Origin of the sequence: Arthrobacter sp. GMC3 (genome assembly GCF_002929305.1) — a bacterium.
GTDB lineage: Bacteria > Actinomycetota > Actinomycetes > Actinomycetales > Micrococcaceae > Specibacter.
The window spans coordinates 394,806-495,082 of record NZ_PJIO01000003.1 but is presented as its reverse complement, the minus strand read 5'-3'; the positions used below and the strand labels follow the sequence as shown (position 1 = coordinate 495,082).

Genomic DNA, 100,277 nt, shown 5'->3' with positions numbered 1-100,277 from the left:
ACCTACCACCACGGACTCCCCAAAAACCCATAACACCAAAGACCGCGAAAGTAAGAACCAACCCCAACCCGCAGCCCAGGAACAACAAAGGGCCCCGATCCAACAGATCGAGGCCCCTCAAAAAACCACAAGAAAACTCCTGCTGCCTAACGCACCGATTGGCAGCAAGCGCCACCATATCTGGTGGACCCGAAGACAGCTGGCCCATATCTCCAAGTCCAGGGCTCGTACAAGAACCTTGACGGCGACCCTAGCGAAGCAGATGCCGCCGTCGCATTCGTTGCCATCGTGAAACTTACGAACCAAGGCATGAGTACTGGAACGGGCGAAAAGAGGAGAACTCGCCTAACTCATAGATGCAGAAGCTGGTCCGGCTACCGAGGATCGCAACTTGGTGGTGAGTTCCAGCAAAGTAGCCATCTCTTCGTCTGTGAGTGCGTCCTCCATAATCTGCATAATGTTCTGCACATGAGCCCGACCCACTTCCTTTTGCAACGCGGCACCCGCCTCGGTGAGGCCAATGAGCACACCGCGCCGGTCGTCGTCGGGCGTTTTGCGTTGGATGAGGCCGCGCGCCTCCAGCCGGTCGACAAGTCGGGAAATGCTGGGCTGGGTAAGGAGGACGTTGTCGTTGAGCTCGTTGAGTCGCAACCACCCGGTGGGGCATCTGGACAAGTTGAACAGCACGTCGTACTCCCGGCTGCCCACCTTTTTGAAGATGGGTTCCTTGTGGAGTTCACGCATGACCGCCACCTGGGAACGCAGCAAAGACTCCCAGGCGTCGGTTGCCAAACGGCGGTGTGCTGCTGCCGAGGTCACGGCTGCACCGCCGCGGTGGACGTTCCCTCTGACACGCCAGCCGCGTGCGCTTCGGCTGCCAACTTGGCAGCCTTGCGTGCCCCGAAGGTGGGGGCGTCGGGAATGTGGGCCGGGCGGTTGGCAGCGAACTCTGCCCTAAGAGTTGGCAGCACCTCTGAGCCAAAGAGATCCAACTGCTCCAGGACGGTCTTCAATGGCAGGCCGGCATGATCCACCAAGAACAACTGGCGCTGGTAGTCGCCGTAGTAGTCGCGGAACGTCAACGTCTTCTCGATCAACTCCTGCGGGCTGCCAACAGTCAGCGGGGTTTGTGAGGTGAAGTCCTCCATGGAAGGGCCATGGCCGTATACGGGGGCGTTGTTGAAGTAGGGTCGGAACTCGTTGACGGCGTCCTGCGAGTTCTTGCGGATGAAGAACTGTCCGCCCAGGCCCACAATGGCCTGGTCGGCTTTGCCATGCCCGTAGTGTTCGTAGCGTTCGCGGTACAAGCTGATCAGCTGCTGGTAATGCTCCTTGGGCCAGAAGATGTTGTTGGCAAAGAAACCATCGCCGTAGTACGCGGCGATCTCGGCAACCTGCGGTGTGCGGATGGAACCGTGCCAAACAAACGGTGCGACGCCGTCGAGCGGGCGCGGTGTGGCGGTGAATCCCCTCAGTGGCGTGCGGAATTTGCCTTCCCAGTTGACCACTTCCTCATCCCACAGGCGGCGTAGGAGGGCATAGTTTTCAACTGTCAGTTCCACGCTATCTTGCTGGTTCTTGCCAAACCAGGGGTACACCGGGGCGGTGTTGCCGCGGCCCAGCACCAGGTCCACGCGACCATCGGCAAGGTGCTGCAACGTTGCGAAGTCCTCCGCAATTTTCACCGGGTCATTGGTGGTGATCAGCGTGGTGGTGGTGGAGAGGATGATCTTCTCGGTTTGCGCAGCAATGTAGCCCAGGATGGTAGTGGGGGAGCTGGGATAGAACGGCGGGTTGTGGTGCTCACCCGTAGCGAAGACATCCATGCCAATGTCTTCGGCGTGCTTGGCAATGGTGGTGATGGCCTTCAGGCGCTCGTGCTCGGTCGGCATGTGACCGGTGGTGGGGTCAAGTGTGACGTCGCCGACGCTGAAAATTCCGAACTGCATGCTGTGCTCCTTGTTCCGCAACCAACGCGAGAGATATATGCGTTTGCATCTAATATACCTTCCAAGTGACGGGGAGGGCAAAATATTCCGGCGCAACAATCCGGTGTCCCCGGCGCACGTTACCGGCGGGTACTAGGATGCTCTCAGGCGCTATGTACGCCATGTCACAGTTTTGGTGGAGGGAATCTTTGTGGCTTCAATAAACAGCCGGGCCATGCGGCCAGGATTACAGGCCGGCCCCACAGCAGCAGCAGTGGTCGGCTTCCTGGTGCTAGTGGAACTGACAAGCGGCATCCTGCAGGGCTACTACACCCCGTTGCTCACCGACATTGCGCGATTCCTGGGCATTCACGACGCCGACGTCAACTGGTTTGAGGCCGCCCAGCTCATGGTCAGTGCCCTGGTGGTGCCGGTGCTCGCCAAACTGGGCGACATGATCGGCCATCGCAAAATTCTTCTCCTGTCCACCGCCCTAACCGCGGCGGCCTCATGGGGCGTAGCGTTTGCGCCAAACTTCTGGATCTTCATCATTGCCTGGGCCCTGCAGGGTTTCTACGTGGTCTGGCTACCGCTGGAAATCGCGCTCATCTACAGCCGCTCTCACCACCGCCCGGACGGCGCAGCACTGACCCGCAAATCCGCGGGCATCCTCGTGGCGGGGCTGGAATTTGGCGTCATCGCCGGTGCACTTGCCGGTGGCTTCATAGGCGGTGCCCTGCCCGGCAAACTGTGGCTGACCTTGATGATCCCGGCCATCGCCGTGACCCTCTGCTTCTTCGTCATCCTCTTCGGCGTGCCGGAATCTGAAAACCGCACCGGCGGGCGGATCGACACCATGGGCTTGACGCTGCTTTCCACCGGCTTGCTCCTCATCACAGCCGGCCTGACGTTCATGCGCATCAACGGGCCCGGCACGTGGTGGGCCTGGGCCGCCGTAATCCTGGGTATCGCCTCCCTTGTCCCGTTCACTCGCCATGAACTCGGCCACAAGGATCCGCTCATCGACATCCGCCTGCTCCGTCAGCCCAGCATGTGGCCGGTACAGCTGACGGCGTTCCTGTTCGGAGTCTCGGTCCTCGGTGCGCAGGCCCCGCTGTCTACTTTCGCCCGCACCAACCCCGACGAGGTGGGCTACGGCCTCGGTGCCAGCTCCGGACTGGTCTCGATCCTCATCGGCGTCTACGTTCTGGGCCTGTTGGCGGGTGCCTTGCTGTACCCAGTTGTCACACGATGGACGACGCCGAGAATCACCTTGATGAGCGCGGCTGTCCTGGTCGCCGTGGGTTACCTGCTCTTCCTGCCCTTCCACGGCTCAATGACGCAGGTCCTGACGAACATGGCGATTGCCGGCATAGGCAGTGGTGCGTTGGTGGCTGCGCTGCCATCCGCTGCGGCGGCCGCGGCCCCGCTGACACAGACAGGTATGGCAACGGGCCTGACCAACGCCACCAAAACAGTGGGTGGAGCGTTCGCCTCCTGCGTATTCGGCATCGCTCTGGCTGGCCAGGCACTGGGCTCCATCACCGCGGGAGCAGAAAATACTGCGGCACCGCTTTCCGGGTACATGCTTGTCTGGACCATCTGCGGGGTGACAGCCTTGGTGGCTGCCGTGGCCCTGTTCTTTGTTCCCAAGCTAGCCTTCGGTGCCACGCTGAACATCCCCGCACAGCCGTGATAGCGAAGCGCTAGTCCGTCGCGGCCCGCCGGCCGGTGACCTTGGGGATTGCTCCGGTGGTCCAGTCAAGGAACTCTGCGGGCTTGGCCTCTGGCATGGCTGCGTCGGGGCTGGGCTTCGACGAATCCTCGCCGGGCTCCGACGCATCGGGGCTTGCCTGTGACGTAGACGCACCCGCACCAGCCGTTGGCACATGGACCACCTGCAGGGCCTTGATGAGGTCCCGGCGTTCCTTGCGGCCCTCGATCAGGCGGTACAGGACCGGTACCAGGATCAGTGTCAGTGCCGTGGAGGACACCAGACCGCCCACCACGACGATGGCCAGTGGTTGGGAGATAAACCCTCCGCCCCCGGTCACTCCCAGCGCCATGGGAGTCAGGGCGAAGATGGTGGCCAGTGCCGTCATCAGGATGGGGCGCAGGCGCTGGCGGGCGCCGTGCTCAATGGCGTCAGCAACATTCATGGCCGGGCGGTCCCCTGAAGGGTGCCTGTACTGATTAATTAGGTCAATGAGCACGATGGCGTTTGTCACCACAATGCCCACCAGCATCAGCATCCCAATGAGGGACGGCAGGCCCAGGGGGATGCGCGTGATGAGCAGCAGGCCAATGGCGCCGGTTGCCGCGAACGGGATGGATACCAGCAAGATCATCGGCTGCACCAATGACTTGAAGGTGGCCACCATGATCACGTACACGATGGCGATGGCGGCAAGCATTGCAAGCCCAAGCTGACTAAATGACTCCGCCTGCTGGGTTGCCGCGCCGCCTATCGTGGCGATGGCACCCGCCGGCAGGGTGGCCGTATCAAGACGCTTTTGGACCTCGGAACTGAGTGAGCCCAGCGAATCTGCTTCCGGTGTGACCGAGACAGTGGCTGTGCGCTGGCCGTTGGAGGAGGTGATGGTCAACGGCGTGTCCACCTGCTTGACCGTGGCGACCGAGGTCAGCGGGACCGGACCGGCGGCAGTGGGGATCTGCGCTGCGGCCAAGGCTGCTACGGAGTCGAACTTGGTGCCGGTGCCCACCTGGACTTTGTAGTCCGTGGTGTCGATCCGCACTGTGCCGCCGGGGATGGGGCTGACGGTGGCGGCCAGCAGGCCGGTGATTTGTGATTCGTCGAGTCCTGCCGCGACGGCCTTGGCCCGGTCCACGGTTACCTGCACCACGGGCTGTGCGGCGGAGAGGTTGCTTGAAACGGACTGCGCGCCGGGCAGGCCGGTCATCTCCTTCACCAGCGAATCGGCGGCTTCCTGGAGTTCGGCCCCGGTGGAAGCTTTCACCGTAATGTCCACCGTGTTGGAGGTGCCAAAGCCGCCGCCTGAGGCGCCAAGGGCTATGTCCCCTGCGTCCTTGATGGCCGCGATCGCGGTCCGCACGGTGTCTTGCAGTTTGACCTGGTCGGCATCCGGTTTGGTGATGACCTGGAACGACGCGGTGGAGGCACCCGAGGAAAGAAGCGCCGAGAAGCCGCTTGAGCTGTTGCCAATGGTGACCTGGACGTCCTGGACGCCGTCGATCTTGCGCACCACGGACTCCACCTTTTCGGCTGCGTCGCTTGTGGCATCAAGGCTGGTGCCGGGCGGCATTTGCTGGGAGATGCTCATGCTGTTTTGGCCGGTGTCGCCGAGCAGGTTGGTCGGCAGTAGCGGGGTCATGGCGAACGTTGCTACCAAGATGATGCCGCCGGCAATCAAGGTGTAAACGGGATGTTTTTGTGTCTTGGCCAGTATGGGCAGGTAGCCGCGCTGCAACCAGGAGGTGCGTTCCTTCTCCTCCACAGCCTTCAGCAGGGCCTTTCCCGTCAGGGGGGCGCCGGCGTCGGATGTGTGAGGCGTGGCTTTAAGGAACCAGTACGCCAGCACCGGAACAATGGTCAGGGAGACAAAAAGTGAGGCAATCAGGGCGAAGGTGACGGTAAGCGCGAACGGGCGGAACAGTTCGCCGGCCAGGCTACCAACAAACGCGATGGGCAAGAACACCGCCACCGTGGTCAGCGTTGAGGCGGTCACGGCCCCGGCAACTTCCCGGATGGCGGAGAGGATCGCGGCCTTTTTGTCCTCGCCATAGCTCAGGTGCCGTTTGATGTTCTCAATGACCACAATGGAGTCATCCACCACCCGCCCAATGGCAATGGTCAGCGCGCCCAGGGTCAGGATGTTCAGGGAGTATCCGGTGGCCCACAGACCAATGAACGTCACCAAGAGCGACAACGGGATGGAAATGGCCGTGACCAGGGTTGATCGCACCGAGAACAGGAAGATCAAGATGACCACTACGGCGAACCCGAGCCCCAGCAGGCCCTCCACCGTGAGGTCGTGGATGGATTTTTCGATGAAGGGGGCCTGGTCAAGGACGGTGGTGAACTTGGTGTTGTGGCCCAGGGAGGCTTCTAGTGCTGGCAGTTGAGCGTTGATCTCATGGGAGAGCGTGACGGTGTCAGCGGCTGGAATCTTGGTGATGGACAGCGCCAGGGTGGCCTTGCCGTTGGTGCGGGTGATAGAGGTGGTGGGGTCATCGGCCAAGGCGACGCTGGCAACGGAACCGAGTGTGGGAATACCCGCGCCCGGATTAGCCGGGCCGCTGGCCGCCAGGGGCAGAGCCTTGACTGCGTCCAGGGAATCGACGGGGCTGCCGGCCTGAATGGACAGGGTCTTCCCGTCTGTGCTGAGGGAGCCCACGGGCACCAAGGTGCCGTTGTCCTTCAAAGCGCTGGTGATGGCGGCGACGTTGACGCCGGCGGCGGCCATTTTGGCGGGGTCGGGCAGGATGGCGATGTGCTGGGAGTTCGCGCCGGTCACGTCCGCGCTACGCACGCCGTCGATCTTCATGAGCTTGGGAACGGCCACCCGGGCAAGATCGGTGTTCAGCGCGGCCAGGTCCTGGTCGGAGGAGACCGCCAAGAAGACGATGGGGAAGTCGGCAATGCTGCCGGCAATGGGCTGGGGTGCGACGCCGGAGGGCAACTGTGCTCTGACGTTGGAGATGGCCCGGTCAATCTGGTTCCTTGCACGGTCCAAATCGGTGCCGTAGGTGAAGGCCAAGTTGATGGTCGAGATGCCGCTGCGCGAGGTGGAGGTGCTTGACTCCAGGCCTTCGACGGCGTTCAGGGCCGCTTCCAGCGGTTCACTGACTTGCTTGTCGACCACCTCGGGGGAGGCTCCCGGCATGGCCGAGACAACAGTGATTTGTGGGAACTCGATGGAGGGGATGAGCTCCTGTTTGAGCGAACCGAGCGTGATTACCCCGAACACCACCGCAAAGATGGTGATCAGGGCAATCAACGCCCGGTTCCCCAAGGACATCTGTGCTAAACGAAACATAAGGACACTCCCACTGTGTTATTCCGGTTCCGCTTAGCCCGATGAAAGGTAAGGAACGTTAGGCTTTGTCCGTTTTCAACTGCAAAGTTGCAGCGGTTGAGGCCAAAGTCTGCTCGAACAAATCTGCATTCTCGTTGAGCTTGGTGCCGAAGGTCGGCATCATCTCGCGCAGGGAATCCTGCCATTCCAGCTTGAACTTACGCGGGAAGCAGCGCTGCAACAATTCCAGCATAATGGGCACCGCGGTGGAGGCTCCGGGGGAAGCTCCCAACAGGGCCGAAAGTGTGCCGTCGGCTGCCGTGATGACCTCCGTGCCGAACTGCAGCACGCCGCCCTTCTTGGCATCCTTCTTGATGATTTGCACGCGCTGACCGGCCGTGATCAGTTCCCAGTTCTTGCCGTCGGCTTCGGGGAAGTATTCGTGGAGTGCCTCCACCTTGCCGGCATGGGTCTTGGTGACCTCGGTGACCAGGTACTTCACCAGGTCAAGGTTGTCCTTGCCCACGGCAAGCATCGGGATGATGTTGTTGGGGCGAATGGAGCCGGGGAGGTCCATGTAGCTACCGGTCTTGAGGTACTTGGTGGAGAAGCCGCCGTACGGGCCAAACAGCAGTGAGCGTTTGCCATCCACATAGCGGGTATCCAGGTGCGGGACAGACATGGGCGGGGCGCCCACCGACGCCTGACCGTAAACCTTGGCGTCGTGCTTGGAGGCCAGGGACTCGTCCGTGCAACGGAAGAACTGGCCGGAGACGGGGAAGCCGCCAAAGCCCTTGCCTTCGGGGATGCCGGAGAGCTGGAGCAGGTGCAACGCGCCGCCACCACTACCGATGAAGACTTTTTTGGCCGTGATCTTGCCGTGTTCACCGGACTTGGGATGCTTGAGCGCAATGTCCCATTTGCCGTCAGACGTGCGCGAAACATTGGTGGCGGTGGTGCCGTAGTTAATCTCGACGTCGTTCTTGCCCATGTAGCCGATGAGCTCACGGGTCAACGCGCCAAAGTCGACGTCGGTTCCCTCGGACGAGCGGGTAGCGGTCACCTTTTGTGCGGCGTCCCTACCCTTCATGACCAGAGGGGCCCACTTGGCGATCTGTGCCGGATCCTCGGTGTACTCCATGGAGGAGAACACTGGATTGGGCGAAAGTGCCTGGTGGCGGGCCTTGAGGAACTTGCGGTGGTCATCGCCAATGACAAAACTCATGTGCGGAACCGTATTGATGAAGCCCTTGGGGGAGCCGATCAAATCATTGGCCACCAGATGGGACCAGAATTGGCGGGACAACTGGAACTGCTCGTTGATGCCAATGGCCTTAGCCGGATTGACGGAGCCGTCCTTGGCGGCCGGGGAATAATTAAGCTCGCAGAGCGCGGAATGGCCGGTACCGGCGTTATTCCAGGGACTGGAGGATTCCAAACCGGCTTCATCGAGCTGTTCAAACAGCACGATCTTCCAGCTTGGTTCGAGTTGCTTGAGCATGGTGCCCAGCGTGGCGCTCATGATGCCGCCTCCGATGAGGACGACGTCAGCGTCTTTGGTGGTCGAGATGAAAGTCACAGTCCAACTCCGAATAGAGGCTCTTCCTAGCGGTAGAAGCGTATCGCGGGAGGGAGCCTATGCGTAAATCAGGGGAGCCACGTCACACTGCGGTGTCCCGGGTGGGAGCAGCCGGGCATGGTCATGGGTGCCAGGGCCGGGGTTAGTTCGTGGCGTCCTTGCTGAGGGTGACGTTGTTAAAAACTTCGTTGAGCACCGGACTCAGCGGGTAACTAGTGACCTTGTCCGAGAGCGCAATGGCCGAAATCGGGAACGCAATGGGGACGGCCGGAACGGTTGCGGCGATCTGCTTGTTGATCGATTCGTAGGCTGCCGTTCGTTCGGCGCCATTGGGCATGCTGCGGGCGCGGGTGATCTTGGAAACCAACTGGGGGTCAACCAGGCCAAGTTCACCGTTGGTGGAGCCAAAAAGGGGGCCCACAAAGTTATCCGGATCCGCGTAGCTGCCATTCCAGCCCATGAGGCTCAATGCGTGGTCACCCGGGTTTGTTACGGCAGTCACGTAGCCGTTGTTCCAGGCGATCGGCACCGGCTTGATATTGAAGCCCACGGCAGTCAGCTGCCGGGCAATCTCCGCGTAAACCTTTTCCGGCGTCGGCAGGTACGTCCGGGCGGCGTTGGTGGGGTAGTAAAACTTCAGCTCCTCGCCCTTGTAGCTGGACTCCGCCAGCAGAGCCTTTGCCTTGACCGGGTCGAACGCGATGCCCTGCGCGGCGTTGTTGAACGCACTTAGCTTTGGCGGGATGAACTGCGCTGTGGTCGCGGTCCCTGCGATGAAGAAGTTGTTGACCAAGGTGGTTTTGTCTATCGCCGCGGCAACGGCTTCGCGGACCTTGAGGTCGGCCATGACCGGGATTGCCTGGTTGATCCCGACGTACATGACTGAGAACGGATCACGTTGGAGCACTTGCTTGCCGCTTTTGATGAGCTTGTCGAAATTGCTGGGCGTCACAGGGTCAAAGCCGTCCAGGGTTCCATCATCCAGGGCGGCCAGCCGTGTTTCGGGTTGGTCGTAGGTGATGAATTTCAGCGAAGTGATCTGGCCCTTTTGACCCCAATAGCCGGGGTAGGCGGTCATGGTGGTGACCCCCTTTGCATAAGAGGTGAAGGTGAACGGCCCTGTCCCCACCGGGTGAAGGGCGTATTTGGAGACCTGGTTGCCGGAGATGCTCTGATCGAGCACGTTGGCCGATTCCTGCGCCAGCGCCGTGGGGGAGGAGATGGCAAAGGCCGGCATGGTCAGGGCCTGCAAGAAGCCGGTCAGGCGCATTTTCAGGTTCAGGGTCACGCTCAGTGGCCCGGTCACCGTGCATCCCTTGTACAAGGAATCGGTGGGGTTGTCGGAGAATTCGCTGAAGACCTGCTTGAACATCACTTCCGAGCCGTCGCCGCGCGTTGCCGGTGGCATGGTGTACCAGCGGTCAAAGTTCGTGCACACGGCTGCCGCGTCAAAGGCGGTTCCATCGTGGAAGGTGACGTTCGGGCGGAGCGTGAACGAGTAGCCCAGGCCGTCGTTAAGTTCTTTCCAAGCGGTGGCCAGGCTGGGGGCCGGGGCGCCAGTCACGGGATCCACCGTCACCAACCCTTCGAGCACCTGCCGCGTCACCCGGTACGACTCCGAGTCAGAGACCAGCGCCGGATCGAAGCCGGAAGGATCCGATGCCGTGCCAAGGGTGAAGGTGACGGGCGTCGCTGGGGGGCTGGACGACGTCGTGTCCGTGGGATCAGGGACCTGCGGATTCGTGCAGCCTGTGACTGCAAGAAGTACGACGGCGGCAATCGCCACTGCGCGTCGCCCTGCCTTGAGCAGGCGGCCGGCCTCGATTGGCACGAGTTATGTCTCCTTGTATGTGGTGGAATTCCATCAGCCACTTATCATAGTGGCTGATTCTTGGCGTTTGCCGTCGCTTCCGGCGTCGTTGTCCTCGGGCACCCTAAATCACAGGTAGTATTGTCACGTCTTATGGACATCACGCGCGAGTGGTGGAATTGGTAGACACGCAGGTTTTAGGTACCTGTGCCTTCGGGCGTAGGGGTTCAAGTCCCCTCTTGCGCACATGATGAAAGGCCCCGCTGAATCAGCGGGGCCTTTGTTTTGCGCGGCGATACTGCGGGGCAGGCAATCACGGCCGCTGACTTGCTAGGCCGAGACCAGGCCCAGATCCCTGCGGAGCTTGGCCACGTGGCCTGTGGCGCGCACGTTGTACTGGGCCAGGGAAACTGTGCCACTGCCATCAATGACGATGGTGGATCGGATCAGTCCCTGATAGGTCTTGCCATAATTCTTTTTCTCACCCCAGGCCGCATAGCGCTCAGCCACCGCATGGTCTTCATCGGCCAGGAGCGGGAAAGAAAGTTCTTCCTTGGCCGCGAACTTGGCTAGCTTGGCCACGGGATCGGGGGAGATACCCACCACCTGGTAACCGGCGGACTGCAGGGAGGCTAAATTGTCACGGAAGTCGCAGGCCTGCTTGGTGCAGCCGGGCGTTGATGCCGCCGGATAAAAGTAGACAATCACGTTTTGACCGGCAAAGTCGTTCAGCGAGGTGGTTCCGCCACTGGCGTTCAGGAGGGTGAAGGCGGGGGCAGCGTCGCCGGGGATAAGGCGTTCGGTCATGGTGATCTCCTTTGGGGGCGCTAACCCGCTGGTACTGGGGTGGGTAATAGTGGGAAAAACAAAACAACCCCCGACTCGCCTAAGCGAATCGGAGGTTGTTCTTCACCGTGCACCCCTCCGGACTTGAACCGGAAACCCATTGATTAAGAGTCAATTGCTCTGCCAATTGAGCTAGAGGTGCATTATTCATTCGTTGCAGTAAAAAACCGTTCCAACACTGGATGTTACCAGTGTTGGAACGGTTTTACCCGTGCACCCCTCCGGACTTGAACCGGAAACCCATTGATTAAGAGTCAATTGCTCTGCCAATTGAGCTAGAGGTGCATCTTTCACTGCTGAGAAGCGCTTTGGAATGAATCCGCAGTGTTCCTCGCAACGACATGAAACTATACGGGTTTTTTTGCGGAGTGTGAAATCGAAACACCACTTTTGGTGTCAATTGCGTCATGGATCACAGTTGTTGACGGCAAAATTCGCGGAATCTAGCGGTTTCCCCTCCTGGGATTCATTCGGGAATTTTCCACTTCACAAGCTGCGCGCACCTGATGGTGGCCTGGATCACGCTTCGGTCATAGACTGCCCCCATGAGCGTGGAGATCAATGCAGGAGACCAGGGTGAGGGCACCGTCGCGCTAAACCAGGGGGACGAGGTGGTGCGTACTGCGGATGGATTGCCGGACATTAAACCCCGGAGCCGTGTGGTCACCGATGGCATTCATGCCGCCCCGTCGCGCGGCATGTTCCGTGCGGTAGGCATGGGGGATGACGACTTTGCCAAGCCCCAGATTGGCGTGGCCAGCTCATGGAATGAAATCACCCCGTGCAATCTCTCCCTGAACCGGCTGGCGCAAGGTTCCAAGGAAGGCGTCTTCGCTGCGGGCGGATTTCCCATGCAGTTTGGCACCATCTCCGTCTCGGATGGCATCTCCATGGGGCACGAAGGAATGCACTTCTCACTTGTTTCCCGCGAGGTCATTGCCGACTCTGTGGAAACCGTCATGATGGCCGAACGCCTTGACGGCTCCGTGTTGCTTGCAGGATGCGACAAGTCCCTGCCTGGCATGTTAATGGCCGCGGCCCGGCTGAATCTGGCCAGCGTGTTCCTCTATGCCGGCTCCATCATGCCCGGCTTTGCCAAGCTGGAGGACGGCACCGAGAAGGAGGTCACCCTGATTGACGCCTTCGAGGCCGTGGGTGCCTGCGCCGCCGGCAAAATGAGCCTGAAAGACCTCGACTCCATTGAGCGGGCCATCTGCCCCGGCGAAGGTGCCTGCGGTGGCATGTACACGGCCAACACCATGGCCTGCATCGGCGAGGCACTGGGGATGTCACTCCCGGGCTCCGCTGCCCCGCCCAGCGCCGACCGGCGTCGTGACATGTTTGCCCGCAAGTCCGGTGAGGCGGTGGTCAATCTTTTGCGGGAGGGCATCCGAGCCCGCGACATCATGACGAAGAAAGCCTTCGAGAACGCCATCGCCGTCACCATGGCTTTTGGTGGTTCGACCAACGCAGTGCTCCACCTGCTCGCCATTGCCCGCGAGGCCAATGTTGAGCTGACCCTGGATGACTTCAACCGCATTGGCGACAAAGTTCCGCATCTGGGCGACTTGAAGCCCTTTGGCCGCTACGTCATGTTCGACGTGGACAAGATTGGCGGCGTTCCTGTCATCATGAAGGCCCTGCTCGACGCCGGCCTCATCCACGGCGACTGCCTGACCGTCACTGGCAAGACCGTGGCGCAGAACCTCGCCGAGATCAACCCGCCCGATCCCGACGGCAAAGTCCTGCGAGCCATGAACAACCCCATCCACAAGACCGGCGGCATCACCATTTTGCACGGTTCCATGGCCCCGGAAGGTGCCGTAGTCAAGAGTGCCGGATTCGATTTGGACGTGTTCGAGGGTACGGCCCGCGTCTTTGAGCGCGAGCAGGGCGCTCTGGATGCCCTGGACAAGGGGCAGATCCATGCCGGCGACGTTGTGGTGATCCGCTACGAAGGACCCAAGGGAGGTCCGGGCATGCGCGAGATGCTCGCCATCACCGGCGCCATCAAGGGTGCGGGCCTGGGTGCGGACGTTCTGTTGCTCACCGATGGCCGATTCTCCGGTGGCACCACCGGGCTGTGTATTGGGCATGTTGCCCCTGAAGCGGTCGACGGCGGACCCATCGCGTTCGTGCGTGACGGTGACAGGATTCGCGTTGACATCGCAGCGCGCACTTTTGACCTGCTGGTCGATGACGCCGAACTTGCCTCGAGAAAGATTGGCTGGGAGCCGCTGCCGGCAAAGTTCACCACCGGCGTTTTGGCCAAATATGCCAAGCTGGTCAACAGTGCCTCCACGGGCGCCTACTGCGGGTGATTCCCTTCCGCTTGTACGGCGCACGGGCGCCTAAGGTGCGGGGCCCTCGGGAATCATTCTTTAGGTGCCCTGCCGCCTTGTGCTGTTGGGTCAACAAGCACCATGACCACAGGGTGGACATCAAGTCCACATAGTGAGACATGCGGCGAGGCTGTTTGACACTCCCGAGCCGAAAATGGGAGATTACAGGTATGCAACTGAAGCTCGTAGTCGTCATTAGCTAGCGCGTGACGCAAAGTGACCACACCAAGGTCAAGACCCTTCTGACACCCAAGAAGAGAACGTCAGCTTCACGTGCCAACCCCTCGATGAGAGCCTTCGTGGCTGAGGGGTTTTTTTGTTCCCACCACCAGCGGCAACTCGTACACCTGCGTGACCTACCAAAATGAACGCAACCTTTAGAGAAATACCAAGAGCATGAGTTCCCCAAAGGAAGAACCGATGAGTAAAGGATCGCCCGCCAGCCCTGCGCTGATGGCCAACAAGTCCGCCGGACAAGGCGGCCACAGCGCCGCCGGCATCGTCGCCCCCAACCCGACATCCGCCGTCGTCGGCCCCAACAATGTTGTGGCCCCGGTACGGATGCTCGGCTCCGAGGCCATTGTCCGCTCGCTTGAAGAACTTGGCGTCAAGGACATTTTCGGCCTTCCGGGCGGAACCATCCTCCCAACCTACGATCCGCTCATGGCCTCTTCGTTGAATCACGTCCTGGTGCGCCATGAACAAGGCGCCGGTCACGCGGCCGAAGGCTACGCCATGGTGACCGGACAGGTGGGTGTCTGCATTGCAACCTCCGGCCCCGGCGCCACGAACCTGGTTACGCCCATCATGGACGCCCACATGGATTCGGTCCCGCTCGTTGCTATCACCGGCCAGGTTGCCAGCGGTGTCATTGGCACCGACGCGTTCCAGGAAGCGGACATTGTGGGCATCACGATGCCCATCACCAAGCACTCCTACCTGGTGACGAACCCCGAGGACATCCCGCGTGTCCTGGCTGAAGCATTCCACCTTGCCTCAACCGGTCGCCCCGGCCCTGTCCTGGTGGACATTGCCAAGGACGCCCAGCAGAGCCACATGACGTTCTCCTGGCCGCCGGTCATTGACCTGCCCGGCTACCGCCCCGTGTTCCGCGGCCATTCCAAGCAGCTGCGCGAAGCCGCCCGCCTGATCGGTGAAGCCAAGAAGCCTGTGCTTTATGTTGGTGGCGGCATCATCAAATCCCACGCATCGGCGGAACTTCTGGAACTGGCCGAACTGACAGGCGCACCGGTGGTCACCACCTTGATGGCCCGCGGCGCGTTCCCGGACTCACATCCCCAGCACGTGGGCATGCCGGGCATGCACGGAACCGTCTCCGCCGTCACCGCTCTCCAGCAATCGGACCTGCTGATCACACTTGGCGCCCGCTTCGATGACCGTGTTACCGGTGTGCTGAGCAGCTTTGCCCCGCATGCCAAGGTCATCCACGCAGACATCGACCCGGCCGAAATCTCCAAGAACCGTGCCGCGGACGTGCCGATTGTTGGCTCTGTGAAGGAGATCATTCCGGACCTGGCCGCCGCGGTCAAAGCAGAGTTTGAGGCCAATGGCACCCCCGATTTGGGTGACTGGTGGGCGTTCCTGGGCAACCTGCGTGACACTTACCCCCTGGGCTGGACCGAGCCCGAGGACGGACTCATGTCCCCGCAGCGTGTCATCTCCCGCATTGGCGAACTGACCGGACCCGAGGGCGTTTACGTCGCTGGCGTTGGTCAGCACCAGATGTGGGCCGCACAGTTCATCAAGTACGAACGCCCCCACTCCTGGGTGAACTCCGGTGGCGCCGGCACCATGGGATACTCTGTTCCTGCGGCCATGGGCGCCAAGGTCGGCAACCCCGACCGCGTGGTCTGGGCCATCGACGGCGACGGCTGCTTCCAGATGACCAACCAGGAGCTGGCTACCTGCCGGATTAACAACATTCCCATCAAGGTTGCCGTCATCAACAACTCCTCGCTGGGCATGGTCCGCCAGTGGCAGACGCTGTTCTACGAAAGCCGCTACTCCAACACGGACCTGAACACCGGCCACGACACCATTCACATCCCCGACTTCGTCAAGCTCGCCGACGCGTACGGCTGTGTTGGCTTGCGCTGCGAACGGGTGGAAGATATCGACGCAACCATCCAGAAGGCACTTTCGATCAACGACCGCCCGGTGGTCATCGACTTTGTGGTCAGCCCGGACTCCATGGTGTGGCCGATGGTGCCCTCCGGTGTCAGCAATGATCAAATTCAAGTAGCCAGGAATATGACCCCGGTGTGGGAAGAAGAGGACTAGAAATGACTCGGCATACCCTTTCCGTCCTGGTTGAAGACAAGCCCGGCGTATTGACCCGCGTAGCTAGCATGTTTGCCCGCCGCGCCTTCAACATCAATTCTTTGGCCGTTGGCCCCACAGAAGTCCCCGGGGTATCCCGGATGACCGTGGTGGTCGACGCCAAAGGTGACCTGATTGAACAGGTCACCAAACAGCTGAATAAACTAGTCAATGTCATCAAGATTGTTGAACTTGTTTCAGATAATTCCGTGCAACGGGACCACATCCTGGTCAAGGTACGTGCGGATGCCGCAACGAGACTGCAGGTCACCCAAGCTGCAGATCTCTTCCGCGCCTCAGTGGTTGACGTGTCCACAGACTCGTTGATCATCGAAGCCACCGGTCACCCGGACAAGCTCACAGCACTGCTCAACGTGCTGGAGCCCTTCGGCATTCGCGAGATCGTGCAATCCGGCACCTTGGCTATTGGACGGGGATCCCGTTCCATGAGCGACCGGGCACTGCGCGCTTCCTAGCGCCTGCGGGGCCCCGCGGCCCCACACAAACTGATTTGAAAACGAAGCAGTACTCACCACATATTCAAGGAGTTACACAGTGACCGACATGTACTACGACGACGACGCAGACCTCTCCATCATCCAGGGTCGCAAGGTCGCCGTTATCGGCTACGGCAGCCAGGGCCACGCACACGCATTGAACCTGCGCGATTCCGGTGTTGACGTTCGCGTGGGCCTCAAGGCAGGTTCCAAGTCCATCGCCAAAGCGGAGGCAGAGGGTCTGCGCGTGCTCAGTGTTGCAGAGGCAACTGCCGAAGCTGACGTCATCATGATCCTCACCCCGGACCAGGTGCAGCGCTTCGTCTACGCAGAGGACATTGCACCGAACCTGAAGGCCGGCAACGCGCTGTTCTTCGGCCACGGCTTCAACATCCGCTTCGGCTACATCACCCCGCCGGCCGACGTCGACGTCGCCCTGGTTGCCCCTAAGGCTCCGGGCCACACCGTGCGCCGCGAATTCGAAGCCGGCCGCGGCATCCCCGACCTGATCGCCATCGAGCAGGACTTCACCGGTGGCGCCAAGGCACTGGCCCTTTCCTACGCCAAGGGCATCGGCGGAACCCGTGCGGGCGTCATCGAAACCACCTTCACCGAAGAGACCGAAACCGATCTCTTTGGCGAGCAGGCTGTTCTTTGCGGTGGCACCTCGCAGCTGGTCCAGTACGGCTTTGAAGTTCTCACCGAAGCCGGCTACAAGCCGGAGATTGCCTACTTCGAGGTCCTGCACGAGCTCAAGCTCATCGTTGACCTCATGTGGGAGGGCGGCATCGCCAAGCAGCGTTGGAGCGTTTCCGACACCGCCGAGTACGGCGACTACGTCTCCGGCCCGCGCGTCATCACCCCCGAGGTGAAGGAAAACATGAAGGCCGTTCTCGCCGACATCCAGAGCGGTGCTTTCGCAACACGCTTCATCAACGATCAGGATGCCGGCGCACCGGAGTTCAAGGCCCTGCGCAAGAAGGGTGAAGAGCACCCGATCGAGGCCACCGGTCGCGAACTGCGCGGACTGTTCTCCTGGGTCTCCAACAGCGACGACTACACCGAAGGCTCCGTAGCCCGCTAGTCCCCACTTGCCGGCCCGAAAAATCGCTGACGCGATTTTCCGGGAACCTGGCAAGCGTGGGCCCAACAATACGGATGCGTCCGTAAGTCGTGGGCTAACAGTCCGGATAAGCGCGTGGGCCCATCGGCTCAGGCCTATGTGACGCACGTCGCTTGCGTCGCTGCAATGCCTGATTGTTACGGCAAGGAAGCCGGGCTCCACCTAAACTGGAGTCCGGCTTTTTTGTTGAAATTTTCAACCAAAGAACCATCACCAAAATCCCCACCAGAACACACACGAAAGCTAAAGAGGTCACCGGTGACAGCCACCAAGCCAGTAGTACTCCTCGCTGAGGAACTTTCACCCGCCACGATCGAGGCACTTGGCCCCGATTTTGAGATCCGCCATACCGATGGTGCCGACCGTTCCGCACTGCTTTCGGCCATCGTCGACGTTGACGCGATCCTGGTCCGCTCCGCCACCTTGGTCGATGCTGAGGCGATCGCTGTCGCGAAGAACCTGAAGGTTATTGCACGTGCCGGTGTGGGGCTGGACAACGTGGACATCAAGGCCGCAACGCAGGCAGGCGTCATGGTGGTCAACGCGCCGACGTCGAACATTGTCTCCGCCGCCGAACTGACCATCGGGCACATCCTCTCCCTGGCCCGCCATATCCCGGCCGCCAGCACGGCGCTGAAGAACGGCGAGTGGAAGCGCTCCAAGTACACGGGTACCGAACTGCTGGAAAAGAAGCTGGGCATCATCGGCCTGGGACGCATCGGCGCCCTGATCACCGAGCGTGCCAAGGCCTTCGGCATGGAGGTCATCGCCTACGACCCCTACGTCACCTCGGCCCGTGCCGCCCAGCTCGGCGTGCAGCTGATGACACTTGATGAGCTGCTGGAGCAGGCCGACTTCGTCACCATCCACATGCCGCGCACGCCCGAGACTCTGGGCATGATCGGCACCGAGGCGTTGAAGAAGATGAAGAAGACCGCCTACGTCATCAACGTGGCCCGCGGTGGCCTCATTGACGAAGCCGCATTGAACATTGCGCTGCGCGAAGGCGAAATCGCCGGCGCCGGCATCGACGTTTTCGTCAAGGAACCCGCCACGGATGTTGACTTCCTGGGCCTGGATAACGTCATTGCCACCCCGCACCTGGGCGCCTCCACGGACGAGGCCCAGGAAAAGGCCGGCATCTCTGTTGCCAAGTCCGTTCGACTGGCACTGGCCGGCGAGCTTGTTCCCGACGCCGTGAACGTGGCCGGTGGCGTCATTGCCGCCGAGGTCCGCCCCGGTATCCCGCTGATCGAGAAGCTGGGCCGGATCTTCACCGCACTGACCCACGCATCCGTCACCCAGATCGACGTCGAGGTAGCCGGGGAAATTGCTGCGCTCGATGTCAAGGCCCTGGAACTCTCGGCGCTCAAGGGTGTGTTCAAGGACGTCGTCTCGGAGCAGGTTTCCTACGTCAACGCTCCCATCCTGGCCGAGCAGCGCGGCATTAACACCCGCCTGATCACCACGCTGGAGTCCGCCGACTACCGCAACGTGCTGACCATTCGCGGCGCACTCTCGGATGATTCCCAGATCTCCGTCTCGGGCACCCTGACCGGTCCCAAGCAGATCGAAAAGATCGTTTCCGTCAACGGCTACGACCTGGAAATCCCCATGAGCGACCACCTCCTGGTCATCTCCTACGCCGACCGCCCCGGCGTCATCGGCACCTTGGGACGCCTGCTCGGCGAGAACGGCATCAACATCGCCGGCATGCAGGTGGCCCGCAACAGCGAAGGTGGCCAGGCCCTGTCCCTGCTGACCGTGGACAGTTCCGTCCCGCAGACGGTGCTCGACGCCATCAAGGCCGAAATCGGTGCCACCATGGCCCGCGAGGTGGACCTGGAAGACTAATCCCCACGTCCTCCCGAGCAATGGGTCGCTAGCGAACCATTGCTCGGGTCCCTCGGACGCGTGGTCCCAATCATCGGGCCAGTCACCACTAACGACGACGACGGTACCTTCGGGTGCCGGCGTCGTCGTTTTTGGGGCCGAAGCGGTGTTTTGGTGCGGTTCACGGTAAATTCGTAGGGTGACATCTACTGAATCGGCCAAGACGCCTTACTACCTCACCACCGCCATCACGTACCCGAACGGTGTGCCGCACATCGGGCACGCTTACGAGTACATCGCCACCGACGCCATGGCACGCTTCAAGCGCCTGGACGGGTACGACGTGATGTTCTTGACCGGCACCGATGAGCACGGCATGAAGATTGCGCAGACGGCCGAAAAAGAAGGCATTACGCCCAAGGAACTTGTTGACCGCAATGCTGCCGTCTACAAGGAAGCCCATGCGGCCCTGGGGATCAGCTACGACCGCTTCATACGCACCACGGACGCCGACCACTACGCCGCCTCACAGGCCATCTGGAAGAAGATGGAAGACGCCGGGGACATTTACCTTGGCAAATATGAGGGTTGGTATTCGGTTCGTGACGAGGCCTACTACGGCGAGGACGAGACCGAACTGCGCGAGGATGGCCTGCGCTACTCCAAAGTTACGGACACCGAGCTGACCTGGACCGAGGAGGAAAGCTACTTCTTCCGCCTCTCCAATTACCAGGAAAAACTGCTGGCGCTCTACGAGTCGCAGCCTGAATTCGGGGCCCCGCGCACCCGATTCAACGAGGTCATCAGCTTCGTCAAGGGCGGCCTGGAGGACCTGTCCGTCAGCCGCACCACCTTCGACTGGGGTGTGCCTGTTCCGGGCAATGACAAGCACGTCATGTACGTGTGGGTCGACGCGCTGACTAATTACCTCACCGGCATCGGCTACCCGGATGAGAATTCGGCGGCCTTCCAAAAGTTCTGGCCCGCCGACGTCCACGTCATCGGCAAGGACATCTCCCGCTTCCACGCCGTCTACTGGCCTGCATTCTTGATGTCCGCAGGGCTGGAACTGCCCAAGCGCGTGATGATCCACGGCTTCTTGCACAACAACGGCGTGAAGATGTCCAAGTCCCTGGGCAACGTTGTGGCCCCCGCCGATTGGGTTGCCCAGTACGGTCTGGACCAGGTCCGTTTCTTCCTGCTGCGCGAGGTCCCCTTCGGTGCCGATGGCTCCTACAACCACGACGCCGTCGTCGGGCGCATGAACTCAGATCTTGCGAACAACCTGGGCAACCTGGCCCAGCGTTCGCTGTCCATGGTCGCGAAGAACTGCGAGGGCACGGTCCCGACACCTGGCGCATTCACGGAGGCCGACGAGACGATTCTCGCCGCCGCCCGCGGCTTGCTGGAGCACTCCCGCACCGCTTACCAGGTTCAGGATTTCCACGGCTCGCTGGAGAAAATCTGGCACGTTCTCGGCGACACCAACGCCTACTTTGCCGACCAGGCACCGTGGGTGCTGCGCAAGACCGACGTGCCCCGCATGGAAACCGTACTGTACGTGACCCTCGAGGTGCTGCGCATGGTCTCGCTCCTGGTCCAGCCGGTCATGCCCGACGCCGCAGCGAAGCTACTTGAGGTTCTGGGTCAGGGCACCTCTGCAGACGACGCCGTTCGCCAGTTTGCCGCTTTCACCTCACCTCTGGTGGCGGGTACAGTTTTGCCCGCCCCGGCGCCGATCTTCCCGAAGTACGAGGAGCCTGCGGAGGCGTAGCTGCTGCACGAAAAAAGCCGGCGTTCGCGCATTCGGCTGGTGTTCTACCGCCAGCCGAATGCGCGAACGCCGGCTTTTTGTCGCAGACCGGCCTGGCGAAGCAGATAGATGAACCGTTCCCGGTTCATCATTTCGGCCCATTCCCATCGGACGAAGCCCACCCCCTGTGCACGGATCTGGTCTTCCCGGGCCTTTTCTGCCAGCACCCGGTCCTGGATGGACAGTCCTCCACCCCAGTCGTCGCGGAGGTACTTGCCCTTGCCATCAAACTCGCCGGCCAGGCGAAGTTCCTCAAACCAGAAGTCCACAAAGGCATCGCTGCCGTCGCGGAGGGTGAAGTGTTTCTGCAGTACTGGGGCAGGAAAGCCAAACATATGCAATTTGGCCCTGCTAATTGACTCGCCGGCAGAAGCAGACAACGCGGAACTAAATTCGATGACAGCTAGGGTTCGCACCCGGGCGGCCTTGCTGGGCAGTTGTTCGGCAGCGGCAACGAGGTCTTTGACTGCCAAGGGTGTTCCCTGCGGGTATGTTCCCTGCCAAAGGGGATCGCCGGGGGCAGGCTCGGAACCCGCGGGGGAGAAGCTATTAAACGCGTATTTGCGTTCGGGCACCCGCAAGCTGGAATCGCATACCGCAACGGCGTAGGGGAATTGTAGGCTCTGGATCAGTTGAATGACGGTAGCCAGCTTGTTGGTGAGAAGGAAGGGCCCGCAGCGGATCAGGTCTTCGGCCAGTGATCCACGGTGCCGGACCACACCGTTTTCGGTACGCCCACCGGTGGTCACCTCCGTCATCACGTGCAGTCTTTGGGGCGTGCCCACGACCCACAAACCCCACAAGAGTGCCGCCGTGGCGTGGGAAAGCACCGGCTGCCGTGGCGCCAGTTGTTGAAAGGCCAGCACCTTCAGGCCATATTGTTGCATGGGCCGCAGTTCCTGCCACGCGGTGGCACTGACGTAGACACCGCAACGTAGCCTGATCAGTTCGCCCCTATTGCAGAGGGTCACCAATTTGCGGCGGTCATGGCCGATACTTTCAAGCTCGGCGGGCAAAATCAGTCGTGGCATCGTCATGAAATACACGGTTCCACCGAATTGGGCGCTGCGGAAGTGGCACTTTCACAGTTGTGGATAACTTGGAAATCCAAAATGGACGGCGCTTGCGCAGAGGGCCGGTGGTGTACCGCCGTCGTTTTGCGCAAGCGCCGTCCCTTTAGGTGCGGCGAGCGAATCAGTCCATGGCGAGGCCCTCAACGGGGGAGAGTCGCGCTGCACGGCGAGCCGGGATGACCGAGGCCAGCAGCCCCGCTACCGCGGCAACGCCCACCACCATCAGGATCTGGCCCCACGGGATTGTCGCGGTCACGGCAGTGAAGCCGCCCAGCGCCGATTGCGCCCCGAGCCAGCCGTAGACGACGCCCAACACGGAACCGATGAGCGCCGCAACGCCAGCAATGAGCACAGCCTCCAGGGCCAGCATGCCGCGGAGCTGGCCCCTTGTTAGACCCAGGGCCCGCAACAGCGAGTTCTCCCTGGTCCGCTCAAGGACTGACAGGGACAGCGTGTTGGCCACACCGATCAAGGCGATAAACACGGCCACTGCCAGTAGCCCCGTGACAATGAGCAACATCATGTCAATGACCTGGCTGAACATTGCCTTTTCCAGGACAGCCCCGCTGACCATGAACTCGCTGACGCCGAGTGATGTGGCGATGTTGCTGCGGAGATCCATCATGGTTTGGGTACTGAGGCCGGGGTCAACTGCAATCCAGACCTGCGGTGCGATGCTGGCGGTTTCGTCGCTGGCCAGGGGAGTGAATGTGCTCAGCGAAACCAAGGCATCGAAACTATCCGTTGTTGCAGCCGTGGCGGCAACGGTGGTGGTCTGGGATCCCGCAGCCAGCTCCACGCTTGTTGCCTTGATGCCCCGTGGGAGCACCACCGCATTCCCAGCCGGCCGGTTGGCCGGATTGACAAGAAGGGCTCCAGCGTCGGCGTCGGAAATTCCATACACGGGGATAATCTGCCCGCCAACGGTCGCGGTACCCACAGGTTTCAGCAACACGGTCTTCTTAACGCCCGGCAGCGCCGCTGTGGTGGCAACTTGCTGGGGTGTGAAGGGGGAGTTGTCGCCCATCTTTTGTGCGGTGATGTCAACCGGATAGTGCCCGTCGAGTTGGGTGTCGAAGGCGTTCCGGGCGGTTGCAGCACCTGTCATCATCATGGTGACCAGGGTGACGCCAATGAGCAGTGCCGACGCCGTGGCCGTTGTCCTACGCGGGTTGCGGACCGCATTCGCGGCGGCCATCTTACCCGGGACGCCCGCTGGAGAGGCTAACTTCCCTGCCAGCGAGACGAGCTTGGGGATGAACAGGGAGGCCGCCATCAGGAATCCGACAAAGGACGCCGCGCCCGCCGGCAGCGCCACGAACAGACTCGCCGAAAGGCCGCCATACACCAGTCCCGCACCGCCGGCGAGAATCAGAACCACTCCAATAGCCAGCCGAACACGTCCGCCGGTGTTGTGCAACGAGGCGTCATCGGCAGGTCGGAGGGCGGCCAGGGGAGCCACGGCTGTTGCCGCGCGGGCCGGTACCAGCGCTGCCAGGACCGTCAGGAGGGTGCCTACAAGGATGCCGGCGATGATGGCCGACGGCGGCACCGCCAAGGTGGCGTAGGCAAAGTCCGGGTTGCTACGCAGTATCGCCAGGATTGCCGCCATGATCCCTGTTGCGGAGAGGACTCCCAACACAGAGGCGATGAAACCGACGACGAGTGCCTCCACGATGACCGAATTGCGCACCTGTGAGCGGCTGGCGCCGACGCAACGCAAAAGTGCAAGCTCCCGGGTCCGTTGGGCCACCAGGACTGAGAAGGTGTTGGAGACCACCAAGGCGGAGACCAACAGTGCCACCGCGGCAAACGCCAACAAGACAATGGTCAATTGGTCCTGGCCGCCGGTAAGCATGGAAACTTGCGCCGTGGTTTTCTCTTCCGGAGTGAGAATTGTGCCCGCAGGCTGGCCAAGTGACGCCGCGAGTGAACTTCTGGCCGCGTCGAGACTCACTCCATCCTTGAGAGTCAAGGAGATCAGGCCGAAGCCCGAATCGGGACTAGCCAGCGCCGCGGATGCAGCGTCGGTACCCACGAACTGGGCCTGACCGGACGCAAGGGGATCAGTGGCGGAGGCCGTGATGCCGGAAATCGTTGTGGTCAGGGTGGGCCCCGGCAAGGACCCGGAACTGCCGTTCGTCTTGAAGGAGACGCTCTGCCCCACGGACAGTTTTTGGTGGTCGGCTGTTGCCTGGTCCACGGTGACCTGGGCATCGGAACTGGGCCAGCTGCCCGAGAGAAGCTTGAACGGCTCCAGGGAAGCCACGGTGGGCATATTCCGCAACGTTCCCTGCAGTGTTGCGGTCCCGGTTTCCGCCGCGACGTACAGGGAGCGTTGTGCGTAGAAGCCGGCAACGTCGGGGGAGGCTGCCACCTTCTTCACGTCCCCGCCGGTCAATGGAGTCTCGCCCGGGGGAGAGATAACGAGGTCGGCGCCGGCATAGCTCTCACCCATGCTGGCAACCAGGGATGCCTTCGTTGAGGCGTTGACCATGAGCGTGGCGGAGAGAAAAGCGACGGCGAGTAACACGGCCAAGGTGATGGCAATGAAGCGTCGTGAATGTGTTTTGAGTTGGCTGAAGGCGACTTGCAACATGGCCTAGCCTCCCAGGGATGCCAGCGACGCCAGCACAGACTCGGCGGTGGGGTTCTCCAGCTCGCCCACCAGTTCGCCGTCGTTCATCAACACCACGCGATCCGCGTAGGAGGCGGCGACGGGGTCGTGAGTGACCATGATGATGCTCTGGCCCATCTCCCGGGAGGAGCGGCGCAACATACCCAAAACCTCGGCACCGGAGCGGGAGTCCAGGTTACCGGTGGGCTCATCGCCGAAAATAACGTCGGGCCGCGTCAAGAGGGCGCGTGCCACCGCAACGCGCTGCTGCTGTCCGCCGGAGAGCTCGTGGGGTTTGTGTGCCAGCCGGTCTTTCAGACCCAGCGTCTCGGTGATGAACGCGAACCACTCCTTATCCACGGCGCCACCGGCCAAGGCGACCGGCAAGGTGATATTGGCTTCAGCGGTAAGGGTGGGGACCAGGTTGAAGGCCTGGAAGACAAAACCGATCCGGTCCCGGCGCAACTGGGTCAGCGCCTTGTCGTTCAGGGCTGTCAGCTCGGTGTCGCCCAGGTGGATGGTGCCGGAATTGAGCGAATCTAGCCCGGCCAGGCAATGCATCAGTGTTGATTTGCCGGAGCCGGAGGGGCCCATGATGGCGGTGAACTGTCCGGCCGGAAAATCCAGATCAACGCCCTTGAGGGCGCTCACCTCAGTCTCACCCTTGCCGTAGGTCTTGCGCAATCCGCGGGCCTGAACCGCTAATGTGCTCTTGGTGTTCTCAGTAATGATCGTCATGGTTTCAGCCTATTGACGCTTCATTCCTGCCGAATCGGAGCGTGGGTGGATAAAGGCGGAAAGTTCGACGCCGTTTCCTCCTACCAGAGGAGGACCCCCTGCCGCTCCCTAGGCAGGCTCCGGCGCGTGAGTCAGCGTCTGGTGGGAGGCAGGTGCTGGCGACGAGAGCTGGGGCGCGGGCCGGAATTTCTTGAGCCAGAACTCGGTTTGGGCAATGTGCCCGGCAGTGGCGGTGGCTGCCGTGGAGGGATCCCTGTTTCGCAGGGCCTCGAGGATGTCACGGTGTCCCCGATTGCTGGCCTCGCGCACGGCGGCGCCCTCCCGGCTGTCGAAAATGTTGAAATGACGCCCCCGCGAACGGAACATCGTCATGAGGCTGGTCAGGGTGGAATTGCCCCCGGCCTGGCAAATTGCCTCGTGAAAGCGGGCATCCAGATCGGAAATGTCGGACGAATTATCCGTAGCCTCCATCTTGGCCACCAGCTGGTCCAGTTCGGCCATGAGTTCGGGTGTGGCCTTTGCCGCTGCGGCCGCTGCGGCATGTGATTCCAGGACCCTCCGGATTTCAAAGAGTTCCAAGACTCCGTCGAAGGGAAACAAGTCCACCAACAGTGCGAAACCCTTGAGGATCTCCGCAGGCTCCAGGGACGAGACATAGGTTCCCGAACCATGCCTGGCTTCCATGACCCCCAAAGCAGACATGGCGCGGATCGCCTCGCGCAGGGAACTTCGCGAAACCCCCAGTTGGGCGGCCAGTTCGCCCTCGGGTGGACATTTTTGACCCGGCGCCAGCTCTCCGGAGGCGATCTTGGCCCGCAGGCCCTGGAGGGCGGTTTCTACTGCGCTCATGAGATTTGTCCTCGGAGTTGTTGTGAAGGTAAATGCCGCTGTTCCAACTCATCATATGTGTTCCAAGAGTCATCGTACGTCTTTGGAAATATCTGGTCTAATTTCGGGACAAGTGCCACCTAAATTGGCAAGTCATCAGATGAATAACCAAAGTCATCTATTGTCTTGATGTTAAATGTGAGGTAACTTACAGGTACTTCCGTATCTGTCGCCAACCGAAAGTACTCCGTGGCTTCCTCTCTTCTCACCGCACCCGCCGCCATGCTGACCCCCGATGGTCGGCTGGCCATCACAGACTGGACTCTGAGCGCGGACAAGACTCACCTCAACCATGGTTCCTATGGGGCGGTACCCTTGCTCGCTCAAGAAATGCAGCAGCGCCTCAAGGCGAAAATGGACGCGAACCCGTGCACCTGGTTTATGGGCCAGGCCGTGACCCTGGCCACCACAAGGGCCGAAATCGCCAGCTTCCTGCGAGTCGAGCAGGACGATCTGGCCCTGGTTCCCAATGCCAGCGCCGGCGTGAGCACCGTCTACAACTCCCTGCCTTTCGGCGATGGCGCCGAAATCGTCACCACCGATCACAGCTACGGAGCCGTGCTCGAAGGGGCCCGCCGCGTAGCCCGCGAACACAACGGCCAAGTTCGCGTGGCAGTGGTTCCCCTGGAAGCCGATGCTGCGCTGACCCTTGAACTGGTGATGGCCCAGGTCAATGAGCGCACCGCACTCATTGTCATCGACCAGATCAGCTCCGCCACGGCGCGAAGTTTCCCCATTGTTGAGATCGCCCGCGCCGCCAAGGCCCTGGGTGTGCCCCTATTGGTCGACGGCGCACACGCCCCCGGAGCGCTGGCAGAACCGGTCCCCGATTTTGAGGGATTCTGGGTCGGAAACTTGCACAAGTTCGCCTGCGCCCCCAGAGGCACGGCGGCTGTGGTTGCCCGCGGCCCGCTGCGTGCGCATCTGCACCCACTGATCGACTCCTGGGGGTTCCCACACTCTTTCCCGGAGAGCTTCGATCATGTGGGGACCCAGGACATCACCTCATGGATGTCGGCCAAGGCATCGTTTGAAACCATCGAGACCCGCTACGGCTGGGACGCCTGCCGAAACTACGCCGGAGCGCTGGCAGGCTACGGCCAATCCATTGTTCAGGATGCCTTTACGGCAATGACGGGAATTGATGCCACGGTCGACGTCGGAATGCCGGTAGCACACCTGAGGATGATCCGGCTGCCCCAGGGACTGGCCACCACCCATGAAGATTCCCACGCCGTACGAGCCTTCGTCTCCGACGCCCTCGATTTTGAAACGGCCATCACCACCTTCGGCGGAAACGGCTATCTGCGCCTCTCGGCCCACCTGTACAACACGCCGGGCGACTATGAAGCTTTTGCCGAACGCGCAGTTCCGGCACTGGTCCGACTTGCCCAAAGCCACTAACGCACCGCTACACTCCGCCCCACCTCGAAAGGTCACCATGAAATCAAGATTCACCACCATAGCCGCGTTGGGTGTCACCGCCGTTCTGGCGCTGTCCGCTTGTGGCGGAGGCGGTGCCAAGGACTCCAGCAATGGCACCGTCACCCTCAAAATGGTCGAGAGCCTGACCAACCCCACACGCACGGACACCATCAAGACGTTGCTGGCCGGGTTTGAAAAGGAAAATCCGAACATCAAGGTTGACTTGATTTCACCCCCAACGGACTCGGCCGATCAGAAGATCCAGCAGATGCTCCAGTCGGGCAAGGGGATCGACGTCGTTGAGGCCCGCGATATCACTGTCGGTTCCTTCGGTGCCAACAAGTGGCTGTACGACATGAGCGCCGACCTGAAGGGTTGGGATGGCTGGGATAACTTGACGACGAATGCCGTCAACTACTCCAAGCAGGACGGCAAGACCTACTACATCCCCTACGGTTTTTACGGGTTGTCCCTGTTCTACCGCACCGACCTGGTCAAGGAGGCCGGGTTCTCCGGCCCGCCAGCCAGCTGGCAGGACCTGTTGAAGCAGTCGGAAAAGCTTAACCAGCCCGACGAGAACAAGTTTGGCTACGCGTTCCGCGGCGGCCCCAACGCCAACTCCAACGCCGTCGCCGTGATCGAGGCTTACACCGCCGATCAGATCGACAAGGAGAACGCGTTCAAGCTGACGAACGGCAAGACCATCTTCTCCGCCCCTGAGGCGCAGCAGGCTATGGATGACTACTTGGAGATCTTCAAGAAGGGATCCCCGCCCTCATCCGTGGCCTGGGGTTACCCGGAAATGGTTCAGGGTTTCAGCAACGGATCCACCGCGTTCCTGCTCCAGGACCCCGAGGTCATTGCCACCATCAAGGAATCCAAGTCGCTGAAAGCTGACCAGTGGAGTGTTGCACCGCTGCTGGTAGGCCCCACGGGCAAGGCCATCCAGCCAGTTGCCTCCGCCGGTTGGGGTATTGCCGAATCCAGCAAGGCCAAGCCCGAAGCCATCAAGCTCATCAAGTACCTGTCTCAGGGTGAGCCCGCCACCACCTTCAGCAAGGACAACTCCCTGGTTCCGATTCTCAAATCGGCAGCCACCGATCCGTTCTACAGCACCGGCCCGTGGGCTGCCTATGTGACCATGACCGAAAACCCGGACACCTACATTTCTGCCACCCAGCCTCGCGGCGTTGCCTGGTGGACCGAGTGGATCAAGAAGTCCGACGGCGAACTGCAGCGGGTGCTCACCGGCAAGATGACCACCAAGGAACTCCTGACCAGCTGGGACAGCTACTGGACCGAAAAGATGGCGAGCTAGTAACAAGTGGCACTCACATCTGAGCAGACGGTGGTGCGCGGGTCAAAGACGGCCGGCGCACCACAGGAGCCGAACACAACACTTCGTCAGAAGAAGCGGTTCAATTCGCGGACCGCCCTGACACTGCTGGCCTTCATGGCACCGGCGGCCATCTTCGTGGGAATCTTCACCTACTACCCGATGATCTCCGGCAGCCAGATGGCCTTCCGCAACTGGAACCTCAACGATCTCTCGGACACGTCCTGGGTGGGTTGGGGCAACTTCGTCAAACTGTTTGAAACGCCGGAATTTGGCACGATCGTCCGCAACACGATCGTGTGGGTTGTTGGTTCCCTGGTGCCGCAGGTTGTTATCGGCTTTGCCCTGGCCTTGTTCCTCAAACGCCACTTCAAGTTCCGCGGAGCCTACCAGGCGTTCATCTTCTTCCCCTGGGCCGTCTCAGGCTTCCTGATCGGCATGCTCTTCCGGTGGATGTTCAACGCTGAATTCGGTGTGGTCAATGACCTCCTGATGAAGGCAGGGATCATTCACAGCCCCATTCCATGGCTGGCCGAGCCCGGCTTTGCCATGACAGCCATTATCATCGCCAACATTTGGTACGGGGTGACGTTCTTCGCCATCATGATCCTGGCCGCCCTGCAATCGGTCTCGGATGAGATGTACGAGGCGGCCGCGATCGACGGCGCCGGCAAGGTCAGGACCTTCTTCAACATCACCCTGCCCAGCATCGCGGTGACCTTGGGACTGACAATCCTGCTTCGCATCATTTGGATCTTCAATTTTCCGGACATCATCTGGGCCATGACGGGCGGCGGCCCGGCCGACCAGACCCACATCATCACCACCTACATGATCAAAATTACGCAGGAGGGTGATTACGGGCAGGCCTCGGCGCTTGGGCTGATCGTTGTCTTCACCTTGATGCTGTTCGCCGCGTTCTACCTGATGGCTGTGCGCCCCCGAAAGGAAAAAAGATGATTAACAAAGAAACCGTCTTTGGACGCACCAGCAAAATCATCTTCTTGGGCATCTGCCTGATAGTGACGATCTTCCCGCTTTACTGGATCGTGGTCACCTCCCTGAAAGCACCCGGCACCATCTACTCGCTGCCACTGGACTACTGGCCCAAGGAACTCTCCTTTGAGAACTACATTGGCCTGTTCACCAAGTCCGACTTTGGCGTCTACATGCTCAACAGTTTGCTGGTGGCCACCGTCGCCGCCACGGTCGCAACACTGATTTCACTGCTGTCCGCCTATGTGTTGGCACGGTTCCAGTTTTCGGGCCGCGGCTGGGTCATGGCCGCGTTCCTGCTCACCCAGATGATCCCCGGCTTCATCGCCTTGGGCCCGCTGTACATGATGATGACCAACTTCAACCTGGTTGATTCCAAAACCGGGCTGATCCTGGTCTACATCGCCATCTGTATCCCGTTCTGCACCATCATGTTGCGCGGTTTCTTTGAAAACGTCCCGGACGCCTTGGAAGAGGCCGCCATGATTGACGGCTGTTCCCGGCTCTCAGCACTCTTCCGGGTCCTGGTTCCTGTCATGATGCCGGGAATTGCCGCCAGCTTCATCTTCAACTTCGTCAATTGCTGGAATGAACTGTTCCTGTCGGTGACGTTGATGAACAGCGACGAGAACAAGACCATTCCCACGGCCTTGGCAGGCTTCATCTCCAGCTTCAACATTGACTGGGGTTCCATGTCGGCGGCAGCCGTGTTGACGGTAGTGCCAACGCTGGTCATCTTTGCCTTTGCCAGCAAGTTCATTGTGCAAGGCCTGACCGCCGGCGCCGTGAAGGGCTAATTTACTTCAGTACGACGGCGGTTGGTGACCCTAACAAACAAGGGTCACCAACCGCCGTCGTTTGTGGGCAGATCGCCTAGCCCGGGGAAACGATGCCGGTCTCGTAGGCGATAACAACCACCTGAACCCTGTCCCGGGCCGCCAGTTTGGCCAGAATATGGCCCACATGGGTCTTGACCGTCGCCTCGGACACAAACAGTTGGGCCGCGATTTCCGGGTTGGAGAAGCCGTTGGCAATGAGGACAAACACCTCGTGCTCACGGCCTGTCAGGCTGGCCACCGCCGCGGAATGGGCGTCATTGGCCGGGCTTGGCGCGGAAAGCATCGGGGCCACATGATCCAGTAGGCGTCGCGTGGTGGAGGGTGCGATCACGGCGTCGCCGGCGAACACGGTGCGGATGGCGCCCAGAAGTTCCTCCGGGGGAGCATCCTTGAGCAGGAATCCGCTGGCACCGGCCTGGATAGCCGCCAGGGCATATTCATCCAGGTCAAAGGTAGTCAGCACCACGATCTTGAGTTCGGACAACCAGGAACCGGCGGGTGCGGCCTTGGTCCGTTCCATGAGTCGGCGGGTGGTCTCGATCCCGTCCATCCCGGGCATGCGGACGTCCATGAGGACCACGTCGGCGGCAGTGGCGTTCAAAGCGCCCAGTGCCTCGATCCCGTTCCCGGCCTCGAGGACCACGGTGAGATCGGGTTGGGAATTGATGAGCATGCCAAATCCTGAGCGCACTAATCTCTGGTCATCGACCAGGGCGACGCGGATGGGGGTGGTTGTCATTTAGGTCTCCGTGTAGGGGATGAATGCGGTGATGCCGAAACCTCCGCCGGGAATGGGACCGGCAGCGAGTGTTCCGTCGTAAAGCTTGACACGTTCGGCCATGCCGCGCAGGCCGTTTCCGCCAGCATCGGCGAGGTCGGGAGCGGCGGGGGTTTTGACGTCGTAGGCGGGGATGGGGCCAGTGTCAGCGAACGACGCCGACGCGCCCCTGCCATCGTCAGTCACGGAAACTTCCAGGCCACGTGCAGTCCAGTTCAATGCCACGGCCGCCATGACGTTCGGGCCGGCGTGTTTCATGACATTGGTCAGCCCCTCCTGGACTACGCGGTACGCCGTCAGTTCGGCCCCGGCGGGCAGCATCCGGCGTGCCTCGCCCGTGACGTCATAGCTGATGGGAAGTCCTGCGGCACGGATTCCCAGCAGCAGCTCATCCAGGTCCACCAGCCCGGGCAAGGGACGCATGGAGGCGTCGGCATCGCCGCGGAGCACACCCAGCAGGCGCCGCATTTCCTGCAGGGAGGACCTGCCGGTCTCGGCGATGGTCGCCAAGGTGGCAGGGGCGATCCCGGGGTCGGCCACTGCTGCGTAGCGGGCGCCGTCGGCCTGGGTGATGATGACGGACAGGGAGTGGGCCACGATGTCATGCATTTCGCGGGCAATGTGGGCGCGTTCGTCGTTGGCGGCCAGCTCACGCTCGTGCTGGGCTTCGATCTCCAGCCGGTGGGCGCGGTCCTCCAGGGCTTGTTCTCGTAGGCGCTTGGTGCGTGTCAGGTCTCCGGCAGTCCAGCTGAAGAGGATGAAAACCCACACCACCAGAATCAGGACGGCGCCGTACGGCAGATCGGCCAGTGACGTGGATGTCAGGTTGTAGAAGAATCGGGTGACCAGCATGATGGAGCCGATCAGGGCCAGCGCGAGGCCACCCAAACTGGCCCAGCGCGGCCCGAAGGCAGCTAACGCGTACACAATCAGTGGGACGGCGACGTCGGCAGGCATGGGTTGTACCGCCAGCGCCCATTGCAAAATGGCCACGCCGGCAATGAGGAATCCGGCCAGAACTGTCCTTGTGCGCCGCCATGCCAACGGAAACACCAGTGCGGTGCTGAAGATAATGCCGCCAGCGGTGTGCAGCCCGGCGTCCTCGGTGGGGCCCGAATTCATCAGGCTAAAGGGCATCACTGTCAGCCAGAGCACGGCCATGAGGACGAAGTCAACGGCAAATCGGTGCCGTCGGAACCAGTCGTAGATGGAATGCATGATCACTCACTCCACTCTAGGTGGCCTGCCGGTAGTGGGCATCCTGCCCAGGGTGGAGATTTGCAGGGACTTTTCCGTGGTCAGCTAGCCTTCAGGGCCGCTGGCTTGCGGCGGCAGTGATCCTGTTGGCCATGTTCTTGAAGATGATGCCGTGGAAGGGGAGTACCGCCAGCCAGTACAGACGTCCGGACAGGCCGCGAGGAAAGAATATTGCCCGCTGGCGGAAAACACTTCCTTCCTCCGGCCTGTCAGGGTGGAGCGGCGCGACCTCAAATTCGAGCCAGGCGCGGCCCGGGACGATCATTTCGGCCCGTAAACGCAAGAGCGTCCCGCGTTCCAAGGTTTCCACCCGCCACCAATCCACAGCGTCGTTGAGCTGGAGGCTGTTATTGCTGCGCCGCCCCCTACTCAGGCCGACGCCCCCGGCCAGCTTGTCCATCCAGCCGCGGACAGTCCAGGCGAACGGTAAAGAGTAGTAGCCGTTCGCCCCGCCTATCCCTTCCATGACCTTCCACACTTCGCTGGCCGGTGCGGCAGTGGTTTTGCTGCGTTCATCGGTGAATACCGTCAGTCCCGCCCACTCGGGATCGCTGGGCAGAGGCTCCGCCGGCGCGCTCACGGCGTGGGCTGTTGCCCACGTGGTTTCCACAGTGTCCGCCTCGATCTTGTGAAGCGCTAGTTGCACGGCCCGCTTGTAAGGGGTCAGGCCGCCGTCGGGCTCGGGGATATATGCGGCAATGTCATTTTCGCTGGCCACGCAGTCGTGTTGCAGGGACTCCACCAGGGGTATAGCCAGGCTGCGGGGGACAGGGGTGACCAGATTGACCCATTGGGCGGCAAGCCACGGTGTCAGCACCGGCAAGGGAAGGACCACCGGCTGGCGAAAGTTTGCCGCTTCGGCGTAAGTGCGCATCATCTGCGCGTAACTGAGCACCTCCGGTCCGCCGATGTCCAAGGTTCGGTTGAGCCCCGCCGGGAGTTGGCAGGCGCCCACCAGATAATGCAGTGCGTCCCTGACCGCAATGGGTTGGATCTTGTTCAAGACCCATTTGGGGGCAGGCATGACCGGTAGGACGTCAGTCAAGTGCCTGACCATCTCGAAGCTGGCGGAGCCCGAGCCAATGACAAGGCCCGCTTGGAGAACGGCTGTGGGGGTTCCCGAGGACAAGAGAATCTCGCCTACTTCCGTGCGGGAGGCCAGATGACGGCTGAGCTGCCCTTGCGGGTGCAGGCCGGAGAGGTAGATGAGCCGTTTGACGCCGGCCTCACGGGCAGCCTTGCTGAGATTACGCGCGCAGAGCCTCTCCACGCGCTCAAAATTGGCGCCAGTGCGGCGGTCTCCGGACATGGAGTGCACAAGGTAGTACACAATGTCTGCGCTGTGACAGAGTTCCTGAGCCGTCTGGGGATCCTCGATGGATCCCACAGTGATCTCCACCTGATCACGCCATGGCACGTCGCGGAGCTTTTGGCGATTGCGGGTCAAAACCCGCACCTCATGGTTCGCTTCCAACAGCAGAGGAACAAGTCGACCACCAATGTATCCGGTGGCTCCGGCAACGGCTATCACGGCCATGGTGCAAACCCCTTGCTAGGCAAATGCTGTACAAATCCGATTCCTTCCATCATTATGTAATTAGATTTTCTGATTATCAATGGTTGGAGGTGTTTCATGAAGGACTCCCACAGTGGGCGCCCTTCAGTGCAGATGCATCAGGCGTCTGTGCTGGTTCGGCAAATTCTTGTGCTCAACGAGGTCATGGAGTTCATCATGCGCCGGGAAATGGACCTCAATGAAACAGATTTTCAGGCGATGCAACACCTCATGAAGCAGCGTTCCATGTCACCGGGTGAACTGGCAAAGTACCTGCATTTGACGGCGGCAGCCACCACCACGGTTATCGACAGGCTCGCGCAGAAGGGTCACATCACCAGGACCCCCCACCCCACTGACAGGCGTCGCTGGCTCATCAGCCCCAGCGAAGAATCCGTACGCGCTGCCATGGAAAAACTCATGCCGATGATCATGGACGTTGACAACAAGGTACGGCGCTACGACGACGGCGAGCAGGCTGTCATTGTCGATTTTCTGAGCAGCGTGGTGGCCTCCATGAGCAACCGCGTCGCCGCATTGGAAAACGGCCCCGCTTAGATTCCCCCAACCGTGCACATTGATAGCCGAAAGGTGTAAAGATCATGCCAGCCGAAAAGGAAACCCAGCTCGCCCAGCCCCTGGCCAGAGATTCCGCTCAACAAGGTGAAACTCTCGTGGCCGACCGCAGACGTTTCGCCGAGGCGGATACCCCCGACCCCGAGACGCCCTTGGACTGGGCAGCCTTTCAGATCAGCGTCAAGGACGTCCTAGATCAGTACTTTGCCGCGCAGCGGATGCGTGCCATGGACTACTCGCCAGCCTTCGGCGAGTTGTGGGACCGGATTGGTGCCACCAGCAGCGGGGGAAAGTGGATGCGCCCCAAACTGGTCTACCTGACGTATGAGGCCTTCGGCGGAGCGGGCTGGCGGGCCTGCAGTGAACTAGCGGCCGCATTCGAAATGCTCCATGCCGCACTGCTAGTGCACGACGACGTCATCGACAGGGACTTTGTGCGCCGCGGAGAACAAACCCTGGGCGCCAGCTACCGGGATTTGGCAGCACTTGGCGGACACGGCAGAGCCGACGCCGACCACGCAGGATACTCCGCAGCCATTATTGCCGGCGATCTACTCCTGACTGGCTCACTCCGATTGGCAGCCTCCGCGGCCACAGGCCATGGGCAAAGCGCGGCAATTCTCTCAACCATCCATGAGGCAATCTTCGCTGCCGCCGCTGGTGAGCTGGACGATCTGCTGTTCGCGCTGGGCAACAGCGACCCCGATCTGCTCGAGGTGCTGAACATGGAGAGGCTGAAAACCGCCGTGTACTCCTTCGAGATGCCGCTGCGGGCAGGCGCCCTGTTGGCAGGTCAATCCGCCGCTACGGCCGATGCGCTCGCCGCCGTGGGCCGTGACATTGGTGTGGCCTACCAGGTAGTCGATGACGTCTTGGGTACCTTTGGCCAGCAGGCCGACACGGGCAAGTCCGTCGACTCGGACCTGCGTGAGGGCAAGCGCACCATCCTGACGTCCTTTGCGGACGGCTCGGAAGAGTTTGTGGCCGCCCTGGCGGACTTCCGCGGCGGCACCGGGGACGCAGAGGCTATCCGCGCTGTGTTGCGCCAGCTGGGTGCACGGGAACATGCCCTGACGTTGGCCCGGAATTTGGTGGCGGACGCCATGAACAAGGCTGCGGAGCTGGACCTGCCCGAGTCCTTGTTCCTGGAGCTGACACAAATCTGCGACTACGTGCTGACGCGAAGGAGCTAGTCATGGGGAACGATCCGTTGGGCCAATATTCCGAGACTGCGAGGCGAAGCTCGGCAGTGGTAATCAAGAGCTATTCGACGTCGTTCGGCATGGCCTGCTTGCTCCTGGGGGCTCGGGCGCGCCGGGACATTGAGAACATCTATGCGCTGGTCCGGGTGGCCGATGAGGTGGTGGACGGCGCGGCAGCGGCGGCTGGCTTGGGTTCGGAGGCAGTATGCGCCCAGCTTGACGCACTGGAACAGGAAACCGAGCAAGCCCTGCGCAGCGGCTACAGCACCAACATGGTGGTCCATGCCTTTGCCGGCACCGCCCGACGCACAGGCATTGACTCCGCTTTGACCCGGCCGTTTTTCGCCTCGATGCGCACTGATCTTTCGCAAAACACTCATTCGCCCGACACTTTGGCGGCGTACATTTATGGCTCCGCCGAAGTGGTGGGCCTGATGTGCCTGAAAGTATTCCTGGTAATGGAAGACGCACCGGCCGGACACGAACAGCAGCTGCTGGATTCGGCCCGGAGCTTAGGCGCCGCCTTCCAAAAAATAAACTTCTTGCGCGACCTGGGTGCAGACAGTGCTGAGTTGGGGCGTCTGTACTTCCCCGGCTTGGATCCTGGCGCCTTTACGGACCGGCACAAGGATGCACTGCTTAGCGAGATTCGCCAGGATCTGGCAATCGCGCGGGCAGGCATGCCCTTCCTAGCCCCGCCTGCCCGCCGGGCAGTGCGATTGGCCCACGATCTTTTTGCCGCCCTGGTCACAAGGCTGGCACGCATCCCCGCGGCCCGGCTCGCCGACAAGCGCGTGCGGGTCCCCGGCTGGCAGAAGGCGTACATCGCCGCGAAGGTGTGCGTGCGCGGCAACCCAGGCACCACCGGGGGAAACGTCGCAGTGCCGCAGAGTCCGCAGATTTTGCAGTCCAAGGGAAATCCCCGGCCGCTCGCCAACTCAACGCCACCTGGCGCAGCCGGCACTGGACCGTCAGTCTCTGAAGCAACCGTGGAGGTGTCCTCATGAGCGGCATGCGTCGGCCGGGGTTCTTCTCCGACCGCAACAAAAAGCCCGGCTCCAAACAGTCCCAACAGCATTGCGTAGTAATTGGCGGGGGGATCTCCGGGCTGGCTACGGCCGGGCTTTTGGCCCGAGACGGATACAGCGTGAGTGTGCTGGAGCAGCAGGAACAAGTCGGCGGCCGGGCCGGACGTTGGGAACGTGATGGGTTCACCTTTGACACCGGCCCCAGCTGGTACCTCATGCCCGAAGTTATTGATCATTGGTTCAAAATGATGGGCACCAGTGCAGCAGCCGAACTGAGCCTTGTCCGTCTGGACCCTGCCTACAAGCTGTGGAGCGCCGCGGGCCGGCAGTCAGGGGCGGAATCGACGGTGGTTCGCACGGGCCGTGCCGAGGCTGTGGACTTGTTCGAAACCCAGCAGCAAGGCTCCGGCGTCCAACTTGCCAAATACCTGGATTCCGCTCAGCTCGCGTACACGCTGGCCAAGAAGCATTTCCTCTATGACCCCTTTGTCACATTAAAGGGGTTGGCCGCCCCGGAGCTGATGCGCCATGCCCCGCGGCTGGCCCAACTGCTGACCCTGTCCCTGCACCGGTTTGTGGCCGGGCGGTTCACGCATCCGCTGCAACAAAAGATTCTGGGCTACCCGGCTGTCTTCTTAGGTACTAGCCCCTACAGAGCACCGTCGATCTACCACCTCATGAGTCATTTGGACCTCCAAGATGGTGTGCTCTACCCGCAGGGAGGTTTTGCCGCGGTGGTCGATGCCATGGAACGGGTGGTCCGCAAGGCGGGGGTTCACATTGTCACCGGGGCAACGGCCACCGCGATTGTCACGGGTCCGGCGGAAAGCGGGACACGGTGCGAGGCTGTCGCCTGGCGCGACCACGTCGGCGTCGCACACCGCGCCGCAGCCCGCCTGGTGGTGGGAGCCGCCGATCTGCACCACATTGAATCGGATTTGCTGCCGGAGAACCTCCGCACGCGGTCTGCGAAAAAGTGGGCCAAGGCTGACCCCGGCATCAGCGCCGTCCTAGTGTGCCTGGGCGTGAGCGGCGAGTTGCCACTTCTGGCCCACCACAACTTGCTGTTTACCGAGGACTGGCAGGACAACTTCGCCAGGATCGTTGATGGGCAGGCTCTCGCAGACACGACCTCAATCTACGTTTGCCGCCCCAGTGCCACCGATTCCACCGTAGCGCCGGAGGGGACCGAGAACCTGTTCATGCTCATCCCCGCCCCAGCCCTCCCTCAGTGGGGTAAGGGCGGCTACGACGGCGGGGGTTCCATCCATGTGGAAAAGGTCGCCGACGCGGCTATCGCCCAGTTGGCACGGTGGACCAACACGCCGGACCTTGCCGATCGCATCGTGGTGCGGCGCAGTTTTGGCCCGGCCGACTTTCAGGAGAATGTAAACGCCTGGCAGGGGAGCGCGCTCGGTTTGGCACATACCTTCAAGCAGAGTGCATTCCTGCGACCTGGCAACAGCAATTCCAAAGTGCACGGACTTTTCTATGCTGGAAGCTCGGTGCGGCCAGGAATCGGCGTTCCCCTCTGCATGATCAGTGCCGAACTTGTGCTCAAAGCGGTGAGAGGCGATCACTCCAGCGGACCCTTGCCGGAGCCGGAGCCGGAGACGAATGCGGCTGGGGCAAATGAGTCAGAGCCAACCGAACTGGCCTCTTCCCTATGAGCTATTTGGTGATTTTGCTCGTTTTGCTCGTTTGCATGGGCTTGTTGGATGCGCGCTGGAAATTGTTCCTCTTCGCGCACCCCCTACCGGCGGTGGCTGTTCTCGTCCTCGGAACGGTGTTCTTTTTGGCGTGGGATGTGTCGGCTATTGCGGCAGGGATCTTCTTGCATCGAGAGTCCAAGCTCATGACGGGGATCATGCTAGGCCCGGCGCTGCCCCTGGAGGAAGCGTTCTTTCTGCTGTTCCTTTGCTACCAAACCATGATCCTGTTTACGGCGGCCCTTCGATTCTTGAACCGAAACCGAAACCGAAACCGAAGGACGAGCGGAGGACAGTCATGAATTATGGGGAATTGAATTCAATCTTTCTCGCCGTGTCCCTTGTGGTGTTTTTCGTTGCCTTGCTGCTGCGCCCGAATAGGCGCAAAGTGGTGGTCGCCGTCGTTCTGACGATTGTCGTTTTGTCGGCCTTGACAGCAGTCTTTGACAACATCATGATTGCCTCCGGCCTCTTCGACTACGGCGGAGATGCCCTCAATGGGGTCAGGCTGGGGCTGGCCCCCCTCGAAGATTTTGCCTACCCTATTGCTGCGGCACTGCTTCTCCCCGGCCTCTGGCTCATGTTCGCCAAGGGGCCGCACACATGAAGAACCTCCTCGTCACCTCCCGGCCGGTGTCTTGGGTCAACACGGCCTACCCCTTTGCCGCGGCATATTTCTTGGCGACCGGACGGATTGACTGGGTCCTGATAGTGGGAACCTTGTTCTTCCTGATCCCGTACAACCTGGCAATGTACGGCATCAACGATGTGTTCGACTACGAATCCGATCTGCTCAACGCACGCAAGGGTGGTGTGGAGGGAGCAGTTCTTGCCCGCCAAGATCATCGTCTTGTCCTGTGGGCTTCCGTGGCCGCCACCGTCCCCTTTGCTGCCGTGTTACTGACACAAGGTGATGGCCTAGCAAATGCTGTGCTGGCGATTTCCTTGTTTGCCGTGGTTGCTTACAGTGCGCCCGGGCTGCGCTTCAAGGAGCGGCCCTTCCTGGACTCCATCACCTCCAGTACGCACTTTGTCTCTCCGGCTGTCTATGGCCTGGCCTTGGCCCATGCGCAGTTCACCTCTGGCATTGCCGCGTTTCTGGTGGCGTTCTTCCTGTGGGGGATGGCCAGCCACGCGTTTGGTGCGGTGCAGGACATTGTCCCGGATCGTGAGGGCTCGATTGCCTCCATAGGTACCGTGCTGGGGGCGCGGTTCACTGTGTGTTTCGCCTTTGCCGCCTACGCTTGCGCCGGGATGTTGATGCTGTGGACCGCAGCGCCCTTTGCCGCCTTGCTCGCGGTTCCGTATCTGATCAACGTTGCGCCCTACTTGCGGGTCACCGACGCCGCCTCGGCTACCGCCAATGCCGCCTGGAAACGCTTCTTGTGGCTGAATTACCTCACCGGCTTTCTGGTGACTCTGACTTTGATCTGGCTCGTTCTCAACCGCTAAGGCGGCATGAAAGGTTTTTCACGATGAACGTTTCCCTTATCTGGTTCCGGGACGATCTGCGCGTAGCGGACAATCCCGCTCTAATGGCTTCCGTCGCCGATGGTGCGGCAGTGGCCCTGTATGTCCTGGATGAAGAGTCGGCTGGCATCCGCGCCTTGGGCGGAGCCGCCAAATGGTGGCTACACCATGCACTTTTGGACCTCCGGGACGAACTTGAGCGGCTGGGCATTCCCCTGATTCTGCGCCGCGGCGCCGCGGCGCAGGTGCTCCCGGAAGTGGCCTCCGAGCTGGGTGCCGGCACCCTGCTGTGGAATCGGCGCTACGGAGGGTCCGAACGGGCGGTGGACACCACTGTCAAGGAATGGGCATCTGGGCAGGGTATCCACGCCGAAAGTTTCCAGGCATCCCTGCTGCACGAACCTTGGAATGTAAGGACCGGTGCCGGAAATCCCTACCAAGTGTTCACTCCGTTCTGGCGGGCGCTTTCCGCCCAGGATTTTCGGGCGCCCCTCGGCCTGCCCGACGTGGGGTGCGGATTCGACGGGCCACTCCCTGAAAGCGATGACCTCGAGAAGTGGGAATTGCTGCCAACCACTCCAGACTGGGCGCACGGGCTGCGCGAAACGTGGCGCCCAACAGCCGCCGCCGGCACGGAAGCGCTAGGAGAATTCCTGGAGGGGAGGGTTCAGGACTATTCAGACGCCCGGGACCGGCCCGACCAGCCGGGCACCAGCCGCCTTTCTCCGTACCTGCGCTGGGGCCAGCTCAGCCCTTTCCAGGTGTGGCACGCGCTCGCAGACTATCGCCGCGAAGGGACACCCGGCCCGGGTGTGTTTGCCGCCGAGCTTGGCTGGCGCGAGTTTTGCTGGCACCAGCTCTACCACAACCCCGATTTGGCGACCACCAACCTACGCCGGCAGTTCGACGGTTTTCCCTGGCTGCGACCGCACGCTTCGCCCGCACAAGGCGACGGCGCCGCCGTCGAGCATTTACATGCCTGGCAACAGGGGCGAACCGGTATCCCACTCGTTGATGCCGGGCAGCGGGAATTGTGGCACACGGGTTTCATGCACAACCGGGTCAGGATGGTCGCGGCCAGTTTCCTCGTCAAAAACCTTGGCATTGACTGGCGGGCGGGGGAGCAGTGGTTCTGGGACACGCTCGTCGACGCAGACGCAGCCTCCAACCCCGCCAACTGGCAGTGGGTGGCCGGATCCGGGGCCGACGCCTCGCCGTTCTTTAGGATTTTCAATCCGCTGACGCAGGCCAAGAAGTTCGATCCCAGCGGCAAGTACGTCAGCCGGTGGGTGCCAGAACTCCTGACGCCCGAGTACCCAGAAGCCGTGGTGGACCTGGCACAAACGCGCTTGACTGCGCTTGAGGGCTACGCCTCAATCAAGTGACGTCTCAAACTTTGAGATCATTTGACCATCATGTGGATACTTTCGTTAGGCTGAATTCATGAGCGCATCGATTAACATCGCAGTTATCGCCGGAGACGGTATTGGTCCCGAGGTCACGGCGGAGGCCGTCAAAGTCCTGAAGAAGGTGAGTGCATCCGAGGGTGTCGAGCTGAACCTGACCGACTACGCCCTGGGTGCTGAGCACTGGCTCGCCACGGGGGAGACACTGCCCGAGGAGACCATCGAGGCCTTGCGCGGGCACGACGCCATCTTGTTTGGTGCGGTCGGAGCCGCTCCCGGTGACACCCGCATCCCGTCAGGACTGATTGAACGCGAGATGCTGCTCAAGCTGCGCTTCAGCCTTGACCACTATGTGAACCTGCGCCCGTCCTACCTGTACGACGGCGTTGCCTCACCCTTGGCGAACCCGGGCGCCATCGACTTCGTGGTGGTTCGCGAAGGAACCGAGGGCCCCTATGTTGGCAACGGCGGCGTGCTGCGCAAGGGCACCCCTCACGAGGTGGCCACCGAAGTTTCCGTCAACACCGCCTTCGGCGTGGAGCGCCTGGTCCGCGATGGTTTCCGCCGCGCCAACGAACGCCCCCGTAAGAAACTCACCTACGTCCACAAGCACAATGTGTTGGTCTATGCCGGACACCTGTGGAAGCGCACCGTCGAAGCTGTTGCCGTGGAGTTCCCGGACGTCAGCGTTGACTACCTGCACGTTGATGCCGCCATGATTTTCCTTGTCACCGACCCAGCCCGTTTCGATGTCATCGTCACCGACAACCTCTTCGGCGACATCGTCACCGACCTTGCCGCTGCCGTCACCGGCGGCATTGGCCTGGCTGCTTCTGGCAACATCAACATGGACCGCACCGCGCCGTCCATGTTTGAACCCGTCCACGGTTCCGCCCCCGATATTGCCGGCCAGCAAAAAGCCGACCCCACCGCGGCAATCCTGTCCGCAGCCCTGCTGCTTAACCACGTCGGGTACCCGGGGGCCGCAGCCAAGGTTGAGGCCGCCGTCGCCGCGGACATCGCCGGGCGCAGCGCCGCGGCACCCCGGGCAACCAGCGCGATAGGTGACGCCATCACTGCAGCCCTCTAACGGCGTCGTAATCCAGGCAAGGCTGACCGGCTCAGATCCTCGGCGGGCAGTAGTAGGCTTAGCCCACTAGGTGAATGAACCGTAACTCAAATTTACGGCACAACACCACGAGAATCGTGACAAATTCCCGGCACCAAACCCCGCCCCAGGCTGGTAACTTCCAGGGGCAAACAACCATGTGGAGGAAGCATGACCCAGACAGCTAGCGAGCTGACGTTTTCCCAGCAGCGCAACGAGAACCCGAAGAGCAGTGCCGAGCGCGAAGCCATTTTGGCCAACCCCGGCTTTGGCGACTACTTCACGGATCACACGGCTGTCGTGGATTACAAGGTCGACGTCAACGGTGAAGGCGGATGGTCCAACGCCCGCATTGAGCCCTATGGCCCCATTGCCATGGACCCGGCCGCCGCGGTGTTGCACTACGGCCAGGAAATCTTCGAGGGCATGAAGGCCTACCGCCACGCCGACGGTTCAGTCTGGACCTTCCGTGCCGAAGCCAACGCCGCACGCCTGAACACCTCGGCACGTCGTTTGGCCCTGCCCGAGCTGCCGCCGGAGGTATTCCTTGAATCCCTGCGCCAGCTGGTTGCCGCCGATCAAGAGTGGATCCCCTCCGGTGACGGCGAAGCACTGTACCTGCGACCGTTCATGATCGCCACCGAGGCGTTCTTGGGTGTCCGCCCGGCCCGTGAGGTTTCCTACCGGGTCATCGCCTCGCCAGCCGGCAACTACTTTGGTGGCGAACTCAAGCCCGTCTCGATCTGGCTCACCACCACTTTCGCCCGCGCCGGTGAAGGCGGAACGGGTGAAGCCAAGTGCGGCGGCAACTACGCCGCGTCCCTGGCCGCCCAGATGGAAGCCGAATCTCACGGCTGCAAGCAGGTCCTCTTCCTGGACCCGTTCAACGACAACGCCATCGAAGAGCTCGGCGGCATGAACATCTTCTTCGTCTTCAAGGACGGCCGCCTGGTCACCCCCGCGCTCAACGGGCACATCCTCCATGGCATCACCCGCTCCTCTGTTCTGCAGCTTGCTGCCGATCGCGGCCTGAAGGTTGAAGAACGCAAGATCACCATCGACGAATGGCGCGACGGCGTCGCCGCCGGTGAGATCACCGAGGCCTTCGCCTGCGGCACGGCTGCCGTTATCACCCCCATTGGCGAGTTGAAGATGGCCGACGGCGTCATCGCCTCACCCGGCTCCGGCGCCGGAGAAGTCACCATGGCCATCCGCGAGCAGCTGCTGGGCATCCAGACCGGCGCCGTGGAAGACCTGCACGGCTGGCTGACCCGCCTGGTCTAGACCCAACCCGCTCCGTGCGTGGCGCAAGAATCCGCGCCCGTTCCCCGTTTTCGCTACCTTTACACCGGTAGCGAAAACGGGGAACGGGCGCGCTTTTGCGTTCGGGTCCAGCCACGAGTCTCGCTGCGCCGTCAATACCGGACGGCGCAGAAGAAGCTAGACTCGTTCTCATGCGTATAGCCCGTTTTGTTGTTGATAATGACCCGATGTACGGCATTGTGGAAGGGGAGACCGGCAGTGAAGTTGTCACCGTCATTAAGGGCGACCCGTTCTTCAACGGCGTAGAGCCCACCACCATCAAATACCCGCTGGATGATGTGCGCCTGGTGGCCCCGATCATCCCGCGCAGCAAGGTCATCGGTGTGGGCCGCAACTTTGCCGAACATGCCCGCGAACTCGGCAATGTGGTCCCCGAAAACCCGCTCCTTTTCCTCAAGCCCAACACCTCCGTGATCGGCCCGAACGAGCCCATCGTTTTGCCCGAGTTCTCCGAGGAAATCTCCTACGAGGCCGAGCTGTGCGTCGTTATTGGCCGCATCTGCAAGGACGTCCCGGAGTCGCGCGTCGATGAGGTCATCTTCGGCTACACCTGTGGCAACGACTTGACCGCCCGCGACGTTCAGGCCGGCGACGGCCAATGGGCCCGGGCCAAGGGCTTCGACACCTCCGCACCCTTGGGGCCGTGGATCGAAACCGAGCTGGACCCCGACGACGTCTACATCAAGGGCTGGCTCAACGGCGAACTTCGCCAGGACGGCAGCAGCAACCAAATGGTCCGCAGCGTCCGCGAGCTCGTCTCGATTGTCTCGCACGCCTTTACCCTTCTCCCGGGCGACGTCATCATGACCGGTACCCCGGCGGGTGTTGACCTGCTCAACGCCGGAGACCGCTACGAAGTAGAGATTGAAGGCATCGGACGTCTCTCCAACCCGGTCGTCCGCCGCTAGTCCCCAGCCACTCCCACTCCTCGCAAGCTCGGAGCGGGGCCCTCGCGGCTGTGGGCCCAACCGAAATGGGCCGAATGCTTGGGCCGACGTAACGGTTCAGCAATCCAAAAACTTGGCGCCACTGTCGATATTTTCGACGGTGGCGCCTTGCTTTTGCCCTGCCGGATACGGCCTGCCAGGAATCTGTAATTCCGGGCACTATGTACCAAGGATTGTGTGAGTGGCGCCACATGGCGCGAAATTCGTAGTACGCTGGATAAGCCGTTTGCGCCCCACGTCACAAAAAACCGTGAAATGACGGGGTTTGCCGGGTAGCACTTCATCGACTTAAGGATTTTGCGTGACACGCGAAGTAACAAAGCCAGCAACTCCCGTCGATGGCGACGGGAGCATCACAGCCGAGGGTTATCAAAAGACGCTTAACCGCCGACAGGTCACCATGATCGCCATGGGCGGGGCCATCGGCGTCGGCCTCTTCATGGGCGCCGGCGGCAGGCTCGCCTCCACCGGCCCGGCCCTGATCTTCTCCTACGCCATTGCCGGCGTCATCGCCTACCTGCTCATGCGCGCCCTGGGCGAACTCATCATGTACCGCCAGACCTCCGGGTCATTCGTTTCGTACGCCGGCGAACTCTTTGGCAAAAAGGGTGCCTTCCTGTCCGGTTGGATGTACTTCATCAACTGGGCAATGACAGGTGTTGCCGAGCTCATTGCCATTGGCCTGTACTTCCAATACTTCTTCCCGGGCGTTCCGGTAGAGATCAGCGCCATCTGCGCGCTGGTGCTGCTGGTGGCAGTGAACCTGCTCAGCGTGAAGGCCTTCGGCGAGTTCGAGTTCTGGGCCTCGTGCCTGAAGGTCGGCGCCATCTTGATCTTCCTGGCCGTGGGTACCTTCATGGTCATCACCAACGCTTCAGTGGGAACCGGTCACGCCAGTGTCAACAACCTCTTCAGTGCCGAAGGGGGCATGTTTCCCAAGGGCGGCCTGGTCATGATCCTGGTACTGAACGCCGTGATCTTCGCCTACAACGCCATTGAACTGGTCGGCATCACCGCCGGTGAGATGAAGAATCCTGAACGCGAAGTGCCCAAGGCGATCCGCGCCGTCGTGCTGCGCATTGTGGTCTTCTACGTCGGTTCGGTGACTTTGCTGGCCATGATCATGCCCTCGGATCAGTACAAGGCGGGGGAGAGCCCGTTTGTGACAGTTTTCGGCGCCATGGGTCTTCACTGGGTGGGCTCGGTCATGAACTTTGTGGTCATCACGGCCGCACTGTCCTCCTGCAACTCCGGGCTGTACTCCATTGGCCGCATCTTCCGCACCATGGCCAACAACGGGCACGCCCCGGCCTGGCTGACCAAAATGTCCTCACGCTATGTGCCCTACGCTGCCATCTTGAGCATCGCCGGCGTTTACCTGGTGGGCGTCCTGGCGAACATCTTGCTGGGCGGCTCCCACGCCTTCGACCTGGCGCTGAACACAGCATCGATCGGTGTCATCTTCACCTGGGGGTCCATCTTCGCCAGCCAGATCATGCTGCGCAAGAAAAAGGGCAAGGTGTCCTCGCTGCCCATGCCCGGTTCCCCGTGGACCAGCTGGGTTGGCCTGGTAGCCCTGCTGATCATCACCGTGCTGATCGGTTTTGACACCATGACAGCTCCTGATGGCAGCGTGTTCCTTCTGGGTCTGTGGACACTGTGCACCATCCCATTCTTTGCCGTGGTGCTCTGGCTGGGCTGGAAGTTCGTGAAGAACAACGAACCTAAGAACGCACTGTTCAGCTAGCCCGTACGCGGTAGTGCGACGACGGCGACGCACCTTGTGGAGGTGGGTCGCCGTTGTTGCGGGTGCCTGAAAACGGGAAGGGGCGGCTAAACTGGATCCATCATGACTACTGCTGCCTCGATCCCCACTGTCACCGCCGAAACTCCAGTCCGGGTACGTTTCTGCCCCTCACCCACCGGAACGCCCCACGTAGGGCTCATCCGCACAGCCTTGTTCAACTGGGCCTATGCCCGGCACACTGGCGGGAAGATGATTTTCCGCATCGAAGACACCGATGCCAAGCGTGACAGCGAGGAAAGCTACCTCCAGCTCCTGGATGCACTCAAATGGCTGGGCATCACCTGGGATGAGGGTGTAGAGGTTGGCGGTCCGCACGAGCCCTACCGCCAGTCACAGCGCAGCGAGATCTACCAGGACGTCATCGCCAAGCTTGTTGCCGGCGGGCACGTCTATGAGTCGTTCTCCAGCCCGGAAGAGGTCGAGGCACGCCACAAGGCCGCGGGCCGGGACGTCAAGCTTGGCTACGACAACTTTGACCGCGATCTTTCCGCTGATCAGATTGCCGCTTTCAAGGCCGAGGGCCGTGAGCCAGCCTTGCGGTTGCGGATGCCCGAGAAGGACATTACGTTCACAGACCTGGTGCGGGGCGAGATCACCTTTAAGGCAGGATCAGTTCCGGACTACGCTTTGGTCCGTCCCAACGGCGCGCCGCTATATACGCTGGTGAACCCGGTGGATGATGCTCTGATGGGTGTCACCCACGTCCTGCGCGGCGAGGACCTGCTCTCCTCAACGCCCCGCCAGATTGCCCTTTACGAGGCCTTGTACGCGGTGGGTGTTGCTAAGTACATGCCGTTGTTCGGCCACCTGCCTTACGTCATGGGCGCCGGCAACAAGAAACTCTCCAAGCGTGATCCCGAGTCTAATTTGTTCCTGCACCGGGACCGCGGGTTCATCCCCGAGGGCCTGCTGAACTACCTGTCCCTGCTGGGCTGGTCGCTCTCCGCCGACGAGGACATTTTCACCGTTGAGCAGCTCGTGGAGAACTTCGACATCCATGACGTCCTGGGCAACCCGGCCCGCTTTGACGTCAAGAAGGCCGAGGCCATCAACGGCACCCACGTGCGCATGCTTGAGGCCACCGACTTCCGCAACCGCCTGGTCCCGTACCTGCAGGCCTCCGGAGTCGTGGGGGCGACCCTGAGTGCCCGCGAAGAGGAAATCCTCACCGAGGCGGCCCCGCTGGTTCAGGAACGCATCACCTTGCTGGGCGAGGCCCCGGAGATGTTGGCGTTCCTTTTCAAGAAGGACGACGCCGTGGACGTCGCCGAGGATGCGCTCAAAGGCATGCCGGAGAACCTCACCGAGGTCCTGGATGCCGCACTGGCGGCACTGGAGCCGTTGGAGGACTGGACTGCCGAGTCCATCCAGTCGGCCCTGAAGACGGCACTGGTGGAAGGCCTCGGCGTCAAGCCGCGCCTGGCTTTTGGCCCGGTTCGCACGGCCCTATCCGGCCGCAAGATTTCCCCTCCGCTCTTTGAATCCATGGTCATCCTGGGCAAGGAATCCTCCCTGACCCGCCTGAAGACCTTCCGCGGCTAGTCACAGTGGAGACTGACGCTACGCAGAGCACCCCCGGCCCGCCCCCTTCCAAGGGGCGGGTCGGGGGTGTTCTGTTTGATATCGATGAAACCCTGGTGGACCTCTACCAGGCCATGCGGGACGCTATGGAGGTGGCCGGGCGGGACCTGCTACCAGCCAACACAGCCCAGGACTGGGACCTCTTCGCCGCCATCTACATGGCCGACACACACAACTACTACGACCGATATGTGGCGGGGGAGTTCACCTTTGCCCAGCAACGTGGCCTGCGCGCCCGCGTGGTCTTTGATCAGCTGGGGACGGCCGACTTCGACGAGGTCCGCGAGCAGCGCTGGATCGAAGACTTTGAAGTGGCACAGCCGCTGTCCATCAGGGCGTTTGAGGATGTGGTGCCCATCCTTGATGCGCTGGACGCGGCCGGGATTCCTTATGGCTGCGTGAGCAACAACGTCTACGACTACCAGCGGGCCAAACTCGATCAGGCAGGCCTGGCCCGGATTCAGGTTCTGGTCGGCATTGACACCCTCGACGCCGCAAAGCCCGCGCCCCAGGTCTTCTTAGAAGGCTGCCGACAGCTGGGCACCCGCCCGGCTCAAACGCTGTATGTGGGGGATAACTACCTGATCGACGCCGTGGGCTCCGCACGGGCCGGCCTGCGCGGGGTCTGGCTCAACAGGGAAGATGCGCTGGCGCCGTCGAATCCGGAAGGGTCCACGGAGGGTCTTGACGAGATTACCGAAATCACCAACCTGTTCGAGCTGGGCCTCCTTTTGGCGTTGGAACCGCTAGAAGTGCGGCTGTGACGTACGGCTCACCCCGTTTTGACCTTTTCGTTTTGGTGTCTGGGAAACTATCAGGTAGAGTTTTATCCCGGCGCGAGGGCCGCTGAAAGACCGGGGAAACCCGCGGATTTCACGGCAGAACGTGGCCATTGGGATATGGTGTAATTGGCAACACATCGGTTTCTGGTACCGACATTCTAGGTTCGAGTCCTGGTATCCCAGCGCTTTTTATAAGCTGCTTCTCGATTGGCATGTGAAACGAAGTTCAGGTAATATTCTTGGAGTTCAATCGCAAAAAATTGAATGTATTAGGGCCCCATCGTATAGCGGCCTAGTACGCTGCCCTCTCACGGCGGTAACGCGGGTTCGAATCCCGCTGGGGTCACAAGCAAGGCCGGAAACCTACGGGTTTCCGGCCTTTTGCTTTAACACATGAGGCAATTATGCGGTCAAGGGGTTTGTAGCGCCCATTGAACTGGCATGATGATGCTGTGAGCCCAAATATTCTTCCCGACGACGACGACGGCCCGGCACTGGCGGTCAATGCTGCCGTTGCGCTGCTGGAAGAGGCACGTGCCGAGCTGGAACATCTCCAGCTTCCCCTTGAACTGCCCGGGACCGAGGCCGCCCGTAGCACCGCGAAGGCCGCGCTACGGCAGCTTGAGGACTACATCCTGCCGCGCTACCGCAGCCTGGAGGCGCCCCTGCTGGCCGTGGTGGGCGGATCCACGGGGGCCGGGAAATCGACGCTGGTCAATGCGCTGGTGGGCCATCCGGTGACGCGGGCCGGGGCCATTCGTCCCACCACCCGCCAACCAATCCTGCTCCACCACCCGCAGGACGCCGACTGGTTCACGTCTGCAAGGGTGCTGCCGTCCCTGAGCAGGATTCGCGGGGAGCGGGCTGCAGTGGGAACCGCCGCCACGCAGGCGGGCCCCACCCCGGACCCGGCTGCCATGAATTCGCTGGTTCTCGTCGCGGATCCGGCAGTGCCCAAGGGGGTGGCTCTGCTGGATGCCCCCGACGTCGACTCCGTTTCCGATGACAACCGTCAGCTTGCCGGGCAATTGCTGGCGGCCGCGGACCTGTGGCTGTTTGTCACCACCGCCAACCGCTACGCCGACGCCGTCCCGTGGCAGTTGCTCCTTGACGCCGCCTCCCGCGACATCCTCGTAGCGGTGATCCTGGACCGGGTCCCCGACGGTGCGCAGGAAGAGGTTAGTTCCGATCTGCGAGCCATGCTTGGGCGCCAAGGGCTGGCCGCGGCCAAGCTCTTTGTGGTCCCGGAGATTGCCCTCGACGAACTTGGCATGCTGCCCCGTGACGCCACGGCGTCCATCAAGGACTGGCTGGGAGCCATTGCGGCCGACGCATCCGGGCGGGCCGAGATTGCCCGGCGCACACTTAACGGCACTGTGCGCTCGCTCGCCGGCAAGGTGGATCTGCTGGCCCGGGCCGCCTTGGAGCAGCACGAGTCAAGCCTTCAACTGGCCGACGACGTCGTTGCCGCCTTTGAGGACGCCGCCGCCAAGATCTCCCAAGCCACCAGCGACGGATCCCTGCTTCGCGGTGAGGTGCTGGCCCGGTGGCAGGACTTTGTGGGCACCGGGGATTTCTTCCGGGCCCTGGAAAGTGGCATTGGCAGGATCAGGGACCGCATGGGTGCGTTCTTCAAGGGGCAGCCGCCGCCTGCCGTGCGAGTGGAAGTGGCTATTGAGACCGGGTTGCAGGCTGTCATCGTGGATCAGGCCGCACGGGCAGCGGAGGCCGCCGACCAGCGGTGGCGGGCCGATCCGGCTGGCAGGGCGCTGCTGGGTGCCCACGACCTTTCGGGTGTCACGGAGGACTTCGGCGAGCAGGTGGCGGCGGAGATCCGGGCCTGGCAGTCGGATGTGATGACTTTGATCCGCTCCGAGGGGGCGGCCAAGCGGTCGCAGGCACGCTGGCTCTCCTTTGGTGTCAACGGGCTCGGTGTGGTGTTGATGATCGTTGTGTTTTCGCTGACGGGGGGACTCACCGGTGCCGAGGTGGGAATCGCAGGCGGCACCGCCGTCGTTGGCCAAAAACTGTTGGAGGCCGTCTTTGGTGAGGATGCCGTGCGCCGCCTGGCTCAGGAGGCCCGACAAACTCTTGAACGGCGCTGTGCAGCGCTCTTGGCCGGTCAGCAACAGCGTTTCCTGGAACGGATTGGCCCGCTCAATGCCGGTTCGTCCCCGGCTGTGGAACGGCTTGAGGCGTTGGCAAAGAGACTGGCTTTGTTGGGGGAGGGGACATGAGCCGGCACCGGGATGCGCGCACCGAATCCGCGTTGGCGAGGAAGCTGGCCGCCCTGAACGACGCCCGGGAGCTGGGTGAAGGACGCCTTGACGATGCCGCCCTGCAAGATGCCTACGACATTCTGGAGCGGGCCACCTCGCGTCGTTCACTCAGTGCCGAACATACGGTGGTGGGATTCTTTGGGGCCACCGGCAGCGGTAAGTCATCGCTGTTTAACGCCGTGGTGGGTGCAGAGGTGGCCAAGGTTGCGGTCCGGCGGCCCACCACGAGCGAACCGCTGGCCATGGTGTGGGATTCGACGGGGAGCGGGCCGTTGCTTGACTGGCTGGACATTGCCGACCGCCGCGAAGGCGGACCCGTGCCAGGCCTAACGGAGGATGGCAGCGGATTGGTGCTGCTTGACCTGCCGGACTTTGACTCGGTGGAGGCCGCAAACCGCGAAACGGTGGAGCGGCTCAGCGGTCAGGTGGATGTTTTGGTGTGGGTTCTTGACCCGCAAAAGTACGCCGATGCTGCCATTCACAACGACTTCATCCGGCCGTTTGCGGCCCACGGGGCCGTCACCTTGGTGGTGCTAAACCAGATGGACAAGCTGGCACCGGCAGAGCTGAAGGAAGTGCTGGGGTCGCTGGCCGGCATTCTTGGCCGCGATGGATTGACTCAGGCGACGGTGCTTGCCGCCTCCGCCAAGACAGGGGCGGGGGTTAGTGAGCTGCGCCAACGGCTGGCCGCCGTCGTGAAGTCCAAGGCGGCCCAGTCGGCAAGGCTCGCTGCCGATGTTACCGTTGCCGCCCGCCGGCTAGAGGAAGCATCCGGCTCCGGTGAGGTGGCGGGGATCCACCAGCAGGAGCGCGCGGCACTGGCCGCCGGGCTGGCCCAGGCCGCCCATGTAGAGACAGTGGTGGCTGCTGTGCGGTCCTCCTACCGGCTGGAGGCCACGAAGAGGACTGGCTGGCCGCTGACACGGTGGATCTCCCGGTTCCGCCAGGACCCCCTGCGCAGGTTGAGTTTGCGCCGGGAGGGAGCCGCCGAGGGCAACCGGACTTCACTGCCGCCGGCGGGCGTCGCCGAACAGGCGCAACTTGATTCAGCCGTGCGTGACTTTGCCGATGCCGCCAGTTTAGGTGCGTCCGGTCCGTGGCGGGCCGCCATTCGGGCGGCTGCGCGCAGCAACCGAGAGACCCTGCCTGATGCCCTAGACCAGGCGGTGGCCTCCTCCGATGTGAAGGCAAATGCTGGGGCATGGTGGTGGCCGGTGTTCTCCGTCATTCAATGGCTGGCCCTGCTGGTGGCTGTGGGCGGCCTGCTGTGGCTTGGGGTGTTGGCCGGCTTGGGGTATTTCCAAATGCCCGTTCCCGAGGTTCCCAAGGTGGAGGGTTGGCCTTTGCCTACCCTGCTGGTCCTTGTCGGGGTGGTGCTGGGAATTTTCCTTGCCCTCACCAGCAAGTTCATTGCCGCCGCGGGTGCGGCTCGTCGGGCGGCCCAGGCTCGACGCCGTTTGCGAGAAAGTGTCGCCAACGTCTCCCGGGCACTGGTGGTTGAACCCACCGAAGCTGAGATCGCCAGGTATGGGGAGTTCCAGAAAGCTCTCGCCGACGCCGCTTAGGCCATAGCGTCGCGGCACTTCAGGAGCGTGCGCAGGTTGCGGGTCGTTGTCGTGCTTTTGTAGCGGGCCTTGGCCGATAACTTGCTGAACGGGCTATCCAATGTGCCACCGGCCGTCGCGAGCCAGGCCAGCGCCTCCGGGCTAAGTCTGCCCAGCTCGGTGGCGGGAAGTTCGCGGCCCAACGACTCAAGCTCATCCAGGACGGCCGGGTCCGAGGATAGCGTCACGTAGCTATGCTGGGTTTTGTCGTCGGCCGGGTAGGGGCATGCGTCGATGATCGCCTGCAGTCGGGCCTGGTCGATGACCACCACCCACGCGTCGTAGTCAAAGTTCTCCCGCAGACAGTTCTCCACCAACGCCTTAACGTCGACGGCGGGGGCATCCGTTGAGCACACGACGTTCCCGGATGCCAGCAGCGTTTTGATGCCGGAGAGGGGCAGCGCTGCCAAGGCTGTGCGGAGCTCGGCCATCTTGATGTTGATGCCGCCAACGTTGATGCCGCGCAGGAAAACGGCGAAATTAGTCATGGGGAAAGATTACCCGTCCCGGTCAGTTGCGGAGTTGGGCCCACGCGCCCGAGGGTTCCCTGGCCGAGCGAAGCGAGGTTAGGGAGGGCGTGGGGATTAGTCGTTGCTCTTGCGCAGTGCCTCGGTCAGGATCCGTGAGGCGTTACAAACGATTTCGGCATGCAGGCGGCCCGGCTGGCGGGTCAGCCGTTCGATGGGTCCGGAGATGGAAACGGCGGCGATAACGCGGCCGGAGGGGCCCCGAACGGGGGCCGAGACGGAGGCGACCCCGGGCTCACGTTCGCCCAGGCTCTGACCCCATCCACGCCGTCGTACCCCGGCCAGGACGGTGGGCGTGAAGCGAGCGTTGTGCAGGCCCTCAAGCAGGCGTTCGTGGTCTTCCCAAGCCAGCAGCACCTGGGCGGCGGAACCGGCCTTCATGGTCAGCTGGGTTCCTACGGGAATGGTGTCGCGCAGGCCGATGGGCCGTTCTGCGGAGGCCACGCACACGCGGGAGTCGCCCTGGCGGCGGAAGATCTGGGCACTCTCGCCGGTGGAATCGCGCAGTTGGAGCAGGACGGGACCTGCGGCGGCAATGAGCCTGTCCTCGCCAGCTGCCGAGGCGAGCTCCACGAGCCGGCTTCCCAACACAAAACGGCCCTGCATGTCGCGGCTCACGAGCCGGTGATGTACCAAGGCTAGTGCCAGTCGGTGCACTGTGGGGCGGGCCAAACCCGTAGCTGCCACAAGTTGAGCCAAGGTTGTGGGCCCAGCCTCCAATGCATCAAGCACGAGAGCCGCTTTATCGATGACGCCAACGCCACTAGAATTGTCCATGTAATGATATTGACGTCTCATTATGTGAGATGCAAATCGGCAGGCTAGCTTCTATGCTGGCGAGGCTGGAACAGTGGGGGTAGACAAACCACCAAATGCCCGTTCCGTTAATTCTACGGCGGGCGGGCATTTCATCAGATGAAGGGAGCTGACCGTGACCGAGGCAACCACACCCGACGCGCACGACTCAGCACAGGCGCCGACAGTTTCCACCACGACTGCGCGAAAGACCGCAAAGACGCTGGCCGAAAAAGTATGGCGCGACCATGTTGTCAAGCAAGGCGAGGGCGACGGCGATGCTGCCCAGCCCGATTTGCTGTACATCGACCTTCACCTCATCCACGAGGTCACCTCACCGCAGGCCTTCGAAGGTCTGCGGCTGGCCGGACGCCCTCTGCGCCGCCCCGATTTGACCATCGCCACGGAAGATCACAACACCCCCACGCTGGCCATCGATAAGCCCATCGCCGATCTGACCAGCCGCACCCAGATCCAGACGCTACGCAACAACTGCGCCGAATTCGGTGTCCGCCTGCACTCCTTGGGCGACGCCGAACAGGGCATTGTCCACGTGGTCGGACCCCAGCTGGGCCTCACCCAGCCAGGCATGACGGTGGTTTGCGGAGACTCGCACACCTCTACCCACGGTGCTGTGGGCGCCCTGGCGTTCGGCATTGGCACCTCCGAGGTGGAGCATGTCATGGCCACCCAAACCCTTCCTCTGAAGCCGTTCAAGACCATGGCCATCAACGTCGAAGGCAGCCTGCGTCCTGGCGTAACCTCCAAGGACATCATCTTGGCCATCATTGCCAAGATTGGCACCGGCGGGGGTCAGGGCTACGTGCTTGAATACCGTGGCTCGGCCATCCGCGAGCTGTCGATGGATGCCCGCATGACCGTCTGCAACATGTCCATCGAGGCTGGCGCCCGCGCCGGAATGATCGCCCCGGATGAGACCACCTTCGAGTTCCTCAAGACCCGCCCGCACGCACCTCAGGGCGCCGACTGGGACGCCGCCGTCGACTACTGGAAGTCGCTGACCACCGAGGACGACGCCGAATTCGACGCCGAGGTGTTCCTGGACGCCAATACCCTCGAACCCTTCGTCACCTGGGGCACCAACCCCGGGCAGGGAGTCTCGCTGAACGACGTGGTTCCCTCCCCTGAGGACTTCGGCGACGAAAACGCGAAGGCCGCGGCCGAGCGTGCGTTGACCTACATGGATCTGGAGGCTGGGACGCCCATGAAGGACATTCGTGTCGACACGGTCTTCCTGGGCTCCTGCACCAACTCCCGCATCGAGGACCTGCGCGCCGCCGCGGACATCATCCGCGGACGCGAAAAGGATCCGAACATCCGCATGCTGGTGGTTCCGGGCTCCGCCAGGGTCCGCCTGGAGGCCGAAGCCGAGGGCCTGGATAAGGTGTTCACCGACTTTGGTGCCGAATGGCGCTTCGCAGGCTGCTCCATGTGCCTGGGCATGAACCCGGACCAGCTGGAACCGGGGGAGCGCTGCGCCTCAACGTCCAACCGCAACTTTGAGGGCCGCCAGGGCAAGGGCGGGCGCACCCACCTGGTCTCACCCGTCGTGGCCGCCGCCACCGCCATCCGCGGCACGCTCAGCTCGCCGTCGGACCTGGCACCCGTTTTCGCAAGCAACGTAGCGTAAGGAGCTCACACCATGGATAAGTTCTCCACCCACACCGGCATTGGTGTCCCGCTGCGCCAAAGCAACGTCGACACGGACCAGATCATCCCGGCCGTCTACCTGAAGCGCATCACCCGCACAGGCTTCGAGGACGCCCTGTTCTCCAGCTGGCGCAAGAACCCAGAGTTCATCCTCAACCAGGAGCCGTACAAGGCTGGCTCGGTGCTGGTGGCCGGCGCCGATTTCGGTACTGGCTCCTCCCGCGAGCATGCCGTTTGGGCACTGAAGGACTACGGCTTCAAGGCCGTGCTGTCCTCCCGCTTTGCCGACATTTTCCGTGGCAACTCCGGCAAGCAGGGCCTGGTAGCCGCCGAGGTTGCCCAGGATGACATCGAGCTGATCTGGAAGGTCCTGGAAAATGCTCCGGGCACTGAGGTTACGGTGGACCTGGTGGCCAAGATGGTGACCGCAGGAACCGTTGTGGCACCCTTCCAGATTGACGACTACACCCGCTGGCGCCTCCTTGAAGGGCTGGATGACATCGGCCTGACGCTGCGCGACGAACCGGCCATTACCGCGTTCGAGGCTACGCGTCCGTCGTTCAAGCCCACCACGCTCCCAGCCAAGAGCTAGTTTTTCTGGTTGCTAAGGCCGGCCTGTCCCTTCTGGGGCGGGCCGGCTATTTGTATTTCAACGGCACCGATATGTAGAAACCGCTAGCGTGATGCACTCGTGCAACCGACAATCAGCAGGGGTCCGCAGGCCGGGTCGGGGTCGCCTTGGCAATTTCCCACAGGACTTGCGCCCACACCATGGTGTACGCCATGTGCCAGTTGGAGCAGGTTTGCTGTCGGTCCGGACCGTACGCGGCGTCCTGGGTTGTCTGCAAGTCAACGTACGCTGTGACCGCTCCAGTGTCGCTATTAGTGATGTCGATAATGCCGATGTCGTGCCAATAGGATGTGCTCATGCCCTGGCTCCAGTGATCTATGCCGCCCTGTTCTGCCTGTGCCTCGGGAGTGAACACATGGTAGGCCAGATCGTAGGCGCCCCCGTTGATCGCCTGTGCGTAGATGAGTAGGCTCTGGGCGACTTGGATGGCGCGTTCGTCGCCTGTGCCAAACTGCACTGCGACCTGGTTGTCGGTCGGAAGGGCGTTGCTGGAACAGGTGACAAGTGGCACGGGCTCGGGGTTCGACAACCAGCGGTGAACGAGGGTATTGGCAAACGCACCAGAAACTGCGTAGTTGGTTCCTTGAATCGTTTGCCGGATCACAGTGCCGTTGTTGAAGACGCCCGTGCGAATGGAATTGACGATACCAACCACTTTTCCGTCGATTGTTACAAGCGGCCCACCACTGTTGCCGGGGTTGATCGGGGTGTCGGTTTGGATGAAGTGGCCCTGCCCGTTGGATCCTGGCAAGTTCTGGCGATCAAGTCCGCTGATTCTGCCAGCGTTGAAGGTGAAATTTTCACCAAGCGGATATCCAAGGACGCCCACTTCGGTGGCAGCGGGCGGATCCTCGGTGGCAAACTCGAAGGTGTGTCCCATGAGCGGCTGATCTGTTTCGAGCAAGGCGACGTCCTCGGTGGCGTTGAGCCCGACGATAGTGGCCGTGACGACCTGCCCGAACACGCCCACCGTAATCCCAGCGGCACCCTCCGGCACGTGGGCCGCGGTGACCACGTGTCTCTGATCCACCAGGAATCCGGTGCCGACTCCGGCGCTATCGCAACCAGTGACCGCGATGCGTGCCACGCCGGACCGCGCAGTTTGGGTCAGTTGGGGCCAATCCATGATGTCTGAGGCTGGGGGCGTGGGTGTGGTGCCGGGTGTGGGGAGGGATACGGGTCCGTCCGGATCCGCGGAATTTGGGTCGGCGGCTTCTCCGCTGATGGTGCACCCGCTGGCAAACAGTAGGACAGTGACAAGAGTAAAAGCTGTGCCGAGATTGTGCCGCCGAGATTCCTTCATGATGACCTGCCTTAGATACTCCAAGGGGTTCCCATCCCGCCCCAGGGGATCGAGGAAAGTTAGCTTGCAATCAAGACCAGTCCCACTTGGCCGCAACAAACGCCACTCCGCAGCAGTACGCCCATAGTAACGCCAGCCCTGCGAAGACGATACGGGCACTAGGGAAAGTTGCACACTCGTTATGCGACGGCGCCGGCCCTGGCAATCTCCTCTTGACGCGGACAAGGTCAGCCAGCAACTTCACAGCAAAAAACTGGTTCGATACCCGAACAAAGTGCTTAGGCTGGGATCATGGCAACAGGCCGGGAGTTCCGCGGTGAGCCTGATGCGGCAGTGGCCGCGGTCAGGGCGCTTGTGCGCGTGTCCCGGATACTGGAGCGCTCCCTCGGCGAGCTGAGCCTGCCCCACTACCGCGTGCTGGCCGCCATTTCCGCCGGGGACGAGATAGCCTCCCGTGTGGCGTCGCGACTTGCTCTTGGCCGTCCGGCAGTCAGCGCCGCCGTTGCCTCCCTATGCGAGCGCGGATTTCTGGTGCGCAGCGACATTGCAGGTGACCTGCGAGCCTCAGGACTGCGGCTGACCGAATTGGGCTGGGACGCTCTGACGCGCGCCGACACTGCCATGTCGGATGAACTGCGCCGCCTCGCCGCCAAGACAGTGCATCCGGAGTCCGTGATTGACACGTTGGGGTTGCTCAACGACGCCGTCACGGCACGGTATGCCGAGCTCCGCAAGGGTCCAACCGGCGTCGAACCGGGAGAGACACGCCAGGCAGATCCGCGCTGATATGACGCAGCTCAGGGACCGGACCCCCGCCACAGCATCCCCTTCCGAACAAGGAAGAACTGGGGCCCAACGGGGCTGGGTCCGGCGCCTTTGGGGCTACCTGATGCGGCACCGGGCCGACATGCTCGTGTCCTTCGGCGCCGCGATTCTGGGCAGCACGGCGCAAACCATCGTCCCGCTGGTCACCCGGCAAATCGTGGACAACGTCATCCTGATTCCCAGATCACCGCTGTGGCCATGGCTGGCCTTGCTGATCTTCCTGGGCATTGCGACCTTCTTGTTTTCCTATTTGCGTCGCTACCGTGGCGGCCGGGTGGCACTTGCCGTGCAGTACGACCTGCGCAATGACATGCACCGGCACCTGCAGGCCATGGACGCCGGCAACCTGGACAGTATGCCCACCGGTCAGCTGGTGGCGCGGGCAAACTCGGATTCGGCGCTCGTTCAGGGGCTGCTGTCTTTCCTGCCCATCATGAGCGGCAACATTCTCATGATGGTCATGTCCATCGCCGTCATGCTGTATCTTTCACCTCTGCTGGCAGTCATCAGCCTGATCATGGCACCGGCATTGCTATTTGTCTCCTACCGGATGCGATGGAGGATCTTCCCGGCCACCTGGGACGCCCAGCAGCGGGAAGGCGATGTGGTTCAAATCGTTGACGAGGTTGTCAACGGTGTCCGCGTGGTCAAGGCCTTTGGGCAGGAGCAGCACGAGATCGAGCGGATAGCAGAATCGGCGGGCAAACTGTATGGCTCCCAAATGCGGGCCACCCGCCTGCAAGCTCGCTACCAGCCGCTGCTGCAAGCTATCCCGTCGCTGGGGCAGGTTGCGGTGCTCGCCGTCGGCGGTTACCTGGTCCTGCACCAGGCGATCACCCTTGGCACTTTCCTCGCTTTCTCCACATACGTCGCGGCACTGATGGCCCCGGCGAGACAATTGGCCGGCCTGCTCACTATTGGGCAGCAGGCACGTGCCGGGCTGGAACGGATCTTCCAACTCCTTGACCTCAAACCGGCAATCGCCGACGCCCCCAATGCGCTGGAGCTGGCCGATGTCGACGGTGACATTGAGTTTCGCAATGTGCGGTTCGCCTACGCGGGCGCATCCGGTGGCACGAGAGTGCTCGATGGGGTCAGTTTCCATATCGCCGCAGGGGAACGCGTGGCGCTGGTGGGCCCCAGCGGCAGCGGCAAATCAACCGCCACCCTGTTGGTGTCACGGTTCTACGACCCCCAAGAAGGTGCGGTGCTGGTTGACGGGCACGATATCCGCGACCTTGCCCTAGCCTCCTTGCGCCGCCGGATCGGTTCCGTTTTTGAGGATAGTTTCCTCTTCTCCGACACTGTGCGCGCCAACATCGCCTACGGCTGTCCAGAAGCCACCGACGAGCAGATCGAGGCGGCGGCCCGGATCAGCCAGGCTCACGACTTTGTCCTGGGGCTGCCCGCCGGGTACGACACCATGGTCGGCGAGCGCGGGCTGAACCTTTCCGGCGGACAACGCCAGCGGATAGCCCTGGCCCGGGCCATAGTGGCCCAGCCCCGGATACTGGTCCTCGACGATGCGACAAGCGCAGTGGATGCCAGGACGGAGGAAGCCATTCATGTGGGCCTGCGCGAGGCCACGCGTGGGCGGACTACGCTCCTGGTGGCCCATCGGCTCTCCTCCCTTCACCTGGCGGACCGGATCATCGTCTTCGACGGCGGCAAGATCGTGGCGACCGGCACGCACGAGCGGTTGCTGCTAACAAGTGCAATCTACCGCTCCCTACTGACAGGGTTCGACGCCGACGACGCGCCGCCGTCGGAGGGAGCCGCCTTGGAGGAGATCGCCGCCTACGCGGCGCGCCGGAAGGCAAACGCCGGACCTAGCCCCACTTCGGGAACTACCGCCTCAGCCTGGGGGCATCCGCGGGAAGCGTCGGCGAGCCCGGGTGCGGCACCCGCCATCGGCGCACCCAGCCTGGGCGGCGGTTTAGGACGTGGCGGTGGTGGCGGCTGGCGCCAAAATCTGGCTCCCACCCCAGAACTGTTGGCCCGGGTGGCCGCCTTGCGCCCCGTGCGGGACACGGCGGCCGTTGACTTGAGTAAGGAAACCAGGCCCAACAAGAGCTTCAGCTTGTGGGCCCTGCTGGGTGAATTCCGCCGCCCGCTCCTGCTGGGGCTAGTACTGGTGGTCCTAGACGCCGGGGCATCCCTGATAGGACCGGTCTTGGTGCGCACGGGCATCGACCAGGGCGTCAGCGAGGGTCTGGAGTCGGTCCTGTTTCTTGCCTCGGGGATTTACCTCGTTGCCACACTTGCAGATCTCTTCATCGAGATCGGCGAAACCTTCGTCACCGGTAGGACCGCGCAACGGATCATGCTCTCCCTGCGGATCCGGATCTGGGCCCAGCTCCAGCGCCTCTCGCTTGACTACTACGAGCGCGAAATGGCCGGGCGCATCATGACCCGGATGACCACCGACGTAGACCAGTTCGAGTCCCTGATCGAAAACGGCCTGCTATCGGCCCTGGTCGCATTCGTGACATTCGCCGGCGTCGGCACCGCCCTTGTCATCTTCAACGCGGAGCTGGCACTGTGCGTTTTTATTGTCGTCGTCCCGCTGGCCATTGGCACAGTGATGTTCCGGCACCGTGCCGCGAAACTCTACGACCAATCTCGTGAGCGCATCGCCGTCGTCAATGCCGACTTCCAGGAGAGCCTGGCAGGTGTGCGCGAGTCCCAGGCGTTCGTTCACGAGGCCATCACCATTGACCGATTCCGCGGGTTTGGGCGCCGCTACCTGAACTCCCGCATGGCCGCCCAGCGCCTGGTGGCAATCTATTTCCCCTTCGTGGCGTTTCTGGCCGACGGCGCCGACGCCATCGTGCTTGGAGTAGGTGCCGGGATGGTTACCGGGGGAGCGTTGAGCACCGGCGCTTTGATCGCGTTCCTGCTCTACATCGACATGTTCTTCTCGCCTATTCAGCAACTGTCCCAGGTATTCGACGCCTGGCAGCAGACCCGGGTGTCGGTGCTGCGAATAGGCGACCTTATGCGGACCGAAACGTTGACACCGAACGCAGCAGCGGCCGCGACCCCGGGCCGGCTCAGCGGTGAACTGGTCCTCGACGGGGTTCACTTCAGCTATCCCACCGAGCCGATCCACCACAGTGGCAGGCCGGTCCTCCGCGGTCCTGCGGACCCTAGGACACTTGGGCCCGACTACGTCGGCATGCAGAAACCGCCCGAGGCCATCCGCGGACTCGAACTGCGGATCGCTCCGGGGGAGACCGTGGCGCTGGTGGGTGAGACGGGGGCCGGCAAGTCCACTGTGATGAAACTGTTGATCCGCTTCTACGACCCGGACACCGGAAGTGTCCGTGCGGACGGGGATGACCTCCGCGGGCTGGACCTCACCGGGTACCGACGCCAGCTGGGCTATGTCCCGCAGGAGGCGTTCCTATTCACGGGTTCCATCCGAGAAAATATCGCCTACGGGCGGCCCGAATCCGACGACGCCACGGTGGAAGCTGCCGCCCGCGCCGTGGGTGCCCACGACTTCATTGCCACGCTCGACGGCGGCTACCGGCATGAGCTGTCCGAACGCGGCCGGTCGCTGTCCGCCGGGCAGCGCCAGCTCATCGCCCTGGCGCGGGCCGAACTGGTGAACCCCGCCATCCTGCTGCTGGATGAGGCCACAGCCAACCTTGACCTCGCCACCGAGGCCAAGGTCACCGCCGCCATGCATCAACTGGCCAACGGCCGTACCACGGTGGTCATCGCGCACCGCCTGCAAACAGCCCAGGCAGCGGACAGGATCGTGGTGCTCGATAACGGGCGCATCGTGGAGACCGGCTCCCATGCCGAATTGCTGACGCGCAGAGGCGCCTACGCGGCCATGTGGGACGTGTTTGAATCCGGCGGGGCCACCAATCGGTGAGAACGGCGAAGGACGGCGCCGCTACGCCGACGGCAACCCTGCCATGTGCAGCATGTCCACCAAGATGCGTGGATCCCACAGGTCACTCCAAACCCACCGAACCACGGTATAGCCCAGCGCTCGCAGCCGGTCCTCCCACCGCTTCTCCTCAACCACCACCTGGGACGGTGTTTTGCCCTTGAGGAAGCGCTGAGCAGAGTATTTCTCGAAGCCATCGAATTCGCCAAGAACTTTGAATTCTTTCCATTCAAAGTCCGGAAAGCCGATGACCGGCAACCCCATGATCTCGGCCGCGGATTCCCTGGCAAATACGGCTTGCCCCACAGCCAGCTCATGCACTGCTTGGATTTGCATGCGGTGTTTGTGTCAGGGTGGCAAATCTAACATGGTCATGGCTCCATGGTGCAGCGTTTGGCCAGGGTGCGCTGGGACGCTGGCACCCATTGTGGATAGACCGGCCAGCCCCGGGCGCTGTGGAGGGGGCAGGAACCCTTAGTGGACCGACGTCGCCCCTGGATCCGGAGGCCGAAGTGGTGAGTCGAGGCCGAAATATCGGCCGCAAAGGTCCGTTTCTAAATCCCCAGCCCAACCGCGACGCCGGGCCCTCCTTCCGCGCCACCCCAGCCTTTGCTACCCTGCGGTGGCGCCGGTATGGGAACCGCCATTTCGGCATCGAGAGGGGAGAAACTATGCTTGTCTGAGGCTCGGCGAAGATTCGGCGGCCGGTGGTGGAACGAAGGATTAGGTGAAGATGAGCAGGATTCTGACGGTCCGTGGAGGTGTCCCACTTAAGGGGCGCGTCCAGGTACGCGGTGCTAAGAACTTAGTTCCCAAGGCCATGGTGGCGGCATTGTTGGGCAATGCGCCCTCCACTTTGCGCAATGTCCCGGAGATCAAGGACGTGGAGGTTGTCACGTCGTTGTTGCAGCTCCACGGCGTCACGGTGGAGAAGGACTCCCTCACGGGCGATCTGACACTGGACCCGGCCAATGCCAAGACGGCATCCAGCTCGGAAATCAACACGCATGCCGGCGATTCCCGCATCCCCATCCTGCTCTGCGGACCGCTCATCCATTCCATTGGCCACGCTTTTATCCCGGACCTTGGCGGCTGCAAAATTGGTGACCGCCCTATCGACTACCACCTTGAGGTGCTCCGTAAATTTGGTGCCGTGGTGGACAAAACCGGCGGCGGCATCCTCATTTCCGCGCCCAACGGCCTCAAGGGCACCAAGATCAGCCTGCCGTATCCCAGCGTTGGAGCCACCGAACAGGTGCTGCTCTCCGCCACCCGGGCCGAAGGTATCACCGAGCTCAGCGGTGCCGCCACGGAGCCGGAAATCATTGACCTCATCGCGATTCTGCAAAAAATGGGCGCCATCATCTCGGTGCAAACCGACAGAACCATCCGCATCGAGGGCGTTAAGGAACTCAGCGGCTACGACCACACGGCCCTGCCCGACCGCAACGAATCCGCGTCCTGGGCATCGGCAGCACTGGTCACCGGTGGTGACATTTACGTTGAGGGTGCCAGCCAGCGGGACATGATGACGTTCGTGAACACCTTCCGCAAGATCGGCGGCGGCATGGACATTCACGACGACGGCATCCGTTTCTACCACAAGGGCGGGGACCTGAAGCCGCTGGTGTTGGAGACCGATGTACACCCTGGCTTCATGACGGACTGGCAGCAGCCCCTAGTGGTGGCCCTGACCCAGGCCGAAGGCGTCTCTATTGTGCACGAGACGGTCTACGAGAACCGTTTTGGTTTCACCGACGCGCTCACCCGGATGGGCGCCAGCATTCAGCTTCACCGCGAATGCCTTGGCAGTGTTCCTTGCCGCTTCGGCCAGCGGAACTTCATCCACTCGGCAGTCATCTCCGGTTCCACCCCGCTCACCGGCACCACCATCGACATCCCGGATTTGCGCGGCGGCTTCAGCCACATGATCGCGGCCCTGGCCGCCCAGGGGACCTCCACCGTGACGGGCATCGACATCATCAGCCGTGGCTATGAGAAATTCACGGCCAAACTTGACGGACTGGGCGCCGATTTCGACGTCCACGACTCCCGCCAGGCCTTGGTGTAGCGGTGGGTGCACAGAAGCAGCAGGGTGGGGCACCCGGTTCGGGCGAAGAGCCCGGCGCAGCGCCGCAGAACGCCAAGAAGCGCCGTCTGCGTTTTGGCACCCGCTTTGCCTTCTTCATCGACGCCGCCATTGCACGTTCGGCGATCAACCTGGTCCTGAGCAAACAGTGGCACGGTCTAGAAAAGCTGCCCAAGCATGAGGGCTTCATCGTGGTGCCCAACCACTGCACCGAAATTGACCCGGTGGTGGTGGGCCACATGCTCTACAACCAAAACATCATGCCGCACTTCCTGGCCAAGGAAAGCCTGTTCCGCACCCCCGTGGTGGGCTGGGCCTTGAAGAGTGCCCGGCAAATTCCTGTAGAGCGAAGCGGTGCCGGTGCAGGCAAGTCCCTGATCGCCGCCCGCGAGGTCTTGGACGACGGCGGCGCGGTGGTCATCTACCCCGAAGGGACGTTGACACGGGACCCGGACCTGTGGCCCATGAAGGGCCGCACGGGGGCTGCCCGGCTTGCCTTGAAGACCGGGGTCAAGGTCATTCCCGTGGCCCATTGGGGTGCCCAGGAAGTGTTTCCGCGCTACGCCAAGAGTTTCAAGATTTTTCCGCGCAAAAAAGTGCATGTGCTAGTCGGAGACCCCGTGGATCTCAGCGCCTTTGCAGGCAGGCAAGGCGACAAGGCCACTTTGGAAGCCATGACCGAGGTCATCATGAAGGACCTCACAGCGCTGCTTGAGACCTTGCGCGGGGAGAAGGCCCCGGCCGAGCGCTGGGATCCCGCAGCTCACCACCAGTCGACCCATGGCAGGTTTGAGGAGCGCGGTTCCCAAGGGAAGAAGCCCCAAGAGCTCAAGAACGACGTCGGCACAACAGAAACGGGTGACCCCCAGTGAGCTATGTGGATGGCATTGCGCCGGCCAAGATCGCGGTCCTGGGCGCTGGCAGCTGGGGAACCACGTTCGCCAAGGTCCTCGGCGATGCCGCCGTTGGCACCGATCGCAAGATCGTGTTGTGGGGCCGGCGCCAGGAAGTGGTGGATCAGATCAACCTCCACCACCGCAATCCGCGATACCTCTCTACCACCGAACTTCCCGCCAACATCAGCGCCTCAACGGATGTCCAGGAGGTCCTAGCCGATGCCACCTTGGTGGTGCTGGCTGTTCCCGCCCAGACCTTGCGGGAGCAACTGCGGGGGTTGGCCGGGCATCTGGCCGCTGACGCCGTCGTGGTGAGTTTGATGAAGGGCCTGGAACTGGGTACCGACCAGCGCATGTCCCAGGTCATCGAGGCAGAACTTGGCCTGACTCCGAACCGTGTGGTGGTGGTGTCTGGACCCAACCTGGCCATGGAGATTGCGCGGCAGGAGCCCACCGCCTCCGTGGTGGCGTGTGCGGATGAAAACACCGCCAAGTGGGTGGCGAATGTCTGCAAGCCACGCTACTTCCGGCCCTATACCGTCGATGACGTGGTGGGTGTGGAGATCGGTGGCATCGTCAAGAACGTCATCGCCCTGTGCGTAGGCATTTGTGAGGGCCAGAAAGTGGGCGACAACACCAAGGCGTCGGTCATCACCCGTGGCCTGGCCGAGACCACGCGACTCGCGCTTGCCCTGGGTGGTAAGGCCGAGACCATGGCCGGGTTGGCCGGGCTGGGTGACCTGGTGGCCACCTGTTCGTCGTCCCTGAGCCGCAATCACACCGCCGGGCGCATGCTCGGTGAGGGGCTCACACTGGACGAGGTTAACAACCGCATGACGCAGACCGCCGAGGGCATCAAGTCCGGCCGTGCAGTCTCCGACCTGGCGGCAAAGGTCGGGGTTGATATGCCGATCACCAATGCCGTGGTGGGTGTGCTTGAAGGTAAACTGACTGTCGATGATCTGGGGCCGCTGCTGCTGGCCCGCGAACTAAAATCCGAAGGCGACTAACGCGTGACTACTGATTCCCCCGCCACAACTGCGCCCATCCGCGTCGCCATTTTGTTTGGTGGGCGCTCCAGCGAGCACGCCGTCAGTTGCGTCACCGCCGCAGGCGTTTTGGGTGCCATTGACAGGAGTAAGTACGACGTCGTTCCCATCGGCATCGCTAAGAATGGCCAGTGGGTGCTGGCTGGGGACGACGTTTCTAGCTGGTCCCTGAAGGGCGGATCGTTGCCGGAGGTCACCGCCGGGGCGAAAAGCGTTTCGCTGGAACACTGGGGCGGCGGACATCAGCTGGTGGTATCGGAACCGGCCAACGTTCCTCAGGAATTGGGCCGCGTGGATGTGGTTTTCCCGTTGTTGCACGGACCGTGGGGCGAGGACGGAACCATCCAGGGTCTGCTGGAACTTTCCGACACCCGCTACGTTGGCGCCGGTGTTTTGGCATCGGCAATCGGCATGGACAAACACTTCATGAAGGTGGTTTTTGAGGCCGCCGGACTGTCTGTGGGCCCTTACATTGCCGTCACCGACCGCGAGTGGACCGTTAACCCAGGACGCGTTCGTGAACGTGTGTCAGCCTTAGGGTTCCCCGTCTTTGTGAAACCGGCCCGTGCCGGGTCCTCCATGGGCATTTCCAAGGTGGACACCCCAGAAGGCTTGGATGCTGCCATCGCGGAAGCTCGCGTGCATGACCTGAAGCTTGTCATTGAGGCCGGCATTGTGGGCCGGGAAATTGAATGCGCCGTCCTGGAAGGCCGGGGAAGCGAAGCCCCCCGCGTTTCCCAACCCGGCGAGGTCACCATGATGGACGGAGCCCACCATGACTTCTACGATTTTGAAGCCAAATACGTTCAGGGCGACGCCGTCAACCTCAGCTGCCCGGCGGACATGCCCGAGGTAGACATTGCCCGAGTCCGTGAACAGGCGGCCCTGGCGTTCGACGCCGTCGGAGCGGAAGGCCTCTCCCGGGTGGACTTCTTCTACACAGCCGACGGTGAGCTGATCATCAACGAAATCAACACCATGCCCGGCTTTACGCCCAGCTCCATGTACCCCCAGATGTGGGCCGCGTCGGGACTGTCCTACCCGGACTTGATCGACGAGCTCCTACAGCTGGCACTTAGCCGAAAGACCGGCCTGCGCTAGCGCGGATTTTCTTTCACTTTCATCCATCGCAGCCAATGCCAGGAGCAATCACTTTATGAGCACCGATTTAGGCGCCAATGCTGCACCGGTCATCAGCTGGATTCAGGATGGTCAGGAGCACAGCGCCCGCTGGCGCTCGATCAACGGTTCCCCGGCACCCAAAAACGTGGTGCTGGTCGATGACTCCCTGACCGCCGACGACGCCTACCGGCTTGCCGCCCAAGGCAAGGCCATGCTGTGGGGTGGCGATTATCACAACGCCCGCCAGCTGCTTTCGGCCATGGCTCGGCGAACGCCTGCCGGCAAGAAGCGCGACGGCGAAAACGTTGCGGACGCCTTCTACCGCTACCGCCAGGCCCGGTCGCAGCGTGCCCGGATTCTGGGATTGCTACTGGTTCCGCTGGAGGCCGGGCCGGGCGTCGCCCTCCGGCGTGCCCCGGATATCTCCGAGGCCTGGCTGGCCGCAGCCGGGGATGTTCAGGAGCCGGAGGTGGCGCCTTTGCAAGACGTCCTCGGTGCCATTGGTGCGTGGGAATGGCGCAAGAACGGACTCTTTGTGGACGCCCTTGACGCCAAAATTTACCCTCATTACGGTACTTTTGCCCCGATCCGCAGCGAATATTTGGACCTGGTGGCCCAAGCCCCGCTGCCGTCCGCAGCGCTTGCCTTTGACATCGGGACCGGCACAGGCGTGCTGGCGGCAATCCTGGCCCAGCGGGGTGTGCAGCGGGTTGTAGCAACTGACAGCGAGCCGCGGGCCATTGCCTGTGCCCGGGAAAACGTCGCCGCCCTCGGCTTGGGGCAGAACGTTGAGCCTGTGCTGACAGACATGTTCCCCGATGGCCGGGCACCATTGATCGTGTGCAACCCGCCGTGGCTGCCTGGCACACCTCACACTCTGCTGGATAACGCCATCTATGATCCCAAGAGCCGCATGCTCAAGGCGTTCCTTGCGGGGCTGCCCCGGCACCTGGAACCCGGGGGAGAGGGCTGGCTGATCATTTCCGACTTGGCCGAGCACCTGGGGTTGCGCAGCCGTGAGGAGTTGTTGGACTGGATCGGCGCCGCAGGGCTGGTGGTGCTGCAAAAGTGGGACACCGCGGCTAAGCACCCGCGTTCCATGGACCGCAGCGACCCGTTCTTTGATGCACGCTCGCGCGAAGTCACGTCGCTTTGGGCGCTGGGCCTGGGCGGCTAGTCCCGCCCGGAAGTTATTTGCTGGCGGGCAGCTGCACGTCCTGCGTGCCAACGCACTCACGTGTTGAGGGGATCTTGGCCGCAGCGTTGGCAAGTTCGGGCAGTACCGAACTGGAAGCGATCTTCTTCGGGTCAAAGACGATCTCGGTGGCCGGGTTGCGGCCATAGGTGGTTAGCGTCCAGGCGGGGTCGCCTTCCTTGATGACCCAGTCCACGCCGTTCACACTCACGCAGCTGTCAGTGGTGGGGCCCGGAACAGGTACCCCGCACCGCAGGACCAAAAGTGAAGGATCACCCCAGGCTGCCGTTGCCTGGCTGGTGGTGGTCCGTTTCGGTGCGTCGGCCAAGGTGTCCGGAAGGGCCACCATCATCGGCGCACAGGCAGGATTGTTGGAATCTTCTGCGGCCGAGACTTCCACGGACGGGGCGCAGCCGGTCAAAACAACAAGGGTAAGAGCAGCCATTGGCGCAGTGATCCGCCAGGACAAAGATTTCAAACGCATGGTTCCAGCCTATCCTCAATCCTTGGTGCTTCTACCTCTTGGAAACGCCTATCGATGCGTGGGAGGATGACGACCATGAGCGAAGATATCGACACGGGGCAGCCGGCCAGGCGCACAAGGACGATTCGCCGCAACGTTTTACTGACGTTCCTGGGCATTTTCCTCATCGCCTTAGTGGCCAGTGGCGCGTTCATCTTTAATCTTGCCAACAGCTATGACACGAAGACGCAAAAAATCGAGCATGCCTTTCCCGATGAAACCCTCCGGCCGGCCAAACCGACGGAGGGACCGGCGTCGAACGCCATGAACATCTTGCTACTGGGCAGCGACAGTCGCGGCGACGCCGTTGACCTGGCCGAAGAAGGAGTGCCCTCAGACCAGCGCTCGGACACCATGATGTGGGTGCACATCCCCGCCGACCGGAAAAACATCTACATGATGTCGATTATGCGAGATACCTGGGTGGATATTCCCGGCTTTGGTGAGGCGAAGATCAATGCGGCGATGGCCTTTGGCGGAGTGCCGTTGGTGGTCCAAACACTTGAAGGCATGTTCAACAACAGGATTGACCATGTGGCGGTGGTCGATTTCCAAGGGTTCAAGGAGATCACCGACGCGCTGGGCGGGGTGAGCGTGGATGTGCCGATTCCCTTCACCTCCACCCATGGCAATTACACCTTTGCGGCCGGACCCCAGATGATGACAGGGGACCAAGCCCTGGGATTTGTGCGCGAACGCTACGCCTTCGCGGACGGCGACTACCAGCGCGTGCGCAACCAGCAAATATTCCTCAAATCCGTGATGAACACTATTCTGACGCCAGCTACCCTCACCAACCCCATCAAGGTAACGAATCTAGCCACCAAGGTCTCTCCCTATATCAGTGTCGACAAGGGGCTGGATGCGGCAACAATCGGTGCACTTGCCGTGAGCCTGCGGGACGTACGCGGCCCCGATGTGAAGGCCTTCACGCTGCCAACCCTTGGTACCGGAACCAGCGCCGACGGACAATCCATTGTGCTGCGCGACGACGCCGCCATCACGGCTATTGGCGACGCCCTCAAGTCCGATTCCCTGGGATCATACCTGGCAAGTGCGGGGCTGAAATAGGTGCCCGTAGCCCCCTCGATCACCTCTGGTGATTTTCCTGGATCTGGTATCGCAGACAACTAAGGCAGTGCGGCCGGTCACAATGGATCGGCTCTGGGCTTAGATAAAGGCATACGAACTTTTGCGGGGCCTCGCCTGTGCTCAGGCACGCTTGTGGCAGCCCACGCACCAACGAGCTCAAAGGAAACCACCATGGCGACGATGCATGATCCTTCCCGTTCCATCCGCGCAGACCGCGGAACGGCCCTCTCCGCCAAGTCCTGGCAGACCGAGGCGCCGTTGCGGATGCTCATGAACAACCTTGATCCGGAAGTTGCCGAGCGCCCGGAGGACCTGGTGGTGTACGGCGGAACCGGACGCGCCGCGCGTTCCTGGGAAGCCTACGACGCGATCGTGGCCACGTTGAAGACGCTCGAGGACGACGAGACTCTCCTGGTCCAGTCCGGCAAGCCAGTGGGTGTGTTCCGCACCAATGTGTGGGCTCCCCGGGTATTGCTGGCGAATTCCAACCTGGTGGGTGACTGGGCCACGTGGCCCGAATTCCGCAAGCTCGAGGCCGAGGGCCTGATGATGTACGGGCAAATGACGGCCGGATCCTGGATTTACATTGGCACCCAGGGCATCCTTCAGGGCACGTTCGAAACCTTCGCCGCCATCGCCACCAAACGGTTCGGCGGCACCCTTGCCGGAACCCTGACATTGACCGGCGGGTGCGGGGGCATGGGTGGTGCCCAGCCGCTGGCCGTCACCCTCAACGGGGGTGCCTGCTTGATCGTTGACGTGTCCGCTGAGCGCCTCCAACGCCGAGTCGGGAAACGCTACCTCGACGAGGTGGCCCCCTCCTTGGACGCGGCCCTTGAGCGCGTCTTGGAGGCCAAGGCGTCCAAGACCCCGCTGTCGGTGGGCGTCGTCGGCAACGCCGCCGAACTGTTCCCGGAGATCTTGCGCCGCCACCACGCAGGCGAGTTCACGGTGGACATCGTCACCGACCAGACCAGCGCCCACGACCCCCTCTCCTACCTGCCCAGCGAGTTCTCCATCGAGGAGTGGGCGGCTGAGGCGGAGAACGATCCCGAGGGATTCACCAAGAAAGCACAGAACGCCATGGCCCGCCACGTCCAGGCCATGGTGGAATTCCAGGACGCCGGCGCCGAAGTCTTTGACTACGGCAACTCCATCCGCGACGAGGCCCGCAAGGGCGGCTACAACAGGGCCTTCGAGTTCCCCGGATTTGTGCCGGCCTACATCCGCCCACTGTTTTGCGAAGGCATGGGCCCGTTCCGATGGGTGGCACTCTCCGGCGACCCCGAAGACATCCGCGTCACCGACGAAGCCATCAAAGAACTGTTCCCCGAAAATGAGCACCTGCATCGCTGGATCAACGCCGCCCAGGAACATGTGGAGTTCGAGGGTCTGCCAGCGCGCATCGCCTGGCTGGGCTACGGCGACCGCGCCAAGGCCGGCGTGCTGTTCAACCAGCTGGTGGCCGACGGCAAGGTCAAGGCCCCGATCGTGATCGGTCGAGACCACTTGGACTCCGGTTCCGTGGCCTCCCCGTACCGCGAGACCGAATCCATGAAGGACGGCTCGGACGCCATCGCGGACTGGCCGCTGCTGAACGCCATGCTGAACACGGCCTCCGGCGCTACCTGGGTGTCCATCCACCACGGCGGCGGCGTGGGAATCGGCCGTTCTATCCATGCCGGCCAGGTTTCCGTTGCCGACGGCACGCCGCTGGCGGCGGAGAAGCTGGCCCGTCTACTCACCAACGACCCAGGCATGGGCGTCATCCGCCACGCCGACGCCGGCTACGAGCGTGCACTCGACGTCGCCGTCGAACGCGGCGTGCGCATCCCGATGCAGGAGCAGTAGACCCCGGCGCGAGCCGGGTGGGGTGTTACTTCCTCCAGTAATACGGAATCGTGGTGGAGACTTTCAGCAGGCCCGATCGTTCAAGGATGGGGCGGGAAAACTCGGAGGAGTCGCTGTGGACGAGTGTCTTGCCCTGCGCCATTGCGGAGCGAGCCCGCGCGGCTGTCAGGGCCCGGTAGATGCCGCGGCCCCGATATGCCTCGAGGGTGGCACCGCCCCAAATGCCCGCGAAGTCGCTGCCATGCACGGGCTCAAGCCGGCCGCAGCTGACCATCCGGCCGTCTGTTTCGGCCACCCAGAGCTCCATGCCGTCGTTACGGGCCAGGCGGGCCAGTAGGGCATCGGCCTGGCGGGTGTCCGTTGCCTCACCGAAAGCCTCGTCGGCCATGGCGCTCATGGCTCGCACGTCAGCCTCGGTGGTGACTGTCCGCAGCCGGAAGCCGTCGGGGGTGGGAGCGTTGGTGCACAGGCCACCGAGGGGGCCCACCATGATGGATTCGGCCTCTTCGGGGGCGAATCCGTGGGCCACAAGGGCTTCGGGCAGCCCCGGCGAGGCATCGTGCAGGCGGACCTTCCACTCAACCTTGTCGATCTCTGGGTCTGTGCCGTAGTGGGCCAGGGCGGCGGACACCAGCCCCGGCATATCCGCGGCCACGGCTCCACCCAGATCCCTGTACGTGATGAAGCCAAGCCCGCCCGCGAACGTGGCTAGGCGCAGGGGACCCCAACGGGTCACACTCAGCGCGCTGGGTGTTTCGGCGTCGGTGCGGAGTTGTTCGTCATAGGCCTGAAGGTAGAGCTCATTGGTAGTCATTGGCATCAGTTTCCCAGCTGTCCCCGGGCGGGGCAAGTGACCGGCACCACCCGCTGCCGTGGTCTAGTTCAGCGGCAACTCGGTCCACACCACAGAAGCCGTGGACAGCGGGTGGAGCACCTGCTCGTAGAACGAGTCAACGCCGTCGCCCAATGACTCCGCCACGTCCTGACCACCCGAGGTGAAAACCAGCTCGGCGGAGCCTCCATGGTGGTCAACAATCCGCACACTCCAGCCGCCCCAGAAGTAGTGGTCACTCTCGGGACTGAAACTCAACCCATCAAGCCAGGTAGTCAGAAGCGCCGCCAGGTGACCGGGATCCGCATCGCGCAAGGTCATGGACAGGCTTGCCGCCTTGTCCAGCACAGGGTTGTCAGGTCCCCATACCCAGTTGTAATTCATGGTGTAGCGCCGCGGTGAACTCATCATGCCAGGAGATTACCACCGGCTCCGCCTACTGCCGGTATCCCTCAACTTCACTTGCCGAGCGTAGCTTCGCATCGTTGGGATTCTCACCTGCATGGACTCTGGCCTGACGTTGGCGCAGCAGATCCCAGCACTGATCCAGCTGGACTTCGATGGCTTGCAACTTCGCGGCGCGGGCAGGCAGTTGAGACTGGTCTGCGGTTGACTCGCGCAATTCCCGTTCCTCGTTGACCAACTCCTGAATCTGCTGGTGCATCTGGTTGTCGTCCATTTCTGCTCTCCTTCGCTCTGCCCCCGGCATACCTTCACTGTCCACCTCAGGTTAGTGCCGATTCTCCCCGACGGCGAGGACCTTGCGGACACCTTCTGTCCCGGCCCAGGAACTACACTCAGCCCACCCAAACCGCGGGCTGCCTCCAATGTCCCACCCAGCAGTTACGGTTAAAGCATGACCCTCACTGTGGACCAACTCTCCGAATCCGAGCTCCTGGAACGGATTTTTCCGCGTCTTCACGCGGGTTCCTCCATGCTGCTGGGTCCGGGCGATGACTGCGCCATCATCGGAGCCCCGGACGGCCGCACGGTCATCTCCATCGACACCCAGGTCCAAGACAAGGACTTTCGCCTGCGCTGGCCCAACGGCTACGCCACCACCGGCTTTGATGTGGGGTGGAAGGCGGCCGCTGCTAACCTCAGCGACATCAACGCCATGGGAGCGGTCGCGACCGCCATGGTGGTCAGCCTCACCCTTCCGGGCACGACGCCGGTTGACTGGGTTGAGGGCCTGTCAGACGGCTTGAGTGCGGCGATCGTTGCTCTCGGTGCAGGCGCCTGTTCCATTGCCGGAGGGGACCTCTCCGCCGGTTCGGAACTTGTTGTCACCGTTGCTGTCACAGGATCCCTGGAGGGGCGTGAAGCGGTGCTTCGCAGCGGCGCCCGCCCCGGAGACCAGCTTGCGGTGGCCGGCCATCTTGGCATGTCCGCCGCCGGTTGGGCGCTGCAGGAAAGCACGAAGACCCCGGAGCTGTACACGCAGGCCGACCGGAGGGCCGCAGACCACTTCAACAGGCCCTGGCCGCCCCTGGCCGCCGGACCGGCCGGAGCACTCGCCGGAGCCACTGCCATGATGGACATTTCAGATGGGCTGCTGCGCGACGCAGCACGCATGGCCGCAGCCAGCGGCACCAGCCTGGACCTGGACGCCGACGTGCTTGCCAAACAAGCCAGCACACTTGCCGATTGTGCCCAAGCATTGGGGGCGGACCCGCTGCAATGGGTGCTGACAGGCGGAGAGGATCACGGAATTCTAGCCACATTCCCTGCTGCCGCTACACTCCCTGCCGGTTTCATTAGGATAGGCTCAGTAGTGTCTGCACAAGCCAATCAACCGGCTGTCACCGTGGGCGGACAGAACTTACGAAGCGTCGTAACAGGCGCTGTGGGATGGGATCATTTTGCAGTCTAAGATTGCGGCAACTGCCCCCGTCATTCGCCGATGGCTCGCCATGGCAGAACAGACCCTTGCCAATCACAGCGACAGGCTTAACGCCATCAACATCTACCCCGTGGCGGACGCTGACACGGGAACAAACCTTTACCTCACCGTCAGGTCGGCGTCGCAGGCGTTGGCTGACATTGAGCCTTGCGACGTCGGCGCCACCATGGCCGCCGCCGGCCGCGCCGCCATGGAGCAGGCACGCGGAAACTCGGGCACCCTGTTCTCCGTATTCCTCTCAGCCTTGGCCGAACCCCTGGCCGGTCAATCGCGACTCAGTGCGCCGTTGCTGGCCGCAGCCCTGCAACGGGCCCAACTTCGGTCCTGGAGCGCCTTGAGCGAGCCAGTTCCCGGCACCATCTTGTCCGTCCTGGAGGCGGCGGCGCGCGGAGCCTCGATCATGGAGGGGTCCCTGAACGGGGACGACTCCAATCAGGCGCTGGCCCTCACCCTTGACGCCGCGGTGCAGGCCGCCCGCGAGGCCGTGGTGCTCACCGAATCTCAGCTGGGTGTCCTGGCCGACGCCCACGTGGTGGATGCGGGGGGAGTGGGGTTGTTGCTGATTCTGGACTGCCTGCGGTCAGTGGTTCTTGGCGTGCCGCTGGATGAGGAATTGCTGGACGGGCTCTCCGGCTACAAAGTTCAGGACCCCAACATTGCCCTGACCATGCCGGAACAGCTGGGTGTGGAAGTCATGTGCACACTGAACCTGACCCCGCTGGCGGCGGCCGGGTTGCGGATGCAACTGGACGAGCTGGGCGACTCGGTCATCATGAGCGCAGTCACCGAAACCGCTGATGCCACCGGCGCGTACCCCTGGCGGATCCACGTCCACGTGCCGTCCCCGGCCATTGCCCTTGACGCCATCCAGGCCGTGGGTGATCCAAGCAATGTGAGCATCTCCGCGCTGAGCCCCAACGCCGCCAATGACGCTCATGACCTACTCTGACCCCAGCGACGCCTATACTGACCTGAGCCTTGAACTGTCACGTCTGGTGGGTGTTGCGACTGCCAAGTCTGTGGCCAAGGCGTTGGAGATCAGCACGGTCGGGGAGATGCTGCATCAGTTCCCGCGCCGCTACCTGGCCCGCGGGGACCTCACAGACCTCAACCAGCTGCCAGTGGACGAGGAGGTTACCATCCTGGCCCGGGTGGTAGGCCTGTCCACCCGGTACATGCAGACCCGCAAGGGCACCATCAGCGACGTTGTCATTACGGACAATTCGGGACGGCCGTCGTCGCTGAAAATCAGCTTCTTCAACGGCTTCAAGGCCCAAAAGGAACTCCAGCCCGGCGTGTTAGCCATGTTTTCGGGCAAGGTTTCCCTCTATGGTGGCAGCAAGTCCCTGACCAACCCAGGCTATGTGCTGCTGCCTGACGACGAGTTGGCCGAGCACGAGGTTGAGGTGCAGGCCGCCAAACCCGTGCCCATCTACCCGGCAACGGCGAAGTTCCCGAGTTGGAAAACCGAAGACGTCATCAGTGCCCTCCTGCCGGCCCTGGATCTGGGAAGGGTGCCAGATCCGGTGCCGGCCAAGTTTGCCGCACGGGAAAAACTCATGCCGTTGTGGGAGGCCTACGAGCTCATCCACAAGCCCACAACAATGGAGGACTTTCCGCGCGCAAGGAAACGCTTCCGCTACCAGGAAGCACTGGCGCTGCAGACATCCCTGGCCCAGAAACGCTTCGAGGCAGTCCATCAGGATGCTACCGGGCGGCCGTTGCGCGACGGCGGGCTGTTGGAAGCGTTCGACGCCCAGCTTCCCTACACGCTCACGGGCGGTCAGCGCGAGATAGGCGATCTGATCGCCACCGAGGTAACCGCCGGACACCCCATGCACAGGCTCCTCCAGGGGGAGGTGGGATCGGGGAAGACGGTGATCGCCCTGCGTGCCATGCTCCAGGTGATCGACGCCGGCGGCCAGGCGGCGTTCCTGGCACCCACCGAGGTGCTCGCCGCACAGCACCTGCACTCGATCTCGGCACTGCTGGGTAGCCTGGGCGCGGGGCCGCTGCTGGGCGGCCCGAACGCCACCGCACTGACCTTGCTCACAGGATCGCTGCCGGTGGCCGCCCGCAAGAAGGCCATGCTGGCCGCAGCATCCGGTGAGGCAGGCATTGTGATTGGAACCCATGCGCTGCTCTCGGATCATGTGCAATTTGCCGACCTTGGCCTGATCGTGGTGGATGAGCAGCATAGATTTGGTGTGGAACAGCGCGACTCCCTGCGCTCCAAGGCGCTTAAACCCCCGCACCTGCTGGTCATGACGGCCACCCCCATCCCGCGTACGGTGGCCATGACGGTGTTTGGTGACCTGGAAGTTTCCGAGCTGACCGAGCTGCCTGCCGGGCGTGCCCCCATCAGCACCCATGTTGCCCCGCTGGCCGAGCACCCCAGCTGGGAGGGGCGGGTTTGGGAACGCACCCGTGAAGAGGTCGACGCCGGTCACCAGGTCTACGTTGTCTGCCCCAAGATCGGTGAGGAACCAGGCGAAGGCCCCGGCCCGGACCACGGCCCAGGCCCCGCCCCGGGCAGTGGCGAGGAGCGCAGCATGGCCGCGGTACTCGACGTCGTCCAGTATTTGCGCGGTGTCCCGGCCCTGGCGGGCACCCGCATTCAGGCTCTGCACGGGCGGTTGGATACGGGCGACAAACAGGGCACCATGGCGGAGTTTGCCGCCGGTGACATTGACGTTTTGGTCTCCACCACGGTGATCGAGGTGGGCGTAGACGTTCACAATGCCACCTTGATGGTGATCTTGGACGCCGACAGGTTTGGGATGTCCCAATTGCACCAGCTGCGCGGGCGCGTGGGGCGCGGGGGACACCCCGGGACGTGTCTGCTGGTGACAAGCCTTGAACCGGGGCATCCAAGCCGGAAACGCCTGGCCGCGGTGGCCGCTACAATTGACGGGTTTGTGCTGGCGCGGGAGGATTTGGAACTGCGGCGCGAGGGCGACATTCTCGGCGCCAGGCAGTCGGGCGGGCGGACAGGGTTGCGCATGCTCAGTGTGTTGCGCGACGGCGACCTCATTGAACGGGCCAGGGCGGACGCTACAGAGATTGTCGGTGCCGATCCGCTCCTTGAATTCCACCCCGCTCTGAAACTTGAAATTGAAACGTACGTGACCGAGAAGAATGAGGCATTCCTTGAACGTGGCTAGTGAATCCAGGACGAGCGGGGCCCTGCTGTGAGCCGGATTGTTGCCGGAGCGGCCGGTGGCATGCCCCTGGTTTCCGTACCCGGAGAGGGAACCCGCCCCACCACGGACAGGGTCAAGGAAGCACTGTTCTCCCGGCTCGAATCCTTGAACATGATCGCCGATGCCCGGGTGCTTGACCTGTACGCCGGATCCGGATCCTTGGGCGTTGAAAGCGCCAGCCGCGGGGCAAAGTCGGTGGAGCTGATTGAGTTCAACGAAAAGGCCGCCGCTGTCTGCCAGCGCAATGCCGAGCTGGTCAATAAGGTACTGGGCACCAAGGTTGTGAAAGTCCAGCGCTCCAAGGTTGAATCGTTCCTTGCCCGCGTGGCCGAGGCCGGTGTGGACCATTGGGATCTGGTGTTCATGGATCCGCCCTACCCGCTCACGCAGGAGGAGCTTGCCCTGGTGCTTGAGCTGCTGGGCCCGCGCCTGAGCCCTTACGCTGTGGTGGTGGTGGAAAGGTCCGCCAGGACGCCGGAACCGGACTGGCCGGCGTCGTTGGAACTGCTCTCGGAGAAGAAGTACGGGGAGACCCGGCTCTGGTTCGCCGAGCCGGCAGCCTCCGAGAACTGACACTACTGCCCGGGGAACTACTACCCGAATACCCAGTCCACGCAAAGAAATGGCGAGTATTTTAGTAAATAGGAATCACCGCGTGGCGGGCGTTCCGGACCAGTGTTCCATAACTTCATAATCAGGCCGTTGAGATCGTCCCGGATGGGGCAGGGGTGTACCGCTACGACCATTCCTCTTCTTTGATAAGGACTTAGGTCATGCAATACATAGCGCCTTTCATTCCGCTCATTGTCTTGGTCATTGCCGCGGTGATCGTCATTTTCCTGGTCCGGGGCGCTGTGAAAATGATGTGGCAGGTGGCCGAACCTAACGAAGCCCTGATCATCTCCGGGTTCACCCGCGGCAATGTGGGCACCACGGACGGCATGGACTTCAAGATCGTCACCGGCAAGGGTGCCTTCGTCATCCCCGGCCTGCAAACCGTGCGAGCGCTGTCCCTGACACTGAACGAGACCGAACTGCAGGTCAACTGCGTGACCTCTCAGGGTATTCAGGTGGTGGTCCAGGGTGTTGTCATCTTCAAGATTGGGGACTCGACGCCGTTCATCGCCAACGCCGCCCGGCGGTTCCTGGGGCAGCAGCCAAAGATGGAAAGCCAGGTCTACAACGTCTTTGAGGGCCACCTGCGCTCCATCATCGGCAGCATGACGGTGGAAGAAATTATTCGCGAACGCGACAAGCTCGCCTCCCAGGTGCGCAGTGCCAGTGGCATTGAAATGGAGAAACTGGGGTTGGTGGTCGATTCCCTGCAGATCAAGGATCTGGAAGATCCCACCGGCTACATCCAGAACCTGGCGAAACCCCATATCGCCCAGGTGGTGATGGAGGCACGTATCGCCGAGGCAACAAGAAACCGTGAAGCGGCAGAAAAGGAAGCCGAGGCGGCCTCGCTTATCGCCGACGCGCAAAGCATCTCCGCGATCCGGCAATCGGCGGCACGCGCAAATGCGGAAACGGCCAAAGCCAACGCCGCCCAGGCTGGTCCGTTGGCAGACGCAAGCGCCCGCCAGCAGGTGGTGGTGCAGGAAACCCAGGTGGCCAAGCTGGAGGCTGACCGCGAGGAGCAAAAGCTGCAAACCACTGTCCGCAAGCCGGCCGATGCGAAGGCCTACGCCCAAAGGACCGAGGCCGAGGCACAAAAGGCAGCCGACATTAGTGCCGCCGAGGCCCGAGCCCGTAAGACCGAACTTGAGGCGCAGGCCAATGCGACGGCGGCCGCGGCTACTGCCGGAGCCACAAGGGTCACAGGTGAGGCGGAGGCCGCTGCGACCAAGGCACGTGGTGACGCCGCGGCGTCGGCCATCAAGGCCAAGGCGCTGGCCGAGGCGGAAGGTATCAAGGCCCGGGCCGAGGCGCTGGGAACCAACCAGGAGGCGGTCATCAGCCAGCAACTGGCCGAAAACATGCCAGCCATTGTGGCAGCTGCCGCGGAACCCTTCGCCCATGTGGGGCAACTGACGGTGCTCAACGGTGGTGAGGGAATCAACAACATGGTGGGTGGCATCCTCTCACAGGTGGGCAACTACCTTCCGGCCCTGACGCACGCGCTCAAGAACGGCAAGACGTCCGCGCCGCTTCCTCCGGAAACGCCCCATGCGTAGGGATTTCGACAGGAGCCTGACGGGAAAGATCGGCCGCGTCACGGGCATGATCGGGCCGGACACCCTCGGCGAGGTCATGCTGGCCTTTCAGGGTGGAACGAGTGCGTTCATGGCCCGGCCCTATGACGGGCGGAGCTTCTATCCCGTGGGTGAGCGAGTCCTAGTGATGTATTTTGAGGCGCCACAGATGGTCTACGTCGAAGCCATGCCGGAGTTTCTCAAACACGACGAGTGAGCGCCATCGCGAGCCGTGAGAGTGCGGTCACAGTATGCTGGCAGGGAACATCCACGATCGCGTAACGATGGGGAACTATGTCCGGGCAACTTCGGGTCGGCATCATTGGTGCCGGCGGTATTGCTGGCGTGCATATCGCCGGTTGGCAGCAACTGGGCGCCAGAGTCAGCGTGTATTCGCGCTCTGGTGCCGCTGAACTGGTGCGCCACTACGGCGTCGATGAGGCGCAGTCGCTTCAGGAACTGCTGGACCGCTCAGACATGGTCAGCATCCTGACGCCCACACCCAGCCACTACGCCTACGCGATGGCGGCCATCGGGGCTGGCAAGGACGTGATCTGCGAGAAACCACTGGCGGAAAGCACTGCCCGAGCGGCTGAGATTGCCAACGCGGCCCGTGCCGCTGGAGTGCGGCTCTTTCCGGCCCACGTGGTGCGTTTCTTCCCCGAGTACGTGGCCGTCTATGAGCAGCTGGCCGAGCGTGCCCAACAAGATCTGGGTCTGGCCGGTTCGCCAGCGGTTCTTCGCCTGAGCCGTGGCAGTGCTGCGCCAGCGGCGGGATCGTGGTTCTTCGACGAGCAACGTGGCGGCGGGATCGTCCGTGACCAAATGATCCACGACATCGACCAGGCCCGATGGTTGGCCGGTGACGTCCAGAAGGTCCACGCCGTCCAGGATCCGCCGAGCATTGACGGGATGGTGCCGCGCCCCGTCACGGCACGAGTTGTCCTCATGCATCAGAATGGTGCCCTCAGCCACTTGCAGGGCGAATGGGGGCCAGACGCGCAGGCATTCAGCACCAGCATCGTTGTGGAGGCCCACGATGGCACCATCATCTACGCCTCGCCGGACCCGGCCGGTGATGCCCCTGACCCCGCGGAGCCTGCCGGTTATCTGCCCGAGCTGACACCTGCCAATAGTCCGTACACCCTGCAAAACGCGGAATTTGCCGCGGCGAGGGTGTCGGGGGAGCATGCCCGGGTCGGCCCGTTGGACGGCGTCATGGCAGTAGCCCTAGCCGAGGCAGCCGCCGAATCCATCAGGACCGGGCAGGTCGTGGACTTTTCGGCGGCTACTGTCCTGGCACTCCTGGAGGGTGGCAGCTAACGGGTCAGTTCGTCCAGTTCCACCCCAGTCAGCACCGTGGCCGGGTGGGGTCCGGCCGCCAGCAGCGACTGCTTCCAGCCCTGTGCCCAGGGTTCGGCACTGCCCAGCAGGATAATATTGCCCGGAAACCTGCGGGTGAATAGGTTGCTGGTCCCGTAAGCCGCCACATGGGCCATGGCCTGCTGCAGAGCGAGAGTTTGGCTCGTGACGAGTGTGAAACCGGGCTCGTCGCCAACGTTGACGGCCAGGATCCCCCCAGGTGCCAGCACGGCCGCGGCCTCACGGTAAAAGTCGGCACACGCCAAGTGGGCAGGCGCGTCGGGTCCGCTGAAAATGTCCAGAATAACGACGTCGAACTTGAGTCCCGAGGGAAGCTCGCCCAGGGCTTCGCGGGCGTCACCCACATGGCTGCTCAGCAGTGTGCCGGACGGCATGGGCAGGTGTTCGAGCACGAAGTCGAGCAGTTCGCGCTCCAGTTCCACGGCGTGCTGGATGGACCCCGGCCGGGTTGCTTGAATGTAACGGGCCAGGGTCAGGGCCCCCGCGCCCAGGTGCAGGGCTGTGATGGGCTCGCCGGCAGGCTTGAGAAGGTCCACGGTGTTGGCGATTCGGCGAAGATACTCGTAGAAAACGTCCTCGGGGTGGGCCACGTTTACCTGTGACTGCTCGGCGTTGTCAATGCTCAAGACAAAGGCGTCATCGTGCCACGGATCCGGATCGATGGTGGCGTGGACACCGCTAGTCCGCAGAAACCTGCTGGCCAGCGCCATCAGAGTTTGTCCTGCAGTGTTGCGAGCCGTTCCGCGGCCTCTTCCAGGAGTGAAACCTTTTTGCAGAAGGCGAACCGGAGCAATGACCGGGTTCTGTGGGCGCCTTCCGGATGGCAAAAGACCGGGACCGGGATGGCTGCGACACCAATCAATTCCGGCAGTCGCCGTGCCAGCGCCGTGGCGTCGGTGATACCCAAACGGGCGGTGTCGACGTTGACGAAGTAGGTTCCTTGCGGAGTGAGCACGTCTAGGCCGGCGGCGCGCAGGCCCTCACTGAGAATGTCGCGCTTGCGTTGCAGTGTTTTCGCTGTCTCCGTGAAGAAGCTCTGCTCCATGCGCAGTCCGGCGGCAATGGCGGTCTGGAACGGCGTGCCCGAGGAATAGCTCAGGAACTGCTTGACTGTCCGGGCCGCGGCCACGAGCTCGGCCGGTCCCGAGAGCCAGCCGATCTTCCAGCCGGTGAAGGAAAATGTCTTGCCAGCGGAGGAAATGGTCAGGGTGCGTTCCGCGGCCCCGGGCAGAGTGGCGATAGGGATATGGCGGACACCAAAGGTGAGGTGTTCGTAGACCTCGTCGGTGAGGATAACGGCGTCGTACTTGGTGGCCAGGCGAACCACTTCGCGCAGGACCTCAACCGGGAAAACGGCGCCGGTGGGGTTATGCGGGTTGTTGATGATGACCATTTTGGTGCGCGGACTGAAGCTGTTTTCCAGCGTCGCCAGATCCGGCATGAAGTCCGGAGCCAGCAGGGGAGCGGTGGTGTGGGTGGCCCCGCTGAGGCCGATCATGGCGCCGTAAGAATCATAGAACGGCTCAAAGGTAAGTACCTCGTCGCCAACATCGGTTAGCGACAGGATGGCCGAGGCGATGGCCTCGGTGGCACCGGTGCTGATGATGACCTCGGATTCGGGGTCCGGCGTCAGCCCATAGAAGCGTTCTTGGTGTTCGGACACGGCCTGCCGCAGGTCAAGGATCCCTTTGCCCGGCGCGTATTGGTTGTGGCCGTCGGCAATGGCCCGCTGTGCGATGCGGCTCAGCTCGGCCGGTCCGTCCTCGTCGGGGAAGCCCTGCCCTAAGTTGATGGCGTTGTGGCGGTTGGCCAGCGTGGTGATTTCCTCAAAAATGGTGACGGCCAGGGAGCCATCCGGCCCCAACAAGTTGGCACCTTTGGCGGTACGTTGCCACGGGTGGGACATTACTGCTCCTTAGAGAACCAAGCGCTTGGGCCATGCCAAGCGTGCGGTGAGTTGATCCATGCCGTTGCCGACCGTCAATACGTTACCGGCCACCACCGCCTGGCCCTAGCCAGAAGGGCAGTTACCCGCCAGTACACCTTGGAACATGAGTGACATACCCCAAAACAGCCGCATGGGCGGCAAATGATCGGTTAGATTCGTGAGTATGCGACGCGCGGTATGCCCAGGATCATTCGACCCCATCCACAAGGGACACATTGAGGTGATTACCCGAGCCTCCGGTCTTTTTGACGAGGTCATCGTGGCGATTTCCACCAACTATGCCAAGAAGTACCGGTTCTCCTTGAACGAGCGCCTGGAAATGGCCAGAACCACCTTCGCCGCACTGTCGGGGATCACCGTTGAGGCAATGGGTGAGGGGCTGCTCACCGACTACTGCCACGCACGCGGGGTCTCCGCCATCGTGAAGGGGTTGCGGTCATCCTCAGATTTTGATTACGAGCTGCCGATGGCCACCATGAACCGTCAGCTTTCGGGCGTGGAGACCGTTTTCCTGCCGGGGGACAGCCGCTACCTACACCTGTCCTCTACCCTGATCAAGGAAGTGCACACCCTGGGCGGGGACGTCTCCGATTTTGTCCCTCGCGCGGTGCTCCGGCGCCTGCAAGGGGACGTGGGACCGGACACCCGACCCGTCCAGATAGTCCCGCCGAAACGTTAGCGTCTCACACCGCAGCGCTGTCCTGTTATGCGCCACGCTCATGCCGACGGCGGCGCATGACAATGTTCTGCTCCGCGCCCGTGACGACGGCGGCGCATAAGAGGACGCGCGTCAGCCGTCGGTCTGACCCTCGGGTGGATTTGGCCGGAATATTGCCCTAGCCAAGGGGGCATAAGCGAACCAGCCGACGCCCGGTTCCGCGGTGGAAGCCGTGGGTATGGCTGGTTCGGCAACTTCAACGACCCGGGAATTGCTGGCGGCCGACTTATTCACATCCGGTAGGACCGCTGTGTCGAGGGTAACCACGACGCCGGTGACCTTCCACTGCGGCGATGCCAGCGAATCCGCGGAAGGACGCCACGGGGGATAACTGTCTACGGAACGGAATCTCTGCTGCCTGCCGGGAGCAGGCGCCCAGGCCCGGCTGCCGGCGTATGCGCTCGCGTAGAGCAGCGACGCCATGGCCAAGGAATACACGCTCCCGTGGGCCTTGGGGAAACCCGCCGGTGCCGCACCGTCGCCGTTGGTGGTGACGATCCCCGTGAAAGTGTCCTCTCCGTTGACAGGATGAGGTGCATCCCAATACAGGGAGAAGTCCGCGCAGCGAAGTTCGGTCGGAAAAGCGCCCATCACACCACCGGGGTGTTCGGTCAGTGGGATTGCCAGGGCTGCAAAGGTGATTTCCTGCCCAAAGCAGCCATAGTGGGCCGCAGGGTTACTGTCGTCAGTGTAAAAGATCAACACCTGGCGGAAGGGTGCTCCCACGCTGGGCTCGGCAATGTCGCGGGAGCCAATTTGCCACTCGGGGACGAACACGGGAAGCCTCATAAACCCACTATGCTGGGAATCCCTGCGCCCGCATAGGGGCCCTCCGGCAGGCAAAAGTGCAAGGGGGCCGCCGCCGTCGTACGCCATGAGAGTTACATCACCTGCAACCCGGCGCGATGGAGTCGACGATCAAGTGCTAACTGTCGTAGACTGACTAAGGCCGAATTGGCTTTGGTACCGCTCGTTTTGAAGCCTGTGATTATTCGGGCTAAGATAGTGCGTCGGTCATATGTTCACTCAGGAGTTCTCATTAGCGCAACCACGTTGGGCAACAAGTCCAACCATGGCACGCCCCTTACCATTGGTATCAGGGAGCTTGGGCGAAGCCCGGGCAACATGCGCTCCTTCGTTGAACGTATACCTGTACCAGAGCAGTTTGGTACCCCGCTCATCAGCGTGACGCCCGGAACCGAATTGGATCTGGAACTCCGTTTTGAGTCAGTCCATGAAGGTATCTTGGTCTCGGGTAGTGTGCTTGTCGAAGTGACAGGCGAATGCTCCCGATGCTTGGAAACCTTCGAGGATGAACTTGAAGTTGATGTGCAAGAACTTTTCTTCTACGAGGAACCGCCCGCGGACTTCCTTGAACAAGAAGAAGATCAGCAACGTTGGGTCGAGCACGATTCTATCGATCTTGAACCGGTGTTGCGGGACGCAGTGGTAACCGCCCTGCCGTTCCAGCCGGTGTGCCGGGAAGACTGTGAGGGTCTGTGTTCCGAATGTGGAATACACCTTGCAGATGAGCCGGGGCACCACCACGAGGTCTCAGATCCTCGGTGGGCTGCCCTACAGGGCTTTACCGGCGAAGAAGACTAGCAAAAAGTTTTACTTACGGGCACGAGCCCATAAGTTATCGAGAGAAAAGAGTTTGCCGTGGCTGTTCCCAAGCGGAAGATGTCCCGTGCCAATACGCGCGCACGCCGTTCCCAGTGGAAGGCCACCGCGCCTGCTCTGGTGAAGACCATCGAAAACGGCGAGGTTGTTTACAGCCTGCCGCACCAGGCCAAGGTCGTTACCGACTCAGCCGGTACCGCACTGTTCTTGGAATACAAGGGCCGTAAGGTTGCTGACGTCTAAGACGTCCGTTCGGCCAACAGGTCCGTTCGTTTAGATATTAATATTTTTGCAGGAGCTGCTCATGTCCTCTGATCTTCAAACTTCGAAGCTCGAGGACGGGCATCTTCAGCTTTTGAAGCGTCTCGGTGTCAGTATTGATGCCGGGACGCTTCGTCTTGCCCTGACACATCGCTCTTACGCGTATGAAAACGGCGGCATCCCTACCAACGAGCGACTTGAGTTCCTCGGAGACTCCATCCTGGGGTTCTCCGTCACGGACGCGCTGTACAGGGACAATCCAACTCTTCCCGAGGGCGATCTGGCCAAACGCCGGGCCGCGGTGGTCTCCACCCGCGCCTTGGCTGGCATAGCCCGCGAGCTCGGCGTGGGGGAATTCATCTACCTCGGGCAGGGGGAGCGGCTCACCAAGGGCCGGAACAAATCCTCCATCCTGGCCGACACCATGGAAGCGCTCATCGGAGCCACCTACCTCACCCACGGAATCGAAACCGCGCGGGAACTTGTTATGCGTCTTGTGGGTCCGCTGCTGGCCGACGCGGACGTCCTTGGTGCCGGAACCGACTGGAAAACCAACATCCAGGAAATCGCTGCCGCCCGCCGTCTTGGCTCCATCGTCTATGAAATTACCGGCGTTGGCCCCGATCACGACAGGTCCTTCACAGCCCGTCTGATGATTGGCGGAAACTTCTTTGGGACCGGCACTGGTCCGTCCAAGAAGGAGGCCGAGCGTGCCGCTGCCGCCGCCGGCTGGCTGGTGCTCGAAGAGCGTTTCAACACTTCTAAGACTTCAAAGCACGACGTCGGAGCCTCCCCCGGCTCACGGCCCCCGGCTGTCCCTTCCGCGGCATCCAGCGAGACACCAGCCTAGCGATGCCCGAACTTCCCGAGGTAGAAGTGGTCCGGCGCGGTCTTGAACGATGGATCGCGGGGCGCGTCATTACCGATGTCTCGGTGCCCGATCCCCGCTCTATCCGCCGGCACGCGTTGGGCACTGAAGATTTTCGTGGCAACCTTGTGGGGACAACTGTTCTTGATGTGGTCCGGCGCGGCAAGTTCCTGTGGATGCCGCTGAGCGATTCGCCGTCTTCCCCCGAACCGCCGCACACGGCCTTGGTGGCCCATCTGGGCATGAGCGGGCAGTTGCTGGTGGAATCCCCGGACCAGCCCCACGAAAAGCACCTGAAGGTTCGGCTGTCCTTTTCACCCCGTCCAGACGCGCCCGAGGAACTGCGCTTTATTGACCAGCGAATCTTCGGTGGCTTGTTCGTCACCGCACTGGTGCCGACGGCGGACGGGCTACCCGGGGGTTGTTCGATGGCGCCCTCCGCAACCGCCGTGAGCGGTGCCGAATCCGCTCCGTGGGCCCTGATCCCCGACGAGGCCGCACATATTGGCCGGGACCCATTGGATCCCCACTTTTCCGTCGAGGCCTTGCACAAGAAGTTGCGCGCCCGCAAGACGGGACTCAAACGTGCATTGCTTGATCAGGGGCTGGTTTCGGGCATTGGGAACATCTACGCGGACGAGGCCCTCTGGGCGGCCAAGATGCACTATGCCAGGCCTACGGACACCTTGCGCCTGCCCGAAACGGAGCGGATCATCCATGCAGCCCACGACGTCATGTCCAGGGCGCTGGATGCTGGCGGCACCAGCTTTGACTCCCTGTATGTCAACGTCAATGGCGCCTCGGGCTATTTTTCCCGTTCCTTGAACGCCTATGGACGCGAGGGTGAACCGTGCCTGCGCTGTGCAGCCGTGGGCCTGACTACCCGGATCCGACGGGACACATTCATGAACCGCTCCTCCTACAGCTGCCCCGTGTGCCAGCCGAAACCGCGCAACGCCCGACTCTAGCCGTAGGCGTCGGATCCTCAGTCCACCGCCCGGCGAAAAGCCAGCCGAGGTATGCGTAAGTTTGCTATCGCATAGGTAAATTTGATGCCATTTTGTTGCGCGGATTTATGGGCAGGAGACACGTGTCGCGATAAGCTTTGCTAGCAAGGACGTGGCGCTCCTCACGGTGTGGGCGTGGCCGAGAAGACTTGGGGACGCAATGAAACCTCGACGTTTGGTGTTCCTAGGACTGGGGCTGGCAGCATTGGTGATTGCTTTCGCCATTGTTTTGAATCTGATGCCAGGGAATGCGCCGGGGGAACAGGCTCAGCAGGGCTCGACGTCAGGTAGTTCGGCCGGATCAACCCCCGCTAGCACGGATTCGGGTGGTGGACAGAGTCCGACAACGAAGGCCGGTTCTGGTGAAGCGGCAGGCTCGCCAGCCACCGCTCCCTCATCGGGCAAACAGGGCGCCCCAGCCCAGAGTGCTGATCCCGCCAAGCCGCTGGAAGTAAACACCCCGGCCCCGCAATCAACACAGCTGGTCCTGCCCACCTCTGCGCCGCAGACGGCGCTGGTTTCTGAACCATTGCCCGCGAGCGCAGACGCTGTTGGGAAGCTGGCAGCTGGCTATCCGGAAGCGGCGTTGCCACCCATGGACGGCTCGAAACTCACCAGCAGCTCCGTGAGTCCGCAAGGGACAATTCTGCAAACCAGCCTCGTGGCAAGCACGGCCAGTGAACCTCTGGCGGTGAAGGCCTACTACCAAGCGCACTTTGCCCCGCTGGGATTTGGCACAGCTGACGCACCCGCCTCGGCTGGGTCAACGGCGACGTGGTTCACCCGAGGTTCGGACAAGATTACCTTGACCATTACGCCCGTCCAGGGCGGTGCCTCATACATTGTCTATGGCGTGCTGCACGCAGGGAAATAGGTAGCCGCTCAATGTACCTCTCCTTCTCCGACCGCAGTGGCGGCAAGTCCGATGAAGCAATTCGTACTAGCCCGCCGTTTAAGGTTTCCCCCATTATCATCTCGCTGGGCATCGTGAGCATGTTCACCGACATTTCCTCAGAATCCGTCGCAGCCGTGCTTCCAATTTACATAACGGGAGTATTGGGGCTCTCTATGGTTGCCTACGGGTTCCTTGATGGCATCAACCAAGGTATTTCCGCGATCGTGCGCATTGGTGCGGGGTGGACGGCGGATAAATCTGATCGGCACAAGCTGATCGCTTTCGTCGGTTATGGCTTGTCCACTCTTACCCGGGCGTGGTTGCTGCTCGCATCAGGATTTGCCGCCATTACGGCAATCATTGCTGTGGACCGGATTGGCAAGGGTATCCGTACCGCGCCCCGGGATGCGTTGATCACTGAGGTTGCGCAACCGGAACACCTCGCGCGATCCTTTGGGGTCCACAGGATGTTGGATACTGTTGGTGCCACGATCGGGCCCCTGCTTGCCTTCATTGTCCTGTTGCTGATCCCCAACGGCTATCACACGGTCTTTGTGGTGTCTTTTGCCTGCGGCATCCTTGGTCTGGCTGTCCTTGGGCTTATGGTCCCGGGCCGCAAGCAGCGAGCTGCGGCGAAAGCCAAACTTGAACTTGCTGCGCCGAGCACACCGAGGGCGGCGTTTCGGTGGAGGGAATTGAATAACCCCAACATGCGTCGTCTCTTACTACTAGCCGGGATCCTGGGCTTGTTGACAATCGGCGACGGATTCATCTATTTAGTACTGCAAAGTCGTGCCTCGTTCGCCGCCACCTGGTTTCCGTTGCTCTACGTTGGCACCAACGTCGCGTACTTAGTGCTCGCTATTCCGCTGGGGCGCCTAGCCGACAAGTGGGGGCGCATGAGGGTGTTTATTGCCGGACACGGGGCACTGCTTGCCGCATATCTATGTGCTGCCTTGCCAGCCACCGGAGCAGCGTTCACCGTGGCATGCCTGCTATTGCTGGGCGTGTTTTATGCAGCAACTGATGGTGTTTTGGCCGCCTTGGCTGGCCAGTTTTCTCCCATTGCAAGCCGTGCCAGCGGTATTGCTGCAGCGCAGACAGTAGTAGCTGGATCCCGCTTCTTTGCCTCCCTCGGTTTTGGCGTGCTGTGGTTCATGTTTGGCCGTGAACAAGCCATCGTCTTTGCAGCGGTAGCTCTGGCCGCAGCACTTGTTGGCGGCTTGGTCATTGTGCGGGGCATAACGACGTCGAACACGGTGGACGCCGCGTGAGCGCGCGGATCCGCTGGATCTGGTTATCCGTCATCACCCTTCTTGTGCTTGGTGGTGCGGTCGCCTACGCGGCCTGGTCCTTCGGGCAATACCAGCAACGTCAAAACCAGGCTCCCGGGGTCGCCGTGGAAAAGACTGCCGTCCTACCGGCCGGCCCTCATGTACTGTTCCGTAATACTGCCACCGGAAGCGGGTATGGGCATGTCGCCTCAGTTCCACTGGATAATCCGCAGGGAGTTCGGAGCGTCACCAACATAGCCTGCGACCGGGTCTATTCGTCGGCCGGAACCCAATTGTGCCTGCGCACCAACGCCGGCATAGCGACGACTTTCGAGGCCGTCGAATTCAACGCCCAGTGGCAACAGGTGCAGGAACAGCCGCTGCCCGGCAATCCCAGCCGTGTCCGGGTATCTCCAGACGGAAAACTATTCGCATCCACAGTTTTTGTCATGGGTCACGCCTACGCGCCTGCCAACTTTTCCACGGCCACCGTGATTTCACGAACCGACGGTCCCAGCATCGGCAATCTTGAAGACTTCACCCTTCTCATAGATGGAAAGCCGATTGCCCCTGTGGACAGGAATCTGTGGGGTGTCACGTTCGCCAAGGATCCGAACACTTTTTATGCCACGGCAGCCTCCGGCGACAAGACATGGCTGGTGAAAGGCGATTTGGCCAAGCGAACCTTGACATCGGTGCGGGAAAACGCTGAATGTCCGTCGATTTCTCCAGATGGGACGAAGATCGCCTACAAGAAGAACCTGAAGCCAGGTCCCACGCCGTATTGGAATCTGGCCGTGCTGGATCTAGCGACCAACAACGAAACGGTGTTGGTGCAGCCGCGCAGCGTGGATGACCAAGCGGAATGGCTCGATGATTCAACACTGCTCTACGGTATACCGCGCGAAGGCGCAGTGGGCGACGAGGACGTCTGGTCGGTGGCAACAACAGCTGGCGCAGTTCCCCAACTTTTCATCGAACACGCCTGGTCGCCGTCGGTGGTGAGGTGAGGCGCTAATTGCCTGTGGTGAACACGACGTCCACAAAGTAGTTCGTGGAATTCCAGGCATGGATTGGCATTCCCCCGCCAGTGCCATAGAGGTAAAGTCCATTGGACCCTCCCGCTACCGTCAGCGGACCGGCGACGTAGTTGCTCCCAAAGAAAGCGCCTGTGGAGGAATAGCAGCCATTGGGTGCGTAGTAGGAAACGGTGTACGTGGTTCCGGCCGCTAGAGGCAGTGGCGTGGACAGAAGGGCGGTTTGCCAGCCCGTCGCCGTTTCATTGCTAAACGTCACGGTTGCCAGTCGGTTCCCGGCACTGTCCCAAATAGATCCGGTGTGCGTGCCCGAATTCCCGGCTCCCTTAAAGAACCGGATGGCTGTGGCGGTTCCGGCGGTTGAGGGCGTGAACGAGACGCCGAGTTCGATCGGGGAGGTGTCATCCGCATTGGCCTGAACCTGAGGCGCTAGTGCGCCGAAGAGCGTTGTGGAGGTACTGGCGGGCGCCAATGATCGGAATGTCCAGCTGGTGTTTGCCAGTGTTGCCCCTTGGGAAGAAACAAGGTTGCTCAGAGTCACTGTAATGAGGGTGTCGGTTGGCAGATTTGCGGACGGGGTGAAGGTCAGCGTCTTGCCGCTGTTGCTGGCGGCGACTGTTCCTGACACTGCCGTGGAACCCGCGGTGACATTCATGGCATACCCTGCGGCAAGTGGTGCGGAGAAGGTAGCAGAGACTGTGCTGTTCAGGGGCTGGTCCAAAGCCCCGGACGGGGGCGAAACCGATGTGGTGGTCAGCGGCGGAATGACAACTGCGGGCTGGAAGAGTACGTCGACCAAATAGCTACTTGAGGAGGCATTGTTGGGGAAATCGGACGAATACGCGTACTGGCCTTGTCCGGCAGGAACATGCAAGGGCCCCACATTGACGTCGTTGCCGAACCCGCCGGGATTGGCCGAGTAGGTTCCTGCAGGATTGGTGTAGGAGGCAACGTACTCCGTGCCGGCCGTGATGGCCACTGGTGTGGCAAAAGTGAGGGTTTGCCAACCTGCCGCAGTTTCGGAGGTGAAGGTGCCTGTGGCAAGCGCCGTCCCGCTAGTGCTGTAGAGGGTGCCCTTGTGGGTACCGGTATTGCCCGGTCCTTTGTAGAACGTGATGCCTGTGACCGTGCCGTTGGAATTGGCGCTGAATTTCACGCCAAGAGACAAAGGTGTTCCGTCAGCAATCGACAATACGGAAGGAACCGTGCTGTCTTGGTACAGGCTGCAGGGACAGGTTCCTGCCGGTGAGTCAACGCGCGCCGTGGTGATGGACCATATGGCGCCGCTGCTCACTCCCTCCCCGCTAGTTGCCGTGGCGCTCGCCGTGGCCGTGTATCCAGTAGCGTTTGCCAGGACAGCTGAGGGGGTGAAGGTTGCCACGCGGGCCACCGGGTCATAACTAGTAGTTCCTGGAACGCTCACCCCTGCCGTGGTCTTGAGGGTGATGTTCACTGTGGTTGCCGTGACGGCCTTGGAGAATACTGTGCTGAGCGTAGTTCCTACGGGAACGCTGCTCGCCCCGGCTGCGGGTTGTTGGGCCCCTGCGGTCAGCGGCGCAAAAGTGGGATTGAATACCACATCCACGAGGTAGCTGCTGGATGAGGTATTGGTGGGGAAGTTGGAGGTGTAAGAGAACTGCCCTTGCCCGGCGGTAACGTGCAGGGGCCCGGTGTTAACGTCCGAGGAGTAGGCACCTGGTGTTGCCGAATACGTGCCCACAGGATTGGTATACGAGGCAATGTACTCGGTGCCCGCTGTCACGGCCACGGGTGAGGCAAACATCGCCGTTTGCCACCCCGTGGTGCTTTCAGCAGTGAAAGTGGCCGTTGCCAGGACGGCCCCGGCCACGCTGTATAGCGTGCCGGTGTGAGTTCCTGTATTGCCCGGGCCCTTGTAGAACTTGATCCCGGTAATGGTTCCGGTGGCCGTGGGACTGAACTTAACTCCCAAGGACAGCTGCGTTCCATCGGCGATTGAAAGTACGGTGGGCGTGGTGCTGTCCTGGTACAGGCTGCAGGGGCAGCTGCCGACGGGCGCGTCCGGTAGTACGGTGGTGAACTTCCAGGTGGCGCCCGAGGTTACAGATGCGCCGCCTGCGGTCGCGGCGATAGTGGCAGTGTAGCCAGTATTCTGTGTCAGCGCCCCAGCCGGTGCAAAGGAAGCCGTGCGGGTACTTGGGTTGTAGGTGGTAGTACCAGCAACAGCAGCCCCCGCCGTCGTTGCTAGGCTGATGCTTACCGAGCCGGCCGTGACGTCCTTCGACAGAACAGCGCTAATGGGCGTGTTGGCAGCGACGCTGGATGATCCGGCTGCGGGCACCTGTGCAGTGGCCGACAAGGGGGAAGTGTCGGTGGTTTCAAAGATGGCATCCACAAAGTAATTGCTGCCCTCGTAACTGTCGGTCGGGAAGGTGCCACCGGTGTTGTAGACACCGGCTGGGGCCGCGCCGAAGCCACCTGCGATACTCAGCGGTGCCGCCGTCGTTCCCCGATAGTCCCAGTAGCCGCTTTGATAGGAGTAGTGGCCGTTGGGGGCCGAATAGGACACCACATAACTTTGCCCGGCAGTAACTTGCACCGGCGAGACAAACTTTGCACTCTGCCAGCCGCTGGCACTTTCATTGGCAAAAGTTACCGAGGCCAATTGGACGCCGGCGCTGGTCCACAGGATACCGGTGTGTGTGCCGGTGTTGGCTGCGCTTTTGTAGAAGCGGACGCCGGAGACAAAACCACTTTGGTTGGGAGTGAACCGCAGGCCTACCGTCACCGATGACGTGTCACCGGAATCGGCATTGACCGGTACGGTGGTGCCAAAAGCGCTGTAGGGTCCGCCCACCTGCAGAGTCACCTGGGTTGGCGTGGCAGGATAATTCGCGCTGTCGTCAATGGCACGGGCAAGGAGGGGGACAGCTCCCACACCGTGTTGGACATAGCTGTAAGTCCAACGGGACTTTCCCGTTGCCGGGCGCCAGCTGGTACCTCCGTCAGTAGAAAGTTCGACGCCGGCAACCACCCCTCCGACGTCAGTGGCGGTTCCTGTAACAGTGACGGTGGCACCGTTTGCGATGCTGGCCCCATTGGCAGGTGAGGTTATGACGGCGACCGGTGCCGTAGTATCTGTGCTCTTGGTGGCAAGTACAAGGGTCGGATCTAGCGTGGTGGGCTGTGCACCCATGTCGGCGAGCAAATTGACTTCCGCCTGCCGCATGCGAGGATCAGCGGGTGCGCCATCGCCGTCGTGCGTGGCATCAAGACCCCACGACCATTGGACGCTGCCGGCCGAGAAGATCAACGCCCCGGCTGCGTTCTTGTACAGGGTGAGGTTGTGCGTGGTGGTCCCTGGTTGCACCACATTGCCATAGTCCGTCATGTACTGAGGCGTTGGACCAACCGTGGTGGAAAGACGGATTAGCCCCTGTGGCCGGAATCCGTTGTCAACATCCTCGTTGGATTCGTATCCGATGGTGTGTGGGGCTAGGGCCGCTTGCGTTCCCGCGGCTAGCTGAGCCAGAGAGGTGTTGCGCCACAGCCTGGTCTTGCCTTCCGCGGCATTGACGGTAATGGGCAAGTCGGTGAAGTTGGACATATACATGGTGCCGCTCAGGGCGTTTTCGGGTATGCCTCCCCCGTTGGCTGGCGAGGCGAAGCGAGGGTCACGCCACGTACCAGTCCATTGCGGAGAGGGATCGATCTTGGCGTTGGACCAGGTCTCTTTATAGGAAGTGATGGTTCGGTAGCTGGTGTTGTCAGTGGTGGACGGTTCGTAGCGGGTGCGCCAATAGTCATCGTTGCCGGAGAGGAACTGGAGATTGACCCCGGCAGCGCCCGCAGCCTCAATATTGGCTCTTTGCCCGCCTGACCAGTATTCGTCATGGCCGACTGAGAGGAACACCTTATGGTTCTTGAGTAGTCCGCCATACCTGTCACTGTCGACGCCGGCCAGATAGGACACGTCGTAGCCGTTCTGTTCCATGAAGCGCACCATGGCAAACTCACTGGAAAAGTAAAAATCACGCCCATCAACGTCTCCGCGGGTCACCACGGGACGGTTGTAGCTGATCTTAAAGGCCCGTCCGATGTCGGCGCCCTGATAGAAGTCCGCACCACCATAGGTGTTGTAGGCCTGCCAGGTCGGATCGGAGGTTTGGAAGACCACATCAGAATGGCTCGCGTCGTTGCGCACCACGAAGACGATCTGGCTCTTGCCACCTGTATCTTTGCGGGTCAGCAAGGCGACGTAGACCCCCGAGACCGCCGTACTTGGAACGTTCCACGTGGCCGACAACCCCCACGTCCCGCAGTCATAGAGTTGTGTCGTGACGTCACTAAGGCATTGTGGTTGAATCTGCGGCAGGGGCGCCGAAGGGGTCACGGTGGCAATTTGCCGGGCACCAAGTCCGCCATACCATCCGGTCCGGTAAATGGTGATGGAGTATGCGGCCGCGGTGGTCTTGATCTTGAAGCCAATGGGTTGACCCACATTGACGCTGATGTCGGTGGAGAAGCCTTGGATTGAATCATCGCCTGCGCCGTCTATGTCCCAAACACTGGGATCTGTGCCGGGTTTGGAGTTCTCACAGGAGATCGGATTGCCGCCAGCAAGGCAGGGATCGGCAGCTGTGGCATTCGTGGCACCACCGAGCACCAAACTCACACTGACGATGGCCAAGGCGACGGCCATAGCCAGTAAACCTTTGGCTCCGCGGAATGTTGGTAGAGGGGGAGGACCTATGAACCGTCGGCGGATTGTTCGTGTCGATGCCGGAGGCTGTATCAAGTGCGTGGCCTTCCACCTTAAAGGCTGCCCACCACGTTGCTGGAGTGCATGAGCCCTCGTCGAACGTTAGGTAGCGAAGCTATGTCCTTGTCCGAGACTAGGTGGCAGTGAACACCCTAACAAGGGGGTGCGGCACAATCGAGTGGTCCTCAGGCGAAAATCGAGTACTTAGGTCACATCGCAGGGATACCAGCAGGACCGAAACCAAGTACCTCCCTCGATGGTAGCTACGTGGCCAGGCCCTGGTAGTGCGCCGCCAACTTGGCTAGCCCCTCGTCGATGGACACGGCAGGCGTCCAATCCAGAACGGCTTGGGTGTGCCGCTGGTCGAACCAATGGGCCGTGGATAACTGCTCCGCCAGGAAACGGGTCATGGGAGGTTCGTCCTGGACCCAGCCCCGAGTTCCCGCCGCCGTCCAAGCTTTCTCAATAACGGAACCGGCACCCCGGGCCAGCCAGCCCGGCACCGAGTATCCGGGCGCGGGGACGCCGGCCGCAGCGCAGATCCCGGCGATGAGTTCGCCAACCGGGCGCGGCTCGCCGTTGGTGACCACAAGGGCCTGCCCGTGGGCGTAGTCCATGCGCACAAGCCCTTGGACAATGGCGTCTGCCGCATTGTCCACATAGGTGGTGTCGATCAGGGCCCGTCCGCCGTCGAGCAGGGGCAGTCGTCCGGCCCGTGCACGTTCAACCACGCGCTCTACCAACTGGGTGTCGCCTGGACCCCACACAATGTGCGGGCGGATTGCCGTGACACGGAACTCGGGGGAGTCCTGGGCCAGTGCCAGTTCCTCGGCTGCGGCCTTGGACCTGGCATAGTGGCCGCGGGCCAAATCCGGATTGGCCGTTCCGGCGCCTGCACCCACGATCGAGGAGCCAAAGTGGGCCACCGACGGGGAAGAGACAAACGCAAAGTCCCGCACCCCGGCATGCTTCGCGGCGGTCACAAGTTGGCGGGTGCCAACAATGTTCGTGGCAACAAAATCGTTCCATTCGCCGGTGAAGGACACCTTGGCGGCCAAATGTACGACGGCGTCAACACCTGCCACGGCGCGTGCAGCGACGTCGGGATCGGCCACTGATCCCTGGATGGACTCCCAGGGATCGCTGACAGCACTGCGCTGCAAGGAGCGAACCATGTAGCCGCTGTCGTGTAGGCGTTGCGCAACCGCCCGTCCCAGCAGGCCACTGGTACCCGTCACCAAGACGCGGCGCTGGGCGCTGCTGGAGGGACTAGGTGCCCCAGCGGCCGCCGTTGCACGCCTGCTCACGGACGGCCAGCTTTCTGTCCGGATAGCATGCGCGAGGCCCAGGCCGACAAGGCGGTGCGGTCGATCTTCGAATTGTGCCGGATGTCGGTGGGCATGGCGTCGATGACGAGGACCGCCGCCAGCTCCGCGCCTGCCGCTAGTGCGGACGCACGGACGGCAGCGGCCACCTGCGGATCGGCCAAACCTGACTGTTTTGCGGCGGGCACGGTTTCAACGACGGCGACAGCAACCTGTGCGCCTGCCGGGCCAACGCCCACCAAGGCCGCGCGAGCTACCACGGGCAAAAGCTCGAGTGCCTGTTCGACGGCGACCGGGGTTACCGCCCCTGCGGCCGTGGTCAAAACATGGGCTAGCCGGCCTTCAACCCAGAGCCTGCCCTCGGTATCCAGGTGGCCCACATCGCCTGTGCGGTGCCAGCCGGGAATCGACGTGCTGAGCTCCTCGGTGATCCATAGCCTGTCGTAGCGTTCCTTGACATGAGGTGCCCGCACAAGGATCTCGCCGGTGACATTGGGGTCAACTGTGGGCTGGCCGGTGACTGAGCCGTCCGGGTTGATCGGGGCAATGGCCACGGTTGCGCCGCTGACGGCGTGCCCCACGCACACCCCGTTCCCTGCTCCGGCGCGGCGAATGCCTGCCAGATCAATGTCGGTCACGGGCAAGGCCTCTGTCATGCCATAGGGCGTGTGCAGAACCGCATTGGGGGTGAGTAGTTGCACCTGGTCCAGCAGTTGCTCGGCTAGAGGGGCGCCTGCCGAAAGTACCAGCTCGACGCCGGACAGTGCGGCATGCGCGTGCGCCGTCAGGGCGTCCTGGGTTGCCACCACGTTGACAAGTGCCGCCGGGGAGGCGAAGACAACGCTGGCGTTGATCGCCGCGGCGGCCTCCGCCAGAGCCTGCGCCGTCAGGGTGCGCGGCGCTGTCACATCCATGTCAGGGGTAACAGTGGTTGCGCCAAGAGCCGGTCCCAACAGGGCAAAAGGAGCAAACCCGGCGACCAAGGCTGTGCCCGCGGCCAGGTTGTACGTTTCCTTGAGTGCGTCGCGCATGGCAGCTAAACGGCGGTGCGTGTAGACAACGCCCTTGGCCGGCCCCGTCGAGCCGGAGGTAAAGAGCACCGCGGCGTCGTGATCTGGGTTAGCTGCGCTGAAAGTTGGCGCCGTGCCGGCTACGCGCAGGGCCCGCCCGTTGGCCAGTAACTCGGGGACCGATGCGGCAACGTTCAGGACGCTTTGCTTCAGCCCTGCCGCAGCGGAGAAATCGTCGGCACTGATCTTCACACCTGGCCAGTTGTAAAGCCTTGCACCTGCCAGTGCACGCTCAATACCAATCAGGTAGGCGGGTCCGGCACCCTTGATGGCCCGGCTCATGCCCTGTGTTCCCAGGCCGGCATCCGCCACAACGATCACCGCGCCGAGGCGCAGGCACGCATATATTAACGTTGTCAGGTTAATTCCGGGCGGGACCAACAAGCAGACCCGATCACCGGATTTCACACCCAGATCGGCCAGGCCCAGGGCGAGATCGTCCACATCACGGGCAAGCTGCGCCCAAGTAAGTCCCCGGGTGCTCCCATGACTCGCAAGCTCGCCACGGGGCCCTCGCAGCCCTGCGGCCAGCATGTCCACTATGGCCGTGGAGTTGTCACCACGACGGGCATCAAGTTCGGCCAGCATGGGGCGGTACTCGGAAGTGGAGGTGTCCGAGGCAGGGTTTGCAGCGGCAGACGATGTAGCCGGTTCCTGCCCTGTGGATACGTTCTTGGCGAGCCAGGCAAACGTGGGCGTTGCGATGTCCCGGTCCTCCTGGACCAAATGACTGGCACCTTCGAAGCGGTGGACGTCGGCCTGGGGTAAACGGGTCAGCAGATCCTGCAGGTAACGGTCGGAAAATACGGGGTCCTTGGGGCCCCACATCATCAAGGCCGGAACCTCCAGGGTGCGGATACCGGAGGACACAGCGTCCAAGGCAGCCCAGGATGGGTGGGCCGGGGTGGCTGGGATGTCGGCCACAAAATTGCCCACGCCGGCACGCCGGAATGCTGTTGTATAGGGTGCCATGAAGGCGTCACGGACTTCCGGGGCCAAGGCAGGTTGCGCTAGTCCGTGGGTTACACGCAAAAAGGCGGACGACGTCGTCGTGCCCCACTTGTGGACGGCTGGGTGCAGGGCAAGCTT

At 62.1% G+C, this 100,277-nt stretch carries 80 protein-coding genes and 5 tRNA genes (1 of these 85 only partly in view); 56 read left to right on the top strand and 29 right to left on the bottom strand.

Annotation, left to right across the window (positions count from 1 at the left end; all coding sequences use genetic code 11):
- Positions 1 to 345: 345 nt before the first annotated feature.
- Together CXQ94_RS08500 and CXQ94_RS08495 are read right to left on the bottom strand one after the other, a co-directional pair.
- Complete coding sequence (locus CXQ94_RS08500) at positions 346 to 819, bottom strand: MarR family winged helix-turn-helix transcriptional regulator (RefSeq protein WP_258066868.1); 474 nt, start codon at positions 817 to 819, stop codon at positions 346 to 348.
- Entirely contained in the window at positions 816 to 1,949 is a 1,134-nt protein-coding gene (locus tag CXQ94_RS08495; RefSeq protein WP_104088372.1) for an LLM class flavin-dependent oxidoreductase, read from the bottom strand. Before CXQ94_RS08495 ends, CXQ94_RS08500 begins: the two co-directional genes overlap by 4 nt.
- 214 nt (positions 1,950 to 2,163) lie before the next feature.
- Here CXQ94_RS08495 and CXQ94_RS08490 point away from each other — a divergent pair, with 214 nt between their 5' ends.
- Positions 2,164 to 3,624: an MFS transporter gene (locus CXQ94_RS08490; RefSeq protein ID WP_104088562.1), complete on the top strand. Its 1,461-nt coding sequence runs from the start codon at positions 2,164 to 2,166 to the stop codon at positions 3,622 to 3,624.
- 10 nt (positions 3,625 to 3,634) lie between these two features.
- Here the strand turns inward: CXQ94_RS08490 and CXQ94_RS08485 are convergent, their stop codons facing one another.
- The 3 genes from CXQ94_RS08485 to CXQ94_RS08475 form a co-directional block, all read right to left on the bottom strand.
- Positions 3,635 to 6,946 carry an efflux RND transporter permease subunit gene (locus CXQ94_RS08485; RefSeq protein WP_104088370.1) on the bottom strand — a complete coding sequence of 1,104 codons (3,312 nt, stop codon included), beginning with the start codon at positions 6,944 to 6,946 and terminating at the stop codon, positions 3,635 to 3,637.
- A gap of 58 nt (positions 6,947 to 7,004) precedes the next feature.
- Positions 7,005 to 8,504 (bottom strand): malate:quinone oxidoreductase, encoded by a 1,500-nt coding sequence (locus CXQ94_RS08480; protein ID WP_104088367.1) that lies wholly within the window; start codon positions 8,502 to 8,504, stop codon positions 7,005 to 7,007.
- A 142-nt stretch (positions 8,505 to 8,646) separates the two neighbouring features.
- Complete coding sequence (locus CXQ94_RS08475) at positions 8,647 to 10,335, bottom strand: ABC transporter substrate-binding protein (RefSeq protein WP_258066867.1); 1,689 nt, start codon at positions 10,333 to 10,335, stop codon at positions 8,647 to 8,649.
- Positions 10,336 to 10,478: 143 nt separating this feature from the next.
- On the opposite strand from CXQ94_RS08475, the gene CXQ94_RS08470 reads away from it, so the two are divergent.
- Positions 10,479 to 10,560 (top strand) — tRNA-Leu (locus tag CXQ94_RS08470).
- An 84-nt stretch (positions 10,561 to 10,644) separates the two neighbouring features.
- On the opposite strand, the gene bcp is transcribed toward CXQ94_RS08470, so the two are convergent.
- The 3 genes from bcp to CXQ94_RS08455 form a co-directional block, all read right to left on the bottom strand.
- Positions 10,645 to 11,121 carry a thioredoxin-dependent thiol peroxidase gene (gene bcp, locus CXQ94_RS08465; protein ID WP_104088364.1) on the bottom strand — a complete coding sequence of 159 codons (477 nt, stop codon included), beginning with the start codon at positions 11,119 to 11,121 and terminating at the stop codon, positions 10,645 to 10,647.
- Between the two features lie 108 nt (positions 11,122 to 11,229).
- Positions 11,230 to 11,302: transfer RNA gene (locus tag CXQ94_RS08460), tRNA-Lys, on the bottom strand.
- Between the two features lie 70 nt (positions 11,303 to 11,372).
- Positions 11,373 to 11,445 (bottom strand) — tRNA-Lys (locus tag CXQ94_RS08455).
- A 260-nt stretch (positions 11,446 to 11,705) separates the two neighbouring features.
- Here CXQ94_RS08455 and ilvD point away from each other — a divergent pair.
- The 6 genes from ilvD (at position 11,706) to metG (ending at position 21,069) form a co-directional block, all read left to right on the top strand.
- Entirely contained in the window at positions 11,706 to 13,481 is a 1,776-nt protein-coding gene (gene ilvD / locus CXQ94_RS08450) for a dihydroxy-acid dehydratase (protein ID WP_258066865.1), read from the top strand.
- Positions 13,482 to 13,922: 441 nt separating this feature from the next.
- Complete coding sequence (locus CXQ94_RS08445) at positions 13,923 to 15,803, top strand: acetolactate synthase large subunit (protein ID WP_104088361.1); 1,881 nt, start codon at positions 13,923 to 13,925, stop codon at positions 15,801 to 15,803.
- Positions 15,804 to 15,805: 2 nt separating this feature from the next.
- Positions 15,806 to 16,318: an acetolactate synthase small subunit gene (gene ilvN / locus CXQ94_RS08440; RefSeq protein ID WP_104088358.1), complete on the top strand. Its 513-nt coding sequence runs from the start codon at positions 15,806 to 15,808 to the stop codon at positions 16,316 to 16,318.
- 79 nt (positions 16,319 to 16,397) lie between these two features.
- Positions 16,398 to 17,423, top strand: coding sequence for a ketol-acid reductoisomerase (gene ilvC, locus CXQ94_RS08435; RefSeq protein WP_104088355.1), 1,026 nt, complete (start codon positions 16,398 to 16,400; stop codon positions 17,421 to 17,423).
- Positions 17,424 to 17,720: 297 nt separating this feature from the next.
- Entirely contained in the window at positions 17,721 to 19,316 is a 1,596-nt protein-coding gene (gene serA, locus CXQ94_RS08430; RefSeq protein WP_258066864.1) for a phosphoglycerate dehydrogenase, read from the top strand.
- A 178-nt stretch (positions 19,317 to 19,494) separates the two neighbouring features.
- Positions 19,495 to 21,069: a methionine--tRNA ligase gene (gene metG / locus CXQ94_RS08425; RefSeq protein WP_104088349.1), complete on the top strand. Its 1,575-nt coding sequence runs from the start codon at positions 19,495 to 19,497 to the stop codon at positions 21,067 to 21,069.
- Between the two features lie 44 nt (positions 21,070 to 21,113).
- Here metG and CXQ94_RS08420 read toward each other — a convergent pair whose 3' ends face one another.
- The 4 genes from CXQ94_RS08420 to CXQ94_RS08405 form a co-directional block, all read right to left on the bottom strand.
- Complete coding sequence (locus CXQ94_RS08420) at positions 21,114 to 22,145, bottom strand: hypothetical protein (protein WP_104088346.1); 1,032 nt, start codon at positions 22,143 to 22,145, stop codon at positions 21,114 to 21,116.
- Positions 22,146 to 22,302: 157 nt separating this feature from the next.
- Positions 22,303 to 24,780: an ABC transporter permease gene (locus CXQ94_RS08415; protein ID WP_104088343.1), complete on the bottom strand. Its 2,478-nt coding sequence runs from the start codon at positions 24,778 to 24,780 to the stop codon at positions 22,303 to 22,305.
- A gap of 3 nt (positions 24,781 to 24,783) precedes the next feature.
- A complete protein-coding gene (locus CXQ94_RS08410) occupies positions 24,784 to 25,536 on the bottom strand; it encodes an ABC transporter ATP-binding protein (RefSeq protein WP_104088341.1) in 753 nt (250 codons plus the stop codon).
- A 108-nt stretch (positions 25,537 to 25,644) separates the two neighbouring features.
- Positions 25,645 to 26,385, bottom strand: a complete 741-nt coding sequence (locus CXQ94_RS08405) for a FadR/GntR family transcriptional regulator (protein ID WP_104088338.1) — start codon at positions 26,383 to 26,385, stop codon at positions 25,645 to 25,647.
- A gap of 228 nt (positions 26,386 to 26,613) precedes the next feature.
- On the opposite strand from CXQ94_RS08405, the gene CXQ94_RS08400 reads away from it, so the two are divergent.
- From CXQ94_RS08400 to CXQ94_RS08385, 4 genes are read left to right on the top strand one after another with little or no spacing between them, the layout of a single operon-like run.
- Positions 26,614 to 27,828: an aminotransferase class V-fold PLP-dependent enzyme gene (locus tag CXQ94_RS08400; protein WP_258066861.1), complete on the top strand. Its 1,215-nt coding sequence runs from the start codon at positions 26,614 to 26,616 to the stop codon at positions 27,826 to 27,828.
- A gap of 37 nt (positions 27,829 to 27,865) precedes the next feature.
- The gene (locus tag CXQ94_RS08395; protein WP_104088334.1) at positions 27,866 to 29,167 is read left to right on the top strand and encodes a sugar ABC transporter substrate-binding protein; all 1,302 of its coding nucleotides are present in this window, start codon (positions 27,866 to 27,868) and stop codon (positions 29,165 to 29,167) included.
- 6 nt (positions 29,168 to 29,173) lie between these two features.
- Positions 29,174 to 30,145, top strand: a complete 972-nt coding sequence (locus CXQ94_RS08390; RefSeq protein WP_258066860.1) for a carbohydrate ABC transporter permease — start codon at positions 29,174 to 29,176, stop codon at positions 30,143 to 30,145.
- Complete coding sequence (locus CXQ94_RS08385) at positions 30,142 to 30,978, top strand: carbohydrate ABC transporter permease (protein WP_104088332.1); 837 nt, start codon at positions 30,142 to 30,144, stop codon at positions 30,976 to 30,978. Before CXQ94_RS08390 ends, CXQ94_RS08385 begins: the two co-directional genes overlap by 4 nt.
- A 76-nt stretch (positions 30,979 to 31,054) precedes the next feature.
- Here the strand turns inward: CXQ94_RS08385 and CXQ94_RS08380 are convergent, their stop codons facing one another.
- The 3 genes from CXQ94_RS08380 to CXQ94_RS08370 all read right to left on the bottom strand — a co-directional run bounded on the left by CXQ94_RS08380 (position 31,055) and on the right by CXQ94_RS08370 (position 34,592).
- On the bottom strand, positions 31,055 to 31,759 hold the full coding sequence (locus CXQ94_RS08380) for a response regulator transcription factor (RefSeq protein WP_104088330.1): 705 nt from the start codon (positions 31,757 to 31,759) through the stop codon (positions 31,055 to 31,057).
- Positions 31,760 to 33,016 (bottom strand): sensor histidine kinase, encoded by a 1,257-nt coding sequence (locus CXQ94_RS08375; protein ID WP_104088327.1) that lies wholly within the window; start codon positions 33,014 to 33,016, stop codon positions 31,760 to 31,762.
- A 91-nt stretch (positions 33,017 to 33,107) separates the two neighbouring features.
- Complete coding sequence (locus CXQ94_RS08370; protein WP_104088324.1) at positions 33,108 to 34,592, bottom strand: SDR family oxidoreductase; 1,485 nt, start codon at positions 34,590 to 34,592, stop codon at positions 33,108 to 33,110.
- A gap of 96 nt (positions 34,593 to 34,688) precedes the next feature.
- Between CXQ94_RS08370 and CXQ94_RS08365 the strand changes: the two genes are divergently transcribed.
- From CXQ94_RS08365 to CXQ94_RS08280, 18 genes are all read left to right on the top strand, one after another.
- On the top strand, positions 34,689 to 35,168 hold the full coding sequence (locus CXQ94_RS08365; RefSeq protein ID WP_104088321.1) for a MarR family winged helix-turn-helix transcriptional regulator: 480 nt from the start codon (positions 34,689 to 34,691) through the stop codon (positions 35,166 to 35,168).
- A 44-nt stretch (positions 35,169 to 35,212) separates the two neighbouring features.
- A complete protein-coding gene (locus CXQ94_RS08360) occupies positions 35,213 to 36,379 on the top strand; it encodes a polyprenyl synthetase family protein (RefSeq protein WP_104088318.1) in 1,167 nt (388 codons plus the stop codon).
- Between the two features lie 2 nt (positions 36,380 to 36,381).
- Positions 36,382 to 37,395, top strand: a complete 1,014-nt coding sequence (locus CXQ94_RS08355; RefSeq protein WP_104088315.1) for a phytoene/squalene synthase family protein — start codon at positions 36,382 to 36,384, stop codon at positions 37,393 to 37,395.
- Complete coding sequence (gene crtI / locus CXQ94_RS08350; RefSeq protein ID WP_258066857.1) at positions 37,392 to 39,086, top strand: phytoene desaturase family protein; 1,695 nt, start codon at positions 37,392 to 37,394, stop codon at positions 39,084 to 39,086. Before CXQ94_RS08355 ends, crtI begins: the two co-directional genes overlap by 4 nt.
- Positions 39,083 to 39,427, top strand: coding sequence for a lycopene cyclase domain-containing protein (locus CXQ94_RS08345; protein WP_104088312.1), 345 nt, complete (start codon positions 39,083 to 39,085; stop codon positions 39,425 to 39,427). Before crtI ends, CXQ94_RS08345 begins: the two co-directional genes overlap by 4 nt.
- Positions 39,428 to 39,438: 11 nt before the next feature.
- Positions 39,439 to 39,732 (top strand): lycopene cyclase domain-containing protein, encoded by a 294-nt coding sequence (locus tag CXQ94_RS08340; protein WP_258066856.1) that lies wholly within the window; start codon positions 39,439 to 39,441, stop codon positions 39,730 to 39,732.
- Entirely contained in the window at positions 39,729 to 40,577 is an 849-nt protein-coding gene (locus CXQ94_RS08335) for a prenyltransferase (protein ID WP_104088307.1), read from the top strand. Before CXQ94_RS08340 ends, CXQ94_RS08335 begins: the two co-directional genes overlap by 4 nt.
- A gap of 23 nt (positions 40,578 to 40,600) precedes the next feature.
- On the top strand, positions 40,601 to 41,980 hold the full coding sequence (locus CXQ94_RS08330) for a deoxyribodipyrimidine photo-lyase (RefSeq protein ID WP_104088304.1): 1,380 nt from the start codon (positions 40,601 to 40,603) through the stop codon (positions 41,978 to 41,980).
- A gap of 58 nt (positions 41,981 to 42,038) precedes the next feature.
- A complete protein-coding gene (locus tag CXQ94_RS08325; protein ID WP_104088302.1) occupies positions 42,039 to 43,091 on the top strand; it encodes a 3-isopropylmalate dehydrogenase in 1,053 nt (350 codons plus the stop codon).
- A 189-nt stretch (positions 43,092 to 43,280) separates the two neighbouring features.
- Complete coding sequence (locus CXQ94_RS08320; RefSeq protein ID WP_104088300.1) at positions 43,281 to 44,393, top strand: branched-chain amino acid aminotransferase; 1,113 nt, start codon at positions 43,281 to 43,283, stop codon at positions 44,391 to 44,393.
- A gap of 170 nt (positions 44,394 to 44,563) precedes the next feature.
- On the top strand, positions 44,564 to 45,340 hold the full coding sequence (locus tag CXQ94_RS08315) for a fumarylacetoacetate hydrolase family protein (RefSeq protein WP_104088297.1): 777 nt from the start codon (positions 44,564 to 44,566) through the stop codon (positions 45,338 to 45,340).
- A 340-nt stretch (positions 45,341 to 45,680) separates the two neighbouring features.
- On the top strand, positions 45,681 to 47,126 hold the full coding sequence (locus tag CXQ94_RS08310) for an amino acid permease (protein ID WP_104088295.1): 1,446 nt from the start codon (positions 45,681 to 45,683) through the stop codon (positions 47,124 to 47,126).
- 102 nt (positions 47,127 to 47,228) lie between these two features.
- Positions 47,229 to 48,728 carry a glutamate--tRNA ligase gene (gene gltX / locus CXQ94_RS08305; RefSeq protein ID WP_104088292.1) on the top strand — a complete coding sequence of 500 codons (1,500 nt, stop codon included), beginning with the start codon at positions 47,229 to 47,231 and terminating at the stop codon, positions 48,726 to 48,728.
- A gap of 5 nt (positions 48,729 to 48,733) precedes the next feature.
- A complete protein-coding gene (locus CXQ94_RS08300; protein WP_104088290.1) occupies positions 48,734 to 49,531 on the top strand; it encodes an HAD family hydrolase in 798 nt (265 codons plus the stop codon).
- A gap of 129 nt (positions 49,532 to 49,660) precedes the next feature.
- Positions 49,661 to 49,732 (top strand) — tRNA-Gln (locus CXQ94_RS08295).
- Positions 49,733 to 49,822: 90 nt separating this feature from the next.
- Positions 49,823 to 49,895 (top strand) — tRNA-Glu (locus CXQ94_RS08290).
- Positions 49,896 to 50,001: 106 nt separating this feature from the next.
- Positions 50,002 to 51,786 (top strand): dynamin family protein, encoded by a 1,785-nt coding sequence (locus tag CXQ94_RS08285; protein ID WP_104088288.1) that lies wholly within the window; start codon positions 50,002 to 50,004, stop codon positions 51,784 to 51,786.
- The gene (locus tag CXQ94_RS08280; protein ID WP_104088286.1) at positions 51,783 to 53,393 is read left to right on the top strand and encodes a GTPase; all 1,611 of its coding nucleotides are present in this window, start codon (positions 51,783 to 51,785) and stop codon (positions 53,391 to 53,393) included. The genes CXQ94_RS08285 and CXQ94_RS08280 overlap by 4 nt, the downstream gene beginning before the upstream one ends.
- Here the strand turns inward: CXQ94_RS08280 and CXQ94_RS08275 are convergent.
- Both CXQ94_RS08275 and CXQ94_RS08270 read right to left on the bottom strand, forming a co-directional pair.
- Positions 53,390 to 53,920 (bottom strand): DUF1697 domain-containing protein, encoded by a 531-nt coding sequence (locus CXQ94_RS08275; protein WP_104088284.1) that lies wholly within the window; start codon positions 53,918 to 53,920, stop codon positions 53,390 to 53,392. The two genes, CXQ94_RS08280 and CXQ94_RS08275, sit on opposite strands and share 4 nt — an antisense overlap.
- 96 nt (positions 53,921 to 54,016) lie before the next feature.
- The gene (locus CXQ94_RS08270) at positions 54,017 to 54,736 is read right to left on the bottom strand and encodes an IclR family transcriptional regulator (RefSeq protein WP_104088281.1); all 720 of its coding nucleotides are present in this window, start codon (positions 54,734 to 54,736) and stop codon (positions 54,017 to 54,019) included.
- A gap of 241 nt (positions 54,737 to 54,977) precedes the next feature.
- On the opposite strand from CXQ94_RS08270, the gene leuC reads away from it, so the two are divergent.
- Positions 54,978 to 56,405 carry a 3-isopropylmalate dehydratase large subunit gene (gene leuC, locus CXQ94_RS08265; protein WP_104088545.1) on the top strand — a complete coding sequence of 476 codons (1,428 nt, stop codon included), beginning with the start codon at positions 54,978 to 54,980 and terminating at the stop codon, positions 56,403 to 56,405.
- A 12-nt stretch (positions 56,406 to 56,417) separates the two neighbouring features.
- A complete protein-coding gene (gene leuD, locus CXQ94_RS08260) occupies positions 56,418 to 57,017 on the top strand; it encodes a 3-isopropylmalate dehydratase small subunit (protein ID WP_104088277.1) in 600 nt (199 codons plus the stop codon).
- A gap of 112 nt (positions 57,018 to 57,129) precedes the next feature.
- On the opposite strand, the gene CXQ94_RS08255 is transcribed toward leuD, so the two are convergent.
- Complete coding sequence (locus tag CXQ94_RS08255; protein WP_104088274.1) at positions 57,130 to 58,359, bottom strand: S1C family serine protease; 1,230 nt, start codon at positions 58,357 to 58,359, stop codon at positions 57,130 to 57,132.
- Positions 58,360 to 58,650: 291 nt separating this feature from the next.
- Here CXQ94_RS08255 and CXQ94_RS22160 point away from each other — a divergent pair, with 291 nt between their 5' ends.
- On the top strand, positions 58,651 to 59,145 hold the full coding sequence (locus CXQ94_RS22160) for a MarR family winged helix-turn-helix transcriptional regulator (protein WP_146070256.1): 495 nt from the start codon (positions 58,651 to 58,653) through the stop codon (positions 59,143 to 59,145).
- A gap of 1 nt (position 59,146) precedes the next feature.
- Positions 59,147 to 63,070 (top strand): ABC transporter ATP-binding protein, encoded by a 3,924-nt coding sequence (locus tag CXQ94_RS08245; RefSeq protein WP_104088271.1) that lies wholly within the window; start codon positions 59,147 to 59,149, stop codon positions 63,068 to 63,070.
- A 21-nt stretch (positions 63,071 to 63,091) separates the two neighbouring features.
- Here CXQ94_RS08245 and CXQ94_RS08240 read toward each other — a convergent pair whose 3' ends face one another.
- Positions 63,092 to 63,424 (bottom strand): hypothetical protein, encoded by a 333-nt coding sequence (locus CXQ94_RS08240; protein ID WP_104088268.1) that lies wholly within the window; start codon positions 63,422 to 63,424, stop codon positions 63,092 to 63,094.
- A gap of 397 nt (positions 63,425 to 63,821) precedes the next feature.
- On the opposite strand from CXQ94_RS08240, the gene murA reads away from it, so the two are divergent.
- The 5 genes from murA to CXQ94_RS08215 all read left to right on the top strand — a co-directional run bounded on the left by murA (position 63,822) and on the right by CXQ94_RS08215 (position 69,421).
- Entirely contained in the window at positions 63,822 to 65,159 is a 1,338-nt protein-coding gene (gene murA, locus CXQ94_RS08235) for a UDP-N-acetylglucosamine 1-carboxyvinyltransferase (RefSeq protein WP_104088265.1), read from the top strand.
- Positions 65,160 to 65,245: 86 nt separating this feature from the next.
- Positions 65,246 to 66,049 carry a 1-acyl-sn-glycerol-3-phosphate acyltransferase gene (locus CXQ94_RS08230; protein WP_104088542.1) on the top strand — a complete coding sequence of 268 codons (804 nt, stop codon included), beginning with the start codon at positions 65,246 to 65,248 and terminating at the stop codon, positions 66,047 to 66,049.
- A complete protein-coding gene (locus CXQ94_RS08225; protein WP_104088263.1) occupies positions 66,046 to 67,083 on the top strand; it encodes an NAD(P)H-dependent glycerol-3-phosphate dehydrogenase in 1,038 nt (345 codons plus the stop codon). Before CXQ94_RS08230 ends, CXQ94_RS08225 begins: the two co-directional genes overlap by 4 nt.
- A gap of 3 nt (positions 67,084 to 67,086) precedes the next feature.
- Entirely contained in the window at positions 67,087 to 68,223 is a 1,137-nt protein-coding gene (locus CXQ94_RS08220; RefSeq protein WP_258066855.1) for a D-alanine--D-alanine ligase family protein, read from the top strand.
- A 55-nt stretch (positions 68,224 to 68,278) separates the two neighbouring features.
- Complete coding sequence (locus CXQ94_RS08215) at positions 68,279 to 69,421, top strand: class I SAM-dependent methyltransferase (protein ID WP_104088260.1); 1,143 nt, start codon at positions 68,279 to 68,281, stop codon at positions 69,419 to 69,421.
- 13 nt (positions 69,422 to 69,434) lie between these two features.
- Here the strand turns inward: CXQ94_RS08215 and CXQ94_RS08210 are convergent, their stop codons facing one another.
- Positions 69,435 to 69,923, bottom strand: coding sequence for a DUF3515 family protein (locus CXQ94_RS08210; protein WP_104088257.1), 489 nt, complete (start codon positions 69,921 to 69,923; stop codon positions 69,435 to 69,437).
- 75 nt (positions 69,924 to 69,998) lie between these two features.
- On the opposite strand from CXQ94_RS08210, the gene CXQ94_RS08205 reads away from it, so the two are divergent.
- The gene (locus tag CXQ94_RS08205) at positions 69,999 to 71,033 is read left to right on the top strand and encodes an LCP family protein (RefSeq protein ID WP_258066854.1); all 1,035 of its coding nucleotides are present in this window, start codon (positions 69,999 to 70,001) and stop codon (positions 71,031 to 71,033) included.
- Between the two features lie 192 nt (positions 71,034 to 71,225).
- Positions 71,226 to 72,905 (top strand): urocanate hydratase, encoded by a 1,680-nt coding sequence (gene hutU / locus CXQ94_RS08200; RefSeq protein ID WP_104088251.1) that lies wholly within the window; start codon positions 71,226 to 71,228, stop codon positions 72,903 to 72,905.
- 25 nt (positions 72,906 to 72,930) lie between these two features.
- Here hutU and CXQ94_RS08195 read toward each other — a convergent pair whose 3' ends face one another.
- The 3 genes from CXQ94_RS08195 to CXQ94_RS08185 form a co-directional block, all read right to left on the bottom strand.
- Complete coding sequence (locus CXQ94_RS08195; protein ID WP_146070255.1) at positions 72,931 to 73,719, bottom strand: GNAT family N-acetyltransferase; 789 nt, start codon at positions 73,717 to 73,719, stop codon at positions 72,931 to 72,933.
- 63 nt (positions 73,720 to 73,782) lie between these two features.
- On the bottom strand, positions 73,783 to 74,148 hold the full coding sequence (locus CXQ94_RS08190) for a hypothetical protein (protein ID WP_146070254.1): 366 nt from the start codon (positions 74,146 to 74,148) through the stop codon (positions 73,783 to 73,785).
- Between the two features lie 25 nt (positions 74,149 to 74,173).
- On the bottom strand, positions 74,174 to 74,416 hold the full coding sequence (locus CXQ94_RS08185; RefSeq protein ID WP_104088241.1) for a DUF2630 family protein: 243 nt from the start codon (positions 74,414 to 74,416) through the stop codon (positions 74,174 to 74,176).
- Between the two features lie 177 nt (positions 74,417 to 74,593).
- Between CXQ94_RS08185 and thiL the strand changes: the two genes are divergently transcribed.
- From thiL to CXQ94_RS08150, 7 genes are all read left to right on the top strand, one after another.
- A complete protein-coding gene (thiL, locus tag CXQ94_RS08180; RefSeq protein WP_104088237.1) occupies positions 74,594 to 75,610 on the top strand; it encodes a thiamine-phosphate kinase in 1,017 nt (338 codons plus the stop codon).
- 40 nt (positions 75,611 to 75,650) lie between these two features.
- Positions 75,651 to 76,589: a DAK2 domain-containing protein gene (locus tag CXQ94_RS08175; protein ID WP_258066852.1), complete on the top strand. Its 939-nt coding sequence runs from the start codon at positions 75,651 to 75,653 to the stop codon at positions 76,587 to 76,589.
- Positions 76,576 to 78,804 carry an ATP-dependent DNA helicase RecG gene (locus CXQ94_RS08170; protein ID WP_104088234.1) on the top strand — a complete coding sequence of 743 codons (2,229 nt, stop codon included), beginning with the start codon at positions 76,576 to 76,578 and terminating at the stop codon, positions 78,802 to 78,804. The genes CXQ94_RS08175 and CXQ94_RS08170 overlap by 14 nt, the downstream gene beginning before the upstream one ends.
- 27 nt (positions 78,805 to 78,831) lie before the next feature.
- Positions 78,832 to 79,416, top strand: a complete 585-nt coding sequence (rsmD, locus tag CXQ94_RS08165) for a 16S rRNA (guanine(966)-N(2))-methyltransferase RsmD (protein WP_104088231.1) — start codon at positions 78,832 to 78,834, stop codon at positions 79,414 to 79,416.
- A 200-nt stretch (positions 79,417 to 79,616) separates the two neighbouring features.
- Complete coding sequence (locus CXQ94_RS08160) at positions 79,617 to 81,020, top strand: flotillin family protein (protein WP_104088229.1); 1,404 nt, start codon at positions 79,617 to 79,619, stop codon at positions 81,018 to 81,020.
- Positions 81,013 to 81,255 carry a hypothetical protein gene (locus tag CXQ94_RS08155; RefSeq protein WP_104088226.1) on the top strand — a complete coding sequence of 81 codons (243 nt, stop codon included), beginning with the start codon at positions 81,013 to 81,015 and terminating at the stop codon, positions 81,253 to 81,255. Before CXQ94_RS08160 ends, CXQ94_RS08155 begins: the two co-directional genes overlap by 8 nt.
- Before the next feature lie 77 nt (positions 81,256 to 81,332).
- Entirely contained in the window at positions 81,333 to 82,361 is a 1,029-nt protein-coding gene (locus CXQ94_RS08150; RefSeq protein ID WP_104088223.1) for a Gfo/Idh/MocA family protein, read from the top strand.
- Here the strand turns inward: CXQ94_RS08150 and CXQ94_RS08145 are convergent.
- The gene (locus tag CXQ94_RS08145) at positions 82,358 to 83,131 is read right to left on the bottom strand and encodes a spermidine synthase (RefSeq protein ID WP_181034126.1); all 774 of its coding nucleotides are present in this window, start codon (positions 83,129 to 83,131) and stop codon (positions 82,358 to 82,360) included. The two genes, CXQ94_RS08150 and CXQ94_RS08145, sit on opposite strands and share 4 nt — an antisense overlap.
- Positions 83,131 to 84,327: an aminotransferase class I/II-fold pyridoxal phosphate-dependent enzyme gene (locus tag CXQ94_RS08140; protein ID WP_104088220.1), complete on the bottom strand. Its 1,197-nt coding sequence runs from the start codon at positions 84,325 to 84,327 to the stop codon at positions 83,131 to 83,133. The genes CXQ94_RS08145 and CXQ94_RS08140 overlap by 1 nt, the downstream gene beginning before the upstream one ends.
- Positions 84,328 to 84,532: 205 nt before the next feature.
- On the opposite strand from CXQ94_RS08140, the gene coaD reads away from it, so the two are divergent.
- Entirely contained in the window at positions 84,533 to 85,048 is a 516-nt protein-coding gene (coaD, locus tag CXQ94_RS08135; protein WP_104088218.1) for a pantetheine-phosphate adenylyltransferase, read from the top strand.
- Positions 85,049 to 85,159: 111 nt separating this feature from the next.
- Here coaD and CXQ94_RS08130 read toward each other — a convergent pair whose 3' ends face one another.
- Positions 85,160 to 85,876 carry a hypothetical protein gene (locus CXQ94_RS08130; RefSeq protein ID WP_181034125.1) on the bottom strand — a complete coding sequence of 239 codons (717 nt, stop codon included), beginning with the start codon at positions 85,874 to 85,876 and terminating at the stop codon, positions 85,160 to 85,162.
- Positions 85,877 to 86,212: 336 nt separating this feature from the next.
- Here CXQ94_RS08130 and CXQ94_RS08125 point away from each other — a divergent pair, with 336 nt between their 5' ends.
- The 7 genes from CXQ94_RS08125 to CXQ94_RS08095 all read left to right on the top strand — a co-directional run bounded on the left by CXQ94_RS08125 (position 86,213) and on the right by CXQ94_RS08095 (position 92,025).
- The gene (locus tag CXQ94_RS08125; RefSeq protein ID WP_104088530.1) at positions 86,213 to 86,692 is read left to right on the top strand and encodes a DUF177 domain-containing protein; all 480 of its coding nucleotides are present in this window, start codon (positions 86,213 to 86,215) and stop codon (positions 86,690 to 86,692) included.
- 57 nt (positions 86,693 to 86,749) lie between these two features.
- A complete protein-coding gene (rpmF, locus tag CXQ94_RS08120) occupies positions 86,750 to 86,953 on the top strand; it encodes a 50S ribosomal protein L32 (protein WP_054011667.1) in 204 nt (67 codons plus the stop codon).
- A gap of 61 nt (positions 86,954 to 87,014) precedes the next feature.
- Positions 87,015 to 87,821: a ribonuclease III gene (gene rnc, locus CXQ94_RS08115; RefSeq protein WP_104088212.1), complete on the top strand. Its 807-nt coding sequence runs from the start codon at positions 87,015 to 87,017 to the stop codon at positions 87,819 to 87,821.
- Positions 87,822 to 87,823: 2 nt separating this feature from the next.
- A complete protein-coding gene (gene mutM / locus CXQ94_RS08110; RefSeq protein WP_104088210.1) occupies positions 87,824 to 88,807 on the top strand; it encodes a bifunctional DNA-formamidopyrimidine glycosylase/DNA-(apurinic or apyrimidinic site) lyase in 984 nt (327 codons plus the stop codon).
- A gap of 199 nt (positions 88,808 to 89,006) precedes the next feature.
- Complete coding sequence (locus tag CXQ94_RS08105; protein ID WP_146070253.1) at positions 89,007 to 89,720, top strand: hypothetical protein; 714 nt, start codon at positions 89,007 to 89,009, stop codon at positions 89,718 to 89,720.
- Between the two features lie 11 nt (positions 89,721 to 89,731).
- The gene (locus tag CXQ94_RS08100) at positions 89,732 to 91,015 is read left to right on the top strand and encodes an MFS transporter (RefSeq protein WP_104088205.1); all 1,284 of its coding nucleotides are present in this window, start codon (positions 89,732 to 89,734) and stop codon (positions 91,013 to 91,015) included.
- Positions 91,012 to 92,025 (top strand): PD40 domain-containing protein, encoded by a 1,014-nt coding sequence (locus CXQ94_RS08095; protein WP_104088203.1) that lies wholly within the window; start codon positions 91,012 to 91,014, stop codon positions 92,023 to 92,025. Before CXQ94_RS08100 ends, CXQ94_RS08095 begins: the two co-directional genes overlap by 4 nt.
- Before the next feature lie 4 nt (positions 92,026 to 92,029).
- Here CXQ94_RS08095 and CXQ94_RS08090 read toward each other — a convergent pair whose 3' ends face one another.
- From CXQ94_RS08090 to CXQ94_RS08080, 3 genes are all read right to left on the bottom strand, one after another.
- Positions 92,030 to 96,733, bottom strand: a complete 4,704-nt coding sequence (locus CXQ94_RS08090; RefSeq protein ID WP_104088200.1) for a DUF4082 domain-containing protein — start codon at positions 96,731 to 96,733, stop codon at positions 92,030 to 92,032.
- A gap of 323 nt (positions 96,734 to 97,056) precedes the next feature.
- Positions 97,057 to 98,100 (bottom strand): NAD(P)-dependent oxidoreductase, encoded by a 1,044-nt coding sequence (locus tag CXQ94_RS08085; RefSeq protein ID WP_104088198.1) that lies wholly within the window; start codon positions 98,098 to 98,100, stop codon positions 97,057 to 97,059.
- Positions 98,097 to 100,277, bottom strand: partial view of an alpha/beta fold hydrolase gene (locus tag CXQ94_RS08080; RefSeq protein WP_258066849.1) — the 3' portion only. It continues 564 nt past the right edge of the window; the window shows 2,181 of its 2,745 coding nt (coding positions 565-2,745); the start codon falls outside the window, past its right edge — the gene reads right to left on this strand; the stop codon is at positions 98,097 to 98,099. Before CXQ94_RS08080 ends, CXQ94_RS08085 begins: the two co-directional genes overlap by 4 nt.

Excerpts from the sequence above, each read along its gene's own strand:
- CXQ94_RS08195 (WP_146070255.1), bottom strand. The coding sequence starts at position 73,719 with ATGACTACCAATGAGCTCTACCTTCAGGCCTATGACGAACAACTCCGC.
- ilvN (WP_104088358.1), top strand. The coding sequence starts at position 15,806 with ATGACTCGGCATACCCTTTCCGTCCTGGTTGAAGACAAGCCCGGCGTA.
- CXQ94_RS08335 (WP_104088307.1), top strand. The coding sequence starts at position 39,729 with ATGAAGAACCTCCTCGTCACCTCCCGGCCGGTGTCTTGGGTCAACACG.
- CXQ94_RS08370 (WP_104088324.1), bottom strand. The coding sequence starts at position 34,592 with ATGGCCGTGATAGCCGTTGCCGGAGCCACCGGATACATTGGTGGTCGA.
- crtI (WP_258066857.1), top strand. The coding sequence starts at position 37,392 with ATGAGCGGCATGCGTCGGCCGGGGTTCTTCTCCGACCGCAACAAAAAG.
- CXQ94_RS08130 (WP_181034125.1), bottom strand. The coding sequence starts at position 85,876 with ATGAGGCTTCCCGTGTTCGTCCCCGAGTGGCAAATTGGCTCCCGCGAC.
- CXQ94_RS08490 (WP_104088562.1), top strand. The coding sequence starts at position 2,164 with ATGCGGCCAGGATTACAGGCCGGCCCCACAGCAGCAGCAGTGGTCGGC.
- coaD (WP_104088218.1), top strand. The coding sequence starts at position 84,533 with ATGCGACGCGCGGTATGCCCAGGATCATTCGACCCCATCCACAAGGGA.
- CXQ94_RS22160 (WP_146070256.1), top strand. The coding sequence starts at position 58,651 with ATGGCAACAGGCCGGGAGTTCCGCGGTGAGCCTGATGCGGCAGTGGCC.
- CXQ94_RS08355 (WP_104088315.1), top strand. The coding sequence starts at position 36,382 with ATGGGGAACGATCCGTTGGGCCAATATTCCGAGACTGCGAGGCGAAGC.
- CXQ94_RS08365 (WP_104088321.1), top strand. The coding sequence starts at position 34,689 with ATGAAGGACTCCCACAGTGGGCGCCCTTCAGTGCAGATGCATCAGGCG.
- CXQ94_RS08420 (WP_104088346.1), bottom strand. The coding sequence starts at position 22,145 with ATGACGATGCCACGACTGATTTTGCCCGCCGAGCTTGAAAGTATCGGC.
- CXQ94_RS08215 (WP_104088260.1), top strand. The coding sequence starts at position 68,279 with ATGAGCACCGATTTAGGCGCCAATGCTGCACCGGTCATCAGCTGGATT.
- CXQ94_RS08105 (WP_146070253.1), top strand. The coding sequence starts at position 89,007 with ATGAAACCTCGACGTTTGGTGTTCCTAGGACTGGGGCTGGCAGCATTG.
- CXQ94_RS08410 (WP_104088341.1), bottom strand. The coding sequence starts at position 25,536 with ATGACGATCATTACTGAGAACACCAAGAGCACATTAGCGGTTCAGGCC.
- CXQ94_RS08090 (WP_104088200.1), bottom strand. The coding sequence starts at position 96,733 with ATGGCCGTCGCCTTGGCCATCGTCAGTGTGAGTTTGGTGCTCGGTGGT.
- CXQ94_RS08185 (WP_104088241.1), bottom strand. The coding sequence starts at position 74,416 with ATGGACGACAACCAGATGCACCAGCAGATTCAGGAGTTGGTCAACGAG.
- rnc (WP_104088212.1), top strand. The coding sequence starts at position 87,015 with ATGTCCTCTGATCTTCAAACTTCGAAGCTCGAGGACGGGCATCTTCAG.
- CXQ94_RS08140 (WP_104088220.1), bottom strand. The coding sequence starts at position 84,327 with ATGTCCCACCCGTGGCAACGTACCGCCAAAGGTGCCAACTTGTTGGGG.
- CXQ94_RS08270 (WP_104088281.1), bottom strand. The coding sequence starts at position 54,736 with ATGGACAATTCTAGTGGCGTTGGCGTCATCGATAAAGCGGCTCTCGTG.
- CXQ94_RS08330 (WP_104088304.1), top strand. The coding sequence starts at position 40,601 with ATGAACGTTTCCCTTATCTGGTTCCGGGACGATCTGCGCGTAGCGGAC.
- CXQ94_RS08445 (WP_104088361.1), top strand. The coding sequence starts at position 13,923 with ATGAGTAAAGGATCGCCCGCCAGCCCTGCGCTGATGGCCAACAAGTCC.
- CXQ94_RS08360 (WP_104088318.1), top strand. The coding sequence starts at position 35,213 with ATGCCAGCCGAAAAGGAAACCCAGCTCGCCCAGCCCCTGGCCAGAGAT.
- gltX (WP_104088292.1), top strand. The coding sequence starts at position 47,229 with ATGACTACTGCTGCCTCGATCCCCACTGTCACCGCCGAAACTCCAGTC.
- CXQ94_RS08380 (WP_104088330.1), bottom strand. The coding sequence starts at position 31,759 with ATGACAACCACCCCCATCCGCGTCGCCCTGGTCGATGACCAGAGATTA.
- CXQ94_RS08415 (WP_104088343.1), bottom strand. The coding sequence starts at position 24,780 with ATGTTGCAAGTCGCCTTCAGCCAACTCAAAACACATTCACGACGCTTC.
- CXQ94_RS08145 (WP_181034126.1), bottom strand. The coding sequence starts at position 83,131 with ATGGCGCTGGCCAGCAGGTTTCTGCGGACTAGCGGTGTCCACGCCACC.
- CXQ94_RS08315 (WP_104088297.1), top strand. The coding sequence starts at position 44,564 with ATGCGTATAGCCCGTTTTGTTGTTGATAATGACCCGATGTACGGCATT.
- leuD (WP_104088277.1), top strand. The coding sequence starts at position 56,418 with ATGGATAAGTTCTCCACCCACACCGGCATTGGTGTCCCGCTGCGCCAA.
- CXQ94_RS08190 (WP_146070254.1), bottom strand. The coding sequence starts at position 74,148 with ATGATGAGTTCACCGCGGCGCTACACCATGAATTACAACTGGGTATGG.
- CXQ94_RS08375 (WP_104088327.1), bottom strand. The coding sequence starts at position 33,016 with ATGCATTCCATCTACGACTGGTTCCGACGGCACCGATTTGCCGTTGAC.
- CXQ94_RS08320 (WP_104088300.1), top strand. The coding sequence starts at position 43,281 with ATGACCCAGACAGCTAGCGAGCTGACGTTTTCCCAGCAGCGCAACGAG.
- mutM (WP_104088210.1), top strand. The coding sequence starts at position 87,824 with ATGCCCGAACTTCCCGAGGTAGAAGTGGTCCGGCGCGGTCTTGAACGA.
- CXQ94_RS08275 (WP_104088284.1), bottom strand. The coding sequence starts at position 53,920 with ATGACTAATTTCGCCGTTTTCCTGCGCGGCATCAACGTTGGCGGCATC.
- CXQ94_RS08280 (WP_104088286.1), top strand. The coding sequence starts at position 51,783 with ATGAGCCGGCACCGGGATGCGCGCACCGAATCCGCGTTGGCGAGGAAG.
- CXQ94_RS08395 (WP_104088334.1), top strand. The coding sequence starts at position 27,866 with ATGAAATCAAGATTCACCACCATAGCCGCGTTGGGTGTCACCGCCGTT.
- CXQ94_RS08170 (WP_104088234.1), top strand. The coding sequence starts at position 76,576 with ATGACCTACTCTGACCCCAGCGACGCCTATACTGACCTGAGCCTTGAA.
- ilvD (WP_258066865.1), top strand. The coding sequence starts at position 11,706 with ATGAGCGTGGAGATCAATGCAGGAGACCAGGGTGAGGGCACCGTCGCG.
- CXQ94_RS08495 (WP_104088372.1), bottom strand. The coding sequence starts at position 1,949 with ATGCAGTTCGGAATTTTCAGCGTCGGCGACGTCACACTTGACCCCACC.
- CXQ94_RS08405 (WP_104088338.1), bottom strand. The coding sequence starts at position 26,385 with ATGAGCGCAGTAGAAACCGCCCTCCAGGGCCTGCGGGCCAAGATCGCC.
- CXQ94_RS08255 (WP_104088274.1), bottom strand. The coding sequence starts at position 58,359 with ATGAAGGAATCTCGGCGGCACAATCTCGGCACAGCTTTTACTCTTGTC.
- CXQ94_RS08485 (WP_104088370.1), bottom strand. The coding sequence starts at position 6,946 with ATGTTTCGTTTAGCACAGATGTCCTTGGGGAACCGGGCGTTGATTGCC.
- bcp (WP_104088364.1), bottom strand. The coding sequence starts at position 11,121 with ATGACCGAACGCCTTATCCCCGGCGACGCTGCCCCCGCCTTCACCCTC.
- CXQ94_RS08150 (WP_104088223.1), top strand. The coding sequence starts at position 81,333 with ATGTCCGGGCAACTTCGGGTCGGCATCATTGGTGCCGGCGGTATTGCT.
- CXQ94_RS08160 (WP_104088229.1), top strand. The coding sequence starts at position 79,617 with ATGCAATACATAGCGCCTTTCATTCCGCTCATTGTCTTGGTCATTGCC.
- CXQ94_RS08205 (WP_258066854.1), top strand. The coding sequence starts at position 69,999 with ATGAGCGAAGATATCGACACGGGGCAGCCGGCCAGGCGCACAAGGACG.
- thiL (WP_104088237.1), top strand. The coding sequence starts at position 74,594 with ATGACCCTCACTGTGGACCAACTCTCCGAATCCGAGCTCCTGGAACGG.
- murA (WP_104088265.1), top strand. The coding sequence starts at position 63,822 with ATGAGCAGGATTCTGACGGTCCGTGGAGGTGTCCCACTTAAGGGGCGC.
- CXQ94_RS08175 (WP_258066852.1), top strand. The coding sequence starts at position 75,651 with ATGGCAGAACAGACCCTTGCCAATCACAGCGACAGGCTTAACGCCATC.
- CXQ94_RS08155 (WP_104088226.1), top strand. The coding sequence starts at position 81,013 with ATGCGTAGGGATTTCGACAGGAGCCTGACGGGAAAGATCGGCCGCGTC.
- CXQ94_RS08240 (WP_104088268.1), bottom strand. The coding sequence starts at position 63,424 with ATGCAAATCCAAGCAGTGCATGAGCTGGCTGTGGGGCAAGCCGTATTT.
- hutU (WP_104088251.1), top strand. The coding sequence starts at position 71,226 with ATGGCGACGATGCATGATCCTTCCCGTTCCATCCGCGCAGACCGCGGA.
- CXQ94_RS08345 (WP_104088312.1), top strand. The coding sequence starts at position 39,083 with ATGAGCTATTTGGTGATTTTGCTCGTTTTGCTCGTTTGCATGGGCTTG.
- CXQ94_RS08385 (WP_104088332.1), top strand. The coding sequence starts at position 30,142 with ATGATTAACAAAGAAACCGTCTTTGGACGCACCAGCAAAATCATCTTC.
- CXQ94_RS08325 (WP_104088302.1), top strand. The coding sequence starts at position 42,039 with ATGAGCGCATCGATTAACATCGCAGTTATCGCCGGAGACGGTATTGGT.
- CXQ94_RS08100 (WP_104088205.1), top strand. The coding sequence starts at position 89,732 with ATGTACCTCTCCTTCTCCGACCGCAGTGGCGGCAAGTCCGATGAAGCA.
- CXQ94_RS08245 (WP_104088271.1), top strand. The coding sequence starts at position 59,147 with ATGACGCAGCTCAGGGACCGGACCCCCGCCACAGCATCCCCTTCCGAA.
- CXQ94_RS08125 (WP_104088530.1), top strand. The coding sequence starts at position 86,213 with ATGCGCTCCTTCGTTGAACGTATACCTGTACCAGAGCAGTTTGGTACC.
- CXQ94_RS08210 (WP_104088257.1), bottom strand. The coding sequence starts at position 69,923 with ATGCGTTTGAAATCTTTGTCCTGGCGGATCACTGCGCCAATGGCTGCT.